Genomic DNA, 100,330 nt, shown 5'->3' with positions numbered 1-100,330 from the left:
TAAGGACTGCGATAACGACAGCCTGTTAGTGCAAGTGATCCCCAATGGCCCAACCTGCCACAAAGGCACCGAAAGTTGCTGGTTAGATGATAATGCACACCCTTTTTTGAACAACCTCGCCAGCTTAATCACCTCGCGTAAAGGGCAAAGTGCCGATACAAGTTACACGGCGTCTTTGTTTGCGCGTGGCACTAAACGTATCGCCCAAAAGGTCGGGGAAGAAGGTCTCGAAACCGCCCTTGCCGCTGCGACCCACGATAAGGAAGAGCTGGTTAACGAAGCCTCTGATCTTATCTATCACTTGCTGGTATTGCTTGAAGATCAAAACTTAAGCCTTAGTGACATCACAGCAAACTTGCTGGCAAGACATGAAAAGGCACTGCAGAGCAAAGCATAAACGGCTCACTGGCTTTGATATCACGCTGGTCGCTTACATCTAGAAATGCCGCACACTTAAGCCAAGTCTGCGGCATTTTTTATCGCGCGTTAAATGTAGCTAACTCCTCTTTCCTTCCCCTCGTTGACCATAAACTCAGTGTGAGTTAGACATATCTTGCAGCTTAGTCACATGACAAAAAACAAACAAAATACGGTTGTAATGGTTGACAAGTACACCTCAACTCCCTATGGTAGCCTCCGTTGCCGTTAGGTTATGAAGGCAAGGCATGAAAACACTTATCCGTTTTTACTCAACACACGCTAAGGCAAGTTTTATGTGTTTCACACCCTTTTATTATTCCTATCTGTAGCCGCAATGGATATACCCAAGCTACCTGAAGAGACGAGTTTCAGCATCTTCAGATTGTTTGGGTATAATAGGCACCTCGCCTGACCTTCCATTGTGGCCATATCCATCCTGCTCCGCTGAGCGCCACTGTCTCATTTGCTTAAATCATTTTGTGCTTGAATCGTTTCATATTGAATCGCATCAACATCTTTTAAGACAGTTGCTTTTGGATCAAATCTTTAGCTCATTTTCTTGCGACACGTATTTGAGATCATGTTATGACACAGAATAAAATTTTCGGCAGTCTGCTGCTTATCGCAGGCACCACAATCGGCGCGGGTATGCTAGCTTTGCCTATCGCATCGGCGGGACTCGGCTTTGGCACGTCCTCCGCCATCATGTTGATCCTATGGGCGCTGATGGCCTACACGGCGCTGCTAATGGTGGAAATCCACCAATTCGCCCCGAGCGATGCCAGCCTTAATCACTTGGCGCAACGCTTATTGGGCCGTAAAGGCCAGTTGATTGCCAATAGCGCCTTGATGTTTTTACTTTACGCCCTTTGCGCCGCCTACATTGCCGGTGGCGGTGAGCAAGTGAACCAAAAGCTGAGCACTTGGCTAGGGTTAAGTTTGCCACCACAGGCGGGCGCCATCCTGTTTACTCTGCTGATTGGGGCGATAGTGGGCATGGGAACCCACTGTGTGGACCTTATCAATCGCGGTTTATTTACCCTTAAGCTATTGGCATTATTGCTTATGTTGGCCTTGTTACTGCCGCAGGTAGAAAGCCCCCATTTACTCGAACTTCCACTTAACCAAGGTTTAATTGTCACGGCTATTCCGGTGATTTTTACCTCCTTTGGTTTCCACGGCTCGATTCCATCAGTGGTGCGCTACTTAGGCGTTGAGGTCAATGCCCTGCGCAGGATCATGCTGCTCGGCTCGGCTTTACCACTGGTCATTTATCTTTTGTGGCAACTGGGCAGTCAAGGCGTATTGAGCCAAAGCCAATTACTCGAAAACCAGAGTTTATCGAGCTTTATCAGTCAACTGGCAAGCGTACTGCACAGCGAATACTTAAGCAGCACGATTAGTCTGTTTGCCGATCTCGCCCTTGCGACTTCTTTTCTAGGCGTAAGTTTAGGCTTGTTTGATTTTATGGCCTCGACCTTAAGACGAGAGGATAATTTCTCTGGCCGTAGTCTGACCGCTGCCATCACCTTTTTGCCGCCCTTAGGTTTTGCGCTTTTCTACCCCCAAGGTTTTATCACAGCCCTAGGTTACGCTGCGATTGCGCTGGTGATCCTCGCCATCTTTTTACCTGTGGCCATGGTGTGGACACAACGCCAGATGCGGGACGCGGCTCATCTGCCGACGGGATATCGGGTCGCAGGCGGCAAGTTTGCCTTAATGCTCGTCACATTTTGCGGAATCGTGGTGATCGCCGCGCAGATGTTTAGCTAGCCGCAATTCACTCACCAAGAGTTAGCTAGCCCGAATAAAAGATTAGGTACAAGAGCCTGTAAAGCTTCAACTATTGACAGCAGGCTCTTGTCTATTCGATGATCCTTTCACATTAGTCAGCTAAGCCCTTGAGTGTTAAACTGCCTCTGATGCTCATGCACGCTGCGACAGCTCGAAACGCGGTAGCTTCGAAACGATAGCTCGAAACGATAGCTTCGAAGCAAAAGTGCCTCTATAAATACTGGTTAGTGTATTTTTGCGCAGCTAAGGTACGAGTTTAATCAGGGGTCAGTGAATAAGGATAGAAGTCGAACCCAATGCCAATCCACAACAAGCCGAATCTCCGTAAATTCCCCCTAAAAAAGACCTTATTAGCGACCAGCTTAACGGGCATCTTGGCGAGCGTGGCGTTAACCGTGTGGATTATGAATACCCAAGCCGAAAAACTGATTATGCAGGCGGCAAATGTTGCCCTCGCTGGCATGGACAGCGAGCTAATTAATATTGAGCTAGGCAACAGTCAGTTAGAAGATTGGCGCATTACCTCTGCCAATCTTAGGGTGCATGACAGCCATATCAGGCTGAATAACCTGAATATTCAGCTAAAACTTGATTGGCCGCAGAGCTTCGCCGAACTGAAACAGTTCAGCCAAATTGCTTACCTCACTCAAAAAATCACCCACATCTCCACGGGTGATATTGAGGTCGAGTTAGGGCAATCACTGTTTTTACCCAATCGAAATGCCATCGATGAACAAGGTCCCGCATTAGCCTTAGATATCAAATCATTACCCCTTATCGATATCGGCAAAACCAGCCTTATTCTCAACGCCCACCATCTCAACACCCAAAATGATTTACCCGCCTATCGTTTGGTAATGGATAAGTTGAGCCTTAACGGCGCGGGTGAAATCAACAGCGAGTTTAGCCACGAAGGTGAAAGCATAGCTAAACTCAAAGCCACACTCGCAGCCGAACAGTGGCAACTGACTAGTCAAATTGCACTCGCGCCGCTGCTTGCAAGCTTGCATCAAATCAGCCTGAGGCAAGCGCAGGACAGTATGCTGAGTCCGTTAACTAAACTTGATAAAGAGTGGCAAGCGTTAGCGATTGATTTACAAGGTCAATTGATGTCTGACAGCCGTATCACATTGACCTCGGGCGAGCTTATCAGTCAGCACCAGTTAATTGATCCTAAGCTGACCTTTAATCAGTTGGCGGCGCTAGAACTTGCGCCAAAACCCGAGCTTGTATCAAAACCTAAGTTAGCATTTCAAATTGCCGGGCATTTAGCCGAACTTGACCTAAGCCTTGAGCCCTTTACCTTAGCGCTAAGTCCAAATACAGAGCAGCAACAGCGATTGATGCAGCTGCTCGATAAGTCGCTGGCTAAGCCTTTAACTCAGCCTTCGTCTCAATCTTTAACCCAGCCGGCAGCCAAGACTGCTGCGGAGCAAGTGCCTGATCAAGTTGCAAGTCAAACAGCGAGTCAAATCGCTAAGCTGCTATCAGGGCTCAAAAGCACAGATGCACCTGTGGGAATATCGCTGACATTGGCTGAAACCCTGCATTATCCGCTAACACCAATCCAGCAGGATGCACAGAGCCAACCGCTTAAGAATGAGCCACTTAAAAATAAGCCGCTTAAGCTCAAGCTTCCCAAAGTTCAGCTAAAAACCTTAGGCAGTAAACTCGATACCCAAATCGATTTGGCCAATATTGAAGTGGTCAAGTCCGCCGAAGCGCTGTCCTTCAAAACAGATTGGCACCTTAACGCTAAACAAACCAGCTCACTGCAATTATCTGAATTATGGGCGAATACGCCCCAAGATCTCAGCTGGAATAGCAGCCAGTTAACCACTGCGGGCAAATTGAGCTTCAATCAAACGCCAAGCTCAACCGACTGGCAATTCATTACCACGCCTATCGACGCTACAACCCAAGCACAGCAAAATGCCAGCGACACACTGCAGTTCACGGTCGGCGGTCTTAAACAGTTAAGCACTCAAGATAACAATGCGGCTAAATATACCGATATAAGCCTTGGCAGTATCAAAGTACATGCCCATGGGCCGCTTACCGTCAGATCGCAGCGCAACTCAAATATCAGCTCAAGTATCAGCTCAACACAAACCTCAGAACCCGCGTCCGATACTGCACACCAATTAACACTGGCCTTGCCACCTTTGACCTTAGCACTGGAGCAACTGCATGTTTCGCAAACCACACAGATGGCGAAAAACCTAGCGACAGAGGCAAGCGCTGATAAAAACACTGATAAAAATAATGGTAAAAGCGCGAGCCCTAGCATCATCACTAAAACCGATATGAGCGCGGGCCATTTCTCGATTGCATTACAAAAAACCATGTCATTTGAGTTTAAGCCCGAGGTCGAAGCCCCACTCGACTCGTTGCTCGCAGCCACTTGGCAGAATCGGCTCGAATGGCAGGCCAGTCAGCTTAATATCGAAAAGCAGCTCAGCAGCAAGGGCCGAAGCCGCAAAGAAATCGTGCTTAAGTTGGACAAGTTAACGCTGGCACAAAGCTTAAATTGGAAAAATAATACGCTCTTTGGTGATGAGAGCTGGCAAGTGGGTACTGTTGAGCTACAAAGCCAACACAAGCTAAACCTTGCCACCGCGAGCAAGCCTTTAGTGCTGACGGGTCAATGGGTTGTCGACACTAGCATGACCGAGGCGCTGTCCTTGCTCAATCAAACCCAGCCCTTGCCTGCTGAGCTTAATGTCACGGGTCATAGCCAATTACAGGCGCAGTTTAACCTAACGCAAAGGCGCGATCAGACCCAATTTGCCATGCAAATTACCCAGTCGATGACCGAACTCGAAGGTTTTTATCAGGACACCACCTTTGAGGGCGGAAAACTGCAGGCGCAATGTGAGTTTACTTGGGGCCTCTCCCATAAAAAAGAGCCGCATAAAAAGCCGCAGGATAAAGGCTATTTTAGCAGTCTTAGTAAGCTCAATTGTCCGCAGACGCTGATAACCTTTAACCTGTTTGATCCTGGCTTTCCGCTCACCGATATCGAAGTGGAAGCCGATATCGCCCTTGGCAAAGATGCGCAGAAGCTGCCCGACAATTGGCTGCAGCAACTCACAGGCTTAAGTGACACCGATGTTTCCATGACAGCCAAAGGCAAAGTACTTAGCGGCCAGTTCCTACTGCCAGAATTTAATCTTAAATTGCAGGATAAATCCCATGCCTATCTCCTATTGCAGGGCATGAGCCTGGAAGAAGTGCTACGTATTCAGCCACAAATTGGTGTCTATGCCGACGGCATATTCGATGGCGTATTACCCGTCGATTTAATCAACGGCAAAGTGTCGATCACCGGCGGTCAACTCGCCGCCCGCGCCCCCGGCGGCCTAATCGCCATCTCGGGCAATCCGGCGGTTGAACAGATGCGCCAATCTCAACCCTACCTCGACTTTGTCTTTTCGACACTTGAACACTTACAATACAGTCAATTATCGAGCAGCTTTGACATGGACCAAGCCGGAGATGCTAAGCTACTCGTCGAAGTGAAAGGCCGCAGCCAAGGGGTTGAACGCCCAATCCACTTGAATTACGCCCATGAAGAGAACATGCTGCAATTATTTAGAAGTCTGCAAATTGGTAATGACTTGCAGGACAGAATCGAAAAATCAGTGAAGTAACAAGGAAACCTCAGTGAAGATAATTCAATTACAGCAAATTAGCCTAAATGCCCGAAGCGCGCTTGTCGCCTTGGCTGCACTTGCCATATTACCGGGCTGCGCACCCACGGTAAAAATTGAGCCGCCGGATAAACCTATCGTTATCAATCTCAATGTGAAAATTGAACACGAGATAAAAATCAAAGTGGATAAGGAGCTAGATCAGCTTCTGTCAGATGAGCAGTTGTTCTAATACATCAGAATTGAGGAATCACTATGAAATCAATGCGACTAAAATCAAAGTTACTACAACTATTAACCCTCAGCTTCTTGAGCCTTAGTCTTTTAAGCCTTAGTGCCTTCGCCATGTCACTTCAAGAAGCGAAATCACAGGGCTATTTAGGCGAGCAAACCAACGGCTACTTAGGATTAGTGCAAGCCAATCCCGAAGCCAAAGCCGTGATGGACGACGTCAATAACAAACGTCGCGCCCACTACGAAACCATCGCCAAGAAGAACAAACTCTCCGCCGCCGACGTCGCTAAACTCGCCGGCGAAAAAGCCATAGCCGCCACAGATAAAGGCAACTATGTGCAAGATGCCAAAGGTAAATGGATTAAAAAGTAGTCCGCTTTTAAAGCGCTCTAGCGCATAAAAGCCAAACGGGTTGACTTAAACAAAACGCCTGCAATAGCAGGCGTTTTTATGGGTGGAGTTTGATTAAGCACAGTCATTCCAGTGACACGCCGTCCTGTTACCTAGTAAGAAGTATCCCTATAGGCTCAACCGTGACATCCCTGTCACGGACGGTCACTTCCATGACAGTGCTTAATCTCATCACCCTCTGCGGATACTAGTAACTAATCTAACAATGGATGTCTTATTAAAATTCCGAACCACGCGGCTACAGCAATGATAATAGGGCGTGTCTTCAACACTTATCTGGATTCTGCGAGGGCGCGGCATACAAACCTCCTTGTTCAATGCTTAACCAAAGGTTAACTACTGCACTATTAAAGCTGGGAGTCCATTTTACCTCGTACTTTGCGACTATTAATTCAGATTCTATGAATTCAGACTCTATGAATTCACAGCGAACTTTGTTCTCCAGTGGCATTCAGCCGGAAATACTGTCCTTGCCGGATCAGCAGCCCTTCTGAGCTACGAGGCGGAATACTGCCTCTGTAGTCACGCGGATGTCTGACATTCACCGCCAGCACTTTGCCCTGATACAGGCTTTTTACCCGCCATTGCGGCGTATGACCTACCACTACAGCCTGGGCGTTAAATTTCGTTAGCGTTGCTTCGACCTGATGCTGAGTTAAGTCGTCCTCGAAATAACCTCTGTACCAGGAGGGGCCATAACGGGTCGACAACAGATACTCCAAATCCCCCTGATCTGGCTTAGGAAAATAGCCAATGCGGTACTGGCTGCGCACTATCTGGTTTAGATCGCTCAGGCTATAGTTCAGCTCCGCCAGTTTAGGGTGCAAGCCACCATGTACAAATAAATGGCCGTTAATCAGCTCAGCCGTGTTTTTACTGGCCAGCCAACGTCCTAACAAAGACTGTTCGTCATACAGTTCAAACTGCTGTTTGCCCAACAAAGTAGCGACGTACTGGTACTTTTTTGCTGCGCTCTGAAAATTACCCTGCAGGTTTTTAATTTCATGATTGCCCAGAATGTAATGCACTGTGCCACCATGCATCAGGGCCAGTTGCTCCAGCTGGTAAATAAACCACAGCACCTGAGTGGTAGACGAATCGCGGTCAACAAAGTCGCCCAGCAGCACCAGATGGCCTTTGCCAAAGGTCCAGTTCAGCTTTGTATCTATCACTTTTGCAGCTATTAAAAAGTCGCGCAAAGTCTTGTAGGCACTTTCAATATCAGACAGCACCAGAATGGCTTCATCATCCTGATACTCAATGGCTGGTGTTTTAATGTCGCCATGAATTTCAAGGCTGAAACTGGTGTTTTCCAAAGGAAAATACACTTCAGTTTTCAGGCGCTGGCCCAGCGGAACCTCTTGTTGCTGCAGATAAAAACCCTGCTCGCGACTGCCTCTGATATGGTTGACCTGCAACTGATCGCCCTGAAAAAATACATGAGGGCCCTCATCACCCACTTTGTAAGCCCGTTCATCATCGCCGTAATCTACATCCACACCAAAATACAGCGCCAGAGCAAACGTTAAAGCAAGCAGTAATGTCAGAGTAGCAAAAAAGTGCTTTAAATTGGTCAGAATCAATTGCATCACAACTCTCCATTTGTCAAACAACCCACTGAATCACATATTGTCTTTTAATACTCTGAGTACTTTTCTGGTCAAGGTGATCACCAGTAAGGCACTGAAAGTGGCGATGGGAATAAACCAGACACCAAGCAACTCCTGATCGGCAGGATAAGGAGCGGCAAAAAAACCTACGGCGAGGCTGTAGCCATCGCCGGCAGACCAGGTACCGACCGAATCCGGCATAATTACTTTTGCTCCGGCCGTAAAAAACAGCGCAAAAGCAATGCTGAAACCAAAGGCCGCCATGGCGTAATACAAAGTGGCCGTCACCCCTTGTTTTACTTTTTGAATAGCTTTAAAACCGGCAGGAAGTGGCGCTCCATTCGTGATATGAGCGACGTAGGCCAGAGCCAGCTGACGTGGTTCACCAAAGCCCTGTAAAATGGCTTTAGCATCCACAACCTGACCAGAATGTTGTTGCTGCTCCAGTGCATCAAAAATATGGCTTTCAATTTCTTTCAGTACTTCCTGCGCTTCTGTTTTATCCAGCCTTGCCAGATAACGCTCCAGCTGCTTCAGGTACTGATGAATCACATCGTGTTGTTCCATTGTTATTCTCCTTGCACAGGTAAAACGTCTGGGCCCGGATGAGCCAATAAAAATTCAATATCAAGCACGGACTGGCGCCATAAGGTGATCAAATCGGCCAGCTTATGATGGCCAGTAGCCGTCAGGCTGTAATACTTACGCGGCCTGACATCGCCTTCCTGCACCCACTGTGCATCCACAATACCTTCACGTTTCAGCCTGTCTAACAGCGGATACAACGTGCCTTCGGTAATGGCGGCACTTTTGAAACTTTGCAGCAGCTTTAACAGCTGCAACCCATACAAAGTACGGTGTTGCAGCGCTGCCAAAATCACCAGTTCCAGCGTGCCTTTGCGCAACTGCACTTCCCATTTTTCCTGAGTTTTTTCTTCTTTCTCATCTGCTGTCATAAAGTAACTATGCCATGAATTATACCTTGCTATACATAGTAATATGTATAGCAGATCGTCTCATACATTAGCAAGAGGATTTTTTGAGCACTGTTTGATGAGTGCTGGAAATAACTAAAACTGAAGCCGCAGTGATGCAGCTTCAGTTTTTTAGGTGTGTTGCGATAGGGGTATGCAGATGAAAGTAATTGTTTAACTCAGTCTGGCTTGTACAAGATCCGCCAGCCGAAAACCAATCAACATAAAGACGACAAAAATCAGTCCTTCTATAGCTCTTGATCCAGCTAATACCAAAGCAGGGCCCGGACAAAAAAAGACAAAAGACCGGACACCCACAACTTTTTTTGCTTTTAGCGCTACACAAACAACACCAAAAACAGTGCCAACCATCGATAAATGAAAACTCTCGCCTTTTGAATCAACAGACTATGCAAATGCTAAAAGGTGCGCCATGGTGATTGGCGAGACGACCGTCCGCCCCATGGCCGCTTTTTGGCATCCATGCCATCGCGGCATTTGTGAATCCTTTCACATCAGACGAGGCGGCCCTGCATCCAAGGACGACTTGAACAACCTCCATGTTTAACTGCCAGTTCACCATCTGATAGGCAGGACGCCTGAATGTCGTGCAATGCAGGGATGCATGAGAACGACCATGGCTCTCGCTCATAAGCTTAGAAACCTTAGATTTCTATTCACCGAGTCGTCGAGTGAACGCCATGGCAAACCTACTTGGGATGATAAAGAGTGCTTTATACAAAAAGAAAATCCGAATTAAGAGTAGCAAGGCTCACGAGTTAACATTCAGTGGCATTTCATAGCAAGGAGTTGAAAATTAATATGGATATAGAAAAATACTATCGATAGCACATCTGCGCCATAGGGATTTGAGCAAATAATCAGCTACTGGTGTATATCAAAAACAATAGTAATTGATGCCTAATGGTAGATATTAAAAACCAACAATAACTATTTATATGCAACTACTCTATGCCGCAACCACATGACGCTGTACACGTAATGGGTGTAAGCGATTATGCATCACTTTAATGGTTTCAAACTGCACCATAGTTTTAGCGCCCGACAAGACACATTCGGGTGACAATAGCATCACTAGCGCGGATTGCAGGGTATTTTCAACCACAAGCACGAGTGCCCTTTGCTTTTGGCATTTAAGCTCAAAGACTTTACCCACATCGCTATAAACACAGACATCACTGGTATCAAAAAACCATGATTTTGGCATCTGTGGTGTCAGCATAAAATGGGCAGCGGTGGCATTGAGGGCAATTTGCACAATAGCTGCATCGGACAAAGACAGGGTTTTAGGCAATCTATCGAGTAAGTTCATATAGAATTTGGCGTGCGCAATATTAAATTCCATGCTTGATAAGGCATCAGGAATGAGTAATTTTGCTTTATAAGACGTCAGAAATTCTATCTCGGAACCTAACGATACGCCTAACACACCATACGAATCGTTATATTTCCATTGCCAATCTTTTTGCGGCATTAATAACATAACGGTGACCCAATATTTGAACACTGGGACATAATAGTAGATATTTTATCCAATATCAAAACAAAAATAATAAAATACAAACTAATTAACAATAGCTTAGTAGATCTGCTATTTGATCTTAACTGCGATCTAAGGATCGTTTTAGATCGCAGTTAGTTGAAAAGATCTTATTTTAGATCCCTATCTTGATCTTAAGATCATTATTTTAATCGGTAGGCTTCTACAATTTCTTTAATTAACTTTGGACCTTGATAAATAAAACCCGAGTAAATCTGAACCATAGTGGCACCCGCATCAAATTTGGCCAAGGCATCTTCGGCACTATTGATGCCGCCTACACCGATGATCGGGATCTGTCCCTTTAAGCATGCAGCTAACTGCTTGATCACTTTGGTAGATAGCTCTGTCAAAGGTTTGCCGCTTAAGCCACCGCTTTCATTGGCGTTGGCAAGACCGCTAACACCATCACGCGTTAGGGTAGTATTAGTCGCAATTGCGCCATCAAATTTGTTTTTAATCAAAGCCTGCGCGATATTCTCAATTTCTTCACTAGTTAAATCAGGTGCAATTTTAAGCGCGATGGGCACGTATTTTTTATGCTTTTCGGCCAGTTCAAGTTGCTTAGTTTTAATTGCGCTCAATAATTCATCTAATAGATCGCCATATTGCAGCGATCGTAATCCTGGGGTATTGGGTGATGAAATATTCACCGCAATATAAGCCGCATAGGGATACACTTTATCCATGCAGATCAAATAATCGTCCTTCCCCTGCTCTACTGGCGTGTCTTTATTTTTACCGATATTCACGCCGACCATAATATTAGTCTTCTTGGCGAGCAAGTTTTTGACTAAGTTATCGACACCTTTATTATTAAACCCCATGCGATTAATGATCGCTTTTGCGGGCTTTAATCTAAATAGCCGGGGCAAATCATTACCGGGTTGTGGTCTTGGGGTGACAGTCCCCACCTCAACATGACCAAATCCCATCGCATGAAAGGCATCAATCGATTCACCATCCTTGTCCATACCCGCAGCGAGTCCCACTGGGTTAGGAAAAGTCAGTCCCATAAAGCTCACGGGAGCCGGTACAATCGTTTGTCCATACAGGCAGGTTAATGGACTATTGGCAGTCATTTTTAAGCTACCGATAGCAAGATGATGAGCTCGCTCAGGATCCATCTGAAACATGACTTTCTGTGCGATTTTATAAAACATGTACTTTCCTCGACCTAAAAAAAGCCCCGGCGATCGCCAGGGCTTCTGATTGTTATAAAAGTTTACTTTTGGCCTTCGCAATGAAGGATCAGAAGGTTCAGTTCACGTAGGGCGACAGAGAACTTAGCAAACTCATGGCTTTGCGACGTTTTGAAGTCAGCGAGCATATGGAACCATCTTTCCAGCAGGGCTTGATTGGTATCAATCCACTGGGAAATCACGCTTTCGGCATCACAGGTTTCACTGCAGGTTCTTAGTACCACTGAACTTAATGCACGTTGTTGCCAATCCAACTCTTCCCTAAAGGCGGCGCGAGCCAGCGCTTGCCAATGGTTCGCCACAGGTTGGGCACTGATCTGTTCTAAGAACCAGTGCAGCTCAACGCGGGCGCCGAGTTTGAAGTAAGTCTCGGCAACTAATGCCACAGTCTTATCTTCTGCTTGGGCAATTTGTGCTATGTCTAAGGCTGAGAACAAGGTACTCATATTAGCCACAACGGTCGCCACAGCCTGCGGGACATTCTCTCTGATCAAGGCATTGACCTCAGATTGAATACCTTTAGCTTCATCTTCTACTAGGTATAAATGAACATTCGCTTTGATCTGTTCAAATACGGGTTTGAAGAAGGCAACCGTCTGCTCAATGCTCCAAGTACGGTTACGGTGACGCAGGAACCAGCGACACGCACGGCGCATATTGCGACGTAACTGGTGCAACATCTCACCTTGAACCACAGCAGGTACGATACCGTTTAAGTCAGTGATCGATTTAGTTAATTCAGCTAAACCAAATACTTCGCGAGCCATAGTGTAACAAATCGCCGCATCGGCAACTGAGGCACCTGTCTCATCTTGCATACGTTGAACGAAGTTAAGCCCCATGTCGTTAACGAGTTCATTGGCGAGTGAGGTCGCAATGATTTCGCCGCGCAGTGGGTGAGTCGCCATTCTGTCGCTGTATTTTTCCTGAAGTTTTTTCGGGAAATACGCGATAAGCAGTTGGCTTAACAGTGCATCTTCAGTGATTTCTGGGGTCACTAACTGCTCTTTCAGCACCATTTTCGCATAGGCAACCAGAACTGATAGCTCAGGACGTGTTAACGCACGACCACTGGCTAAACGCTCGGCCAGCTCATCGTCAGAGGGTAAGAACTCTAAGGCTCTGTCTAACTTGCCTTCTTTTTCCAGATACTGGATAAAGCGGATCTGTTCTTTTAACTGCTCCGCACCGCGCACTTGGGTGACAGAGATAGTACGCGTTTGATCTTTACAGTCTTGCAGTACGATCTGGCCGACTTCTTCAGTCATTTCTTCCAGTAAACGGTTACGCTGCTTAAGCGTCAGCTCACCTTCGGTTACCATAGCGTTCAGCAAAATCTTGATGTTCACTTCATTGTCTGAACAGTCCACACCGCCGACGTTATCCACGAAGTCAGTGTTGATACGGCCGCCGTTAGCCGCATATTCGATACGACCTAACTGAGTACAACCTAAGTTACCGCCCTCGCCGACTATCTTAGCGCGCAGTTCACCACCGTTAACCCGCAGGGCATCGTTGGCACGATCGCCAACTTCAGCGTGGGTTTCGCGTGAGGATTTCACATAGGTACCGATACCGCCATTCCAGATCAGATCCACTGGCATTTTCAGCAGCTCTTTCATCAGCTCAGTTGGGGTCATAGAGGTTTTCTCTGTGGCCAACATTTGCTTCATTTCTGCCGACAGTGGGATTGATTTAGATGAACGGAGGAAAATTCCACCGCCCTTAGAAATCAACTTGCTGTTGTAATCTTCCCAGCTTGAACGTGGCAGAGCGAATAAACGCGCCCGTTCATCATAACTTAATGTCGTATCCGGATTTGGATCGATAAAGATATGCATATGGTTAAAGGCTGCAACCAGTTTAGTGTGCTTAGACAACAACATACCGTTACCGAATACGTCACCCGCCATGTCACCTATACCTAAACAGCTAAAGTCTGTGGTTTGGCAATCAATACCGACTTCGCGGAAATGACGCTTAACAGATTCCCAGCCGCCTTTGGCCGTGATCCCCATTTTCTTATGGTCATAACCGTTACTGCCACCCGATGCGAATGCATCACCGAGCCAGAAATGGTATTCGAGAGAAATCGAGTTCGCGATATCGGAGAAAGTCGCAGTGCCTTTGTCGGCTGCGACCACTAAATAGGGGTCATCTTCATCGTGACGCACCACATCCACTGGATGGACGATTTCGCCGTTAACAATGTTATCGGTGATATCGAGCAAGGCGCGGATAAAGATACGGTAGCATTCTTGACCTTCGGTGAAGAAGGCTTCACGGCCGCCTTCGGTTGGCAATTGTTTACAAACGAAACCACCTTTAGCACCCACAGGCACGATTACAGTGTTTTTCACTTGCTGGGCTTTTACCAGACCTAATACTTCGGTACGGAAGTCTTCACGACGATCTGACCAACGCAGACCACCACGGGCCACTTTACCGTAACGTAAATGCACACCTTCAACCCGTGGCGAATAAACGAATATTTCGAATTTCGGCAGTGGGCGTGGCATTTCAGGGATCAACGAAGGCATGAATTTAAACGAGATATAACTCTTAGATTCGCCTTTGGCATCAAGCTGATAGAAGTTAGTACGCAGCGTGGCGTTAATCAGGTCTAAATAACGGCGAATAATACGGTCATCATCTAGGCTAGAGACTTCATCTAAACGTAAATTGATCTGCTCCATAAACTTGCCCAGAGTACGGGTCTTGAGCTTTGGATTGAACTTACGGATAAACATCTTCACCAACAAATCGGCGATTTGTGGGTAACGGCCAAAGGTTTCTTCAATATAAGCTTGGCTGAAGGTCGCATCGATTTGACGCATGTACTTAGCGTAAGCACGCAATACCGAAACTTCACGGCCGGTTAAGCCAGATGCCAGAATAATGCGGTTAAAGCCGTCATCTTCTAATTTCTTTTGCCATACCTGTGATAGTGCAGTTTGGAATCTGTCTTGGCTGTCGGCGATATTGTCTGTGTTGACAACTTTAACCGTCATTAAGAAGTCTAAGATCCAGAAGGTCGAACCGTCTGAGGTGGTGACTTCATAGGGACGCTCGTTGATCACGCGCAGACCAAAGTTTTCCAGCATTGGCAACACATCAGAAAGATGAATAGGCTCATCTTTATGGAATAGCTTTAAGCGTACTTTGTTGTCGTTCAGCGCCGCTTCCTGTGGTTGATAGAACAACATGCCGAGCTTGTGGTCATCATCCAGTGCCTCGAGCTGTTGCATGTCAACAACGGCAGAGCTTGGCAATACATCTTCTTTATAGCTTTGCTCAAACGCATTGAAATAACGCTTTGTCAGATGAGTACCCGCTTCTTCGCCTAAGGCGCTATTAAGTGCGGAGCTTAACTTATCTTCCCATGAACGTGCCGCTTCAATTAAGTTATTTTCTATGGCAGCCACATCTACATCCATATTATTGTTATCAACTTTGACTATGTAGTGAGTGCGGGCTAGCGTCGACTCGGAGAAATAAGTCGTAAACTCTACATCTTCTTTGCTGTTAAAATGCTGAGCCAGAATACGTTGGGTATCTTGGCGAAGTTTAGTGTTGTAACGATCTTTAGATACATAGACTAAACAGGATAAGAAACGGCCAAAACCATCTTTGCGCACAAAGAGTTTTAGCTTGTCCCTGTCTTGCATTTCTAACACGCCGTGGGCTGTATGTGCTAAATCATCCACATTGGCTTGAATTAGCTCGTCACGGGGTAAATTCTCAAGAATATTCAGCAGGGCTTTATAGTCGTGTGAACGTGGCGTTAAGCCTGAACGATCGAGTACCCGCTGCACTTTTTCATTTAGCAGTGGGATTTCCCGTGGGCTACGGTTATACACGTTTGACGCATACAAACCGATAAATCTATCTTCGCCAACCACATTGCCTTTCTTATCGAAGCGCTTGATGCCGATATAATCGACATAAGCTGGGCGGTGGACGCGGCTCTTAGCACTGCTCTTGGTCAGAATAAGTAAGCTGTGGTCTAAGGCTTCCTTACGGGCGCTATCGGAGAAGCTAGACAACAACAACCCTTGCTCTGGCTGAGTTTTATGGTGCTTGTTCATTAAACCTAAACTCGAGGCAAGATTAGGCACTAACTCGACATCGCCTTCAACACGTTTCAAATCGTATTGGCGATATCCCAGTAGGGTAAAATGATGATTATTCAAGTAAGTCAAGAAGTTAATCGCTTCTTCTAACTCTTGCTTCTCACCGGGGAATGGACGCTTTGGCAAATCTTTAATGGTTTCGCCCAGTTTAGCGGACATGGCTTCCCAGTCGTTAACCGACGCGGCAACATCGGCAAGCACGGATTGAATTTCGCGCTCCAGAGCCTTGATATCGACAGTGCTGCTTTGACGGTCGATTTCAATTAAGAAGACCGCAACTTGCTCAGTACTGTCTGGGTTTTGATTCAGATAAGTCACCTTAGTGACCTCTTCTACTGAACGTTCGATCGCCAGCGGAGTATGCAACATCATATGAGCGGTAATACCCATACGATTCAGTGCCATACCAACTGAATCTACCAAGAATGGCATGTCAGGTTGGATGACTTCAATGATCGAATGGGTAGATTGCCAACCGTGTTTTGACTGGCTTGGGTTGAATACTCTTAGGTGAGTTTGACCCTTGGGGGTCTTATTTAAGGCGTTCCATAAACTGAGAACGGCACCGTACAAATCGCTGTCGTTACGCGCATTGAGATCGTCTTTCGACATGTGGGCGTAGAGGCAGGTAGCGAACTGTTCAACTTGCTTGGCTTGTGAATTAGGGACTTTAGCGTGAATTAAACTGACTACATTTTCAAGTAGTACTGAAGGCATTGCATCTTTCAAGGCCATGTTGCTGTTTCCTTAAGCGTCTATGGCAGCGCTTTTTTTCATTATTTGGATGCTTCGGCTTAACGATCGCAGAATATTAGTGTGATCTGGATCATCGCGCGAAGTTTATTACTAAATCCTCTGTATTTCGAGGAAAATTTTAGTGGTACATCCTCTTGAAATCCAGTATTGGCGTAAACAATGAATGACAAATGACCAAACAATCGATAAAGCAGACTAAGTATTCAAAAATAAATGGGGAGCTAAGCTCCCCATCTGTAGACCCTACTTAGGTTGGCGCCAGAAAGCGGCGGCCAATGCAGGCAGGATAATTATGGCGCCGAGCATATTTACCACAAACATAAAGGTGAGCAGAATTCCCATGTCCATTTGGAACTTGAGCGCCGAGAAAAACCAAGTACTCACCCCAATAGCTAAAGTCAGACCCGTAAAGATCACCGCACTGCCCCGCTCGACCAACGCCTCATAGTAGGCCTGTTGCACTGGCATGCCATTAGAGAGCTTAGCAGACATGGTCGATAGAATATAAATACCATAGTCCACACCTATACCCACACCTAAGGCAATAACAGGTAAGGTACTGACAGCTAAACCAATATCGAGCTGAGTCATCAAGGCTTGTGCCAGAGTCGAGACCACATACAGCGGGATAATCACCGCTATTGTCGCTTTAAAGGATTTAAAGCTGATTAAGCAAAGTACAAATACGGCACCATAAACGTATAACATCATAGGTAATTGCGCCTCGGCGACCGCTTCGTTGGTCGCGGCCATCACTCCGACTGGACCCGATGCCAGTTTAAACTGCAACTTATCGTTATCCATTTTCGCGGCAACGGCTTTCACCTTAGCCACGACCTTTTCAATGGTTTCCGCCTTATGATCCTTCATAAACAGATATACAGGCATGACAGAACAATCGCCATTTAACAAACCTGAGGTGGTCGGAATTTGACCAATGGCCTGCACTAAACTCGCGGTCGTGCGCGGCAGCACTTCCCACCTTGGATTGCCTTCGTTAAAGCCCGCGTTCACTTTTTTAGCCACCGAAGCGAGGCTCACCGTCGACTCAACCCCAGGGGTATTTCGCACTAACCACTCAAATTCGTCAATCTGAGTCAGTACATCGTGATAAGTACAGGCCTCGGGAGTGGCTTCGACAATCACAGTCATCACATCCGTGGTGATAGAAAAATGATCCGTGATAAAAAAGGTATCCAAGTTATAGCGTGAATCTTGATGGAGTGCGGGCGCCCCACCCTGCAAATCACCGATTTTCATCTGATTGGCCTGTTGCAGACCCGCAAAATACAAAGCAATAGTCGCCACTATGACGACTAAGGCGTATTTTGGTGTCGCAAATTTTGCAAGGAAACGCCAAATCGCCTCGGCCCGCACTTCATCTGATGTAGATTCACCTTGCGGTGTCGCTTTAAGTTCGGTAAAGGAAATCACTAAGGGTAAGAGAATAAGGTTAGTGAAAATAATCACACCCACCCCTAGCGAAGCAGAAATCGCTAGCTCACGAATAATGCCGATATCGATTGATAACAGGGTAATAAAACCGACAGTATCAGAGAGTAATGCCACGCCACCTGGGACTAACAGACTACGGAAAGCCGACGCCGCTGCCGCCTTAGTGGTTTGTCCGTCTAGCACACGGCGCCTTACCGCGTTAATGATCTGCACTCCGTGGCTCACACCGATGGCGAACACTAAGAAAGGGACCAAAATAGACATGGGATCGAGACCAAAACCAATCACAGTCAATAAACCCAGTTGCCATACCACGGCGATTAAGCTGCAGACGAGGGGCAAAACGGTCAGAATGATCGATTTAGAGAACAGGTAAACCATAACGGCGGTGATCAAAATGGCGATCACGAAGAACAGCAATACGCCCTTTGCACCATCGGCCACATCACCCGCCATCTTAGCAAAGCCGATGATGTGAATTTTAACCTTGTCGGTTTCGTACTTGCCCCTAAGCTCTTTTTCGAGCTGCGCCGCAAAGGCGATAGTATCTAAGGGTTTACCCGTCTGAGGATCGAAGTCCATCAACTGGGCAGAGACCATAGCCGCACTGTAATCATTGGCGATTAAGCGCCCGACAATCCCCGCCTTCTCAATATTATCCCGAACGATATCCAGCCCAGTTTGAGTGGTTGAAAAATCGGCAGGGATCACAGGACCACCGGCGAAACCATCTTCAACCACCTCAGTAAAACGTGTCGAGGGCGAAAAAAGGGATTTCACCTGTGAGCGTTCTACGCCGGGAATGAAAAACAGCTGATCATGGACATTTTTTAAGGTATCAAAATAATTGGCATTGAAAATATTGCCGCTGGTGTCCTCAACCGCCACCATAATACTGTTAGCACCACCAAAATCTTTTTGGTGTTTCAGATAGGTCTGCATGTAACTGTGGTGCAGAGGAATATTCTTAATAAAAGCCGCATCCATTTTAAGCTGACTGGCTTGATAGCCCAAAAAAAATGTCAGTAACACAAAAATGCTCACGACCCATGCGCGATTGCGGAATAAAAATGACTCAAATCCGTTGACCAGTTTTTCTAACATCTTCTCGGCCCTGTTATTGTTGTTTTAAAGTTTTATGGCTTAAGAATAAACAGCCCTTGGCTGCCCGATAACCACACATTCCCTTGATTATCCTTTGCAATTGAAACTAAGTTTTCCCCTTGGCGACGGGTCACTATGCTACTGCTATCATCCTGATTTAACTGGATGACTATGCCTGCATTACCGACTAAATACAGCGCAGTATCTGAAACGGCCATAGCGCCATTGATTGAAGATTGCACCGGCATATCAATTTCAGTCCACTGGGCTAAACTGCGTTCGGCCTTAAACACGTGCCCGCGCAGCCCCATCACATACACCGCATCTTGGGTTTCAATGGCATTAAACATTGAACCATCATAATCAAAGGATGTACGGACAAAACTGAGCCCCTTATCCTCTGACACAGCAACGAGCCCCAATTCACCCACCAATAACAGTCGGTCATCTTTAAGTGCCACAAGGCGATTAAAGTGTGGCAACAGGGAAGCCCGCTCAGTTACGTATGCCGCCTGATCACTTTCTTTAAGCTCAGCTAAATAGGATACATCCTCCTCGGCCAGCAGCTCTTGGTGGAACGCTTCATGCCAAGTCACACCACCGTCGAGGGTGCGATAAAACAGGCCATAGGCACCAATCGCCATTCCCTCCTGTTCATTTAAAAACAGCACATCGAGGAAAGGCTTTTCAATCTCAGAGGATTGCATCTGCAGTGTCCAAGTCTGACCGCCATCCTGGGTATGCACTATGGTCGCATCGTGACCCACTGCCCAACCGAGTTTTTCGTTGAGGAAAAACACTTTGGTTAATTGCACCGATGTCGGTGTCGGCACTTGCTGCCAGTGGTCATTAAGCACCAGTACATGGCCACGTTCACCAACGGCGACTAAGTGTTGACCCGCATGGGCGATATCGAGCACCAAAGAGGAAGCGGCCAAAGGCTGAATTTGGGATGAAAGCGTATCTGACACCGCAGAAAACGAAGGGAGGGAAAATAAACAACCGACACCTAACGCAACAATACTATGAAGGATGCGAAACGACATACAAACTTCCTTAAACTAATGAGGGGCGCTAAGCGCCCCTTTATTCGTGACGTATTAACGGATACCTTCACGACGTAGTGCGTCGGGGGTAAAGTTCGCTTCACTCAATTTGGCATCAAAGTTATACATACCACTCTGGTTGTCTAACCCCATAGCCAAATAGCGACGAGATTGCAGATCATGGAACACTTCTAAGGTATCCCATTGTGTAGGCACCTCGTAGTAGTTAATACCATGGGCAACCGCCACTCGATATAACTCATCACGGTTATCATAGAGATCGGCAATCGAGACTTGCCATGAATCTTCGTCTAGGTACATATCGCGTACTTTGTAAATGTGGCGCATACCGTCTTTCAACGTCGCCTTCACTTGCCATACACGGTGTTTTTCCCAGCGAACAAATTCAGGATTGAGATGACCGGGTTTTAATATTTGGTCATATTTCAGCTTGTCTGAATGCAGTTTGTAGTCGTTGTACGGGATGTAAATTTCTTTCTTACCGACTAACTCCCAGTTGTAACGCACGGGTGAGCCGTTAAACATGTCGAAATCATCCGTGGTACGTAAACCATCGGACACAGTACCCGGTGTATCAAACGCCACGTTTGGCGCCTTACGTACACGACGTTGTCCTGTGTTGTAGGTCCAAGCTTGGCGTGGCAATGCTTCTTGATCCATGGTCTCCTTCACAAGCAATGCCGTTCCCGCTAAGCGGGCGGGTTGAGTCACCACTTGCTTAAAATAGAACAAGGTATTGCTGGCTTTTAACTGATCTAAGGTCATTTCTGGACGAGAATATTCAAAGCGAATTTCTTCGGCAGTTTCAACGAGGGTATAACTCCCATCGGCGGTCGGTGCAGCTTGACTACGTGACGTCTCAACATCCACACCACGGAAACGTAAAATATGGTTCCAAATAGCCTCCAAACCATTAGCTGGCAGTGGAAATGGGATACCAATAGAAGCACCAGAAATACCGTTACCTTGAGCGACTAATTCCGCACGGGTGGCATTAGCTTTAGTCGCATCATAGACAAACTGTGGCACAGAGGCGCTACGGCGCGTCTTATATACATTCATCTTGTAGGTTTCAGGGTAAAGCTCAAATAATTTCATCTGACCTGGGGTCAAAAAATCCTTGTACTGAGCCTTGTTAGCATTGGTAATAGTGAATTCAATTTTATCCTCAGGGAAAGGATCTGGGTGATGCATCCCCTTGGTGTAACCCGCTACAGGCTTAGCGATACCACCATCCCACGCAGGAATAGAACCGTCAGCATTCCCCGCCTTTTCAGCCCCTAATGGGGTTAATTCATTGCCAAGCTTAGCCGCATCAGCCTCTGATACCTTAGCCATCGCGACTGGCGCTACGAGTGCTAACATCACTGCACTCGCCAATATCGTCAGTTTCTTCATTGTTTTAGTCCTTTTAGATCGAATACTTGATATTGAATGAAACATAATCACGATCTGCCATCGCATTCGTCGTACCGACACCACCAAAGAAATTATTATAGGAGATATCTGCGCCCCAACGGTTTTGGTAATCGAAGTTCACCCCTAGCGCGACAGATTTACGTCCCTCAGTGAACAGGAACATAGGATCCGGCGTAATACCGTCAACATCGTGGGAGAAAATCACCCGCGGAGACATGTTTACCCCCGCAAACAGGTTGTTGAACTCGGCTTTTGCCACTAAACGATAGCCCCAAGCAAAATCCGTTGGGAATGGGTTAGTTTCAGGGCCATTATGCAGTGCTTGAATGATCCCTGGCATATCTGGATTTCCACCGGAACGCGCAGTACCTGGACCATTTAAACGTAGTTCATCGAAGCCTGGCATATCATGGATCCACACGCCACCGACTTCCGCCAACATAGTCAAGTTATCTAAGCCTAAGGTTGGACCGAATAAATGCGTAAAGGTTACCTGTGCCTGAGTGGTATCAAGGCGAATAAAACCATCGACGGTTTCACCCGGTTGCACGCCATCAATCTGCGAAATACCATCGAGATCGGGACGAATACCTGCATTGGCTAGCTGCTGAGGCATACCCGCAAATAACAATTCTACGTCATCGATTTGCAATGGTTCATCTTGACGATGGGCAATTTCCCCCGCCACAGAAGTGTCACCCACTAAGGTATTAAAGCTAAAGCCGTAGAGTTTTATATCTTCTGGATAGACAATTTGCGCCTTAGAGAAGCTCTTTAGGCTCAGTAGCAATTCGCGATTGATATCACCCGCATTTTGGCCAACGGTCGCCAGATCCGATAGGAGTGCGCCCGTACTAAAGTCCGCCGCAGTACCACTGATAAGTGGACGACGACTATGGTAATTCATGAAATAAACACCAAATTCGGTTTCACCTAACTCTGGCGCATAATATCCCAGTTTAATACCGTATTGACCGTCATTGCTTGGCTCTTCTTCGTCCTGCACGAGTGTCACTTTGGTCGGATACGCGAGGGCCATGGCCGCCAACTGCTCTGTCGGAATAGATTGTCCGCTGGCGATCATGCCCGCTAAACGCTCATATTCTTGGATCACAAAGTCTAAGTTGATGTCTGGGTTCGCGTTAAAGCCCAGCTGGGCATTCTGGTTATAACCACCAAAGCCCGCAAAATCGTTCGTCGCAAAAATAGAGCCCGGTGTTGGTACCCAAATTGGCTGCCAATCATACTGATAGAAAGCTTCTACCGATAATGACTCTGTGATCCCAAGGGAGGCCCACACCATGCCCTGGGGTCTAAAGGCTTCTTTTAACTCGGCACCGGGAGCATTGAGAATGTTTAAATCCACCGCGTTGATCTCACTGATCCCGTGGGCAATTAGGGTACTTTCCCCCCAGGAAACCACTTGATTACCGACACGAATGGATAATGGATTTGCACCATCATTAAGATCGAAATTGGCGTAGACAAAGGCATCTAGCAAACGGATATCTTTACATTGCACTTCTGAGGCACGGTTATCATCACAGGGGTCAAACTCTTTACCCGTGATCGGATCGTTGTAGTCATAACTGCCATCGTTCAGTTTGCGATCATAGAAATACATACCACGGGCAAATAAACCGTAGTTTTTGTATTTTAACGAGAGTTCATGCAACCCTTTGATAATTTCAGAGGTGGTATCCCCTTGGGAATAAAGCAAGTTACTTAAATCGTTATTGCTGGAATAGGAGCCGGGTTGAGCCCAAATTTCTGCCGAGGTGTATTTTGTATTACCAAACGCAGTGTAATTAGACCAATCAAACTGGGGTTGGTTAACTTTACCAATCTGGCCTTCCCAGTCTCGCTCCCCAACGCGCCAGCTCGCACCAGCCGTCCAAGTTGAATCAAATGTGCCTTCAACCTCACCCCAATCAAATGAGACTGCGTTAACGTTCGACGCCACCAATAAACTCAATGCCGACGCCACCCCCAAAGCAAGCGCCGACTTGTTAAAACTATTTTTAACAATTTTCATTTTAGCTCTCCGTACCCTGCTGGATTCTTTGTTTTAGGAATTACAACCAACATCTTGTTAGCTCACAGGTAACATCATTGTTACAGCAATTAATCCCCATGAGCAAGGCACAGTTAGAGAAAATTTTCTAAAGAATTAAGCACGTAGATGCATTTATGTCATGAAAAGCACGGAAGGTATTTAAATTAGAAAAGGATGGGATAGGATAGGATGGTAAAAACAGATCAAAAAATCATATATTTCATTAACATAATAACAAAGAAAACATCATTCGTTAAAATGAGTAATCAGCCGACCGTTTAAAGTAATTACTCTAAATAAAAATAATCCAAATATCCCTAAACACGATTTAATGAAACAAATTGGCCCTTATCATCAATAACCAACTTGAAATGGCCATGAATACCATTTTCAGTTAAAAAACCTCTGAAATGGCGACCATTGATCCACAGTATTCGCCCCTGACTTTCGCGCACTTCTACCTTATCGGCGAGCCCCTGATAATAGGGTAAAAAGTCTTGATAACTAATTGTAAGTTTAAAATAAAATTCCATGAATATTCAGGCGGCAAACACTGCCGCCCTCCTCTATCAAGTCTTAGTTAGTCAAGGCCTTTGAGACTTTTTCATACATATCTTTCGATAATTCCGGCAGGGCTAACAGTTGTCCCAAACACGCTCGAATCTGCGATTGCCGCGCTTTATCAAACTTCCCAAATTGGATCAAAGGGGTCACCATACGCGCTGCGACCTGCGGATTGAGTTTATTCAAGGTAATGAGGCACTCAGTTAAGAAGGCATAACCTTTGCCATCGGCACGGTGAAATTGATAAATATTGCCCGCGGCAAAGCTGCCAATTAGCGCGCGAACCCGGTTAGGATTGCTCATGCTAAAACTGCCATGTTGTTGTAATTGTCGTAGGGTATCAATCACATCATCGGCATCACGTGTCGCCTGCAGCATAAACCATTTATCCATCACTAATGGCGTATCGTGCCAGCGCTGCTCAAATGCCAGCATTAAGTCATGGCGACAGGGCAAATCACCGACATTCGCGGCCATTAATGCCCCTAGGGAATCGGTCATATTACTCGCCTGTTCAAACTGAGTTACCACAACATCTTCCGCCTCGGCGGATACACGGCTCAGCCAATTTAGACACTGGTTTTTAAGGGCACGGGCCTGAGTGCTATCCACCGTCACTAGCATACGGTATAAAGCGGTCAATTCATCTTCACAATACGAAGCAAGTTCAGTTAATACAAACTCCCGGGCCAATGCTAAGGCGTCCAAATCGACACTTTCTGCCTGCTCAATTAAGGCGGAAGCCGTCGGTATCGCTAAGATTTCAGCAATTAATGCAGGATCAAGCTCAGTATCCAGCAACATTCCCTTAAAGCTATCCCGGACTCTTTCATCGAGTGTCATCGTTTGTTGTTGCTGTAAATGGGCCACATTTAGCCATATGGCTTGGCTGACAAGCACCACCGAAGCCTCCCAACGGGCGACTTCACTCGTGGCAAAACGCATTAAGTGAACCAGTTGATCAACCTCAAAATCGTAGTGCAGTTTTACCGGAGCAGAGAAATCTTGCAGTAGAGAAATAACCGGCTTATGGGTTAATCCTTCAAAACTAAACACTTGTTCAGCTTGAGTAAAGTCAAGAACTTGATTCACTAAAGAATGACCCTTCGCATCTAAGAGCTCGATGCTGAACGGAATATGCAACGGCGATGCACTGTTCGCTAAACTTTGTTTGAGTGTCAACTGATAGACACCCGTTTTCGCATCAAAGCTGTCCGTCGCAGTCACTGCCGGCGTCCCCGCTTGGCTATACCATAATCGGAATTGGGTTAAATCCACGCCGCTGGCATCCTCCATTGCCGCCACAAAATCATCGCAGGTCACGGCTTGGCCATCGTGACGCTTAAAATACAGTTTCATGCCCGCCAGGAACTTAGCTTCACCGAGCAGAGTGTGCATCATTCGAATGACTTCGGCGCCCTTGTTATACACAGTCACCGTATAAAAATTATTCATCTCAATTACAGATTCAGGGCGGATCGGATGGGACATTGGCCCAGAATCCTCAGCAAATTGTTGATTCTTGATCACTTTAATTGCATGAATTCGATTCACAGCGCGTGAACCTAAATCCGAACTAAACTCCTGATCGCGAAAAACCGTTAAGCCTTCTTTCAGGCTTAACTGAAACCAATCACGGCAGGTCACACGGTTACCCGTCCAATTGTGGAAATACTCATGACCTACAACCGACTCAATACCGTGATAATCCTCGTCGGTCGCCGTTAAGGTATCTGCCAACACATATTTAGTATTGAAGATATTTAAGCCTTTGTTTTCCATTGCCCCCATATTGAAGAAATCGACGGCAACTATCATATAAATATCTAAATCGTACTCCAGGTCAAAACGGCTCTCATCCCAAGCCATGGATTTCTTAAGGGATGCCATCGCGTGGGTTGCTTTGTGTAAATTGCCTTTATCGACAAAAACTTGTAATAGCACTTTACGATCACTACGGGTGATAAATTCATCTTCTAACAGGTCAAAATTCCCCGCGACTAAGGCGAACAAATAAGCGGGTTTTGGGAAAGGATCTTGCCAGCAAACATAATGGCGTCCTTCGGGTAACTCACCCCGTTCGATCAAATTGCCATTACTCAATAAATACGGGAATGCTGCCCTATCGGCCTCGATACGCACAGTATATTTTGCCAACACATCGGGACGGTCGAGGAAATAAGTAATTCGTCTAAAACCCTCCGCCTCACATTGAGTGCAATAGGCACCATCGGACATATATAAGCCTTCAAGGCTTGAGTTAGCCTCTGGGTCGAGTTGAGTCTCTATGGTCAGTTCAAATTCATCAAGGCTTGTCTCAAGCTGGAGCTGACCTTGACTCACTTGATAAGGCACGGTTTCACCATTGATGGATACGGCAAGCAAGATTAAATCATCGCCATCGAGCACCAGTGGCAAGGTGTGGGATGAAGTGCGCTTGATCTGACTTACGGCCTTTACTCGGGTATCTTTACCCGCCAAATCGAAGGCTAAAGCTATGGTTTCTATTGTAAAATGAGGCGCTTGATAATCTTTTAAGTATTTTGCTTGAGCTTGTGTCATTTCGAATCCTTTAACATTGATCTAAATAAGAAAAAACGCGCCATAAGCGCGTTTTTAAATGGGATAAACCGAGTCGGTTATCGCCTATTGTGCATTAGTTTTGGCCAGCTTTTTAGCATCGACCATATCTAAGGTGATATAAGCGGTTTCATCTAAAAATGCATCCGGCAATTCGGCTTCGTCTTTAATGTCTTCCATTGATTTAACGGTGGCTAAACCATTTGCGACACGACGTTCATTGGTTCTATCGAGCACTTTCTTCTCATCGGCTTCACGGGAAGCAATACGCTCACTTTCAACCAGAGAAACCGTCTTCTCTTTATGATGCTTTTTAAAGTCTGCAATATCTTGATTGATATAAGCAAACTCTACACTGTTTTTAACACGGTTAAGGTGCTTAGCCTCAAGGCTAGTCACTAACTCAGGTGTTACATCATTGAGCGTGCCATATTGCGCCATGGGCACTTTATCCCAAGGCAAGGCATTCTTTTCTTCTGCTTCACCATACTCACCCGGCTCTAAGGCACTAGGGTAAGCGATGTTTGGTGTAACACCTTTAAGTTGCGTGCTGCCACCATTAATCCGATAGAATTTTTGAATCGTATATTGCACATGGCCGATTGGCTTCTCATACATATCGTAGATACGGCCGAGGCTCTTATGCTGCTGCACTGTGCCTTTACCAAAGCTAGATTCACCGACAATCAACGCGCGGTCATAATCCTGCAGCGCGGCGGCAAAAATCTCAGAGGCTGAAGCGCTATAGCGGTCAACCATCACAGTCAAGGGGCCCGAATAGTTTGTTTTACCATCATTATCACGGTGTGCAGAGACGCGGCCATCGGCATCACGAATTTGCACAACTGGACCCATATCGATAAAGAGGCCAGTCAGTAATACGGCTTCGGTTAAGGCTCCACCACCATTACCCCGTAGATCGATCACTATGCCTTCGACTTTGGCTTCGTTAAGTTTGACGAGTTCTTTTTCCACATCCTGAGACAAATTCATGTAGAAACCAGGAATTTGGATCACACCAACCTTACGATTCGCATATTCGCCTTCTTTAGGCTCGATGACCTTAGATGTCGCGGCCCGATCTTCTAAGCGAATTTTGTCACGTACTAAGGTAACATTGAAGGGTTTAGCATTTGCTCCCCCTTTCTTTGGCAGTATTTGCAAAACGACCTTGCTGCCCTTTGGACCTTTGATAAGATCGACCACATCGTCTAAACGCCAGCCGATCACATCGACAATCTCGCCACCTTCTTGGCCCACACCGACAATCTTATCCTCAGGCGCGAGCTTTTCACTGCCTGCGGCAGGGCCGCCAGTGATTAAACTCTTGATCACAGTGTAATCATCTTCGAGTTGTAACTGTGCCCCAATCCCCTCTAGGCTCAAGTTCATTTCCATTTGGAAACGCTCGGCATTGCGTGGTGACAGGTAGCTAGTATGTGGTTCAATGCTGCGGGAGAAGGCATTCATCACGCCTTGGAATACGTCTTCACTATTGGTTTGAGTGAGGCGTTTAATGGCATTGTTGTAACGCTTTTGCAGAATATCAACGATTTCAGGCCATTTCTTGCCTGTCAATTTGAGGTTAAGCGCATCGTATTTAACTCGTTGACGCCATAACTCGTTAATTTCAGCTTGATCCTTTGGCCAAGCAGCGTCATCTCGGTCGTATTCATACGCATCACCCGGCACGGTGAAATCTATCTCTTGATCCAGCAGAGACAAGGCATAAACAAAACCTTCATAACGACGTTTCTGCACCACATCAAACATCTTATATGCTGGTTCAAGCTCGCCTGAAGTCAGCATGTCATCAAACTGATTGGTATAAGGCTTAAAGCTGTCGACATCCGCTTGTGTTAACACATTGCGGCGGTAATCGAGTTGCTGTAGGTAGCGGTCAAAAATCTGTGCAGAAAACGCATCGTCTAACGCAAATCTATGGTAGTGCGAACGAGTGTATAAGTCTGTCACTCTTTTGCTGGCAACTTTATGCTGTGCTTCCTGCTGGAGAGTGGGTAACTCGCTGATTTGAATCGTGGGTGGTACAGCCCAAGCCGAGAATCCGACAAAAACAGTGGCGATTGAGGTAGCCAAAGTGAGTTTTCGCATCAACAAGTTACTCCGTTTTAATAAATGATTACAGCAGGATATGTTCCGCTCTAACTTTGATGGTTAGACCACTATCTAACTGAACATGAATATCCTCTTTGTTAATATCAGTGATCACACCGGCTACGGGTGTCATACCTAACTTAACATTGACGCGTTGTTTCTTCGCCAAATCCGTGAGTTGCGCCTGGACTAAATTAACCACAGGTGCCACTTTGGGAACCGGTTTAACGGGACGCTCAGTCTTAGGACGCTGAGGAACGGCAACTTTTTTAGGCGCTCGTTTGGCAGGCGCTTTCGCTGGGTTAGGCGCCTGTGCGGCACGTTTTGCCTTCGCTTTATCCTGACTCTCTTTCAACATAGCTTGAGCGTGATCGATATGCTCTTGTTCTAACTCGCCGCAAGGCTCGCCATCAAGATCCACGCGCTGCGCGCCTGCTTTCACAGACTTCAGGTAACGCCAGCTGCTGGTATAACGTCTTAAGGCCACTCGCAGTTGAGTTTTACTGACTTTAGAATCATCAGCCAACCTTTCAGCCAAATCTTGAAACAATCCGATTTTTAATGGCTTAGTTTCACCTTCAGCAATAAAGCACAAAGGAAATGTTTCATACAAATACGCCAAAATTGCATTGGTGTCGGTCAACTTATCTGTTGATTCCATCATTACTTCCACAGTCAAAAAGGGACATCGAATTCGAGGCGATATAAATCAGCTTCTTACGTGTCGTTTATCTTGGTTAAGCTCACTATCGAGCCAAGGTACAAATTAGCATTCTCGCCGCATTTACTAAAGTTAAAAAAACATAACTTAACAATTTTTTGCGGCTTAACATATCAAGCTTATTGATGACATCGCCATCAGCGTAAGCTTAATCGGTGCAAGCGCATATTATAAGGCGCACGCTACCGATTGCGACCATGAATTATGCGTTATTGTACGCAAATTAACCAAATAGGCAGCTTTCGAAGCTTTTAACCAGTAATTCCAGCCCCTTTTGGTCCTCTTCGTCGAATCGGTCGAAGACAGGGCTATCAATATCGAGCACAGCAATCACCTTACCTTGGGCTCTGACCGGCACAACAATTTCCGAATTACTGGCAGAATCACAGGCAATATGACCATCGAACTGGTGCACATCGGCGACTCGCTGGGTTTGATTAGTAAAGGCCGCCGTACCACACACGCCTTTTCCTAACGGAATACGTGTACAAGCCACTTTACCTTGAAACGGGCCTAATACTAGTTGCTCACCGCGCATCACATAAAACCCGACCCAATTGAGTTCAAGAAGGTTGTCATTGAGTAAGGCAGAAAAATTAGCCATGGCTGCAACCAAATCATCTTCCCCTTCTAAGAGGGCGAGAGTTTGGCGATTCAATGACTCGTAAAATTTAGATTTCATTACATTTCCTAACAACTTTATTCGGCAGCTTCCGCCTTTTTGGTCACTTTCTTCGCTGCGGTTTGATTTGTTGGCGTACTATTAACCTGAACCACGCCTTTAAGCAAGTTCGTCAGCTCATCTTTATTGTTAGCAAAATAGAAGGCGAGTCGTTCGCTCAGACTTTCATCGATACCTAATTCCGCTTTTTGGATGAAGGGGATCAAGTTATCAGCGATATCGAGCATCTTATCGTAGGCATCAGCCTCCTTTTTCGATGTGAATGTCATCTTTTCAACCCCTTCTCTTACCACGACAAACTGTGTAATAACTGCCATGACTGCCCTCGCACTGTTTTTATATACAGTGCGCAGAATGACATAGATTGAAGTTGTGATGCAAGTGTTCTGATTAATCTGATATTATTAGGCCGTTTTAGTTATAAGCTGAGCCTAAGTGTTTAAGGTTTTGGTGCTTACTCTTTGGCTTTTATCGGCTATTCACATATTTGCAGCGATGTTGGGGCTAAGTTAATATTTTTATATGCATGAAAATACTGCAGAAAACTCTGTAATCCTCTGTCGTTCCTGCGACTTGGCAATTCGAAAACGAGCCCTACCGTCTGGGGTTAGAGCCCTATGCCCGCGTTGTAGCACAGCTCTTTATGACACGCCATACTGTTCAGTCAATGGTATGTTAGCTTTGTGTGTCACAGCATTGATATTTTATTTCCCAGCCAATTTTTTGCCCGTTTTAGAGATCCATTTCTTAGGCAGCATTCGCACTACAACGGTTTTCCAAGGCGCATTCGCCGTATTTGACCAAGGTTATTGGGTTGTGGGCTTGGCCGTGCTCGCGGCGGCCGTTATCGGCCCAGGCTTGCTTATCCTGTCCATACTCGCACAAATATTGATTGTAAAATGGGGACTTTCAATTGCCTTTTGGCGTCGCAGTTTAAAGCAGCTATTAAAGCTGCAAGGGCTGCTTTCTCAATTGACTATGCTGGAAATCTACGTCATCAGTTTCTTAGTTTCGTCGTTCCAACTCTCCGATTTTTCGGATATTTATTTTGGAATGGGTACATTTTGCTTCACTATGCTATTTCTCGTGACCCTGTTTTTACAACGGGAGTACGATCTCGAGCATATGTGGACGCTATTGGATGGTCATCGTTAGTATGAAACAACAAGAAATCGACTTAGGTCTATGTTTATGCCGCGTTTGCCGGCAACTCAATACGAGCGACCGCACCCATTGTCAACGCTGTGAGTCAGCACTGCAGGTCCGTGATTATGCCAGTTTGCAAAAAAGCTGGGCGTTACTCATCACAGCGGCAATTTTGCTGATCCCCGCCAATCTATACCCTATCACTATGCTCACAAATCAGGGGCAAGTGCGCCATGACACGATTTTTTCCGGCATTGTCCATTTAGTGCATTCCGACATGCTACCCATCGCCATTATCGTGTTTATTGCCAGTATTTTAGTGCCTTGGGTTAAAATTATCGGTCTTGCCACTTACCTGTGCGCGATCAGTTTTAATCTGCCGATTTCAAAAAAGAAGTTGATGGTGGGATTTCATGTGATCGAGTGGATCGGCCGTTGGTCCATGCTCGATCTATTCGTCATTTCACTCACTGTTGCCCTCGTCAATATGGGGCAGTTGCTCGATGCCAAACCCGCACCCGCGGCGACGGCATTTGCCTTGGTTATTTTGCTGACTCAGCTTGCCGCAAAAGTATTAGATACTCGTTTACTCTGGGATCGATTGGAACCTCAAGATGACACAAATTGAATCGCCAAAAGTTGTAAAGAAAAAACTCTTTTCGCCTATTTGGTTACTTCCCATTGTTGCGCTCGCCCTCGGCGCATGGTTGGGAATAAAGAGCATAAAAGAATCGGGCATTGAAATTCAGATCCATTTTCCGAGCGCAACTGGGATTGATGTGGGTAAAACCTTAGTCAAATACCAAGGCTTGACCGTTGGGAAAGTCAAAGACATAGGTATCGATGAGGATCTCAAGGGCGTCAATGTCAAAGTCATGATGGACTACCGTGCTAAGCCTTTCTTAAATAAAGAAACCTTATTTTGGTTAGTCACCCCTAAAGCCAGTATCACTGGCGTTGAAGGCTTAGATGCGCTGTTTTCGGGTAACTACATTGCCATTCAACCGGGTAAAGGTAACACCACGGCTTTCTTTGAGGCAGAGCGGCAACCCCCACCCATGCAGGTGGGCTCTGAGGGGGTGATGATCGAATTGACCTCAGACAAACTCGGTTCGTTGGATGTTGGCTCACCCATATTTTTCCGCCAAATTCCGGTTGGAAGCGTGGTCAGCTATCGTCTAGATGGTAATCAAAGAGTCATCATCAGCGCCTTTATTCAAGAACAATACGCGCGATTAGTGAAGAAAAACTCTCACTTTTGGAACGTCTCCGGCGTTAAAATTGATGCATCACTGACAGGCGTTAAAGTCAGCTCTGAGAGTTTGGCATCCATTCTGGCTGGCGGTGTGAGTTTTAGCTCTGACGATAACGCGGATATTGCCAAAAACGGCGACGTTTTTTCGCTTTATGATTCAGAAACCACCGCCCTTGGCGGCATAGAAATAAATTTGACCATGGCTGACGCTAACGGTGTCGATAAAGGCACTCGTATCGTTTATCGCGGCATCAATATTGGCAGTATTTTAAGCAAGCAACTCACCGCTAATGGCGTAATGGCCGTGGCTAAGTTTGAACCTCAATACGCGTCACTGTTAACTAACGACGGCGTGTTTTGGCTTGAAGGTGCCGATATTTCCCTCTCTGGTATTAAAAATCCAGAGCGTTTATTGACGGGCAGCGTGATCAACTTCCTACCGGGCATTAATACAAAAACAGCTATGCCAAGCAGTTTTGCCTTGCAATCAAAGGCGCCTGACTTACTGCAATCGAAGAAGCGTCTCTTGACCTTAACCTCGGCCGAGAACATGGGTATTTCGGCGGGCGCCGAAGTTCGCTTCAAGCAAATCCCCATTGGTTCAGTGCTTGCGGTTAAGTTAACCAAAGACTTATCGGCGGTGGAATATCAACTCGAGCTACAACCTGAGTTTGCTAGCCTAATCCGCAGCGACAGTTATTTTGTGCCTGAGTCAGCATTAACGGTAAACGCATCACTCGACGGCGTTTCAGTCAAAGCAAGGGACTTTACGACGCTCACTCAAGGTGCGGTGAGCTTGGTCCAGGGCCACAGTGATACGCCACTCGCCGCCAACAACGCCCTCACACTGTTTAGCTCAGTAGAGGCAGCGACGGCCTTTTATGCTAGCCAGCAGCAAGTGCATCTGACCTTAATCAGTCAAGATGGCGCCGATGTCAGCCAAGGCTCACCGATTTACTATAAAAAGATGCAAATTGGGACAGTGGACTCAGTGAACTGGCAAAGTAAGACCGAAGACTTCGCCATCAAGCTCGCTATCGACAAGCAATTCCAACCCTTGCTGAAAAAGCCCCATGTGTTCTGGCGTAACAGCGCCGTCGATATCAGCGCCAGTCTTGCCGGTATTGATGTGGCAGTCGCGCCGCTTCAAGGGGCATTAAAGGGCAGCATCAGTCTGGGACTACTTGATAGCAAGGACAAAGTGAGCAATGCAGCCCACTTAAAACTCTATGAGAGCAAGCAACTGGCATTAACGCAGGCGCAGGCAATTCGCCTCACCTTACCCGTCTCCAGCAAACTGACGGCCAAGGCAGCGATCCGCTATCAAGGTCATCAAGTGGGTGAAGTCTCACAGGTGAAGCTCAATGACGATCTCAATACGCTCACTGCAACGGCCTATCTCTACGGCGAATACGCCGAACATTTCAGCCGCAGCGACTGCGAATATCATCTAGTGGATGCGCAAATTTCTCTGGCGGGAATTAAAGCGCCAGAAACCTTGTTAACTGGCCCTTATATCGGTGTGCTGCCGGGTACAAGCAGTCAAAAAACGACACATTTTGTTGTCAGCCTCGCCGCCAGCAGCTATGCCAATGTTGCCGAAGATGCGCTTAAATTCACCTTAGAAGATACCAACTTAGGCTCGATGAAAGTCGGCACGCCAATTTTCTTCCGTGGTATTAAAGTCGGTCAAATCGACGGTTATCGCCTGTCGACACAGGGTAATAGTGTATTGATGCAGGCCCATATCGAGCCGCAGTACAGCCACTTAGTGAATCAAAGCAGTCAGTTCTGGGATGCTTCTGGGATTAAAGTCGATGTCGGTCTCTTCTCGGGTGCGCAGATTGAAGCGGGCTCGCTAGAAACCTTACTCGCTGGCGGCATCAATGTCGCGACTAAGGACACGACTCAAGAGGGTAACCGTTTAGCGACGGGAACGGTATTTAGATTACAACACAAAGCTGAAAACGAATGGCAGGAATGGGCGCCAGCCCAGTAATTCTTTTCATCAAATTACTTATACCAACTTCCTAATATTAAAGCTCTTACAAATCAATCAGGCGCATAATGCGCCTGATTGATTTTTAGCTTCTCGCAATGTTATTGGTACATTACAGGTGCTCAAGACCCTTGCAATCCTGTTAACCGTAGAACCAATAACAAACGGCAATCGCGGCGCTGATCCCCGCAAAATCCGCGGTTAACCCACAGGCTAAGGCGTGGCGACCATGGCGAATACCCACAGAGCCAAAATACACGGCGAGGACGTAGAAGGTCGTTTCAGTGCTGCCCTGAAAAATCGCCGCTAAACGCCCCGCAAAGGAATCGACGCCGTGGTGATCCATTGTCTCTAACATCATGGCTCTAGCGCCTGAACCACTGAAAGGTTTCATCAGCGCAGTCGGCATAGCATCGACAAAACGGCTATCGAAACCCAATATCCGCACGCCGCTGGCAATCAAGTGCAATAGATAATCCAAGGCGCCGGATGCGCGCAGTAAACCTATGGCTAATAACATGGCGAGCAAATAAGGGATCAGTTGGATAGATTGGGCAAAACCCGCCTTCGCTCCTTCAATAAACTCATCATAAACCGCCACCTTACGAATGCCCGCCACCAGCACAAAGGCAAATACGAGTAAGAGTAACACCCCATTGCCCATGGCCGTCGACACTGTACCTATGGCCTCAGCACTTAAGGTCATCAGATAAAAGCCACTCGCCACTAAGCCAGAGAGCATCAAGGCGCCATAACCGAGCACCACTGAGTTTAATAATGAAATCCGCTGCACTAACGCCACAACCAGCAAGCCAGCCAGAGTCGAAGCGGAAGTTGCCAGTAAAATAGGCAGGAAAATATCCGCAGGCGCTGCTGCACCTTGCTGGGCACGGTAAAGGAATACCGTCACAGGCACTAAGGTCACAGAGGAAGTATTGAGTACTAAGAATAAGATTTGTGCATTGGTCGCCACGGTTTTTAACGGATTTAAACTCTGTAAATCCTGCATCGCCTTTAAACCAAGCGGCGTGGCGGCATTATCTAAGCCAAAGATATTCGCCGTTAAATTCATCGTGATACTGCCAAAGGCGGGATGGCCCTTGGGCACTTCCGGCATCAAGCGGTGCAGTAAGGGTTCAAACACAAAGGCGATGGCGCCGACTACTCCGGCCTTCTCACCCACCTGCATCAACCCCATCCACAGGGAAAGCACGCCAATCAGTCCAAGGGAGATTTCGGCGGCAAGCTTAGCACTCGCAAATAATGCCGCGACCGAAGCCGATAATACTTCTATATGTCCATTGAACAGTTGCACTGCTATAGCCAGCAATGCCGTGATAAAAAAAGCCAACCACACGCGATTCAGCACGCCAATCCCCTTATTTTTATTTGTTTTTATTCTATAAGCTTATAGCTACTGAGTGCTAGCGTTATGGCGACGTATTCCAATATTGCAGAAATCGCCAGTGCATAAACCTTAAATCACCAAAACCGCTGAGGCACTTGGGATAAAATCTCAGACCCAATAAGGGATTATGGTATACTGGCGCCAGTTGATACACAGTCTATTTTCCTATGGTTCAATGAAATCAATGGTTCAATTAAATCAAAATTTTATCGATACAATCACCCAGGAACTCCCAGCCCATTTATCCATGGACGAGTTTATTGCCGCCTGCGACAGGCCGCTTAGACGTTCAATTCGGGTCAATACCTTAAAAATCAGCAGCGACGACTTTAAGACTCTGATGCAACCTAAGGGCTGGACGTTTGATCCTATTCCTTGGTGTGAAGACGGATTTTGGATCAGCTATGATGAAGAAGAACAACTCGGCAATGCCTTAGAGCACATTCAGGGCCTATTCTACATTCAAGAAGCCAGCTCTATGTTGCCACCGACCGCACTTTTTACGCCTAGTGCATTTACGACTAGTGCAAAGTGGCAATGTGTGCTCGATCTCGCCTCCGCGCCCGGCTCTAAAACCACTCAAATGGCGGCGTTAATGAATAATCAAGGCTTATTAGTCGCTAATGAATATTCCGCCAGCCGCGTGAAAGTATTGCACGCCAATGTGTTGCGCATGGGTGCGAGCCACTGCGCTCTCACCCACTTCGATGGTCGTGTTTTTGGCGAATACCTGTACGAAAGTTTCGATGCCGTGCTTATCGATGCACCCTGTGGCGGTGAAGGCACAGTGCGTAAAGATGCCGATGCGCTAAAACACTGGAGCCTAGACGATGTACTGGCGATTAGCGAAACCCAAAAAGCCTTAATCGAATCGGCGTTTCTCGCCCTGAAACCCGGCGGCAGTTTAGTTTATTCAACCTGCACCTTGAACCGCCTCGAAAACCAAGGCGTGTGCGAGTATTTAAAGCAAGTCTATGGCGATGCCGTGCAATTTGAATCCTTAAGTGATTTATTTAATGGCGCTGAGCGAGCCACGACTGCCGAAGGCTTCTTGCATGTCTGGCCGCAGATTTACGACAGTGAAGGTTTTTTCGTCGCAAAATTAACCAAAACCTTCTCAGTGCCACGGTTACAGCCAGAGCCTACATTGCAGAAAAATTTCCCCTTTGTCCCAGCATCAGTGAAACAAGCCCAAGGGATAAAAGACTATTTTCAGCAGGATTTAGGCATCAGCTTACCAGACGAACTCATCATGGTTCGCGATGATGAATTCTGGCTATTTCCGCATGAATTCAACGCTTTTATCGGTCGTATGCGCTTTCAACGTATTGGTATTAAACTCGCCGATAACAGTAAGCACGGTTTTAAAGTCCGCCATGAAGCGATTATCGCGTTAGCAGGAAAACAGCTTAGCCCAGCGGCAAAAACGGTCGATGTGAGCGATGTTGAAGCGAAAGAATATTTGATGGGACGGGATATTCCCTTAGCTACCGCAGGCAAAGCCCAAGGTGAAGTGATCGTCTGTTATGGTGGCGCACCATTAGGCATGGCGAAACATTTAGGCAATAAGTTAAAAAACAATCTGCCCAGAGACTTAGTGAAAGATAAAGTGTTACTGCTGCCGGAACAGACAAAATCGTTATAGTTCTGCTGTTTTTTAGCGATAAATAACCTAAAAAAGGGGAAGGAGAAAATGCCTCTAAGGTCAAAGCTCAACTACACTGAGTCTATTGTAAAGCGCACTGCATGGCGCTTTCACCTGTAGCGCACGGCTCCTCAACGAGCCATTCCCCTAGGCCCAAACAGCTGAATCGTTTTGGGCCTTTTTTTATGCCAATGCCTTTATGCCTCAGCCTTTATGCCTCAGTGCTGGCAATCACCCAATCCCATAGCGAGGGGCAAAGCATTTGAAGCTAACGGCCGACTAAACGCGCCGCATCTTTGAATAAATTAAAGAAGTTATTGCTCGTATATTCGGCAAGCGCTTCGTAACGTTCACCTCTCAGTTCGGCCACAAACTCAGCCACATCGCGCACATAGGCGGGTTGATTTTCTTGTCCACGGTGTGGAATAGGCGCCAAATAGGGCGAATCCGTTTCAACCAGCAGGCGATCCTGCGGCACTTTACGGATCACGGTACGCAGTTCACCGGCATTTTTAAAGGTGACTATGCCTGATACTGAAATGTAAAAACCAAGGTCTATCGCCGCTTTCGCCATTTCCCAGTTTTCAGTAAAGCAATGCAGTACGCCGCCAACGTTATCCGCGTTGCCCTGCTTAAGCATAGTGATAGTATCTTCACGTGCATCACGGGTATGAACAATCAAAGGTTTATTCACTTCGACCGCGAGGGCAATCTGTTGCTCAAAGCATTGTTGTTGCAGCAACTTAGTTTCGTCGGCATAAAAATAATCTAGACCCGTTTCCCCAATCGCGACCACTTTAGGATCGGTGGCAAAGCGGCGAATTTGCTCAACATCGAGGCCTTCTTTAACGTCTAATGGATGCACGCCCGATGATAAAAATACCTGATCGAAGGCTGCAACTTTATCTCGCATCGATTCAAATCCCTGCTGGCGCACGTTGACGCACAACATATAGTCCACGCCACGGGCTTTCGCGCTGGCCAGAATATGTTCTAGGGTTTGTTGATCGGGCGCCGCTTTCAAGCGATCGAGATGGCAGTGTGAATCAATAAGCACAGGGATTTCCAAGCTGAATAACAAAAGGACGACAAGGATACCCAGCCAAGGGATCGAGGTCAAATGCCTAGCGCCCTAACGCTCCCAAAAGCTACATAGTGCAGGTTAAATCACCAGAAGCAAGCTCACGGGAAAGCAGCTTTTCGATATGGTGTTTATGACTGTCGGGTTCAGAAACAATTTTAATGCCAATACCCACAGGACGGCCACCCGAAGCACCTAAGGGATTGATCCATACTACTACACCACGAAATTCATTGGTGGTAGTCGCCCCAGGCAAACGATAGGCAATGGTCAGTGGCTGACCTAGATAGTGGCTCTCACTGGTTGTGACAAACAAGCCCGCGGGCTTAATAAAAGGCATATAGGCGCGGTACAGCTGATGTAACGTATCAAAATTAACGACGAGATCTACCATGGCATGCTACTTATTTGTTATTTCTTTATATTCTAAGACATAACTTTGACACAAGCCCAAATAATTGACGGTCGGCATTGTACTTAAGCTATGACACATTCCCATGATCTTTGCCGCCAAACTCCCTATTTGCGCCTGGATAAACGCATCTTGGTGGCTGTTCTTCAATAAAATTTGTCGTAAAAGCAGGTATAAAACCTTAAGTGCATCAATTATTTGTTGTTCACTAATTGTTAACAAACTAGCACACAGATGACCGGACGACAAACTTTGCGCCCAATCTTTGCGAAATTGCAGCAAAACCTGATAACGGCTCGGTTGAGCACCCTCAGTAGACAAACTTTCGGCCAGCTTTAATGGGCCACCCACCACACTCAAACACCAAGTCACGTCCTCCTGGATCTGGCATTGTTGAATTAACCAGTTTTTGATCAAAGCGTTAGACGGCGCCACAAAGGAAAGTCGTTGGCAACGACTACTGATCGTCGCCATTAAACGTGCGGGCGTATCTGAATGTAACAGCAGTAAGGTGTCTTTACCCGGCTCTTCGAGGGTTTTAAGTAGCGCATTCGCGGCAGCAGAGTTAAGCCGCTCACTATGGTGAATAATCGCCACACGTCGACCACTTTGCTGCGCCGTCGCAGTGAGTCGCATACAAAGCTCACGAATTTGATCGACTTTGATTTGGTTGCCATCGGCTTCAATTTGATAGAAATCGGGATGATTCCCCGCATCGAATAATTGACACGACTTGCATAGACCACAGGCTCCCACCGCCTTAGGTTGCAGGCACATGGCGGCGCGGGCCATAAACACACTCAGCAATTCCCCACCATAGGCAGAATCTATCCCTACTAACTGAGCATGCGGTATTTGGTGAGATCGTAACTGTGTTAAAAATGCCTGCCTTGGCACATCAAGCCAAGGTAGGGTTAACACATCAAAGCCGTTATTGGCTACCATGCCATTGCCTGTAACACGGCCAAGATATCCTTATGAACCTCGGCCATGGTTTGACTCGCATCGATAACGATGATGCTGTCATCTTCACTGGCAAGTCTAAGGTAAGTTGCCCGAGCCCTCTCAAAAAAATCAATCGCTTGCTGCTCGATTCTATCGAGTTCGCCCCGCTTCGCGGCGCGTTGAAGTCCAAGCTTAGGATCGAGATCGAGATAAAGCGTCAGATCGGGCTTAAAGCCTTTTAGGGTCGCGTGACTGACGGCTTCGACTAAGGGCATCAAGCCGCGCCCTCCACCTTGGTAGGCTAAGGAGGACAAATTGTGCCTATCCCCAAGCACCCACTTTCCTTGCGCAAGGGCTGGTTTGATCACATTGGCGATCAACTGGGCTCTGGCGGCATAAATAAGTAGGCATTCGGACTCATCACACAGGGGATCGCTTGGATCGGCAATTTTCACTAAGTCGCGGATACGTTCGGCCAGTGGCGTGCCCCCCGGCTCACGGGTACAAACAGGGGCAAGACCAGTGTGCTTCTCGATAAAATCGCGAATAAGGGCGATTGCACTCGATTTACCAGCGCCTTCAAGTCCTTCAACAACGATGAATTTGGCGGATGCTTGGGTCATTTTTTCTTTCTCTGATAAATATCGACGGCGCGGTTATGCTCTTCTAAGGTACTCGAAAACACATGAGTGCCATCGTTGCGCGACACGAAATATAAGTAACTCACCTTAGCGGGTTTAGACACAGCAAGTAAGGAAGCTTTGCTGGGCGCAGCAATCGGTGTTGGCGGCAAACCGAAAATACGATAGGTGTTAAACGGCGTATCTTCGACTAAATCCTTACGGGTGATATTGCCTTTAAATCTGTCTCCCATGCCGTAAATGACTGTCGGATCCGTCTGTAATTTCATGCCAAGATTCAGTCGATTGATAAAGACACCCGCTATTTGTTCGCGCTCGAAGGCTTGACCGGTTTCCTTTTCAACAATCGAAGCCAAGATCAGCATTTGGTAAGGCGACTTTAGCGGTAAACCAGGCACACGCTCCGCCCAGGCTTTGGCGAGTTCCTGCGCCATCATTTGATAACTTTGGGTTAGCAGCACCTTGGCATCACTGTCAGCGGTGTAATGGTAAGTATCGGGGAAAAACTTGCCCTCGGGCAGTGCTGAGTCATCCCCCTGCTCCATCAATACGGCGCTAAATACTTCAGGGGTCAATTGTAAATGGGGCGCGCTGGCGAGTTGTTGCTCCCACTCGGCAATGGTTTTTCCTTCGACCAGAGTCAGACTAAAGGTTTTAACCTTACCCGCCACTAAATCATTGAGTAAATCGACAATGGTCTGTGATGGTGCCATCTCATACAGGCCGGTGCGGATTTTTGCCAGCTCAGGGCGAAACTTGAGTAACCACTTAAGTTTCCACGTTGTCTTGATCACCCCGTCAGCCTCCAACTGTGAAGCTAACTGATTTACGCTAGTGCCACGGGCGATGGTGAGTTCTTTGGGTTCAGTTAAGCCCAGTGGGGTTTGGCTGTAATCGATAATAGTCTGGTAGCCCCAATAGCCAGCCAAGCAAGCTAAGGTGAGCAAGGTCAACAGGGTTGAACTGGCGATGATAATGAGTTTTTTCATAGTGAGAGTGAAAGTGTTCGTCTAAGATCTGCAGTCAAAGGAGAACGGCTGAAGTTGTGCGAATCAATCGCCAACACATCCACGACGCCTAAGACACTGTTAGTGATAAATGCCGAGTCAAACTCCACTAAACGCTCGGCGCCAAAGGGCAAACAATCGATATTCATCTGCTGTGTAAGTAAGGCTAACATAACTTGCTCACGCATCACACCCGCGACACCGCAGAGATCAAGTGGCGGTGTGACCACTTGGTTGCCCTTAATAAAGAAGATATTAGCCATTGAAGACTCAATCACCCTACCCATACAATCCAGCACCAACCAATCCTCATATCCATCAGGCAATAGCTGGGATCGGATCAACACTTGCTCGAGGCGATTAAGGTGTTTTATCCCCGCCAGTAAAGGCTGGTGACCTAAACGCACTGGGGAGGTTTTAAGGCGAATGCCCTGCGCTTGCCAAGCGGCATAATGGGCCGGGATAGGATGAACTGAAACGACTTCGGTCGCCTGAACCTGATCAGGTGGCGCATAACCTCTGCCACCCACGCCTCGAGTGATGAGGAGTTTGATGCAGTGGTGTGGATACTGCAAGGCTAAAGTAACGAGCTGCTCGGCAAGGGCTGGACTCATCTGCCAGTCAAACCCTAGTCTAGCGGCACCTGCGGTTAATCTCGCTTGGTGGGCCTCGAAAAACAGAATCCCCTCAACACCCGTTCGCATGGTTGCAAATAGGCCATCACCGTAGGCAAGTCCCCTGTCCATAGGTGCAATGCTTGCCTGTGATACCCCATTAACCCAAATCAAGGGTTAGTCCTGACTGATACGGCTAGCCACCGCTTCTTGCTGATCTTTGTATTTGGCACTCTTGCGAGTGTTATAGGGGCGTGCAACTGCATGATTTAAGCGTTCAAAATTAAGCGCGCCTATGGTCATACGTGGACGCAGTGCCAAAGGTAACTTGCCGCTGTTGTAAAATTCGAGCACGATTTTACCCTGCCAACCCGGGTCGATACGGTGCGCCGTCACGTGCACCATTAAACCTAAACGGGCCAGTGATGAGCGGCCATCGAGCCAGCCGACGATATCGGCGGGCAGCGTTACGCTCTCATAGGTCACGGCTAACGCCAGTTCACCGGGATGTAGGAAGAAGGCTTCGCCATCGGGGATTTCGATAATTTCACTCATCACTCGATCGAGCGCCGCCTGCACTTCAACACTCGGACCACTCAAGTCAATAAAAGGCGCGGTATGATCCTTAAAGACGCGAAATTGCCCACCTAAGCGCACATCCACACTGACGCCAGAAATCGCATCTGTGCTTGGGCGAGGTTCTATAACGATAGTGCCGTTATCAAGGGCCTGTTCAATTTCGATATCGGTTAAGCGCATCTTGCCTTTTACTCCCTGAGTTTTTATGTCGTTATTTTGCCAGTAGATGTTGAATACGAGTCTTTAAAATATCGGTCGCGATACGGTTTTTACCACCGCGCGGCACGATAATATCAGCGTATTGTTTTGACGGTTCAATAAATTGCAGGAACATAGGACGTACGGTTTTCTTGTACTGTGAAATCACTGAGTCCATAGTGCGGCCACGTTCGGCCACATCACGGGTTAAACGGCGTAGGAAACAAATGTCCAGCGGCGTATCCATAAACACGCTGGCATCCATCAATGCACGCAATTTAGGATCGGTCAGCAGCAGAATGCCCTCTAAAATGATCACTTTTTTAGGTGTCATTGTCACGGTTTCAGCCGTACGAGTATGTTCGGTATAGCTATAACAAGGGATATCAACAGCTTCGCCAGACTTAAGCAACTGTAAATGGGTACATAGCAGTTGGTGGTCCAACGCTTTTGGATGATCGTAATTGGTTAATACCCGTTCATCCATGGATAAATGACTCTGATCGCGGTAGTACGCATCTTCATTAATTACCCCTATTTGATCTGTGCCTAAATCGCGGCGTAATTCGTCAAAAATCGTTTTGGCAATTAAACTTTTGCCCGATGCTGACGCGCCAGCAATTGCAATAATGACACACTGCTGAGAATTCATACCCTTAAACCTTACTCGTCATCTGATACGCTAATAGAAACTGTTTTTTGGCTCTGTTTAAGTGCCAATTCGGCGCCCACTTTACGGGCTATTTCCCGGTAAAGCGCCGCGACTTCACTGTCGGGGTCGGCTACCACTGTCGGTGCACCGACATCCATGGCTTCACGGATATTGATGTGCAGCGGCAAGGCGCCTAACAGTGGAACTTGATAACGCTCGGCGATTTTACTGCCACCGTGCGTACCAAAGGGGTGTTCTTTATGGCCACACTCTGGGCATAAATGGAAACTCATATTCTCGACGATACCCAGCACAGGAATGTTCACTTTCTGGAACATAGTGATGCCTTTTTTAGCATCGGCTAGGGCGATATCCTGTGGTGTCGTGACAATGACCGCGCCGCTCACCGGCACTTTTTGTGACAGGGTTAATTGAATATCCCCAGTGCCCGGTGGCATATCGACCACTAAATAATCCAGCTCTGGCCATTGGGTTTCATTGAGCAGCTGCGCTAACGCGCCCGCGGCCATTGGTCCGCGCCACACCGCCGCTTCATCACCACTTAACATAAAGCCTATCGACTGGGCGGCAATACCATGGGCACTGGCGGCGGTCATATGCTTACCATCGGGGGAAACGGGTCTGAAGTTGGGGATGCCCAGCATTAAGGGAACGGACGGGCCATAAATATCGGCATCTAAGATCCCAACCTGCGCGCCTTCTGCGGCGAGTGCTAAGGCAAGGTTAACCGCCGTGGTCGATTTACCCACGCCGCCCTTACCGGACGCCACGGCTATCACTTGCTTCACATTGGCAATCGGTGCGATAGAAGATAACGCTGAGTACACTTTAGGCTGAAAATCGATTTCACATTCGACTTCATCGATAGCATCGAGTACCGCTAACTTGTTGGTCAGCGCCATCACAGTATCACGATATTGGGTCATACAAGGGTATGGATAGACTAAACCAAGCTGCAAACGCTTACCTTCTATTGCCAATTTATTCACGCATCCTGCGCTCACTAACCCGTTACCTAAATACGGGTCGATATATGCATCGAGAATAGCCAGAACAGGCCCGAGAAGATCGTCATTTAAACGATAATCAGTTTGAGTTGAAGACAAAAGCATTACCCCCACCAATAAATTTGCCCAAGTGTACCAGATAATGACAAAAACATTAGCGCAGATTTAGCTCAATTGACTCAGGTTTTGATGAAAATCATCCTGTAATCGGTTAGTATCTCTACCAATATTTTTGGCCCACCACGATATTTGAGACAAGATGGCAACTTCACAACGTAAAATTCTCGTGACCAGCGCACTTCCCTACGCGAACGGACCGATCCATTTAGGTCACATGCTGGAATACATACAGACGGATATCTGGTCGCGTTATCAAAAGCTGCGTGGACATGAGTGCCACTATATTTGTGCCGATGACGCCCACGGTACGCCGATCATGCTCAAGGCGCAGCAATTAGGCATAGCGCCTGAAGAGATGATCGCTCAAGTGAACAAAGAGCATCAGCAGGATTTCGCCGACTTTAATATTGCCTTCGATAACTATCACAGCACCCACAGTGATGAAAACCGCGTGCTGGCGAGTGATATTTACTTAAAACTGCGTGCTAACGGCTATATCAAGAGCAAGAGCATTTCTCAGCTTTTTGACCCTGAAAAATCGATGTTCCTGCCAGACCGCTTCGTTAAAGGCACTTGCCCTAAGTGTAAATCGCCCGATCAATACGGCGATAACTGCGATGCCTGCGGTGCAACTTACAGCCCAACCGAACTGATTAACCCAAAATCAGCAGTATCTGGCGCTACGCCAGTGATGAAAGACACTGAGCACTTCTTCTTCGACCTGCCAGCCTTCGAAGGCATGCTAAAAGAGTGGACGCGCTCGGGCGCCCTGCAAGTCGAAATGGCCAACAAACTCGACGAATGGTTCGAACAAGGTCTGCAGCAATGGGACATCACCCGTGATGCACCTTACTTTGGTTTCGAAATCCCCGATGCACCGGGCAAGTATTTCTACGTGTGGCTAGATGCGCCTATCGGTTATATGGGTTCGTTCAAAAACCTGTGTGACAAACGCCCCGAGCTAAGCTTCGATGAATTTTGGGCCAAGGATTCTACCGCCGAGGTTTACCACTTTATCGGTAAAGACATAGTCTACTTCCACAGCCTGTTCTGGCCTGCCATGCTGCACGGCTCAGGTTATCGCCAACCAAACAGTGTCTATGCCCACGGTTATGTAACGGTCAATGGCGCTAAGATGTCGAAATCTAAGGGCACCTTTATCAAGGCACGCACCTATTTAGATCATTTAGATCCTGAATATTTACGTTACTACTACGCCGCCAAACTCAGCAGCCGTATCGACGATTTAGATTTAAATCTGGAAGATTTCGCCCAGCGCGTAAACTCGGACTTAGTCGGTAAGCTAGTGAACTTAGCCTCGCGCACCGCAGGCTTTATCACTAAACGTTTCGATGGCAAGCTCGCGAAAATTGCCGATACCACGCTGACCGAGGCGTTTTTAGCCAAGCAAGAGCAAATCGCCGAGTTTTATGAAACCCGCGAATACGGTAAAGCGATGCGTGAAATCATGGCGCTGGCGGATATTGCCAACGGTTTTGTGGCCGATGCTGCGCCTTGGCAAATGGTGAAACACGACGATCAACAGGAAGCGGCCCACCAAGTGTGCTCGAATGCTCTGAACCTGTTCCGCATTCTGGTGACTTACTTAAAACCCGTGCTGCCACGTTTGGCACAGGACGTTGAAACCTTCTTCCAACAGACGTTAACTTGGGATGCCTTAGGCCAAGATATGGCGGGACACGAAATTGCGCCATTTAAAGCCATGATGCAACGTGTTGAGCTGGATAAAGTCAACGCTATGGTGGCCGACTCTAAGGAGAATCTGCAGGCCACGGCCGAGCCAGAATCAGCAAAAGGCCCATTAGCGACCGATCCAATTAGCGACACCATCAGTTATGACGATTTCGCTAAAATCGACCTGCGTATCGCGCGTATCGTCAAAGCCGAACATGTGGCCGAAGCCGACAAACTGTTAAAACTGCAATTGGATATCGGCGGCGAAACCCGTCAGGTATTTGCAGGCATTAAATCGGCCTACTCGCCTGAGGATCTCGAAGGTAAGCTGACCGTGATGGTTGCCAACCTTGCACCGCGTAAGATGCGTTTTGGCATGTCAGAGGGCATGGTACTGGCAGCTGGCCCTGGTGGTAGCGATTTGTGGATTCTAGAACCCCATGAAGGCGCACAGCCTGGTATGCGGGTGAAGTAATCTGCAATCCGTTGGACTCTGTTCGACAAGTCATTAGGGCCGCATTCAATGCGGCCTTAATTTATGGTGCAAAGTCTAAAACTGGCACGCTTTAAAGTGCATCCATTGGGGAGAAGTTATGGGAAATATCATTGAGCAGTTGTTGTTTTCTGCCTCGATAACCGGTCCTATCTGTTTGATGTTAGCCTTAGGCGTCATGCTTAAACGCACCCAAGTGATTGATGAGCACTTTATTGATGTTGCCTCTAAGCTGGTTTTTAATGTCACCTTGCCCGCGCTGTTGTTTCTCAGCATCATCAGCTCAAATCACGATCTTACCGCCAGCGCCCCCTTAATAGGCTATGGTTTACTGGCCAATCTGCTGTTTTTTATCCTCTCCACCTTCGCGACGAAACGATTGTTCCCCGAGCAAAAAGATCAAGGCGTGATCATTCAGGGGGGATTTAGGGCTAATACCGCCATTATCGGCTTAGCCTATGTGTCTAATGCCTATGGCGAATCGGGCGTTGCCTTGGCCGCAGTCTACGTGGCGTCGATGACGCTACTCTATAATATTCAAGCCGTGATTTGCTTAAGCCCACGGGACGAGGGATCCAGCCGCCGCGCGTTTGCGGTGATCATTAAGACCATCACTAAAAACCCGCTGATCATTGCCATTATCCTTGGCATGCTATGTTATCTGCTCGCGATCCCCGTGCCGAAAATGGTGCTCGACGCTGGCCAGTACTTTGCCAATATGACCCTGCCACTTGCGTTACTCTGCACTGGCGGCTCGCTCGATATTGGTTCACTCAAACATGAAAAGTATTCAACTTGGTTCTCGACCGCCTTAAAACTGATCTTTGCCCCGCTGTTTATCACCGGAGGTGCCTTGCTACTAGGTTATCGAGGAATGGAATTAGCATTGGTATTTTTAATGAGTTCAGCGCCCACCGCGGCCGCAAGCTATGTGATGGCGCGCGCCATGGGGGGTAATGCAACTCTCGCGGCCAATATTATCGCCCTCACCACAGTCTGCTCACTGTTCACTTGCACCTTAGGTATTTTTATACTGTCCACTTTGGGGCTGATCTAGTTGCAGCTAATCTGCAGCATTATTAGGATCAATTGTTGAGATCCCCAGGGGAACAGGTTTTAAGTGAGTTAGACCGGGTTAGTGATATCCACAAAATGATGCACTAAGTTAAACTCACGGGCGAGATGACGGCCTAGGGCTTCAATGCCAAAACGCTCCGTCGCATGGTGCCCCGCCGCAAAATAATGTATGCCCTGCTCTACCGCACTGTGGAAGGTCCGCTCGGACACTTCACCACTGATAAACGCATCGACACCCAGGCTTGCCGCCATATCGATATAGTCCTGCGCACCGCCAGTGCACCAAGCTAAATGTTGGATCTGCGCCACACTGTCCCCAATATGCAGAGGGGCTCTGCCTAACGCCTTCTCAAGGGTACTGGCAAATTCGCTGGCACTGACAGGAAGATCGAGTTTGCCACGCCACAGCAAGCCCTGAGCCAGCTCTTCGATGGCTTCGGCATCGACTATCCCCAGTTGTCTTGCCAAGGTTGCGTTATTACCGAGCATGGGGTGGGCATCTAAGGGTAAATGATAACCAAATAAGCTAATATCGTGGGCGAGTAACGCCTTAATACGACGCTGTTTCATCCCAGTGATGACCTCGGGTTCATTCTTCCAAAAAAAACCGTGGTGAACCAAAATCGCATCGGCGTTTAAGCGGACAGCCTCATCAATTAAAGCTTGGCAAGCCGTCACCCCTGTAACAATCGTGTGGATATCATCCTTGCCTTCTACCTGTAAGCCATTGGGTGCGTAATCTTTAAAGGCCGACACATGTAAAAAATCGGCTAAATATTGGGCTAGTTCTGTCCGTGTCATTCCATCACCGTTTAATTTTTTATGTAAAGGAGTCCATCTTGCTGGCTTACATGGCTAAGTCAATACGCACGCCACCTTGAAGGTACACAACCCGCACCCTATCACCGGCATTAAATACCATGCCAGCATCATAGTCTTGGATCACCATGACTTGGGTACCATCTTCTTGATTGATCAACAATTCTACTAACTTTAAGGATTGTGTTGTCGTCCCACTGCCATAACGATTTCCCACACCAGCGCCAATTAAGGCACCGAGAACCGTAGCAACATCTTGGCCCGAGCCACCACCAAATTGATGGCCAATGACACCACCGACTAACGCACCACCGAAGGTTTTCCAACCTTGGTTTCTATCTTCAATGAGCTGGGTTTCGGTGATATTACGCACCGAACTGATATCACCATAGAGCACTTTCTCCACGGGCACGGCTTGGTTGCGATCATAACCCGCATGCAGTGGTGCAATGAAAAAAGCACAAATAAACATAAAGCTCGCTAGAGTAGGTTTCCACATATCTGAATTTCCGCTAACTTAATAGAAGGGTTTATTACTGAATCATACGCAATTGTGAAGTCACTGTCTTTTCTGAATCGCGAATTTGACGCTTTTCCTTCACCCGAACTCGCTTTAACCGATCCTAATGGATTGCTGGCGATAGGGGGAGACTTACGCCCAGATCGTTTACTGACGGCATACTATAACGGGATTTTCCCTTGGTTTAATGCAGACGATCCTATTCTGTGGTGGTCACCGGATCCCCGTGCCGTATTTGTACTCGGTCAAGTGCATATCAGCACAAGTCTGCGTAAGCATTTCAAAAAACAACCCTGGCGGATCACGATCAATCACGCCTTTACCGATGTGATGGCAGGATGTGCACAGCCTCGCTCAAAACAGAGTGGCACTTGGATAACCCATGAGATCCAAATGGCGTACCGCGAGCTTCACCATAATGGCCACGCCCATTCTATCGAAGTTTGGCAGGGTGAACGCTTAATCGGCGGTCTTTATGGCTTAGCCATAGGCCAAGTATTCTGTGGTGAGTCTATGTTTCACCGTCAAACCAATGCCTCCAAGGCTGCAATGGCCGCATTGCAACAACATCTATTGAAAATGGGCTTTAAGTTAATTGATGCACAGGTCATGAATCCACATTTAGAAAGTTTAGGGGCACAAGCGATTAAACGTGCCGATTTTATGGCATTGCTGGCAAAATTGAGAGATAAAGACGTCAATCCAGAGGCTTGGGTCCCCAGAGAGGTCAATCTTGAACTCTAACGCCAGTAAAACCCCCATTGCGATTGGGATCAGCCAGATTTTCCCCTGCAGTTACCTCGATGGTCAACAGGAACAATTATTGGTGATCCAAGAGGATACGCTCGATCCGATTTTATTCGAGCGTTTATTGGCCATAGGTTTTCGCCGCAGTGGTAGCGCCATTTATAAACCCCGTTGTCCTCGATGTAACGCATGCCAACCCATTCGTTTGCCCGTCAGGGAATTTACAGTATCTAAGAGGCAAAAACGCACTCTAGCTCAGAATCGCGATTTAACTTGGCGTATCACCTCCAGCCATACGGATGCACAATACGCCCTCTACGAGCGTTATATTCAGCAGCGACACTTTGACGGCCCTATGTATCCTCCAAGCCAAGAGCAATATGAGCAGTTTTTATTTTGTCACTGGTTACCTCCCACTTTTATTGAAGTCTACGATGGTGACAAACTTTTAGCCGTTGCTGTAACAGACACTCTACCCAATAGCCTATCGGCCATTTACAGCTATTTCGATCCCGATGAAGAACATCGCTCCCTCGGTGCGTTGCTGATTTTGATCCAGTGCCGCTTGGCCAAATTGCAGGGCAAAGAATTCCTTTATCTCGGATATCAAATAGATGCAAACCGTAAAATGGCCTACAAGCGTTTATACCGCCCTTATCAAATTTTAACGCCCCAGGGTTGGGAGTATTGCCAAGTTAGCTAAGCACTTCCCCTTTACAGCAGGGTGAATTTGGGGCATGATACGCCCGTTTTTTATATTCGAAGGCTAATGGGATAATTAATTAATGGCGAAAGAAGACAACATTGAAATGCAAGGCACTATCCTTGAAACCTTGCCAAACACAATGTTTCGTGTAGAGCTTGAAAATGGTCATGTGGTGATAGCCCACATTTCAGGCAAAATGCGCAAAAACTACATCCGGATCCTCACTGGTGACAAAGTAACTGTCCAGCTGACTCCCTATGATCTGACCAAAGGTCGTATTGTCTTCCGCGCACGCTGATATAGCCTCATATAGTTAAAAACCCGGCAAGGCCGGGTTTTTTTGTTGGCGAAAGATAAGAAAAATGGCTGCAATTGCAGCCATTTTCATATCTAAAAACCTTAGATAATCATGCACTAGACTTTCGTCGTGGTTTTTTCATGACGTTCGGCGCGGATCACTATCTCGCCTTCTTTCACATCGACATGGGCAACCCCACCCGCTTCTAAAGCCCCAAATAAGATCTCGTCTGCCAATGGGCGCTTGATCAATTCGGTGACCACCCTTGCCATAGGGCGCGCCCCCATGTTCTTATCGTAACCTTTCTCGGCCAATAGGGTTCTGGCTTCATCGCTAACTTCCAAAATGACATGCTTCGCATCCAGCTGCGCCTGCAATTCCACTAAGAATTTATCGACCACTTTGGCAATGATGGTCATATCCAAATGGTTGAACCATACGATGGAATCGAGACGATTACGAAACTCCGGCGAAAATACCCGGTTAATTTCAGATAATGCGTCCTGGGTATGATCTTGCTGGGTAAAGCCAATCGACTTACGAATGGTCTCCTGCACACCCGCGTTCGTCGTCATCACTAGTGTTACGTGTCTGAAGTCCGCCTTACGGCCATTGTTATCGGTCAAGGTGCCGTGATCCATCACCTGTAGCAACAGGTTATAGACATCGGGGTGAGCCTTTTCGATTTCATCTAACAGTACGACACAATGGGGGTTTTTAATCACGGCATCGGTGAGTAAGCCTCCTTGGTCATAACCCACATAACCAGGAGGCGCACCAATCAAACGGGATACCGTATGGCTCTCCATGTACTCAGACATGTCAAAGCGCACCAGTTTCATCCCTAAACAACTTGCCAGTTGATTGGTGACTTCGGTCTTACCCACACCGGTGGGACCGGCGAATAAGAAGCTACCCACAGGCTTTTTATCTGTGCCTAAACCACTACGGGATAAGCGAATAGCAGAACTGAGACTCTCAATGGCCTTATCTTGGCCAAAGACCACCATCTTAAGATTACGCTCCAGATTACGCAGCAAGTCTTTGTCAGTGGCGGAAACGGATTTCTCAGGAATTCGTGCCATTTTAGCAACGATAGCTTCGATTTCTGCCTGACCTATGGTCTTTTTCCGCTTACTCTGTGGCAACATGGCCATGCGAGCGCCCGCTTCGTCGATCACATCGATGGCTTTATCGGGTAAATGCCTATCGTTGATGTGCTTAGCCGATAATACTGCCGCGCTGCTAATCGCCGCCTGAGTATAACGAACGCCATGATATTCTTCGTATTTAGATTTAAGTCCCATCAAAATCTTAGTGGTCTCTTCCACCGAAGGCTCATTGATATCCACCTTTTGGAAGCGACGAGCTAAGGCACGGTCTTTCTCAAAAATACTTTGATATTCTTGGAAAGTCGTCGAGCCCATACAACGCAAATTGCCACTGGATAACAAAGGTTTCAGCAAGTTGGATGCATCCATCACACCGCCAGACGCAGCGCCAGCACCGATAATGGTATGGATCTCATCGATAAACAAAATCGCATGCTTATCTGCGGATAATTCTTTTAGCAGGCTTTTAAAACGCTTCTCAAAATCACCGCGGTATTTCGTACCCGCAAGCAATGCGCCTAAGTCGAGAGAGTAAACCGTCGCTTCGGCCATCACATCGGGCACTTGGTTATTCACGATACGGTAGGCAAGGCCCTCTGCAATCGCGGTTTTACCCACCCCCGCCTCGCCCACCAATAGCGGATTATTTTTACGGCGACGACACAGGGTTTGAATAGCACGCTCAATTTCCTGATCGCGGCCAATCAGTGGGTCGATGATCCCTTGCTTAGCAAGTTGATTTAAGTTGGCCGCAAATTGCGACAGCATGCTGCGTTCTTCACTAGCTTCACTGTGATCTTCAATACGTTCCTGATCTTGATGTGACTCAGCGTCATCATTCTTGGCGAAACCATGGGAAATAAAATTCACGACATCGAGACGACTAATATCGCAACGACGTAGCAGATACACGGCTTGGGATTCTTGCTCACTGAAAATGGCGACTAACACATTAGCGCCGTTCACTTCATTGCGACCCGATGACTGCACATGGAATACCGCGCGCTGCAGCACTCGCTGAAATCCGAGCGTTGGCTGGGTTTCTTTATCATCGTCGATATCGGCAATAATTGGGGTAGTTTGTTGGATAAAGCTTGCCACTTCATCCCTGAGTTTGTCTAAGTTCGCCCCACAGGCGATTAGTGCTTCTTGAGCCGCAGGATTGTCGATAAGAGCCAATAACAGATGTTCTACTGTCATATACTCGTGACGCGCATCTCTGGCTTGCTGAAACGCCAGATTTAAGGTGACTTCCAGATCTTTGTTCAGCATAAGCACCCCCAAAATGAACAACGGACTACAGAGTTAAGCAGATTCATGCTTTCTCTAACGAACACAGTAACGGATGTTGGTTTTGTCTTGCAAATTGATTTACTTGTATCACCTTAGTTTCTGCAATGCCAAAAGGAAAAATACCGCAAATCCCCTTTCCCTTGTGATGGATAGTCAACATGATATCGGTCGCTTCTTGCTCATTTTTGCGAAAGAAAACTTGCAATACTTCAATCACAAAATCCATTGGCGTGTAATCGTCATTATTGAGGATCACCTTGTACATAGAAGGTGGCATTAACTCAGATTTCACACGCTCTTCAACGTGTTCAACATTTCCTGTCTTACCCATTTTTTAATACTAGCCTCTCGTGTTGGCCTCTTCCAATTGATATGTTCAAATTAATCAGTTGTTACCCCTTTGTTAATTTTAGCTTGACTTCCGCTTTTACTCCTTACATTCTGTTGTGCAGACGGTGAAAGAAACCCGTCTATACAAGTTTTACTATCTTACTGGTAAGTAGACAACAGAAGGAAGTGGAAGTATGGCAAGCGGAACTGTTAAATGGTTCAACAACGCCAAAGGATTCGGGTTTATTTGCCCTGATCAAGGTGGTGAGGACGTTTTTGCACACTATTCTACCATTGAAATGGAAGGCTATCGAACTCTAAAAGCAGGCCAACCCGTTCAATTTGAAGTAGAAGCCGGTCCAAAAGGGATGCACGCTTCAGCCATTTCACCAACAAAATAACGTTTGGTGAGGCCAATGATCAAAAAGGCAGGGACTTGTCCCTGCCTTTTTATTATAAAAAAAATCAATCACCTGGTACTTTGATAGACATAAAAAAGATCTGCATTGCAGATCCTTTTCGCTATCTCAGGGTTAACTTAACGAATTAAGCAATCAAGAGTTTGTTCAAGGTTTCACTTGGGCGCATAGCTTTTTCAGCTTTAGCCGCGTCTAGGCGATAGTAACCGCCTAAATCGACCGGTGCACCTTGTGCCGTTGCTAATTCAGCCACAATCACTTGCTCATTTGCCGCCAGCGCATGTGCTAATGGAATGAAGTGAGCTTGCAACTGTGCATCTTTGGTTTGCGCCGCTAAGGCTTGGGCCCAGTACATGGCTAAGTAGAAATGGCTGCCACGGTTATCTAACTCACCGACTCTTCTTGATGGCGATTTGTTGCTATCTAAGAATTGGCCAATGGCTTGATCTAAGGTATCTGCTAACACTTGGGCTTTTGGATTACCCACGGTTTGGCTTAAGTGCTCAAGAGACGCCGCCAGAGCCAAGAATTCACCCAGTGAATCCCAACGTAAGTGACCTTCTTTCTCAACCTGTTGCACGTGCTTAGGTGCACTACCGCCCGCACCGGTTTCAAATAGACCGCCACCGTTCATTAACGGCACGATTGACAACATCTTAGCACTGGTACCCAGCTCAAGAATTGGGAACAAGTCAGTCAGGTAGTCACGTAAAACGTTACCTGTAACTGAAATCGTATCTTTGCCTTCTTTGATGCGAGCTAAAGAGAAACGCGTCGCCTCTTCTGGAGACATGATGCTGATATCTAAGCCATTAGTGTCATGCTCTGGCAGATACTGCTGCACTTTAGCAATGATTTGCGCATCGTGGGCACGTTTGCTATCTAACCAGAATACCGCGGGTGTATTGCTTAAACGGGCGCGGCGCACAGCCAGCTTGACCCAATCACGGATAGGTGCGTCTTTAACTTGGCACATTCTCCAAATATCGCCCGCTTCTACGTTATGGCTCATCAATACCTTACCGCTGGCATCGACCACGTTAACCACACCGTCAGCAGGCATTTCAAAGGTCTTGTCATGGCTGCCATATTCTTCGGCTTTTTGCGCCATCAAGCCCACGTTTGGCACGCTGCCCATGGTTTTAGGATCGAAAGCGCCATGCTCTTTACAGAAGGCAATCGTTTCTTGGTAAATACCGGCATAGCAACGATCTGGGATCATGGCTTTAGTATCATGTAATTGACCGTCTGGTCCCCACATTTGGCCAGATGAACGGATCGCAGCAGGCATAGACGCATCGATAATGATGTCGCTTGGCACGTGTAAGTTGGTGATACCTTTGTCAGAATCGACCATAGCCAATGCGGGACGCACGGCGTAAACGGCGGCGATATCGGCTTCGACTTCGGCGCGGCTATCGGCAGGTAGAGTCGCTATTTTGGCATAAACATCACCAAAACCGTTGTTCACATCTACGCCTAATTCAGCGAAAAGCGCCGCATGCTTGTCAAATACTGGCTTGAAGAATACCTTCACAGCGTGACCAAACATAATAGGATCAGACACTTTCATCATAGTGGCTTTCAGATGCAGCGATAACAGCACATCTTCTGCTTTGGCGTTTTCGATCTCACGCTCATAGAAGCTCACTAGGGCTTTTTTACTTAATACCGAGGCATCGATGATTTCGCCAGCCAGCAACTTAAGACCGGATTTAAGCACCACTTCTTGGCCATCTTTTTGTGTCAGCACGATATTCACGCTGTCCGCAGCAGATAGCGTCACAGACAATTCGCTACCGTAGAAATCGCCTTCGGTCATATGGGCAACATGTGACTTAGAATCAGTAGCCCACTTGCCCATTGAATGCGGGTTTTTCTTGGCGAAGTTTTTCACCGATAATGGGGCGCGGCGGTCCGAGTTACCTTCACGCAGCACTGGATTTACCGCACTGCCTTTGATCTTGTCGTAACGCGTTCTGATTGACTTTTCAGCGTCGGTTTTTGGCTCATCCGGATAGTGAGGGATGTCGTAACCTTTTTGCTGCAGTTCTGCGATACAGGCTTTTAACTGTGGGATCGAAGCACTGATATTCGGTAACTTGATGATATTGGCTTCTGGCTGATTTGCCAGCTCGCCAAGTTCAGCGAGATGATCGCCAATTTTTTGCGCGTCGGTCAGCTTCTCAGGGAAACTGGCAATAATACGGCCCGATAACGAGATATCACGGGTTTCAACCGCAACACCTGCGGCGTCGGTAAAGGTTCTGATAATAGGTAAGAGTGAGAGAGTGGCCAGTGCTGGCGCTTCGTCGGTTTCAGTGTAAATAATTGTTGATGAGTTATCTTTCATGTTACATCCTACATTATTGTAAAATTTAATATTTTTTATAATAATTTTATTGCATGGCGAACAAGTCTTGGCACAATGAAATCATCAATCAAGGCAGTTACTCACCCATCAATACCAGATTTATTCCATTATCCATCGGCCATTCGCATCCGCCAATGCGGTAAAACGACTCATTAAAACCTAATAAACAAATAGGCGCAGATCACATTTTAGGCCGACATCATAGAGCATTCACAGTAATATTCAAATTCCACTAAGGGCGAATGCCAAGTACACTGTGTAAACATTAACGATACAATCAAGTCAGGTCAGCGTGTCTCAGCCTCCCGTTAGCAAAAGCATGAACAAAAACAAGTTTCCACCTAAACGCGCCAATCCCAGCACCAGTTCTCCAACCCAAAGCGCGCGTAGACCCGCAAACAAAGGCCCAGCTAACAAATCTGCCATCGAAGGTAAGGTTCCATTAGCCCGTAATGCCAATGGCAGTTTAAAGAAAGAACCCTTTAAAAATCCCAACCGCCGAGCGATTGCGGCGGCAAAACCCGTACATAGCCAAACACTTGCCCCCATTATTGTGCTGTTTAACAAACCCTTCGATGTACTTTGCCAATTTACCGATGAACAAGGTCGCAAGACCCTAAAAGACTATATTCCCATTGCTGATGTCTATGCCGCAGGCCGCTTAGACAGAGACAGTGAGGGCTTGTTACTGCTGACCAATGACGGTCAATTACAGGCCAGGCTGACGGAACCGAAAAAGAAAACCTTTAAAACCTATTGGGTACAAGTAGAAGGCATTCCGACGGAAGATGCACTGGCGAAACTGCGCCAAGGTGTTGAATTAAATGATGGTATGACGCTGCCAGCCAAAGTCAAAATCATGGATGAGCCGAATGTTTGGCCACGCAATCCACCGGTGAGAGAGCGCAAAAATATCCCAACGACTTGGCTAGAAATCCAGATCCATGAAGGTCGCAACCGCCAAGTGAGGCGTATGACCGCCCATATAGGTTATCCGACCTTAAGATTAATCCGTTATAAAATAGGCCAATGGAGTCTAGATAATTTGCCATCGGGCGAGCATAAATGCATCCGTCTCGGTGATGAAGTCTAAATTTCAGCCAAGTTTCTGCGCTCAACGCCACTATAAAGTGGCACCCTGTCCACCCAAAGGAGGTTTCATGAGTCAACGATATAAACCCAATGTGACCGTCGCTTGTATTATTCATGCAACTTCACAGGATAAGTATCTGCTAGTGGAAGAGTGGATTGATGGCGAGCAGCGCTTTAACCAGCCAGCGGGTCACTTAGAAGCGAATGAAAGCTTAACCCAAGCCTGTGAGCGCGAAGTGCTTGAGGAAACGGGGTTATCACTCAAACCCCATGGGCTCGTCGGCATCTATCAATTCAGTGCCAGCGAAGAGCTAGCCTTTGTGCGCTTTACCTTCTTCGTGCAGCTAGATGATATGCCCTCACCCGCGCCGCAGGACGATGCCATCCATGCAGCTCATTGGTTGGACTTTGAGCAAATCGAAGCCAAACAATCTTTGCTGCGTAGTCCCTTAGTCCTCGACTGCCTCAGAGACTATCGCCATCATCTGCAACAGGGATCGGCTTATCCCCTAGACTTACTCAATAGTGATCGTCTCACGATAGCCCCAAAGAGCAAGGCGTGATAGAATACGCCGCCGCGTAAATCCGCAATACATTAGCTTAGTTAAGGTAAACCTGCATTAACCTGATGCTAAGAGATTGCGCTGTTATTCGCGCCTTTTACAGGCTCGCCTAACGGGGATAAATCGTTTACGCAATACACAGATTTTAAGCTAGGCCATGCGATTACTTGGGTGATACAGAACTCCCCACAAAAAGTGCCTAGCCAACATATACTCAATGGTTTTTAGGATCTATGACATCAATCGAACCCACTCATACAGGAAAAAAAGTCATTGTCGGCATGTCCGGCGGTGTAGATTCATCCGTTTCAGCCTATTTGCTTATGCAGCAGGGCTATCAGGTTGAAGGCCTTTTCATGAAGAACTGGGAAGAAGATGACAACAACGAGTACTGCGCCGCCGCTGAAGATTTAAAAGATGCCCAAGCCGTGTGCGACAAGCTCGGGATCAAGCTACACACAGTCAACTTTGCAGCCGAATATTGGGACAATGTATTTGAGTATTTCCTCGCCGAATACAAAGCCGGCCGCACGCCCAATCCCGATATTATGTGTAACAAAGAAATCAAATTTAAGGCATTTTTAGAATTTGCCGATGAAATCCTCGACGCCGATTACATCGCCATGGGCCACTATGTGCGCCGCCGCGACAATAGCGATGGCAGCACACAAATGCTCCGTGGCGTCGATGGCAATAAAGACCAAAGTTATTTCCTCTACACCCTTAGCCACGAGCAAGTGGCCCGTAGCCTCTTCCCCGTCGGTGAGCTTGAAAAACATCAGGTACGTGAAATCGCAAAAGAAATGGGCTTAATCACCCATGATAAAAAAGACAGTACTGGCATCTGCTTTATCGGTGAGCGCAAGTTCACTGAATTCTTGGGTAATTATTTACCCGCCCAACCTGGCAATATCGAAACTCCAGAGGGCGAAGTGATAGGTACCCACCAGGGGCTGATGTACCACACTCTAGGCCAACGTAAGGGCCTAGGGATTGGTGGAATGAAAAACAGCAATGACGATCCTTGGTATGTAGTCGATAAAGATCTTGAGCGTAACGTATTGATCGTAGGTCAAGGCGGACACCATCCTCGTTTGATGTCGACGGGCATGACAGTTAACCAACTGCACTGGGTGGATAGAATCGGACCTGTCGATGGTTGTCATATCACAGTGAAAACCCGCTATCGCCAGCAAGATGTGCCCTGCACGCTAACGTACAGCGATGAAAATACCTTAAGGGTTATATTTGATGAACCCGTTGCGGCGGTGACGCCAGGGCAATCTGCGGTATTTTATGAGGGTGAAGTCTGCCTAGGTGGCGGCATCATCGATCAATTAATACGAGGATAAAGCGTGAGCGATCAGCTAGTTAACCGTACTATGGCATTTGCAGGCATACTGCAGGCCATAGCCCAAGTGCAACATTTGGCGCGTCAGGGTGAGAGCGATAATACCGAGCTCGCGGCGAGTTTAAATACCATACTGGTCACCAATCCTGACAATACTGCCGATGTCTATCAAGATAAAGCCGCACTGAGTAAGGGTTACAAACTGATCCTCAATCAGCTCGGTGACAGTAGCCAAAAAGATGTTGAAATCACTCGTTATCTTGTCGGTATCTTAGCCCTCGAACGCAAGCTGGTACGCTCTAACAGCGGTTTAGGCATGTTGGCCGAACGCATTAATCAAGTACATCGCCAGCTACATCATTTTGCGATCACCGATGAGCAAGTGATTGCCAATCTTGCCAGCATTTACAGCGACATCATCAGTAATTTAGGGCCAAAAATCCAAATATCAGGCAATCCAGTGTGTTTGCAACGCCCTATCGTACAACAAAAAATTCGCGCTCTGCTGCTTGCAGCCATGCGCAGCGCTGTACTGTGGCGCCAACTAGGCGGTAAGCGTCGACACTTAGTCTTCGCCCGCAAAGCCATAGTCGATACAGCCAAGAAAAGTCTTACCCTATAATAAAATTAGCGTTCATCAAGGAGCTTCACATGGATCTTTCCGCACTAACTGCTATCTCTCCGGTAGACGGTCGTTATGGTAGTAAAACCGCGTCATTGAGAGGGATTTTCAGCGAGTTCGGTCTTACCAAGTACCGTGTTCAGGTTGAAATCAATTGGCTAAAACTGTTAGCCGATTGCCCAGAAATCATCGAAGTACCGCCGCTAAGCGCGTCTGCTATCGCCGTACTCGATGGCATTAAAGACAATTTCAACGAACAAGATGCGCTGCGTGTTAAGGCTATCGAAAGCACCACTAACCACGATGTGAAAGCGGTTGAATACTTCATCAAAGAAAAAATCGCGGGCAATAGCGAATTAGCCGCAGTGGGTGAGTTTGTTCACTTTGCCTGTACTTCTGAAGATATCAACAACTTAAGCCACGGTTTAATGTTGACTGAAGCCCGTGAGCAGGTATTACTGCCCTACTGCAACGAGTTGCTGACTGCGATTAAAAAGCTGGCGATTGAATATCGCTCTGTGCCATTAATGTCACGCACCCATGGCCAACCCGCGTCACCCTCTACGCTCGGTAAAGAGATGGCGAACGTGGCGATGCGTCTTGAGCGTCAAATCAAACAAATCGCCAATGTTGAAATCATGGGCAAACTGAACGGTGCCGTCGGTAACTACAATGCTCACCTGTCAGCCTACCCTGAAGTTAACTGGCATGAATTGTCGGAGCGTTTTGTGACTAGCCTAGGCCTGCACTGGAATGCCTACACGACGCAAATCGAGCCACACGATTACATTGCCGAGCTGTTTGATGCGGTTGCCCGTTTCAACACTGTGCTGATTGACTTTGACCGTGACATTTGGGGTTACATCGCACTAGGTCACTTCAAACAACGCACGATCGCCGGTGAAATCGGTTCATCGACTATGCCGCACAAAGTTAACCCTATCGATTTTGAAAACTCTGAGGGTAACTTAGGTATCGCTAACGCGCTGATGCAACATTTAGCCTCTAAGCTGCCGTTATCAAGATGGCAACGTGACTTAACTGACTCAACCGTACTGCGTAACTTAGGCGTCGGTATTGCCCATGCGTTGATCGCTTATCAAGCAACTTTAAAAGGTATCAGCAAGTTAGAAGTTAACGAAGCGCACCTGCGTGATGAGTTAGATCACAACTGGGAAGTATTAGCAGAACCAGTACAAACGGTAATGCGTCGTTATGGCATTGAAAAACCATACGAAAAATTAAAAGAACTGACGCGCGGTAAACGTATCGATGCGCAGCAACTGTCAGTGTTTATTGACGGACTTGAATTACCAGACTCAGTGAAAGCTGAACTGAAGAAAATGACGCCAGCCAATTACATTGGTCGTGCCGAAGCGTTTGTCGACGAACTGAAGTAAGCTATTCATTTAAATTGGCTATTAACCCCAATTAGTTATTAACTGAAATTGGCGACAGATAAAACTCTTTCTTAAACAGAAATAAGGATTAAGGCGACCCACATCACCGCGATGTGGTCGCCTTTTTTAACGCTATGTATACACTCAATCTCGATATCGCCCAGTTTCTTAGTGAATACTGGCAAAAGAAACCTCTGCTGATCAAAAATGCCTTTCCGCAGTTTGAAGATCCGATCAGTGCCGATGAATTAGCAGGCCTTGCCTGTGAGGAAGAAATCTCTTCGCGTATCGTCGTCACTAAGGATGATAACTGGGAAGTGGTTCAAGGCCCGTTTGAAGATTATGACAACTATGGCGAAACCCATTGGCAGTTGTTAGTGCAAGCGGTCAACCATTGGTATCCCGATTCGCAGCCATTCGTCGATGCTTTTCGCTTCTTACCTGACTGGCGCTTCGATGACTTGATGGCCTCATTTGCGACCCCAAGCGGCGGCGTAGGTCCGCACGTCGATAACTACGATGTGTTTATCATTCAAGGCGAAGGTGAGCGTCGCTGGACCGTCGGTGACAATACTCCGCAACAACGCCGTGGTGGCAATCCCAACTCGCCGCTGGTTGAAGACTTCACCTCAATTATCGATGTAGTGTTAGAAAAAGGCGATATGCTTTATATTCCACCTGGTTTCCCACACTGCGGTGAAACATTAACTATAGCAATGAGTTACTCGATTGGTTTCCGCGCCCCAAGCCAGCAAGAACTGGTCAGTGAAGTCGCCGACTATTTACTTGATAAAAACTTGGGGCAACAGCGTTTCACTTCCATTTCTGAGCCTGATGCACCCGGTGTGATCAGCCAAGAACACCAACTTGGGCTGATGGATTTACTCACACAACTGAGCCAAGATCCGAATAATTACCAAATCGTTTTAGGTAAATTACTTAGTCAAAATCGTTTTGAATTAGATATTTGTGAAGGCGAAGAAGCCTACACAGAAGCGGATCTGCAAGATGCCTTCGACCAAGGTGCGGGCATAAATCGTATCGGTGGCTTAAAAGTATTGCGCCTCGAAAATGACACAAACAGCAGATTGTTCATCAATGGCGAAGTCTACGAACTGCCAAACACCCCAGAAGAGGTACTGGCGATACTCAGCGACAACGTCAGCTTATCCTCTGATATTGCATCGACACTCTGCCAAAACGACGAAGTACAGAGCCTGCTGTTAACCTTGATCAATCAAGGGCTATGCTATCTCGCTGATACTGAAGCTTAGTTCATTAACAGTTTGATAAAAGAAAGGCACTCCATCGAGTGCCTTTCTTATTTATCTATCCTAAAGCGTACCGACAAAATGCAATAATAACTTAGGCATTCCACAGTTTATCGTCGTTATGCATACGGTATAAACTCTCTGCACGCGATACCAGCAACTGTGCAAACTTTGCCTGAGTCGCATCACGGGTGGCACCCGAACGCACTAAATTTTCTGCCTGCATTTGCCACATCATAGAGAAATGACGCACGGCATCACGGGCCGTTGCGGCTACTTTCACATCGACAAAATCCGAGGGTAAATCACCTGACATCACCCAATAGGTTTTATTGCTTGGACGTTTAGATTCCATTTTCCAAATGGCCATATAAGGTGCAAGGTAGCGGCTCTCATCGGCCAACACTTTGCTTGGGATAACCCCCTTCTCGGCAAGGAAACGATTCGCTTTTTGAAATTGAGTTCTGACCCACTCTTGGCGCAGTTTTTCCAATTCTTCTGCAGATAACCTTGGTTGAGCTTGGTCGACAGCTTGTTCAGTCATACTTCCGTCCTATCTTATTGTTATAACGCGGCTCTCATTCTTAGGATGAGTGTGCGGTCCCTACTATTCACAGATTTGGTATCCAATTCCATCCTTTTTTCACCGTAAAGCTTACGTTTACGTAAAGTGGAAAGCTAGATTGCCACAAATAATCTATTTATTCGGTCATTATGCATGGTTGAGAGTATCGCTAAATGCTATGGTTCTGCAATAAATATAACAAGCAGTCGATGGGAGTTTGCCCCATCGGCTTTTTCATTGTGTATAGCGGAGAACTTCACGTGGCTGTATTTAATCATGTATCCTTTGACGAACATGAACAGGTCGTATTCTGTCATGATAAAGAAAGTGGCTTAAGAGCCATTGTCGCCATCCATAATACGAATTTAGGCCCTGCTGTGGGTGGATGTCGTATGTGGAACTATCAATCGGACGACGAAGCGCTGACAGACGTATTACGCCTTTCCCGTGGTATGACCTACAAAAACGCATTGGCAGGCCTCACCATGGGTGGTGGTAAATCAGTGATTATTGCCGATCCTAAAAGACCGGATCGTGAAGCCCTCTTCCGTGCCTTTGGTCGTTTCATCAATAGCCTCGGCGGCCGTTATTACTCCGCTGAAGACGTAGGCACCACCACTGCTGATATTATGATCGCCCATGAAGAAACCCCTTATATGGCGGGTCTAGAAGGCAAGAGTGGCGATCCATCTCCCTTCACAGCCCTTGGTACCTATTTAGGTATCAAAGCTGCGGTTAAACATAAACTCGGTTTAGATAGCCTCAAAGGCCTTAAAATCGCCGTTCAAGGTGTCGGTCACGTAGGTTATTATCTGTGCAAACACTTGCATGAAGAAGGCGCAGAGCTGATTGTGACTGACATTCATCAAGCCTCCTTAGATAAAGTTGCCACGGATTTTGGTGCGATTATCGTCGCACCACAGGACATCTACTCCCAAGATGTGGATGTGTACGCTCCCTGTGCCCTTGGTGCAACCTTAAACGATGCAACCTTACCGCAACTGAAGGCGAAAATTGTCGCCGGCTGTGCCAACAATCAATTAGCCGAAGTACGCCACGGTGAGCAACTGAAAGACATGGGCATACTGTACGCGCCAGATTATGTGATCAACGCAGGCGGTATTATCAACGTGTCGTTCGAAAAAGATTATGACGCGGCGAAATCGGAAGCTAAGGTCAGAGAAATCTATCACACGCTACTGAAGATTTTTGCACAGGCCGATGAACAAAATCGCACTACTGGCGCTGTTGCCGATGAAATGGCCCGTGCCATTTACCAAGGTGCAAAAGCCTAATTAAGCTTTTAGGCGGGCAACCAACACTGGTTGTTCGCCTTTTTCCCCTTCCCTCCTCGTCAAAAATAAATCCTCCTTAATACCAATCAGATACCTAAACGACACGTAAAATTCACTATTCTGTAGTGGAAAACGGTAACCTACTCTGCTTGAATTAATCACTCGTCGGTCAGTGGAGGAATGACACATGGTCAGTTTCAAATATGAGCTGAATCAAGACTCGGTTGAGTTGCAGGCCAGTGATTGGTTTGGTTTAGAGCGGGTATTTATCAACGGACAAATGGTGTCACGTAAGCTCAATTTTGGTCAAAACAGTGAGCACAGCATCAAACTGAACGATGGCAATCAATGTCGTTTTAAGTTGTTTATCGACCCCCAAACCGATGAATTAACCTGTCGGATTTACAAGCATAATCAATTGATCACTAGCTTAAAACAGGGGAAGGAAAGCCTAGTTCAGCGTCAACGTATGCTACAACAGGGATTACTGTTTGGCTCGAGTTTAGTGTTATTGCTTATATTACTGCCCTTTTAGGCCCACAACACACTCTGTTTAGTACAGTTAGTCATATTCATCTACTGATAAACGGTTGATTTTGTTGAGCAGTTTGATAAATTGTGAGCGCTCATCCTCATTCAGATTAGAGAGAAACTTTTCGTTGACCCGCTCAGCCTCTCGGATCAAATCCTGCTCTAAGGCTTTGGCCTCATCGGTCAAAAATATTTGAAAAGCACGGCGATTGTCTGACTCTTGGTGACGGGTGATAAATCCTTGTACCTGTAATTGGTCAAGCAAGCGCGTCATAGTGTAGTTTGCGACATCACAACGTTTTGATAATTCGGTTTGAGTGATGCCCTCTTCCTGCCAAAGGGCGAACAACACAGGCCACAACTTAATATCGAGTTGATAGCGTTTAAGTTGCAGATCGAGCTCATTTTGCAGCTCAAGATTTAAGTGGGAAACAAGATAGCCTAAGCTTTCATAACGGTTCAAACAGCACCTCCGAAAACAGCGGTTTTAGACCCATCTAACCTGACACTCACCCGAGATCCATGCTAAGCGTCATTTTTAATACTATCACTTAACCTATAATAAACTAGTCAATACCCAGAACTAATTGCAATCAATATCACCGTACTTAGGGCTATTCTAAGTCAGATAATTTGAATTCATTCACAAAATTATAATAACAAGCCCGACTCAGTTTTCCCCACAAACCCCGCTCTAAGGGCAAATAAATGCCAAAGTCGGTCAGTCTCATCCGGCTAATATCCAAGATCTGATGCTCGGTATCGATACTGGTCTTCACCTGCAGATAAGCGGGATCTGGGCCACGCTCAAAATCGACAATCACTAAAGGGACATCGACCACTGTGACGCGAACTTTTTCCACTGGGGTAATTAAAAAATGCTCGTCCTCGATGCAGTGTAAAATACCCGCAAAAAGCTTTGCAAATTTAACGGGCAATGCGCTTCCCTGATACTGCCAGTCTCCAGTTTCTTGAATATTAAATAACGCAACCTCACTGCATAATGGGACCTCACTCAACACTGCACTGGTGGGAGAGGCAATATTCAGCGCAAGCTGTTCTAATGTATGCTGCTCACTCTTGGTCAACTTGTCCATCATCCATTTCCTTTAACAAAAAACCAGCCTACTGGCTGGTTTTAGTGTGACACTTATTACCCTGAGGATCCAATTAACCGTTTCGACATAGCTCGGTTTTTGTACTCCTAGGCAAAGCCCAATTTAATCTTTTACGAGTTCGAGCAATGCCTCCAGCGGATGTTTAGGTTTATAGCCCGCAAAGCGTTTTACTTGACTACGGCAGGAGTAACCCGATACGAGTACCTGTTGTTTATCAAGTTTAGCTAAGGTCTGTTTCCACGACATATCAAACAACGCTTGAGAACGCTCAAGGTTTTCCGCCTCATGACCATAGGTCCCCGCCATACCGCAACAGCCAAGATTCATAGCCGATAACTTAGCACCAAAATGCGCAAAAATCTGAGTCCATTCCTTGGCCGTATTGGGTTTAGCAGTCGACTCAGTGCAATGACTAAACCAAGTATATTGTTTATCCTGGGGCAATTTTGCAGGAATATCCGCTAATACACTAAGCAACCACTCATTGGCTAACTTAACCTCAAACGAGCCACGGTTAGCACCTAAAACTTCTTTATATTCATCTCGATAACATAATACCAGCGCAGGATCGATGCCCACCATCGGCATGCCTAGCTTATGCACTTGATTTAAGAAATCTGCACTCGATTGTGCTGTTTTAGCAAATTTATCCAAGAAACCTTTAATATGCGTCGGCTTACCATTGGGCTTAAAGGGTAACAATACTGGCTTTAATCCTAAGGTTTCAATTAATTGGATAAAGCGATACACCAATCCAGCATCGTAGAAGCTGTTAAAGGGATCTTGTACCACCAATACAAACTTGGAACGTTCATCTAAGGGGATCGCCTGCAGCGCGGCGAGATCATAGCCCCGGCTCGCGTGACCATCGAGGCGCTGTTTTAAGGTTGGTACGGATAATGCGGGCGCATCCACATAACCAATCGCTTTTTTAATCACCCATTGGCTCAATGGATTCTGGGAAGCAAAGTTAGTTAATCGCGGCGCTGCCGCCATTAAGGGGAGGCTGTCCTCAATCCCAGCGACAAGATAATCCTTGGCAGGCCTTAAATAACGTTGATAATAAATATTAAAAAACTGTGCCCTAAATTTAGGCACATCCACTTTAACCGGGCATTGACCAGAGCAGGCTTTACAGGCCAAGCAGCCCTTAAGCGACTCCATAACCTCATGGGAATAATCATAATCCCGCTTTGCATTTATCGTATTTTGCATCCGCTGCAAAATACCTAAAGGTTTGGCTTTCGCCAGCGCGTTCACATCCACGCCTTCGGTTTCAAGCAGTCTTAGCCATTCACGCATCAAGCCAGCACGACCTTTGGGTGACTGCACTCTATCCCCCGTCACCTTAAATGAGGGGCACATGGGCGAGTAGCTGCTGTAGTTAAAACACAGGCCATTGCCGTTACAGTTCATCACATCCGGGAAAGCATCACGCACAGCAACGGGAATTTGCCGATCAAATTTACCGCGTTTGGCACTGTCAACATCGTAATAGAGGGCACCTGTATCTTTAGGCGCCACCAGCTTACCTGGGTTAAGCCTATTGTCGGGGTCAAACAGGCCTTTGATATCTTGAAGAACACCATAAAGCTCATCACCAAACACCGATGGACCATATTCCCCACGCACACCTTTACCGTGTTCACCCCACATCAGGCCACCGTATTTAAGTGTCAGTGCCGCGACTTGATCGGAAATGACCCGCAGTAGCTTCTCATCTTCCACATCACACATATCGAGCGCGGGTCGCACATGGAGCACACCGGCATCCACATGCCCGAACATGCCATATTGCAGCTTATGCCCATCGAGTACTGCGCGAAACTCCATAATATAATCGGCGAGTTTTTCGGGCGGTACCGCGGTATCTTCTGCAAAGGCGATGGGTTTACGACGCCCTTTAGTGGCGCCCAATAAGCCAACGGCTTTTTTGCGCATGCCGTAGATTTTTTCGATGCTCGGCTTGTCCTGAGTCACTTGATAACCCAATACACCGCATTCACCACGACCAATTTGCTCGGTCAATACCGCCTCAAGACTCGCAAGCTTTTGCTCAACTTCTGCCGTATCGCCGGCAAACTCGACCATATTCAGGCCATCGATGACTTTACCCGGCACTTCTTGAATGAGGTCGGAAACCGAGTGCCAAACAATGTCCTCACGGGCAAGGTTAAGCACTTTAGAATCGACGGTTTCGACCACAGTCGCCCGCGCGGCGACTAAGGATGACGCATGACGCAGCGCCGATTGGAAAGAATCATACTTAATATTCACCATGGCGCGCTCGGTCGGCAATGGCGTGATATTCAGTTTGGCTTCGGTTATCACCGCAAGCGTGCCCTCTGAGCCCGTTAAAATTCGCGATAAGTCGAATTGCGTTAGGCCCTCATTCCATACATGCTTTAAATCGTAACCCGTTAAGAAGCGGTTTAACTTGGGGAATTGCTTTTCAATCAGCGCTCGCTTCTCGCGGCAAACCTTTGCAATGGCCGAAATCAGCTTTTGTCCGAGTGGATTATCACTCACATTATCTGGATTACACAAAAGTCCAGCATCCAATGGCTGAGTGTCTAATACACTGCCATCGATCAACACACTGCGTAGTGCCAGTACATGATCTGACGTCTTACCGTAGACCAGTGAACCCGCACCCGAGGCATCGGTATTGATCATACCGCCAATGGTCGCGCGGTTAGAGGTGGATAAATCGGGACTGAAAAAATAACCGTGCGGGCGCAGCGCATCGTTAAGCGCATCTTTAATCACCCCAGCTTCAACCCTCACCCAACCCTGCTCAGCATTCACTTCGAGCACACGGTTCATATAGCGCGACACATCGAGGATCAGACCATGGGTCAAGGACTGGCCATTAGTACCCGTACCGCCGCCCCGGGCACTAAAAGTGACCTCACGGAAGATGTCTTTCGCCGCGAGCGCCAAGGCTATTTGTATATCCTTTTGATTTTTAGGATAAAGCACAGCTTGGGGTAAAAATTGATAGACAGAGTTATCGGTCGCTTGCACTAGCCGTGCACTGTATCGCTTGTCTATATCACCGGAATACTCGCTTTGCTCGAGTGCATCAAGGTATGCCAAATACACTGGCTCTAATGTTTGTTGATGTGATAGCAGGGGTAACATGGATGGCTTCTGTCAATTATCGTTATGGGGCCATTATAAACAAAAAAAAAGCCGCTCAAAGCGGCTTTTTTAACATCTTTATCAAATTACAGCCTAGATCACCCGTGGGCTTCGGCCAAATATAACCATGTATCAATAACAGTATCAGGATTCAGAGACACAGTATCGATACCTTGCTCAACTAACCAAGCCGCAAAATCGGCGTGATCTGAAGGACCTTGACCACAGATACCGATATAAGCGCCCTTAGCCTTAGCCGCTTTAATCGCCATAGACAGTAGGATCTTAACGGCTTCATTACGCTCATCGAACAGATGACTAATAATGCCTGAGTCGCGGTCTAAGCCAAGCGTTAGCTGAGTTAAGTCGTTTGAACCGATAGAGAAGCCATCGAAATGTTCAAGGAATTGATCCGCTAACAGCGCGTTTGACGGTACTTCGCACATCATAATGACGCGTAAACCGTCTTTACCACGCTCTAAACCCTGCTCTTTGAGCAGGCCGATCACTTGTTCGGCTTCTTTAACGGTACGAACGAATGGGATCATCACTTCGACGTTTTTCAGACCCATGTCATTACGAACGCGCTTGATTGCCTCACACTCTAGGGCAAAACAGTCACGGAAGGATTCAGAGATATAACGGCTCGCACCGCGGAAGCCGAGCATTGGGTTTTCTTCCTCAGGCTCGTAACGGTCACCACCGACTAAGTTTGCGTATTCGTTAGACTTAAAGTCTGACATACGTACGATCACTTTCTTCGGATAGAAGGCTGAACCGATAGAGGCAATACCTTCAACCAGACGGGCAATGTAGAACTCAACGGGTGATTCATAACCTGCGATCATCTCGTTAATTTCAGTTTGCAGAGCAGCGTCTTGTTGATTGAACTCAAGCAGTGCCTTTGGATGAATACCTATCATGCGGTTGATGATGAACTCTAAACGCGCTAAACCTACGCCTTCGTTTGGTAAACGGGCAAAGTCGAATGCGCGGTCTGGGTTACCCACGTTCATCATGATTTTCATTGGTAATGCAGGCAGTGAATCGACACGGTTTGAAATCACTTCAAACTCTTGTTTACCTTCATAGATGAAGCCAGTGTCACCTTCGGCGCAAGACACAGTCACTAGCTGACCATTTTTGATACGGTCGGTCACGTCACCACAACCGACTACCGCGGGTACACCTAATTCACGGGCGATAATCGCCGCGTGACAGGTACGACCGCCACGGTTCGTCACGATGGCGCTGGCGCGCTTCATGATAGGTTCCCAATCTGGGTCGGTCATATCTGTCACTAACACATCACCAGGTTGGATTTGATCCATATCGGCGATAGAGGTTAATACTTTGGCTACGCCTGAACCCACTTTATGACCGATAGCACGACCTTCAGAGATCACCGCACCACGGCTCTTTAAGTGGTAACGTTCAATCAATTGCACATCTTCACGGCTACGAACCGTTTCTGGACGCGCTTGAACGATGTAGAGTTTGCCATCGTTACCGTCTTTCGCCCACTCGATATCCATTGGACGACCGTAGTGTTTTTCGATAACCATGGCTTGTTTAGCTAATTCTTCGACTTCGGTGTCATTGATTGAGAATTGACGACGTTTGTCAGCGGCAACGTCTTCAATCTTCACTTGCTTGCCGTGAGCAGCATCATCTGAGTACACCATTTGAATGAGCTTGCTACCGATATTACGGCGAACAACAGCCTTATGACCTAAGGCTAAAATAGGTTTGTGAACATAGAATTCGTCAGGGTTGACCGCGCCTTGAACGACCATTTCACCCAGACCGAAAGAGGAAGTGATAAACACGACATCATTGTTGCCTGATTCAGTGTCCATAGTGAACATCACGCCTGATGCCGCTTTGTCTGAACGAACCATACGTTGTACGCCGGCAGACAGGGCAACACCGTGGTGTTCGTAACCTTGGTGAACACGGTATGAAATCGCACGGTCGTTAAAGAGTGACGCGAACACGTGCTTGATAGCCACGAGAACTGAGTCAAATCCTTTCACGTTTAAGAAGGTTTCTTGCTGACCAGCAAAAGAGGCATCTGGCATATCTTCTGCGGTGGCAGAAGAACGCACTGCAAATGACGCATCGCTAGTTTCAGCGGCAAGTTTATCGTAAGCTTCACGAATGGCTTGCTCTAAAGCTGGTTGGAATGGGGTGTCAATCACCCATTGTCTGATCTGTGCACCTACTTTTGCCAGTGCATTGACATCATCTACATCCAGTGTGGCTAGAATGTCATAAATCTTCTGGTTTACTCCACTTTGTTCAAGGAACTCATTGAACGCATAAGAAGTAGTCGCAAATCCGCCAGGTACTTGAACACCGGCATTGGCCAGATTGCTGATCATCTCGCCAAGAGAAGCATTTTTACCGCCAACTAAGTTGACGTCACCCATGCCTAATTCCTGATACCAGAGTACGTATTGCTGCACAGTTCTATCTCCGCAAGTTTATTTCAGTGGCCCCTTCACACGAGGGCAGCGGCATTTTACACTCCTGCCGAAGAAGCGTAAATCTATAATTTTATTTGTAATTTTATTACTACAAGAGGTCAGTATGGCACCAAAAGTATTCTATATTTCCGATGGGACAGCGATCACAGCTGAGGTTTTTGGACATGCAGTTCTCTCGCAATTTCCATTAGAATTTGAATCACTTACAATTCCTTTCGTCGAATCATTAACGAAAGCGGAGCAAGTTAAACGACAAATTAATGATTGTTTTATTACAACAGGTGAACGGCCATTAGTGTTCCATTCGATCGTAAAAGCAGAAATTCGCGACATCATCTACTCGAGTGAAGGCTTAGATTATGATTTTTTAAATACTTTTGTGGCACCACTCGAACAACATTTAGGCGTAAGCGCCTCGCCCGTGCTTCACCGCACCCACGGTAAAGCCAATCATGGCTATGAGGCGCGCATCGATGCCATTAATTTTGCGATGGATAACGATGACGGCCAGACCATGAAACACATGGATCAAGCAGATTTAATCCTGTTAGGTGTGTCCCGTTGCGGCAAAACCCCTTCTAGCCTGTATTTATCGATGCAATTTGGCATTAAAGCGGCGAACTATCCTTTTACCGAAGATGATATGGATAACCTTAAGTTGCACGAAGCCCTTAAACGCAATAAGAAAAAGTTATTTGGTTTAACGATTGATCCGGTGCGTTTACATGAAATTCGCCAAAGTCGAATGGAAAACAGCCGTTACTCGTCACTCAAACAATGCCGCTTAGAGGTGAAAGAAGTGGAAATGATGTTTAAACGTGAACGTATTCCCTATATAGACACCACCAATCACTCGGTCGAAGAAATTGCGACTAAGATTTTAGATGTGACGGGTCTTGAGCGTCATATGTTCTAAATCGACGGACCTTAGAGAGCTAATCCACAGGGGCAAATTTAGGTTAAATAGGTCTAAGTTAAATTAAATTCATTGCACAGATGCCGACAATTAGCACAATTGGCACTGTGCAACTCGGCTCGATTCGTTATAATCCGTGGCAATCTGGCGAAAAGCGCCGCATGCAAGCTCGGTATTTTGAATGACCATTAAAACAGACGAATTACGTACTTCTTTATTAGCTAAAGTCATCTCACCTGCACAACTGGCATCTGAGTACCCATTAACCCAAGAAGCCGCCGACTACCTTGTCCAACAACGTCGTGAAGTTGAAGCCATTATTATGGGCGAAGATCAGCGTCTGCTGGTGATCATAGGCCCATGCTCAATCCACGATACCAAAGCGGCCCTCGAATATGCCCAGCGCTTAGTCGCATTACATCAAGAATTGAAAGATGATTTGTGCATCTTAATGCGGGTCTATTTTGAGAAACCTCGCACGATTGTCGGCTGGAAAGGATTAATTTCGGATCCCGATCTTGATGGTAGTTTCGAGCCAAACAAAGGCTTACGCATTGCTCGCGAGCTACTGCAACAGATCACTGAATTGAAATTACCTATCGCCACCGAATTTTTAGATATGGTGAACGGCCAATACATAGCCGATTTAATCACTTGGGGCGCCATTGGTGCTCGCACCACTGAGAGCCAAGTTCATCGAGAAATGGCCTCAGCCCTTTCCTGCCCCGTTGGTTTTAAAAACGGTACCGATGGCAATATCAATATCGCCGTCGATGCAGTGCGCGCCGCAAAAGTGCCACATATCTTCTATTCACCGGATAAAGACGGCGCCATGGCGGTCTATCGCACCCACGGAAATCCCTTTGGCCATATCATATTGCGCGGCGGCAAAAAGCCTAATTACTTTGCGCAGGATATTGAAGAAGCTCGATTAAAGCTTGAATCCGTCGATGTAACCCCTCGAGTGGTAGTGGACTTTAGCCACGGTAACAGCGAAAAAAATCACCTTAAGCAATTAGCCGTTGCCGACGATATCATGGCACAAATGCGTGCCGGCAATACTGCAATTGCCGGGATCATGGCCGAAAGTTTCTTACAGGAAGGCAACCAAAAGGTCGTCAAAGGTCAAGCTCTCTGTTACGGTCAAAGTATCACAGATGCCTGTTTACACTGGGATGACTCGGAAGTTCTGCTTCGCAAACTGGCAGCCGCTTCCCGCGAGCGAAAAGCACTGTTAGCAAAATCAGCCTGACGCTCGAAAAATATGTCCAAAGTGATATACATTTTCCAATAAAAAAACCGATCTTAGATCGGTTTTTTTATTAAGAGCGGTTTAATACCTATTGTATTCATCACCGTCAACAACACACTGCAACTGACGGCTTTGCACGCTTTTAAGTGCACAAACAATGTTATAGATTACACACAAACGCCCAATCTGCAGTCGTTCCAGGTGCCGCATTGGTCCACCACTTCGCTTGGTACACGGCGCTACTGTTTTTCATCCGATCGCCCGTTGCTGCATGACTAGGATTTCCCTGATAGTCCTTTTGCGGGAAATTTGGATAAGCAGGAATACTCGCTGTATCGACACTCGCCGCTTCACAACTATCCACCACCGGTGCTTGGCATTCAGGTAAACTTGGATTTGCAGTACAATCCACCGGTGGCACAACGGAACTCGCCGCACCAAATCCATATCGAGTGCCATTAAAACTCACGGTAAAGTTTGATGGCATAGAGACAGGCAAGTAATACTTAATCGTGCCGTCAAACGTTGCCCCAGGCGCGAGACTTTTCCAGGTTGGCAAGATAAAGCGAACATGGTGGAAATCATTCTCTAATCCGCCCACGTTATTTCCTGCCACATTGGAACCATCCGTTACCACAGTTAACCCCATACCCGATTGATCGGCAATCTCGGCTGAAGTCGAAGTTGAAATATCAAATTCAAACTCAGCACCGCCGGGTATAGTCACTTGGCTATGATTGGTGATGGTTAAGGTTGGCGTAATAGGATAGTTACTGTCGCCCACTTTATAGCCAGATAAGCTTGCCGTTAAGGCCAATGTTTGTGATGGCATTACCTGATTGCTGGTGCGATTGCCATACGGGGTTGCTTGTGCAAATCCGTTGTACGCAATGCTGGTCATAGTATCACCGACAAAGAACTCTCCCTGACCATTGTTACGCTCTGGATACCAGCCAAAGTCACCTGCTAACTCCCAGAACATAACGCCGCCAATGCCGTTATCGACCACATATTGCACTTTTCGCGCCATAGCTTGCTCGTCTTCAGTAGACAGATACACCTTTTTTATAGGGTTCCAAAGCCATGAAGATTCTGCCACTGCGTCATAATGGCGCTCATAGGTGCCCGTCAGTCGATCGGCGACATTCGTTTGCGGATCTAATCCATAAAGGCTTAAATAACTGCCGCTGATACCGAGCTCCAAGTTTTTAGCATGCCACATAGGGTTAGAGCCTGCGAACATCTCATCGCCACGTACATCACTATCGTGCCAGAGGTTATCAATTCCTTGAGCGCCGTAGCCACAGTTTGACGCACCGTCACCTGTACCCACAGGGCAAGCCGTTTGATCAGGATATGCCGCTAAGCCCCATAGGCCGTTGGTGCCACCACTGACATTTTGCCAACCACGCGTATAGTAAGGAATACCAATATTGATCCTACCTGCTGGCATAGAACCGCGGAAATAATGGTAAGCCCAGTCGGTATTGAGATAACCAATGCCGCCATATTGCGCCGTGCTATAAACATCCCAATGCGCAAGCTCAGCATCTGTACCAGTGTCAAACAGCGCCGCATTGTGACCGACAAAATCGTTCCACGCGCCGTGCAAGTCATAGCTCATAATGTTGACGTAATCGAGATAGCGGGTCATCTGATACGCCTCCATCCCACGCAGCAAATAGCCCGATGCTGGCGCAGCAACGGTCAACATGTAGTGCTTACCATCTTGCTTGCTGGCGGCATCGAGTTTTTCACGCAGGGTTTTCATCAGCAGATCGTATTGTTTAAACAGAGTCGCGCGCTTTGGCTCTGACATCGCAAAATCATCAGGATTACCGGATTTGGCCATTGATGTCGCGTACTCATAATCGATATCCGCCCCATCAAAGCTGTAAGTGCGTAAGAACGCCACCACTGAATCGGCAAAAGTTTCAATCCCTTGCATCGTCTGAGTCATCTCATAGAAACCACCACTGGCAACGCGATTGCCGTTATCATCAAAGTAACCGCCCGTTTCAGCCCAACCACCAATCGAGATTAAAGTCTTAACGTTTGGATGGCGTTTTTTATACTTATTGAGCAAGTTAAAATGGCCTTTGTAATTAAACTCGGGATCCATCTCAGCGCCTGCAACGCCCGGCCACTCTAATCCTGTTGCCGCATTCGTCGCACTATTGGGATCGCCAATAGAGACCTTATTATTCGAATCAATATGCGCAAATGCATAATTGATATGGGTAATTTTATCCCACGGAATATCATTTGCGAGATAACTCGGCTGGCCATTCTTACCCGTACGCCACGAGGTAAAGTAACCGATAACGCGGCGGGCATGATCGCTACCCATTTTCTCGCGGCCCTGTTCATCGTACACATCGCAATAGACGGAATCGCCCACTAAACCTTCAGGACGGCAAGCCTCATTATCGGTTGGTGCTTGACCTACTCGGCCGATGACAGCGGTTGATAATGTCATCAGGCCAAGATTATCAATGGCCTCAGCCGTGAAACGAATGTCACCGTTTGCAACGGCAGTCCATTGCGCACTGTATGGCGCGGTTGCATCTTCAGCAACGAGCATATCGTTAGCATAAAAGCGCACACTGGTCACATCGCCATCACTGTCAGTCGCAGTTGCCGTGAGTGATAAGCTTGCACCTAAATCGGTTTGAAAGTTGGCCTGTGGCGCGGTTAATGTCACACTCGGTGCTTGATTAGCAGCGGCAACATTGAGTTTGATGACTGTCGAAAGGCCACTGGCATTGTGACTATCATAGGCACGGGTTTGTATTTGATGCTCACCGACTCCAGCTGCCTGCCATATTGCCGAATAGGGTGTACTGTTATCAGTCGCAATCAATTGACTATCAAGATAAAACTCAACTTTAGTAATACTATCCCCCGAATCAGGATCGCTCGCATTCGCGGTAATGGTTACTGAGTCGCCAACAGTGACAGCGCTGTCATTGCTAGGTAACAAAATTTCTGTCACAGGCGGTAAGTTTTCACTCGCAGGATTGATAACACTTAGCACAACACTTTTCTCGGTCGTCGCACCTTTGTCATCGGTCGCTACCGCTTTAAGCTGGACACTGCCGATCACATTAGTCGTCCAAGGGCTAGTTACCGCCTGACCATTGGTAAACCAATTTACGCTCGCAACGGTACCGTCAACATCGGATGCATCGGCCTGCAGCACGACGACATCCCCTAAATTCACACTCACATTGTTTTGCGGCTGCAAAATGGCCAGTGTAGGCGCTTGGTTTTGCACACCATCACACACGCCTTTGTTTTCCCATACACCCCACTGCCCCGTTTGGCTCGGGTTTTCATTCTGGGTCCACCACTTATTTTGATAGAGATAATTATCGTAGGTAACAGGCGTGACAGTTGCATAGATTTGGCTACTGTTCCAAGGCGCTATATCTTGACAACTCACTGCTGCAGCCGTTGGTGAATAACTGAAACCCGCCATAGCTGTGGCCATTAACCACACGAACCTCTGTTGTTTCATTACCCAAGGTATATTACAGATCATGTTGAAATCCTCTTTTATTATAGTATGTTACCGAAATAGTCCTTTACACGAGCACATACAACGTCAGATGACAACAAAGGGGTTACTGCGGAATATTCAAGGTAGCTCAATGTAAGTAATTTGTTAACCTTTAAAGTGTTATATTAAATAACTAGATATGACAAAATTTAAAAATCATATTACTTTTAATGACTTATACTTAAAAATGAGTTTAAAATATTATCTGCTATGCATAGCCGCCTAAAAGGTTAGTAATAAACCGACAATAAAATCCGCTAGAGGCTCAAAATGAAGTGGTTTTCTATCTTTAAGAATTAAAGATCTCTATAATTCTGCCTTATTTGCTGCATTACCTTAGGTTGCTGTATGTCGCTTACGCCCATTTCTCCAAACACCGAAAATACCTCACAAACCGAAACCCATGAAGCACAATTCCCAGAGGCGATTCAAACGCGAATCGACTCCTCTGAAGCGCGGGTTATCAAGGCGGTATTTCCATCCATCACCAATCATCACAATACGTTATTTGGTGGCGAAGCTTTAGCGTGGATGGATGAAACGGCCTTTATCGCTGCGACTCGTTTTTGTCGTAAAACCTTAGTCACAGTGAGTTCTGACCGAATCGATTTTAAAAAGCCGATCCCCGCAGGCACCTTAGCCGAACTGATCGCGCGGGTGATCCATGTCGGTAATACCTCCTTAAAAGTCGAAGTGAACATCTTCGTGGAAAATATGTACCAAGATCACCGAGAGCATGCCATACGCGGCGTATTTACCTTTGTTGCCGTAGACGAACAACGAAACCCCACGCAAGTCTGGGCTGCGGAATAGAATTTAGGCACTCAAGATAGCGTCCTTGACCCCATAAATGGCACTGTTTTTGGGCTCAAGTTCGCCGTCATTCATCGTTAACGGCCACTAGACAAAAGTATAACAACAAGAAACATATAAAAATTTTGTCAATATTCCTGCATAAAGCAATAGGATCCCTGATTACTTTTCTGTTACATTGAGTTCAATCTTCACGCGCACCGAACATAATCATAAAAGCCATGAAGCTAGAAAACTTAAATATCATTATCGCAGACGATCATCCATTGTTCAGAAATGCGTTACGTCAAGCACTCACCAGTGCCTTTGAGCATGCCCAGTGGTATGAAGCCGACAGTGCCGATGCACTACAATCGGTTTTAGATGCACAAAATACCAGCTATGACTTAGTGCTGCTGGATCTGCAAATGCCCGGCTCCCACGGCTATTCGACCTTGATCCACTTACGCGCCCACTACCCAGACCTTCCCGTGGTGGTGATTTCTGCCCATGAAGATATCAATACGATAAGTCGTGCAATCCACTACGGCAGCAGTGGTTTTATTCCTAAATCGGCATCGATGGAAACCCTAAAAGAAGCGCTGAGCGCAGTATTGTTGGGTGATATTTGGCTACCTGCGGGGGCCGAAATTATCCCAGTTGAAGATGACGATACCGATAAAATGGCGAGTAAGTTGTCGGATCTGACCCCACAGCAATATAAAGTGCTGCAAATGTTTGCCGAAGGTTTACTGAATAAGCAAATTGCCTACGATCTTGGTGTATCTGAGGCCACCATCAAAGCCCACGCGACGGCTATTTTTAGAAAACTCGGTGTGCGTAACCGCACGCAAGCTGTTATCGCCCTCGCCCAACTCGAGATGGATAAGGGTGACTTATCTTAAGGTGTGACACTGAGTACTCCATCCTCTATCGGAGAAATGGGAACATTTAGTTGCCCCATAAAAAATGCCGCAAATATTCGCGGCATTTTTTATGATTGCGAGTAGGGTTAACGCATGGGGAGATTTTTATCGGCAAACATCTCATCAATTAACTGCTGATCCCGCAACGCAACCGCTTTCTCAACGACATCACGAGTCAAGTGTGGTGCAAAGTGTTGGATAAAATCATACATATAACTGCGTAAAAAACTGCCCTTTCTAAAACCAATTTTCGTCGTACTGTGGGCGAATAAATGCCCCGCATCTATGGCCACGAGATCTTTATCGACATTAGGATCGATTGCCATAGAAGCAATCACCCCGACACCTAAACCTAAACGAACGTAGGTTTTTAACACATCGGCACTGGTCGCACTGAATACCACCCTAGGTTCTAAACTCGCGCGATTAAAGGCTTTTTCAATTTCAGAGGCACGGTCAAAACCAAATACATAGGTCACCAACGGGAAACGGGCTAAATCTTCGATGCTAATATGACTGCGTGAGGCAAGTGGGTGGTCTTTAGGCACCACTACGGAGCGATTCCAGTGATAACAGGGCAACATAATTAAATCGGAATACAAATGCATGGCTTCGGTCGCAATCGCAAAATCCGCATCTCCACGGGCAGCTTGCTCACTGATCTGCGAAGGCGTGCCTTGGTGCATATGCAAGTTAACTTTGGGATAACGGTCGATAAACTGACGAATAATATGCGGCAAGGCATAACGAGCCTGGGTATCTGTGGTGGCAATATTTAACTCACCTTGATCCGGCTTAGTGTACTCTTCCGAGACTTTTTTAATACTTTCAACTTTACCTAAAATATCATTGGCAATATTAATGACCTGCAGTCCAGCTGGCGTCACATGGGTCAAATGTTTACCGCTACGGCCAAAAATTTGGATCCCCAACTCATCTTCCAACATGCGAACTTGTTTACTGATCCCTGGTTGAGAGGTATACAAATTTTCAGCGGTTGCCGATACATTGAGGTTATGTTTTACTACCTCGGCAATATACCTGAGCTGTTGCAGTTTCATCTTCTATCCTTTGTCTCAAATACGCATAAAGGTATTGTTCATTGAGTGGTAAAATTACACTCATCTATAATCAATCGTTATAGTATAACGCAAAAATTAAAGCAAATAGGAATATAGAGCACAAGTCTGAAGATTCATACGACAGAAATGATAACCTAGGCTAAGATAACTATGCTAGTTTATTGATTTATTGTAGCATTAGCTCAATTGGATAAATAATGGAACATCTATGTCATTCACCTTGGTTCTGATCCTCATCGGTGCACTTTTACTGCTTGTTATCGGAATTAACGTTATACAACAACAAAAAGAACGTGCTGAGGCTGAGCGTCGCATCGAGTTTGCCCGTCAAAGGGCCATCATCGATGAAACGGAAACGGTATTATCCAATACTGGTATGATACCTTGTAGTACCCATATTATGTTGGTGTTGTATCGCCGCGTTCAAGATGCGTTAGAAATTGCAACGACACTCAGCGCAATCCAACAAAAGGCGGATTTTCAACGTCGTCTCGCCGATCTCAAAAATCAAATAGACTCATTACAATCTAGCCCGCCACAAGCGCCTCCAATTGAGGGGTTTAGGCTACCAGACAACGACAAACAAATTTTAGCATTAGTGCAAACCCTAAAAAAACTCAAGGCGATATTACGGGCAGAGCACAATAAAGGCCGCGTTGATCCGAGTGTGTTTGCCCAAGAAGAAAACCGCATCGATAGCTTGCAGCTCAGGATTAATGTTGATTCTATGCTGTCCCGCGCCCGTGCTGCGAGTTTTATGAAACAGTATGGTTCTTCGAAGCAAATGGTCACTAAAGCTTTGGCCACTTTACATGCGATTAAAGCACAGACACCCAATGATCCCTTTATTGGTCGCAAGGTTGATGAAGCTAAACTGCTACTCGATGAGATTATGGGCGCTCAAAAACTGTCAGAACCGAGTGCACCTAGATCTAAAAATGAGGAAGATGATATCGATATGTTGTTCCAGCCTAAAAAGAAATGGTGATCTTATTCGATATTTTTGAGTAAAACAGGATTGGACACACATAAAAAACCAGATAATAAAAAAGCCAAGTCAATGAATGACTTGGCTTTTTTATTAGTGCATGTCAATCACAGTGAAAAACAGTTACTCCATATTGTACTTTGTTCTATCACTGTTTTTATCACGACTACTATCACTACGCCTTCTTCGCCTTTTTAGCGGTCGACTCAGTGACCCACTTATCATTGAGGTAATGCGCAGACCAGCCTGTCGCCTTTCCATCAACCTCAGTAGCAACATATTGTTCTTTGGTCTTGCGACTAAACTTGACCGCAGCCTGATTGCCTTCATCGTCTGTCGCTGGCGCATCGGCTAAATATTGGTACTTAGGCCAGAGTAATTCACGGTACTTGACTAACTCTTCCACCAAAGGTGCCCTGGTTTCCCGAGATTTAGGGAAAGTACTCGCGGCGAGGAAGATACCCGCGGCGCCATCACGCAGTACAAAATGCGCATCTGATTTGCTGCACTTAAGCTCAGGCAAATAGATGGGATCTTCTTTTGGTGGCGCTGCCTCACCATTTTTCAGCAACTTACGCGTATTTTTACATTCTTCGTTAGTACAACCAAAGTACTTGCCGAAGCGGCCGTTTTTCAACTCCATATCGTGACCACAGCGATCACACTCAATCAGTGGACCTTCATAGCCTTTGATCTTGAATTGACCTTCTTCGACCTCGTAACCTTCACACAGGGGGTTATTACCACAAACGTGTAGCTTACGCTTCTCATCAATCAGATAGCTATCCATGGCGGTACCACAGATACCACAGCGATGTTTGGCCCGCAGTGCATCGGTTTCCGCATCTTCACTGTTTTCACTGATGGCTTCAACGCCAGGCGTTAAGTTCATCGTGGTTTTACAACGCTCTTTTGGCGGTAACTCATAGCCAGAGCAGCCGAGGAATACTCCCGTCGTCCCGGTGCGGATCCCCATGGGGCGGCCACAGGTTGGGCACGTGATATTGGTCATCACCATTTGGTTTAGACGCATGCCACCTTCTTCGGGATCAAGCTCAGCTTTTTCTAATTGCTTAGTAAAGTCAGCGTAGAATCCATCGAGCACTTTTTTCCAATCCAGCTCACCACGAGCGACATCATCTAAGGTTTGTTCCATGCTGGCGGTAAAATCATAATTCATTAAATCGGCAAAACTGCTGACTAAACGCTCGCTAACGATTTCGCCCATTTTTTCAGCGTAGAAACGACGGTTTTCCACTTTGACATAACCACGGTCTTGAATCGTCGAAATAATGGTCGCATAGGTAGACGGACGGCCAATGCCACGCTTTTCTAACTCTTTAACCAATGACGCTTCACTGTAACGGGCCGGAGGCTTTGTAAAGTGTTGTTTAGGTTGTAATTCAGTTAATGAAAGCACATCTCCTTCGTTCACAAACGGCAGAGTATTGTCCTCTTCATTTTTCTTCTTAAGCGCGGTTTGCACCCGTGTCCAACCGTCAAAGCGCAGGGTTCTGCCCGAGGCCTTTAACTCATAATCACCCGCTTTCACGGTTAACCGGGTGGCATCATATTGGGCGGGTGTCATCTGGCAAGAGACAAACTGACGCCAAATCAGCTCGTAGAGCCGCTGGGCGTCACGTTCCATATCGGTTAATGCCGCAGCTTCGACTTTTACGTTAGAGGGTCTAATCGCTTCGTGCGCTTCCTGAGCGCCTTCCTTAGAACCGTAACGGATAGGTTCAGAAGGTAAATACTTAGCACCGTATTCCTTGCCGATCATCTCACGCACACTGTCTAAGGCTTCTTGGCTTAAGTTAGTCGAGTCAGTACGCATATAAGTGATATGACCCGCTTCATATAAACGCTGGGCCATCATCATGGTTTTCTTCACCCCAAAACCTAAACGTGTACTTGCAGCCTGCTGCAACGTCGAGGTGATAAAAGGGGCTGAAGGCTTACTTTGAGTGGCTTTATCTTCGCGGGCAATCACTTTAAAACTCGCGGAAGATAGGGCTTGCACAGCCGCTAAGGCTTGCTGTTCATTAGTCGGCTCAAAAGCAGAATCGAGGTGCTTAACCACTTCCATCCGCAGCGCATCGCTCGCTGGTGTATTCAGTAAGGCATGCACATCCCAAAACTCTTCTGGCACAAAGGCTTTGATTTCGCTTTCACGTTCAACCACTAAACGCACGGCAACCGATTGCACTCGGCCAGCGGATAAACCACGGGCCACCTTTTTCCACAGCAGTGGCGATACCATAAACCCGACGACTCTGTCTAAGAAGCGACGCGCCTGCTGGGCGTTAACCATATTAGTGTCGAGTGTCGACGGTTTGCTAAAGGCGTCTTGAATCGCAGACTTAGTGATCTCATTAAACACCACACGTTGATACCGTGAAGGATCACCACCAATCACCTCTTGCAAATGCCAGGCGATGGCTTCTCCCTCACGGTCTAAGTCGGTTGCGAGATAAATTTGGTCGGCGGAATCGGCTAACGCCTGAAGCTCTTTTACGACCTTTTCTTTACCCGGCAGGATCTGATATTTAGCCGCCCAGCCCTTTTCAGGGTTAACGCCCATACGAGACACCAGCGCTTGCTGATCTTTCACCTTTTTATATCGCGCCTTTTCTTCAGGCGTCATCTTCTTCACTTCGGCAGCGGATTTAACCTTTTCGTTGCCTTCGGAGGTAGAAGATGTAGGTAGATCACGGATATGACCCACACTCGATTTAACGATGAACTCTTTGCCAAGATATTTATTAATAGTCTTAGCTTTGGCCGGCGATTCGACAATAACTAGCGATTTACCCATAGTTTGATTTGCGCCAAAAAATCTCAAGAAGGTGGAAATTGGCTCCATATATAGAGGGTTGCACTGATTGTTTCAAGCTAATCCCTCTTTTATATGTACCAGCGAGTCACTTTTTAACCAAAGTTGAAAAAATGTAAAAAATAATATTGCGTAATTAAAAACTAATATTTCATTATTTGCCAGCAAGCAAGAAATAGTTATGCATTTATTGCGAAAAAGTCGCTTTGAGCACAAAACCGTCCGCTTGTGCACACGAATAGCTTCAGTATACTGGGTCCCCTCAGGGAGCATATGCACAAATAATAACCTTCCCTATCACAAGGATAAGCAATGAAGCACTTTGAAGCGAATTTTGACGGACTCGTTGGCCCAACCCACAATTATGCGGGATTGTCTTTTGGCAATGTGGCCTCACTCAGCAACGCCGCGCTCGTATCTAACCCTAAGGCTGCTGCAAAACAAGGTCTGCAAAAAGCTAAAGCTCTGGCCGATTTAGGGATAGTTCAAGGCATGTTAGCGCCTCAAGAACGCCCAGATATCTATACACTGCGCCGAATTGGTTTTTCAGGCAACGATGCTCAAGTGTTACAACAAGCCGCCAAAGAGGCGCCAGCACGGCTTAATGCCTGCTGCAGTGCATCCAGCATGTGGACGGCCAATGCCGCGACCGTATCGCCGAGTGCGGATACCCGTGACGGTAAACTGCATTTCACTCCAGCCAATCTTGTCGATAAGTTACACCGCAGTCTCGAGCCCATCACAACGGGGCGCATCTTAACAGCAACTTTCAGTGATCCCCACTATTTTCATCATCACAATCATTTACCTGAACATAATAGCTTCGGTGACGAAGGTGCAGCCAACCACACCCGACTCTGTAACGAATACGGCCATGCCGGTGTAGAACTGTTCGCTTATGGTCAGGAAGCCACCAATCCCAATGCGCCTAAACCACAAAAATATCCCGCAAGACAAACCTTAGAAGCGTCAATGGCAATAGCGCGTCTACATCAGCTGGACGAGGATAATTGTGTTTTTATCCAACAAAATCCCGATGTGATTGATCAAGGCGTATTTCACAATGATGTTATCGCCGTCGGTAACCAAAATGTCCTGTTCTACCACGAACAAGCATTCTTAAATACCCAGCATAAAATCGCTGAAATTAAACGTAAGCTCGACACAGAACTGTATTTCATCGAGGTTCCAACCGCTAAAGTGGCGATTAACGACGCCGTAAAGAGTTATTTATTTAATACTCAAATTATCACCCTACCCTCGGGGGAAATGGCGATTATTGCCCCCACAGATTGTCAAGAAAACCCAGCGGTATTTGCCTATTTAAACGAATTGTTGACGCTAAACACGCCCATTAAACAAGTGCGCTATTTCGATGTAAAACAAAGCATGCAAAACGGTGGCGGCCCAGCCTGTTTACGTTTACGGGTCGCCATGAATGAAAGGGAAGTTTCGGCAGTGAATCAACACACTTTAATGGATGATGCCTTATTTAGTCGCTTAAATACTTGGGTTGAAAAACATTACCGCGACCGATTATCAACCCAAGACTTAGCGGATCCTCAGTTGCTTATTGAATCTCGCACCGCCTTAGATGAGCTAACGCAAATCATGAAATTAGGCAGTGTTTATCAGTTCCAGCGTTAAACTACCGCCTTGTTATCAGGATCTATTTCATTTTTGAATTAAAAATAAAAAGAGCACATTTAGTGCTCTTTTTCACCAACCAACTTGATCGACTAATTAATTATAATTGGAATTGAAAGAACTTGAGTCACTAATCCCCCAGGAGTCTCAACCTCAACGATAAAAGTACCTGTATTTGGCTGTTCTTCACCTTTTAAGGTAACACTAAATTCACGTCCAGCATTATAACTGCTACTAGGCCAAGTATACTGAGTTCCACTAGCAACTGATCCCGCACTCGCAGTAAAACGTACAACGCTGCCAGCAGGCATTTGTTGGTTATGTAGATCTGAAATAGTGAAATAAACAGTAGCGGCACCTTTCCCTATAATATCAATGCGTTGGTCTTTATTAATACTATAACTATCATCAATAAGCACATCTCCAATAGGTGTTGCATAAGCTGTACTACCTGACATCACAATCACCAAGCTGCCTCTAACATAAAGAGACTTAGAGTTGACTGTACCATCAGCACAGGCGGAATGTGCAGGTTCCGCACAAAGCACTCCGTTATACTTATTATCTTTTACATCAAAAATACCATTAGAATTAAAATCAATAAGTTCTTCTAATTCACCACCAATTTGTCCACCTGATTGCTGCGGATTGAAAACACCATCTTCGTTGTAATCGTTAAAGGCATCGTTTAAGTCAAATGGTTTACCGCTCACATCTTTCTGATTTAAAAATGCCGTAACCTCTGTAGAATCGAAGCGTCCATTACCATTCAGATCTGGAAATGATTCCTCACCAATCGCTGTAGCAGTAATGGTGGCTCGGCCACCGTATTTTTGCCCATAAAAGTTGCCCAAATTGGGGGCAAGAGCTGCAATAGGATTTCGAATTAATGCACCAGTCTCATCAATAAGTAACTCTCCCTCAGGCCTAGCTAGTTGGCTTGTCCAAATCACACTACATGTTCCTTTAACGGTTTGGCAGGCATCTTCAATAGCCCCCCCTTCTGTAGTAAAGGAAACGGTTGTACCATCGGGTACAGGGTTGTTGAAGGCATCAGCCAAACGTGCAGTCACAGTGACTTTTGTACCGTCAACATCCCATCCTTCAGCATTGAGTATTGAAGCAGAAAGTGAAAAGCTATCTTGGTCAGGGATCCCAGTTGACACAATTAACTGACTAGACTGACTAGAAATCACTGGTGACGAACCAGCAATAGTGCCAGTTACTCGAACAGAAGTTGCAACCGTACCTGTTTTAACCACTGTCTGAACAATGCCTTGACTGTTTGTCGTTGCACTTAGTGGGTCCAATTCGATTCCACCAGTGGTGGTATTGAGGCTAAAATTGACTAATTGGTTACTAACAGGATTACTATTAGTATCTAATACCTTAAATTTCACTTCCGATGACTCAGCACCACCTGTGCCTAAAATAGCAATATTTTGAGGTGTTGCAGAAAGGAATACTATGCTTCCAACATTCGCAGGAAGAACCTTAATAGTACCAGTCGCAGATAAATTTAATCCGCCAGCATTAGCCGTTACATTTATAGGGTCATCACCAACACAGCCTTTAGCAAGGTAAGTCGTTGTTGCTACCCCATTGACTGAAGGAACAGGAGAACTAATAACGGCTTCAGGGGATGATTTTGTTGAACAAGCCGAAGAAAACTTCACATCGACAGGCTGGGTAAAAGGCTTACCTTGGTCATCTTGGATCATGACAGAAATTGTTGCAGTACCGCCCGCAGTCAACTCGTTTACACTCACGTTTGCTTTACCTGCAACAAACGGATCGCCACTGCCCATAACCACATTCGTTGCACCAACAACAACGACAGTACTGCCTTTTTCTCCACTTGCCAGAGAAGCGACTATCGTACCTGCACCTAAAGTGTTACCTGCATAGATATCAACGCTTGCTTTACCCTGACTGTTAGTAACCGCGGTTTTTATAGGAAGATCACCAATATCATTATCGAAGGTCACTATGGTTGGTTTATTGATGCCTGTAACTGTGGCGGTTAATCTTCCGGGACTTAAAGAAGTAATTGTTTGAATTGGCGTACCATTTACGTCAGTCAATGCTAAATTAACTTGGGCTCCACCACCAGCCTCCCCGCCATCCCCTTTCATAACAAAACCAATTTTACCCGACTCACCCGTATCAACTGTACCAGTGACTGTCCCTGCCCCAGCGATAGTTGCGGTATTTAAAATGATAGTTGCAATACCATCACTATTTGTCAGCGCAGTGGCAGCACTTGGATCAAATGAACCAATACTCGCGTTACTCAAACTGAATGTAACTAACTCACCCACTAAAGCACCCAACTTTGAATCTACAACTTTAGCTGACACTGTTGCAGGCGCTAATGCAGAGATATCCGTATTAGAAATACTAAGAGTGACAGTCACTACACTGGGTGGGGGTGTCGTTCCTGAGCCATCATCGGTGATACTGCCTCCACCACCACACGCGACTAAGAAAAGTGAACATAATCCTGCAAGAAAAACCTTATACGCTGACTTCATTGTCAGGCTCCCTGTTACTCTGGTGATAATACTAAGATTGACGCTTATAACTTATAGGCTAACATTACACAATTTTCACGTAACTTTTCCATAACTCTCTTATTTTATTTCGCATATTTTGCTCTTAATTTACCATCAGTTCTCATTTCAACTTGCGCGATTTCTTGCTAGGCTTGTTGGCGCCAAAATTAGAATGTATAAAAAACACACAGGAATCCCCATGGCAAGCTCGTTAAATAATAAACTCGGCCTCACAAGTAAAATCCTGCTCGGTATGGTAGCGGGCATTATATTTGGACTTTTGCTCCGCAATTTTTTCCCCGAAAGCACTTTTGTTAAAGACTATATTACCAATGGTTTTTTACATGTTATTGGCACCATCTTTATCTCAAGTTTGAAAATGCTAGTCGTACCTTTGGTCTTTATTTCGCTGGTATGCGGGACATGCTCCCTCAGTGAACCATCAAAATTAGGCCGCCTAGGTGGCAAAACATTGGCTTTTTATTTATTTACCACGGCGATTGCGTTAGTACTTGCAATAATTGCAGCGGTCATAGTACACCCAGGCAGCGCCTCTCTGGCCACAGAGAAAATGCAGTACGTGGCTAAGGATGCCCCCGGCCTCGCAGAGGTATTAATTAATATAGTGCCAACCAATCCAATGCAGGCCATGAGCGAAGGCAACATGCTGCAAATCATTATCTTTGCAGTGATTTTTGGTTTTGCCATCGCCCATATTGGTGAGCGTGGAAAGCGTATTGCAGTGTTGTTTGAAGATTTAAATGAAGTCATTATGCGCGTGGTGACCCTTATCATGCAGCTAGCACCCTACGGTGTGTTTGCTTTGATGGGAAAACTGGCATTAACCTTAGGCTTAGAAACCTTCGGCAGTGTGGTTAAATACTTCTTTGTCGTGCTGGTTGTATTGCTGATCCACGCATTTATTGTTTATCCCACCTTACTTAAACTGCTTTCAGGCTTAAACCCACTGATTTTTATCCGCAAAATGCGTGATGTGCAGTTATTTGCCTTTTCTACTGCCAGTTCAAATGCCACCCTGCCGATCACGATTGAGGCTTCGGAGCATAGATTGGGTGTCGATAATAAAATAGCTTCCTTCACCCTTCCCTTAGGCGCAACCATCAACATGGATGGCACGGCCATTATGCAAGGGGTTGCCACGGTATTTATCGCACAAGTCTTTGGTATCGAACTCTCCATGACCGACTATGCCGCCGTAGTGGTTACAGCAACGCTGGCATCCATTGGTACGGCTGGCGTCCCTGGTGTTGGCTTGATTATGCTCGCTATGGTGCTAAACCAAGTGGGTTTACCCGTTGAGGGCATTGCACTAATCATTGGTGTTGACCGTTTGCTCGATATGGTACGCACCGCCGTAAACGTCACAGGGGATTGTGTGGCGACCGTTGTGATCGCTAAATCTGAAGGTGAATTTAACGAAGCCGTTTTCAACAATACCCAAGCAGGGAAAGTAGCCAGAAACTTTGATGAGCAAGTACATCAAATAGATAATAACCGCTAATACAATGAGTTAATCCTATAAACGCCCAGCATTGGCTGGGCGTTTATCTTGGTGACGAACTTAATAGTGATGTTAAAATCTGTGAACATGCCAATAGAATGTGACTTTATTTTTCGCTACATTAGCACACTATACTGATCCAAAGATGAGGAGAGACTATGTGGTGGAGAACAATCTGGATAATCGCAGCGTATTGGTTATTGAGCGCCCACTTTTTGCGTTATGACCAAGTGTATTTGACTGGCATCTTCGCATTAGCGCCCCTCAGCATCTTGATCAAACACAACCTCGTTATCCGGTTATTACAAGTTGTACTCTTTATCTGTCTATTTGCCGTTTGGGGTGTGACCATCATAGAAACCATTCAAATGCGTATTGCCCATGAAATGCCTTGGATAAGATTGGCTGCCATTATGGGTAGCGTCATACTCTTTACCTTAGGTTCCATATTGTGTGGGAATGGAATATTACGCTTGAGAGTGCAAAACTCCCGCTGGCGTTCATCGCCTATACGATAAAGTCGTCAAATGCCTTTTAAGACAAGATATTAGTTTTTATTTTAATCACTGGATTTGCTTGGTCAGCAAAGGTTAAGTTCATCTAGAATATGATAAGACAATATTTGGTCCTGTCGGATAATTTGCGTAAACTGGGCCTAATCGACTTAGAGGCATGAGCACTATGAGAATTTTGGTTGTTGAAGATGATCTTATTTTATCCCACCATCTGAAAGTACAATTAAGCGATTTAGGCAATCAAGTGCAAGTCGCCCTTACCGCCAAGGAAGGATTTTATCAAGCGACAAATTATCCTATCGATGTCGCCATTGTGGATCTAGGCCTACCCGATCAAGACGGCATTAGTCTGATCCAACAGCTTCGAGAAGCGGGACTTAAAGCGCCCATACTCATCTTAACTGCCCGGGTAAATTGGCAAGATAAAGTGGAAGGCCTGAATGCGGGTGCCGACGACTACTTAGTGAAACCTTTTCAAAAAGAAGAACTCGTCGCCAGACTCGATGCTTTAGTACGCCGTAGTGCAGGATTTGTTAAACCTGTAATTACCAGCGGTGAACTCAAGCTCGATCTCGCCGCAAAACAAGTGAGCCTAGGTGAAGAAGTCATGGAAGTCACCGCCTTCGAATACTTAATTCTCGAATACTTAATGCGCCATTGCCACGAAGTCGTCGCTAAACAACGACTACTCGATGTCATTTATGGCGATAAAGAAGGCGATCCTAACACCATCGAAGTCATGGTCAGTCGTCTTCGCAAAAAACTCACCCGTGATGGGATAGATAATCCCATAGTCACCATTCGTGGCCAAGGATATAAATTCAATCTGCCATGCAACTAAAATTAAAATTTAAGAAACGTCTGCTCACGCGGATGTTTCTCACCTCACTATCGATTATCACCTTAGTGGGTTTCGGTCTTGCGTGGATGGTCAACATTCTGCATGCGCAAAATAGTTACAATGAAGAAACCGCCCAGTTGATCGCAGAAATACCTCAAGTTGCCGCTGAATTACGGGAACACGATCTGATCCCCGATACGAGCGCATGGCTAGAGGAGAATAACAAACAAGAACGCTACGTGATTGCCAGCTGTGATGAAAAATTTAAGCAAGTCTGGACATCCTCCCTTGCCGTTGACCGTGGCTTATTTGACACCTGTGAGCGTTTTAACGAAATTCGCAACGATTCTCCGCCCTATTACTTAACCTTGTCCGATGACAGGGGCTACTTTGTGTACTTACTCGCGGTGGAAATCGCGGGGGTGCATTACAACCTGCTAGTGATGAAGGATGCCGCCAAACTCGAACAGGAATACAGTAAATTCAGTAAGCGCACCTATATTCGCTTAGCCATGGTGCTTGCGCTCGCGTTGATACTGCTGGTCAGTGCGGCTTATTGGGGAATGCGTCCACTGGTTCGGATGCAAAATGAGCTGCAATCAATTAATCAGGGCAAGAGTAGGTCGCTCTCCGAAGGCTATCCCGTGGAACTCGAAGGTGTAACCCAAGCACTCAACCAAATGTTGCAACAATCGAGTGCCCAGCAACAACGCTATCAAAATGCCATGAATGACCTCGCCCATAGCCTTAAGACACGTCTTGCGGCAGTCCATGCGATCACCGACGATACCAGTTTGAATAAGCAATCTGCCAATGAGAAAATTATGGAGCAGATAAGCCAAATGGATCAATTAGTTAAATATCAACTCAAACGCGCCATGTTAGGTCGCCAGGGGTTAAAGCAGGAACACACCGCCATTGCCCCCCTAGTAGATCAACTAGCTCAAATGTTATTTAAAATTTACCGGGATAAAAAAGTGCAATTTAGCGCCAAAATACCCACTAGCTTGTTGTTTCCAGGCAATAAAGGCGATCTAATGGAACTGTGCGGCAACTTAATGGAAAATGCCTTTCGCCTCTGCATCAGCCGGGTACAAGTGAGTGCTCGATTTAATGAACGGGGGGAATTTGAGTTAATCGTTGAGGATGATGGACCGGGCGTTGAAGAAAGCCTACGCCAAAAGATCATTCAGCGAGGGGTTCGCGCCGACACTCAATCCCCAGGTCAAGGCATTGGTTTAGCGGTATGCGATGAAATCGTCAACAGTTACGGTGGCAGTCTTAGCATTGAAGAAAGCCACTTAGAAGGGGCACGTTTTAGGATACGTATCCCTGTCTAGCCGACAGGGATAGCCCTTATTTTCACGCCATGGCCGCGTATAACTGCTCCGCGCGGTTAAACATCACCCAAGAGGTCGCTATGTATTTATCATTACTTTTGGGCATATTGCCACGGTGGGAATGGGTAAAACTGGCTGGGGCTATCACCATAGTGCCTTTCTTCGGTGAGATTTTGCGCTGCTGATAATAAAACTCAGTTTCGCCGCCCTCTTCCACATCGTTCAAATAAAACATATAAAGCACCACACGGTGCAGCGCTTCGTTATGGCCGTTTTGCGGAAATTGCTCCGAATGCCAATGGGGATAACCGCCTTTATTACGCTGATATTTTTGAATATTGATACTGCCACTGCGGTATAAATACTTTACTAAGGCTTCGGCTCTGGGCTGACCAAGACGTTCAAAATTACTGGGCGTTAACGTGACGGCTTGCCCTTGTTCATCACTGACAGATACCGCTACCGCGCCCATTAGCGCCATCGCATATTGAGTAAAATAATCTACCGTCCCTTTTAGGGTATAGCCTAACAGCTCATTTTTTAGGGGTTGTAGATCGGCAAAATTATCTAAGGTTAAATCACGGCTGATTTTTTTCTCAGGATCGACACCATTTCCTGTTTGTCCATCGACAACACCGGCATGTTGATCAAATGCTAAAATGAGACGGTTACACAGGTCATCTGGCAACGCATTAGGGTATACTTCAATAAAGTCCATACATACTCAATGGTGTGGCTATTGCTACTCTTACTATGCTGACATGTTAGTTAAGTAATTGTAAAGCTGCATCATTGATTTAAAATAACGCGATTGCCTTCACGATAACAACAATATGAAAAAAAGCTGTAAAGTCTCAGTTCACCAATTGCAGGTCGGCAACTTTGTCCGTTTGCCCGTGGCCTGGAAGGATCATCCCTTTTTATTTAGTAGTTTTCACATCAAACAAGCTGCACAAATCGAGTTAATCAAAAGCTTAGGTATTGAGCATGTCATTGTCGATCTTGAGCGCAGTGAAGTGGCTCCGCTGAATGCCGAAGCCATTAATCCCATCAAACTGCCGCCAAGCCCTGAAATCAATGTGCTTAAAAACGACATGGATCTATACAAGGCCGAACAAATTGAAGTGCAAAAAAAGTTGCGCCGCGATATCCACAAAACCGAGCAGAACTTTACCCGCTCTGTGGCCATGATGCGCAGCCTTATCTCAAAGCTGCGCAATCGCCCCTTGAATGCGGTGGACGATGCTAAGCTCTTAGTCCACAGTATGGTCGAGCAGTTGTTGACCTCAGATAACCTAGTGCTGCACTTAATGAGTGATGCCAAGCAGGATGAGAGTATTTATTACCACTCGTTAAATGTCGCCATCCTCTCTATGCTCATTGCCAAAGAAATGGAATGGGAGCGCAGTGAGATAGAAGCGATAGGCTTAAGTGCCTTGTTCCATGATGTGGGCAAGTTAAAAGTTCCCCCACAAATCCTGAAAAAATCCACCCCTTGGTCAACACCAGAGCTGAATTTTATCAAGCAACATCCACTGCTGGGCATTGAGCTACTCAAACTGGCCGATAACTTCCCCCAGGCGGCGTTACCCGCAATCACCAATCACCATGAGTTCCTCGATGGCAGTGGTTATCCTAAGGGATTAAAAGAAGATGCGCTGGATAAAATATCGCAACTTTTGGCCGTCGTAAATGAATACGACGCCCTCTGTTATCCCAACCAACAGGGCAAGGCTCGCATGCCTTACGCAGCCTTAGGCTATTTGTATAAACAGTACAAAACCAAGTTGAATCAGGAATATATAGGTAAGATGATCAAGATGCTCGGCATCTATCCCCCTGGCAGTGTGGTAGAACTGTCGAGCGGACAATATGCCATGGTGATGTCGGTTAACTTACAGAAACTACTCAGCCCAAAAATCCTCGTATATGATGCGCTGGTGCCTAAGGATCAGGCCCCGATTGTCGATCTTGAAGTCGAGGGCATTAGTATTGTGCGCTGCCTTCCCCCGGCGGCCCTCCCGGATAAAGTACATGAATACCTTAATCCCCGAGAACGTGTTAGCTATTATTTTGGCGGCGATAGCCGTAAATAAATCGCCAATGAAAAAGCCGGAGAGACTCCGGCTTTTTGCTAATACTTTGCGATTAAATCAAATTGGCCGATTACAGCCAATGCTTACGCTTAAAGAAAAAGTAAGTCCCCGCCGCACTGGCTAACATCATTAAAATCGCCATAGGATAACCGTACTGCCACTCAAGCTCCGGCATACTGCCAAAGTTCATCCCATAACTGCTGGCAATGAGTGTCGGTGGCAGAAACACCACGGCCGCGACCGAGAAAATTTTAATAATTTTATTCTGTTGTAGACCGCTAAAACCCATAGCCGCATCGAGTAGGAAGTTCAACTTATCGAAAATAAACTGGCTGTGGGGCATTAGGGATTCGATATCCGACAACATTTCCCGCAGATCTTTAAGGTGTTCATCGGAAAGTTGTCCACGGTAATAACGCTGCATATAACGCAGTGAACGTTGGGTATCGAGCAAACTCAAACGGATCTTACCGTTCGAGTCTTCCTGTAGGGTAATGAGCTTAAACACATCGTCCAATTCATCATTATCGAAGACTTGCTCACCGACATTTTCGAGCACTGTATAAACATCTTCAATTAAGTCAGACAGATAATCCACTTTCAGGTTAAACAGTTCGAGAAACAACTCCTGCGGCGTCGACACTTCGAGTCGACCTAAGCGCAAATAGTTGCGCAGCAGACGGATAAGCCCGACATCTTCTTCACGTATGGTCAGTAAAAAATTAGCCCGCAGGTTAAAGGAGACGTTAACGCCACGCACATCTTGCCCGACGCGCTGGGGGAATAAGGAATTGATATGTAGGCCATCGCTGTTTTGATAGAAACGTGCCGAGGCCTCAATCTCGTTGATATCTTCTTCGTCTGGCACTTCTTCAACGGAAAAGTGACTTAACCATTCTCGCTCTGCATCATCAGGTTTATAAAGATCCAACCAAATGGTCGACGTCGGAATACTGTCTTGAATGTTGATTTCGGTCACAGTGAGGCGACGGTTTTCGTAGACATAAGCAGTAATCATTTGTCCTCCTGAAAAAAACTTAAGCAAAAAGTCCACTTAAGTGCAGGCTAAAAAATTGTCGCTAGTTTACCGCATAAGTTGGTAATGAAAAGGCGGGAGAGATAAATTCATAAAATAAATCTGCCTTAATCTTCGAGGATCTCCAACCGCTCCGCATTAGAAAAACGAATATGCACCCCCTCAACCGTGACCATCTTAGTTTCTGAGATATCGCCTTTACGTGCATGATAAACGCCAAAATTCCCGCCGGATGGCGACACTATCGTCACAGTCACCACTTTATGCTGATCGCGCCAGTACCACACACTGTAGCTTAAAAGGCAAAGCCCCAGTAGCAAAAATGCCCCACTAATCCCATAACGGCGCCATAGGCTCGGTGACACAGATGTACTTGGCAATGGCTCTCGAATCGCGCTTGGTTTACGCTTAGCGAGCAGCAAAATCACCATAATGATCACGGCGAGCGTGAGCAGCAGTTTCGTTAACAAGATACACTCCAGAGGAACCGACTCGCCGTATTATAATCGACAAATCAATGGGAAACTGTCATTAAGATCAAGCTTATGCAACTCTTGCTTAACGCATTTACCTTAAACATAAGTTTAAGGCATTTGACTTAGAACTTGATCTTTGAAAACAGAAGATAACGCCACAAGATGACAAACAAAGGAAATTAAAAAGCCTCAAACAACCTTGCCATGCGTTGTATTTGACTCAAAGGCACTTGATGCCGATTGCGCTCCGCGCACAGTTTTTGGTGAACAGGATCTAATGGTTCGCCTACAAGCACAATACGCACTTGATAGCCGAGCGCTTTGGCCGCCGCCTCATAGGCCATATACTCCCAATGGCAAAGGTTGGTATTGTCGCAAATAATTATGGGTTCTTCTAAGGCCAACGCTTGGATAAATGCGGTCAGATTTCGTTGATGATATTCGGACAGTTTTTTCGCATCGAATCGATATTCACCCCCTTGGTAAAAAAAATGATCCGTGGAAAAAATCCCCTGCCTTCGAAGGCGAAAACCCACTTCCAAAGGCAAGGCTGCTATATACTCCTCAATCCAATGGGATTTACCACTCCCAGGTAATCCCCGCATGATAATGGCAAGTTTTTGACTCATACAGCCGCCAAATCACTACTAATAACTTGCCTAGCTAGGATAGTTTCGACCAATTTAGGCACTAACTCCCCCGCCCTACCCGTTAAATGATATTGGAATTGGCTGTGCCTATCGGGGATGAGTAAGTTCACTTCGACCGTTTGCGCACCGTGGTGATTAGCCGAATCGACAAAGCCCGCCGCGGGATAAACCGTGCCAGAAGTGCCAATCGCGATAAATAAATCACAGTTATCGAGCGCCTCGTGAATTCTATCCATACCTAGGGGCATTTCCCCGAACCACACAACATGGGGGCGTAACCTTTGGGCAGGAATACAGCAAGTGCAGCAATTTTCTGGACCAAAAGGCTCACGCAGGATAAATGTTTGCCGGGAACGCGGGCAGCGTCCCTTGGATAACTCCCCATGCATATGTAATAACCGCCGAGAACCCGCCCGTTCGTGCAAATTGTCAATATTTTGAGTGACGATCAATAATTGCCCAGGAAATTCTGCTTCCAGCCTAGCTAACGCCAAATGGGCGGCATTAGGCATCACATTGCCGCTGTGCAATTGCTCCCAACGGCTATTATAAAACCGCTCAACTAAGTCGACATCCCGCTCATAACCTTCGGGTGTGGCGACATCTTCAATATGATGCTCTTCCCACAGACCATCTTGATCGCGAAAGGTACGTAATCCCGACTCGGCGGAGATCCCTGCGCCAGTTAACACCACAATATGCTGGTACATACCGATTCCTTTAGTTTTAATTATGATGCCTATTGTCACGGACTTTTGTGGCCGTGAACATTATTTCTTGGTATAACCATACAAAAACTATGCTTGAATTGCCGCAAATTATTGCAATTTCGCACTCAGTGACACAATTTATCCGCATATAGGTGCAGAAAGCTAGAACAAAGGTTTCAGTTTTTAATTTGAGCCCCTATAATGGCTAACACTATCCACGGATGAACCTATTGGTTCTGCAATCAAGAGATTAGCAATGACAGATGGAAATCAAGCGCTAAAAAAAGCGGGTTTGAAAATCACCCTGCCACGAGTCAAGATCCTAGAACTGATGCAAGGACCTGAAAACCAACATATCAGTGCAGAAGACTTATATAAAAAACTGCTCGATTTAGGTGAGGAAATTGGTCTAGCGACAGTTTACCGTGTGTTAAACCAATTTGATGATGCCGGTATTGTCACTCGCCACCATTTTGAGAGCGGTAAAGCCGTATTCGAATTGTCGACCCAGCACCATCATGATCATTTAGTTTGCCTATCTTGCGGCAAAGTAATTGAGTTTTCTGATGAAGTTATCGAACGTCGCCAAGACGAAATCGCCATGAAGCACAATATTAAGCTCACTAACCACAGCTTATATTTGTATGGCCATTGCACTAATGATACCTGCGATCATAACGACGAATAACAAACGTTCGTTAGCGCAACAAGCGCGAAATAAGCTAGTCAGTTATTCGCTCAATAACAAAAAACCAGCCGAGGCTGGTTTTTTAATTTAAGACATTGTCACCTACTACGATAAAACCTTAGCGTAAATATTGACCCTGTGCCCCATAAACTCATTCTGCTCACGCCAGTGCATTCCAACGCGTTTAGCCACACCTTCAGAGCCCACGTTTCCCTCTAAGATTAATGCTATCGTTTTATCAATCCCGAATTGTGGAAACGCCTTTAGCGCCGCCAGTGCCGCTTCGCTGCCAATTCCCATTCCCCAATATTCAGGGAAATATCGGTATCCCAGCTCAACTTCATTAAACTCTGGGATAAACTTAGGTCCACAGAAGCCAATCACCTTATTATCGGCTTTGTGCTCGACGGCCCAACGACCAAACCCCCGCTGCTGGTAATCCTGTAGGATCACATTGTGAAATAAAGCTTCAGCCTGCTCACGGGAAGTAAAAGCGGCAGTGGGAATGTATTTCAGCATCGCTGGAATGCTGTTCATTAGAAACAAAGCATCAATATCTTGCTCTGTAAATGGGCGAATAATTAAACGTTCGGTTTGGGTGATCATCTTTGCTCCATTAAGATTTATCTACATGCTTCACAGGTAACGGGTCATACACTGAGTCGATTAGCGGTGAAAATCGCCGCTGCGCTCCGGTTGATAAACAATATTTTCAATACGGACTTTAACCAAAGTACCACCGGGCCCAGGCCATTCAATTTCATCACCTTGGGATAAACCCAGCAAGGCACTTCCCACGGGAGCGAGGATCGAGATAGTCCCTTCGCCATTAGCATCCTTGGGATACACTAACCGCAGACAGAAAGTATCACTACTGGATGAAACGCTAAACTTCACTTGTGAGTTCATGGTCACTACATTGGCAGGCATCTGCGCCGCTGGGACTATGTCGGCCCTGTCTAATTCAGCCTCTAATGCCGCTTTCCCTGGGAATGCATTTGCTGGCAGTGACTCTAGTAATCGCTCTAGTCTTTCTAAATCGATTTCCGAAATAATGATCTTTGGTATTTTCACAGTTTTACCTCATAAAAAATAGATGTTTACACCGTTAAATTGGCAAACATCAATCTCGTAACTTACCCTCCCCCAATGGGATAAGCCCGATAAAAATGACGCTCACAGCCTTAGGCTGCAATCGTATGACATCAATTTGAATTCAAGATATTTTGCAGAAACAGCACTGAAGCCATTAGCCCTTGGTTTATACTTAATGGCTCCACTCAAACAATGCTCGCCGATTGCACAAGCGAGTGCCGAGTAGAGAATACTCAATCT

Annotated in this window: 82 protein-coding genes and 1 pseudogene; 35 read left to right on the top strand and 48 right to left on the bottom strand. The window is 46.5% G+C overall.

Annotated features, from left to right (window positions below; genetic code table 11):
* The 5 genes from hisE to COW15_RS01620 form a co-directional block, all read left to right on the top strand.
* Positions 1 to 397: phosphoribosyl-ATP diphosphatase (hisE, locus tag COW15_RS01640; RefSeq protein ID WP_293629135.1), on the top strand; the 397-nt coding region annotated here is incomplete at its 5' end.
* 608 nt (positions 398 to 1,005) lie between these two features.
* On the top strand, positions 1,006 to 2,193 hold the full coding sequence (locus tag COW15_RS01635; RefSeq protein ID WP_293629133.1) for an aromatic amino acid transport family protein: 1,188 nt from the start codon (positions 1,006 to 1,008) through the stop codon (positions 2,191 to 2,193).
* A 317-nt stretch (positions 2,194 to 2,510) separates the two neighbouring features.
* Positions 2,511 to 5,867, top strand: a complete 3,357-nt coding sequence (locus COW15_RS01630) for a YdbH domain-containing protein (RefSeq protein ID WP_293629131.1) — start codon at positions 2,511 to 2,513, stop codon at positions 5,865 to 5,867.
* 13 nt (positions 5,868 to 5,880) lie between these two features.
* Positions 5,881 to 6,099 carry a YnbE family lipoprotein gene (locus tag COW15_RS01625; RefSeq protein ID WP_198780136.1) on the top strand — a complete coding sequence of 73 codons (219 nt, stop codon included), beginning with the start codon at positions 5,881 to 5,883 and terminating at the stop codon, positions 6,097 to 6,099.
* Between the two features lie 23 nt (positions 6,100 to 6,122).
* Positions 6,123 to 6,473: a YdbL family protein gene (locus COW15_RS01620; RefSeq protein WP_293629127.1), complete on the top strand. Its 351-nt coding sequence runs from the start codon at positions 6,123 to 6,125 to the stop codon at positions 6,471 to 6,473.
* Positions 6,474 to 6,737: 264 nt separating this feature from the next.
* Here COW15_RS01620 and COW15_RS01615 read toward each other — a convergent pair.
* From COW15_RS01615 to COW15_RS01535, 17 genes and pseudogenes are all read right to left on the bottom strand, one after another.
* A pseudogene (locus tag COW15_RS01615) lies at positions 6,738 to 6,812 on the bottom strand (Mobile element protein); the annotation flags it as partial.
* 122 nt (positions 6,813 to 6,934) lie between these two features.
* Positions 6,935 to 8,101: a metallophosphoesterase gene (locus COW15_RS01610; protein ID WP_293629125.1), complete on the bottom strand. Its 1,167-nt coding sequence runs from the start codon at positions 8,099 to 8,101 to the stop codon at positions 6,935 to 6,937.
* Positions 8,102 to 8,134: 33 nt separating this feature from the next.
* On the bottom strand, positions 8,135 to 8,689 hold the full coding sequence (locus COW15_RS01605) for a hypothetical protein (protein ID WP_293629123.1): 555 nt from the start codon (positions 8,687 to 8,689) through the stop codon (positions 8,135 to 8,137).
* Positions 8,690 to 8,691: 2 nt separating this feature from the next.
* A complete protein-coding gene (locus COW15_RS01600; protein ID WP_293629121.1) occupies positions 8,692 to 9,078 on the bottom strand; it encodes a PadR family transcriptional regulator in 387 nt (128 codons plus the stop codon).
* Between the two features lie 988 nt (positions 9,079 to 10,066).
* Positions 10,067 to 10,600 (bottom strand): cell division protein ZapC, encoded by a 534-nt coding sequence (locus tag COW15_RS01595; RefSeq protein ID WP_293629119.1) that lies wholly within the window; start codon positions 10,598 to 10,600, stop codon positions 10,067 to 10,069.
* 200 nt (positions 10,601 to 10,800) lie between these two features.
* A complete protein-coding gene (gene pyrD, locus COW15_RS01590; protein WP_293629117.1) occupies positions 10,801 to 11,820 on the bottom strand; it encodes a quinone-dependent dihydroorotate dehydrogenase in 1,020 nt (339 codons plus the stop codon).
* Positions 11,821 to 11,882: 62 nt separating this feature from the next.
* Positions 11,883 to 16,727, bottom strand: a complete 4,845-nt coding sequence (locus tag COW15_RS01585; protein ID WP_293629116.1) for an NAD-glutamate dehydrogenase — start codon at positions 16,725 to 16,727, stop codon at positions 11,883 to 11,885.
* A gap of 264 nt (positions 16,728 to 16,991) precedes the next feature.
* Positions 16,992 to 19,307 carry an MMPL family transporter gene (locus tag COW15_RS01580; protein WP_293629115.1) on the bottom strand — a complete coding sequence of 772 codons (2,316 nt, stop codon included), beginning with the start codon at positions 19,305 to 19,307 and terminating at the stop codon, positions 16,992 to 16,994.
* Between the two features lie 32 nt (positions 19,308 to 19,339).
* Positions 19,340 to 20,353 (bottom strand): YCF48-related protein, encoded by a 1,014-nt coding sequence (locus tag COW15_RS01575; protein ID WP_293629113.1) that lies wholly within the window; start codon positions 20,351 to 20,353, stop codon positions 19,340 to 19,342.
* 54 nt (positions 20,354 to 20,407) lie between these two features.
* The gene (locus COW15_RS01570; protein WP_293629111.1) at positions 20,408 to 21,772 is read right to left on the bottom strand and encodes a DUF1329 domain-containing protein; all 1,365 of its coding nucleotides are present in this window, start codon (positions 21,770 to 21,772) and stop codon (positions 20,408 to 20,410) included.
* 13 nt (positions 21,773 to 21,785) lie between these two features.
* Complete coding sequence (locus COW15_RS01565) at positions 21,786 to 23,828, bottom strand: DUF1302 domain-containing protein (RefSeq protein WP_293629109.1); 2,043 nt, start codon at positions 23,826 to 23,828, stop codon at positions 21,786 to 21,788.
* 338 nt (positions 23,829 to 24,166) lie between these two features.
* Positions 24,167 to 24,382, bottom strand: a complete 216-nt coding sequence (locus COW15_RS01560; RefSeq protein WP_198780148.1) for a DUF2835 domain-containing protein — start codon at positions 24,380 to 24,382, stop codon at positions 24,167 to 24,169.
* Between the two features lie 43 nt (positions 24,383 to 24,425).
* Complete coding sequence (gene pepN, locus COW15_RS01555) at positions 24,426 to 26,975, bottom strand: aminopeptidase N (RefSeq protein WP_293629107.1); 2,550 nt, start codon at positions 26,973 to 26,975, stop codon at positions 24,426 to 24,428.
* 84 nt (positions 26,976 to 27,059) lie between these two features.
* Positions 27,060 to 29,105 carry a carboxy terminal-processing peptidase gene (gene prc, locus COW15_RS01550; protein WP_293629106.1) on the bottom strand — a complete coding sequence of 682 codons (2,046 nt, stop codon included), beginning with the start codon at positions 29,103 to 29,105 and terminating at the stop codon, positions 27,060 to 27,062.
* 28 nt (positions 29,106 to 29,133) lie between these two features.
* Positions 29,134 to 29,769 carry an RNA chaperone ProQ gene (proQ, locus tag COW15_RS01545; RefSeq protein WP_293629105.1) on the bottom strand — a complete coding sequence of 212 codons (636 nt, stop codon included), beginning with the start codon at positions 29,767 to 29,769 and terminating at the stop codon, positions 29,134 to 29,136.
* 283 nt (positions 29,770 to 30,052) lie between these two features.
* The gene (locus COW15_RS01540) at positions 30,053 to 30,511 is read right to left on the bottom strand and encodes a GAF domain-containing protein (protein WP_293629103.1); all 459 of its coding nucleotides are present in this window, start codon (positions 30,509 to 30,511) and stop codon (positions 30,053 to 30,055) included.
* A 17-nt stretch (positions 30,512 to 30,528) separates the two neighbouring features.
* Entirely contained in the window at positions 30,529 to 30,828 is a 300-nt protein-coding gene (locus tag COW15_RS01535) for a YebG family protein (RefSeq protein ID WP_037458805.1), read from the bottom strand.
* Positions 30,829 to 31,033: 205 nt separating this feature from the next.
* Between COW15_RS01535 and COW15_RS01530 the strand changes: the two genes are divergently transcribed.
* Genes COW15_RS01530 through COW15_RS01520 form a run of 3 tightly spaced genes read left to right on the top strand, consistent with a single transcriptional unit; the run spans position 31,034 to position 34,911 of the window.
* The gene (locus COW15_RS01530; RefSeq protein WP_293629101.1) at positions 31,034 to 31,666 is read left to right on the top strand and encodes a paraquat-inducible protein A; all 633 of its coding nucleotides are present in this window, start codon (positions 31,034 to 31,036) and stop codon (positions 31,664 to 31,666) included.
* Position 31,667: 1 nt separating this feature from the next.
* The gene (locus tag COW15_RS01525; protein WP_293629099.1) at positions 31,668 to 32,285 is read left to right on the top strand and encodes a paraquat-inducible protein A; all 618 of its coding nucleotides are present in this window, start codon (positions 31,668 to 31,670) and stop codon (positions 32,283 to 32,285) included.
* Positions 32,272 to 34,911 carry an MlaD family protein gene (locus tag COW15_RS01520; RefSeq protein ID WP_293629097.1) on the top strand — a complete coding sequence of 880 codons (2,640 nt, stop codon included), beginning with the start codon at positions 32,272 to 32,274 and terminating at the stop codon, positions 34,909 to 34,911. The genes COW15_RS01525 and COW15_RS01520 overlap by 14 nt, the downstream gene beginning before the upstream one ends.
* A gap of 142 nt (positions 34,912 to 35,053) precedes the next feature.
* Here the strand turns inward: COW15_RS01520 and COW15_RS01515 are convergent, their stop codons facing one another.
* Positions 35,054 to 36,280 (bottom strand): spore maturation protein, encoded by a 1,227-nt coding sequence (locus tag COW15_RS01515; protein WP_293629096.1) that lies wholly within the window; start codon positions 36,278 to 36,280, stop codon positions 35,054 to 35,056.
* Positions 36,281 to 36,503: 223 nt separating this feature from the next.
* Between COW15_RS01515 and rsmF the strand changes: the two genes are divergently transcribed.
* Entirely contained in the window at positions 36,504 to 37,964 is a 1,461-nt protein-coding gene (rsmF, locus tag COW15_RS01510; protein WP_293629094.1) for a 16S rRNA (cytosine(1407)-C(5))-methyltransferase RsmF, read from the top strand.
* Between the two features lie 268 nt (positions 37,965 to 38,232).
* Here rsmF and COW15_RS01505 read toward each other — a convergent pair whose 3' ends face one another.
* The 9 genes from COW15_RS01505 to apbC all read right to left on the bottom strand — a co-directional run bounded on the left by COW15_RS01505 (position 38,233) and on the right by apbC (position 45,220).
* Entirely contained in the window at positions 38,233 to 39,021 is a 789-nt protein-coding gene (locus COW15_RS01505; protein ID WP_293629092.1) for a YchF/TatD family DNA exonuclease, read from the bottom strand.
* Between the two features lie 91 nt (positions 39,022 to 39,112).
* Complete coding sequence (locus tag COW15_RS01500; protein ID WP_293629090.1) at positions 39,113 to 39,439, bottom strand: PilZ domain-containing protein; 327 nt, start codon at positions 39,437 to 39,439, stop codon at positions 39,113 to 39,115.
* Between the two features lie 6 nt (positions 39,440 to 39,445).
* Positions 39,446 to 40,402 carry a DNA polymerase III subunit delta' gene (gene holB, locus COW15_RS01495; RefSeq protein WP_293629088.1) on the bottom strand — a complete coding sequence of 319 codons (957 nt, stop codon included), beginning with the start codon at positions 40,400 to 40,402 and terminating at the stop codon, positions 39,446 to 39,448.
* Positions 40,396 to 41,025 carry a dTMP kinase gene (tmk, locus tag COW15_RS01490; protein ID WP_293629087.1) on the bottom strand — a complete coding sequence of 210 codons (630 nt, stop codon included), beginning with the start codon at positions 41,023 to 41,025 and terminating at the stop codon, positions 40,396 to 40,398. The genes holB and tmk overlap by 7 nt, the downstream gene beginning before the upstream one ends.
* Positions 41,022 to 42,032, bottom strand: a complete 1,011-nt coding sequence (gene mltG, locus COW15_RS01485) for an endolytic transglycosylase MltG (protein ID WP_293629086.1) — start codon at positions 42,030 to 42,032, stop codon at positions 41,022 to 41,024. Before mltG ends, tmk begins: the two co-directional genes overlap by 4 nt.
* Positions 42,029 to 42,838 carry an aminodeoxychorismate lyase gene (gene pabC / locus COW15_RS01480; RefSeq protein ID WP_293629084.1) on the bottom strand — a complete coding sequence of 270 codons (810 nt, stop codon included), beginning with the start codon at positions 42,836 to 42,838 and terminating at the stop codon, positions 42,029 to 42,031. The genes mltG and pabC overlap by 4 nt, the downstream gene beginning before the upstream one ends.
* Before the next feature lie 3 nt (positions 42,839 to 42,841).
* Positions 42,842 to 43,423, bottom strand: coding sequence for a dCTP deaminase (gene dcd / locus COW15_RS01475; protein ID WP_007648611.1), 582 nt, complete (start codon positions 43,421 to 43,423; stop codon positions 42,842 to 42,844).
* A 31-nt stretch (positions 43,424 to 43,454) separates the two neighbouring features.
* Positions 43,455 to 44,093, bottom strand: coding sequence for a uridine kinase (gene udk / locus COW15_RS01470; protein ID WP_293629078.1), 639 nt, complete (start codon positions 44,091 to 44,093; stop codon positions 43,455 to 43,457).
* 11 nt (positions 44,094 to 44,104) lie between these two features.
* On the bottom strand, positions 44,105 to 45,220 hold the full coding sequence (gene apbC / locus COW15_RS01465; RefSeq protein WP_293629148.1) for an iron-sulfur cluster carrier protein ApbC: 1,116 nt from the start codon (positions 45,218 to 45,220) through the stop codon (positions 44,105 to 44,107).
* Positions 45,221 to 45,380: 160 nt separating this feature from the next.
* Here apbC and metG point away from each other — a divergent pair, with 160 nt between their 5' ends.
* Complete coding sequence (gene metG, locus COW15_RS01460; RefSeq protein WP_293629077.1) at positions 45,381 to 47,411, top strand: methionine--tRNA ligase; 2,031 nt, start codon at positions 45,381 to 45,383, stop codon at positions 47,409 to 47,411.
* A 118-nt stretch (positions 47,412 to 47,529) separates the two neighbouring features.
* Complete coding sequence (locus COW15_RS01455; protein ID WP_293629076.1) at positions 47,530 to 48,486, top strand: AEC family transporter; 957 nt, start codon at positions 47,530 to 47,532, stop codon at positions 48,484 to 48,486.
* Between the two features lie 68 nt (positions 48,487 to 48,554).
* Here the strand turns inward: COW15_RS01455 and COW15_RS01450 are convergent, their stop codons facing one another.
* Together COW15_RS01450 and COW15_RS01445 are read right to left on the bottom strand one after the other, a co-directional pair.
* Entirely contained in the window at positions 48,555 to 49,307 is a 753-nt protein-coding gene (locus COW15_RS01450; RefSeq protein WP_293629075.1) for a Nif3-like dinuclear metal center hexameric protein, read from the bottom strand.
* A 46-nt stretch (positions 49,308 to 49,353) separates the two neighbouring features.
* Positions 49,354 to 49,824: a glycine zipper 2TM domain-containing protein gene (locus COW15_RS01445; RefSeq protein ID WP_293629074.1), complete on the bottom strand. Its 471-nt coding sequence runs from the start codon at positions 49,822 to 49,824 to the stop codon at positions 49,354 to 49,356.
* Positions 49,825 to 49,878: 54 nt separating this feature from the next.
* On the opposite strand from COW15_RS01445, the gene aat reads away from it, so the two are divergent.
* The 3 genes from aat to infA all read left to right on the top strand — a co-directional run bounded on the left by aat (position 49,879) and on the right by infA (position 51,596).
* Positions 49,879 to 50,589: a leucyl/phenylalanyl-tRNA--protein transferase gene (aat, locus tag COW15_RS01440; protein WP_293629073.1), complete on the top strand. Its 711-nt coding sequence runs from the start codon at positions 49,879 to 49,881 to the stop codon at positions 50,587 to 50,589.
* Positions 50,579 to 51,295 carry an arginyltransferase gene (locus tag COW15_RS01435; protein WP_293629071.1) on the top strand — a complete coding sequence of 239 codons (717 nt, stop codon included), beginning with the start codon at positions 50,579 to 50,581 and terminating at the stop codon, positions 51,293 to 51,295. Before aat ends, COW15_RS01435 begins: the two co-directional genes overlap by 11 nt.
* A gap of 82 nt (positions 51,296 to 51,377) precedes the next feature.
* Positions 51,378 to 51,596: a translation initiation factor IF-1 gene (infA, locus tag COW15_RS01430; RefSeq protein WP_006081934.1), complete on the top strand. Its 219-nt coding sequence runs from the start codon at positions 51,378 to 51,380 to the stop codon at positions 51,594 to 51,596.
* Between the two features lie 116 nt (positions 51,597 to 51,712).
* Here infA and clpA read toward each other — a convergent pair whose 3' ends face one another.
* On the bottom strand, positions 51,713 to 53,980 hold the full coding sequence (clpA, locus tag COW15_RS01425; protein WP_293629028.1) for an ATP-dependent Clp protease ATP-binding subunit ClpA: 2,268 nt from the start codon (positions 53,978 to 53,980) through the stop codon (positions 51,713 to 51,715).
* 43 nt (positions 53,981 to 54,023) lie between these two features.
* Positions 54,024 to 54,332 (bottom strand): ATP-dependent Clp protease adapter ClpS, encoded by a 309-nt coding sequence (gene clpS / locus COW15_RS01420; protein ID WP_293629027.1) that lies wholly within the window; start codon positions 54,330 to 54,332, stop codon positions 54,024 to 54,026.
* 193 nt (positions 54,333 to 54,525) lie between these two features.
* Here clpS and cspD point away from each other — a divergent pair, with 193 nt between their 5' ends.
* Positions 54,526 to 54,732, top strand: coding sequence for a cold shock domain-containing protein CspD (cspD, locus tag COW15_RS01415; protein WP_006081937.1), 207 nt, complete (start codon positions 54,526 to 54,528; stop codon positions 54,730 to 54,732).
* Between the two features lie 145 nt (positions 54,733 to 54,877).
* Here cspD and COW15_RS01410 read toward each other — a convergent pair whose 3' ends face one another.
* Entirely contained in the window at positions 54,878 to 57,103 is a 2,226-nt protein-coding gene (locus COW15_RS01410; RefSeq protein ID WP_293629006.1) for an NADP-dependent isocitrate dehydrogenase, read from the bottom strand.
* A 340-nt stretch (positions 57,104 to 57,443) separates the two neighbouring features.
* Here COW15_RS01410 and rluE point away from each other — a divergent pair, with 340 nt between their 5' ends.
* The 6 genes from rluE (at position 57,444) to COW15_RS01380 (ending at position 63,426) form a co-directional block, all read left to right on the top strand.
* Positions 57,444 to 58,217: a 23S rRNA pseudouridine(2457) synthase RluE gene (gene rluE, locus COW15_RS01405; protein ID WP_293629005.1), complete on the top strand. Its 774-nt coding sequence runs from the start codon at positions 57,444 to 57,446 to the stop codon at positions 58,215 to 58,217.
* Between the two features lie 67 nt (positions 58,218 to 58,284).
* The gene (locus COW15_RS01400) at positions 58,285 to 58,779 is read left to right on the top strand and encodes an NUDIX hydrolase (protein ID WP_293629004.1); all 495 of its coding nucleotides are present in this window, start codon (positions 58,285 to 58,287) and stop codon (positions 58,777 to 58,779) included.
* Positions 58,780 to 59,012: 233 nt separating this feature from the next.
* Entirely contained in the window at positions 59,013 to 60,131 is a 1,119-nt protein-coding gene (mnmA, locus tag COW15_RS01395) for a tRNA 2-thiouridine(34) synthase MnmA (protein ID WP_293629003.1), read from the top strand.
* A gap of 3 nt (positions 60,132 to 60,134) precedes the next feature.
* On the top strand, positions 60,135 to 60,752 hold the full coding sequence (hflD, locus tag COW15_RS01390) for a high frequency lysogenization protein HflD (protein WP_293629002.1): 618 nt from the start codon (positions 60,135 to 60,137) through the stop codon (positions 60,750 to 60,752).
* 29 nt (positions 60,753 to 60,781) lie between these two features.
* Positions 60,782 to 62,152 (top strand): adenylosuccinate lyase, encoded by a 1,371-nt coding sequence (gene purB / locus COW15_RS01385; RefSeq protein ID WP_293629001.1) that lies wholly within the window; start codon positions 60,782 to 60,784, stop codon positions 62,150 to 62,152.
* 134 nt (positions 62,153 to 62,286) lie between these two features.
* Entirely contained in the window at positions 62,287 to 63,426 is a 1,140-nt protein-coding gene (locus COW15_RS01380) for a cupin domain-containing protein (protein WP_293629000.1), read from the top strand.
* Positions 63,427 to 63,517: 91 nt separating this feature from the next.
* Here COW15_RS01380 and COW15_RS01375 read toward each other — a convergent pair whose 3' ends face one another.
* On the bottom strand, positions 63,518 to 63,967 hold the full coding sequence (locus COW15_RS01375; protein WP_293628999.1) for a DUF4826 family protein: 450 nt from the start codon (positions 63,965 to 63,967) through the stop codon (positions 63,518 to 63,520).
* A 281-nt stretch (positions 63,968 to 64,248) separates the two neighbouring features.
* Between COW15_RS01375 and COW15_RS01370 the strand changes: the two genes are divergently transcribed.
* A complete protein-coding gene (locus COW15_RS01370; protein WP_293628998.1) occupies positions 64,249 to 65,283 on the top strand; it encodes a Glu/Leu/Phe/Val dehydrogenase dimerization domain-containing protein in 1,035 nt (344 codons plus the stop codon).
* Positions 65,284 to 65,470: 187 nt separating this feature from the next.
* Positions 65,471 to 65,818 carry a hypothetical protein gene (locus COW15_RS01365; RefSeq protein WP_293628996.1) on the top strand — a complete coding sequence of 116 codons (348 nt, stop codon included), beginning with the start codon at positions 65,471 to 65,473 and terminating at the stop codon, positions 65,816 to 65,818.
* 27 nt (positions 65,819 to 65,845) lie between these two features.
* Here the strand turns inward: COW15_RS01365 and COW15_RS01360 are convergent, their stop codons facing one another.
* The 4 genes from COW15_RS01360 to ppsA all read right to left on the bottom strand — a co-directional run bounded on the left by COW15_RS01360 (position 65,846) and on the right by ppsA (position 72,544).
* Positions 65,846 to 66,277: a MarR family transcriptional regulator gene (locus COW15_RS01360; RefSeq protein ID WP_198780182.1), complete on the bottom strand. Its 432-nt coding sequence runs from the start codon at positions 66,275 to 66,277 to the stop codon at positions 65,846 to 65,848.
* A gap of 151 nt (positions 66,278 to 66,428) precedes the next feature.
* Entirely contained in the window at positions 66,429 to 66,911 is a 483-nt protein-coding gene (locus COW15_RS01355) for a DUF1285 domain-containing protein (RefSeq protein WP_293628993.1), read from the bottom strand.
* 123 nt (positions 66,912 to 67,034) lie between these two features.
* Positions 67,035 to 70,076 (bottom strand): FAD-binding and (Fe-S)-binding domain-containing protein, encoded by a 3,042-nt coding sequence (locus COW15_RS01350; protein ID WP_293628991.1) that lies wholly within the window; start codon positions 70,074 to 70,076, stop codon positions 67,035 to 67,037.
* 98 nt (positions 70,077 to 70,174) lie between these two features.
* Positions 70,175 to 72,544, bottom strand: a complete 2,370-nt coding sequence (gene ppsA / locus COW15_RS01345) for a phosphoenolpyruvate synthase (RefSeq protein WP_293628989.1) — start codon at positions 72,542 to 72,544, stop codon at positions 70,175 to 70,177.
* A gap of 124 nt (positions 72,545 to 72,668) precedes the next feature.
* Here ppsA and COW15_RS01340 point away from each other — a divergent pair, with 124 nt between their 5' ends.
* Positions 72,669 to 73,481 (top strand): pyruvate, water dikinase regulatory protein, encoded by an 813-nt coding sequence (locus COW15_RS01340; RefSeq protein ID WP_293628987.1) that lies wholly within the window; start codon positions 72,669 to 72,671, stop codon positions 73,479 to 73,481.
* Positions 73,482 to 73,662: 181 nt separating this feature from the next.
* Positions 73,663 to 74,733, top strand: a complete 1,071-nt coding sequence (locus COW15_RS01335) for a 3-deoxy-7-phosphoheptulonate synthase (protein WP_293628985.1) — start codon at positions 73,663 to 73,665, stop codon at positions 74,731 to 74,733.
* A gap of 160 nt (positions 74,734 to 74,893) precedes the next feature.
* Here the strand turns inward: COW15_RS01335 and COW15_RS01330 are convergent, their stop codons facing one another.
* A complete protein-coding gene (locus COW15_RS01330) occupies positions 74,894 to 78,277 on the bottom strand; it encodes a glycosyl hydrolase family 18 protein (RefSeq protein ID WP_293628983.1) in 3,384 nt (1,127 codons plus the stop codon).
* A gap of 366 nt (positions 78,278 to 78,643) precedes the next feature.
* Between COW15_RS01330 and COW15_RS01325 the strand changes: the two genes are divergently transcribed.
* Together COW15_RS01325 and COW15_RS01320 are read left to right on the top strand one after the other, a co-directional pair.
* A complete protein-coding gene (locus COW15_RS01325) occupies positions 78,644 to 79,108 on the top strand; it encodes an acyl-CoA thioesterase (protein WP_293628981.1) in 465 nt (154 codons plus the stop codon).
* A 221-nt stretch (positions 79,109 to 79,329) separates the two neighbouring features.
* Positions 79,330 to 79,992: a response regulator transcription factor gene (locus tag COW15_RS01320; protein WP_293628979.1), complete on the top strand. Its 663-nt coding sequence runs from the start codon at positions 79,330 to 79,332 to the stop codon at positions 79,990 to 79,992.
* A gap of 107 nt (positions 79,993 to 80,099) precedes the next feature.
* Here COW15_RS01320 and cysB read toward each other — a convergent pair whose 3' ends face one another.
* Positions 80,100 to 81,074, bottom strand: a complete 975-nt coding sequence (gene cysB, locus COW15_RS01315) for an HTH-type transcriptional regulator CysB (RefSeq protein ID WP_293628977.1) — start codon at positions 81,072 to 81,074, stop codon at positions 80,100 to 80,102.
* Positions 81,075 to 81,303: 229 nt separating this feature from the next.
* Here cysB and zomB point away from each other — a divergent pair, with 229 nt between their 5' ends.
* Positions 81,304 to 82,083, top strand: a complete 780-nt coding sequence (gene zomB, locus COW15_RS01310) for a flagellar motor control protein ZomB (RefSeq protein ID WP_293628976.1) — start codon at positions 81,304 to 81,306, stop codon at positions 82,081 to 82,083.
* A gap of 175 nt (positions 82,084 to 82,258) precedes the next feature.
* Here zomB and topA read toward each other — a convergent pair whose 3' ends face one another.
* Positions 82,259 to 84,901 carry a type I DNA topoisomerase gene (topA, locus tag COW15_RS01305; RefSeq protein ID WP_293628975.1) on the bottom strand — a complete coding sequence of 881 codons (2,643 nt, stop codon included), beginning with the start codon at positions 84,899 to 84,901 and terminating at the stop codon, positions 82,259 to 82,261.
* Positions 84,902 to 85,231: 330 nt separating this feature from the next.
* On the opposite strand from topA, the gene astB reads away from it, so the two are divergent.
* Positions 85,232 to 86,566 (top strand): N-succinylarginine dihydrolase, encoded by a 1,335-nt coding sequence (gene astB / locus COW15_RS01300; RefSeq protein ID WP_293628973.1) that lies wholly within the window; start codon positions 85,232 to 85,234, stop codon positions 86,564 to 86,566.
* Between the two features lie 92 nt (positions 86,567 to 86,658).
* On the opposite strand, the gene COW15_RS01295 is transcribed toward astB, so the two are convergent.
* Positions 86,659 to 89,100: a hypothetical protein gene (locus COW15_RS01295; protein ID WP_293628971.1), complete on the bottom strand. Its 2,442-nt coding sequence runs from the start codon at positions 89,098 to 89,100 to the stop codon at positions 86,659 to 86,661.
* Between the two features lie 220 nt (positions 89,101 to 89,320).
* Between COW15_RS01295 and COW15_RS01290 the strand changes: the two genes are divergently transcribed.
* The 4 genes from COW15_RS01290 (at position 89,321) to COW15_RS01275 (ending at position 93,339) form a co-directional block, all read left to right on the top strand.
* A complete protein-coding gene (locus COW15_RS01290; RefSeq protein ID WP_293628969.1) occupies positions 89,321 to 90,643 on the top strand; it encodes a dicarboxylate/amino acid:cation symporter in 1,323 nt (440 codons plus the stop codon).
* A 158-nt stretch (positions 90,644 to 90,801) separates the two neighbouring features.
* Complete coding sequence (locus COW15_RS01285) at positions 90,802 to 91,161, top strand: hypothetical protein (RefSeq protein ID WP_293628967.1); 360 nt, start codon at positions 90,802 to 90,804, stop codon at positions 91,159 to 91,161.
* 163 nt (positions 91,162 to 91,324) lie between these two features.
* The gene (locus tag COW15_RS01280; RefSeq protein ID WP_293628965.1) at positions 91,325 to 91,999 is read left to right on the top strand and encodes a response regulator; all 675 of its coding nucleotides are present in this window, start codon (positions 91,325 to 91,327) and stop codon (positions 91,997 to 91,999) included.
* The gene (locus COW15_RS01275; protein WP_293628963.1) at positions 91,990 to 93,339 is read left to right on the top strand and encodes a sensor histidine kinase; all 1,350 of its coding nucleotides are present in this window, start codon (positions 91,990 to 91,992) and stop codon (positions 93,337 to 93,339) included. Before COW15_RS01280 ends, COW15_RS01275 begins: the two co-directional genes overlap by 10 nt.
* Before the next feature lie 22 nt (positions 93,340 to 93,361).
* Here the strand turns inward: COW15_RS01275 and COW15_RS01270 are convergent, their stop codons facing one another.
* Positions 93,362 to 94,057: a 2OG-Fe(II) oxygenase gene (locus tag COW15_RS01270; protein WP_293628961.1), complete on the bottom strand. Its 696-nt coding sequence runs from the start codon at positions 94,055 to 94,057 to the stop codon at positions 93,362 to 93,364.
* Between the two features lie 115 nt (positions 94,058 to 94,172).
* Here COW15_RS01270 and COW15_RS01265 point away from each other — a divergent pair, with 115 nt between their 5' ends.
* Entirely contained in the window at positions 94,173 to 95,435 is a 1,263-nt protein-coding gene (locus COW15_RS01265) for a DUF3391 domain-containing protein (RefSeq protein WP_293628959.1), read from the top strand.
* Between the two features lie 70 nt (positions 95,436 to 95,505).
* On the opposite strand, the gene corA is transcribed toward COW15_RS01265, so the two are convergent.
* The 4 genes from corA to cobB form a co-directional block, all read right to left on the bottom strand.
* Positions 95,506 to 96,453: a magnesium/cobalt transporter CorA gene (gene corA, locus COW15_RS01260; RefSeq protein ID WP_198780201.1), complete on the bottom strand. Its 948-nt coding sequence runs from the start codon at positions 96,451 to 96,453 to the stop codon at positions 95,506 to 95,508.
* Between the two features lie 125 nt (positions 96,454 to 96,578).
* Positions 96,579 to 96,941, bottom strand: coding sequence for a hypothetical protein (locus COW15_RS01255; protein WP_293628953.1), 363 nt, complete (start codon positions 96,939 to 96,941; stop codon positions 96,579 to 96,581).
* Positions 96,942 to 97,126: 185 nt separating this feature from the next.
* Complete coding sequence (locus COW15_RS01250) at positions 97,127 to 97,576, bottom strand: ATP-binding protein (RefSeq protein ID WP_293628951.1); 450 nt, start codon at positions 97,574 to 97,576, stop codon at positions 97,127 to 97,129.
* Positions 97,573 to 98,307, bottom strand: a complete 735-nt coding sequence (gene cobB / locus COW15_RS01245; protein WP_293628949.1) for a Sir2 family NAD+-dependent deacetylase — start codon at positions 98,305 to 98,307, stop codon at positions 97,573 to 97,575. Before cobB ends, COW15_RS01250 begins: the two co-directional genes overlap by 4 nt.
* Positions 98,308 to 98,563: 256 nt before the next feature.
* On the opposite strand from cobB, the gene fur reads away from it, so the two are divergent.
* Positions 98,564 to 98,995: a ferric iron uptake transcriptional regulator gene (gene fur, locus COW15_RS01240; RefSeq protein ID WP_293628947.1), complete on the top strand. Its 432-nt coding sequence runs from the start codon at positions 98,564 to 98,566 to the stop codon at positions 98,993 to 98,995.
* Positions 98,996 to 99,100: 105 nt separating this feature from the next.
* Here fur and COW15_RS01235 read toward each other — a convergent pair whose 3' ends face one another.
* Both COW15_RS01235 and rnk read right to left on the bottom strand, forming a co-directional pair.
* Entirely contained in the window at positions 99,101 to 99,601 is a 501-nt protein-coding gene (locus COW15_RS01235) for a GNAT family N-acetyltransferase (RefSeq protein WP_293628945.1), read from the bottom strand.
* Between the two features lie 60 nt (positions 99,602 to 99,661).
* On the bottom strand, positions 99,662 to 100,069 hold the full coding sequence (gene rnk, locus COW15_RS01230) for a nucleoside diphosphate kinase regulator (protein ID WP_293628943.1): 408 nt from the start codon (positions 100,067 to 100,069) through the stop codon (positions 99,662 to 99,664).
* Positions 100,070 to 100,330: the final 261 nt, after the last annotated feature.

It is taken from the genome of Shewanella sp. CG12_big_fil_rev_8_21_14_0_65_47_15 (assembly GCF_002783505.1).
In the GTDB taxonomy this organism is placed as follows: domain Bacteria; phylum Pseudomonadota; class Gammaproteobacteria; order Enterobacterales; family Shewanellaceae; genus Shewanella.
This window is presented reverse-complemented; position numbering and strand designations above follow the sequence as displayed.

Coding starts and splice junctions, on each gene's coding strand:
- COW15_RS01630 (WP_293629131.1), top strand. CDS start 2,511: ATGCCAATCCACAACAAGCCGAATCTCCGTAAATTCCCCCTAAAAAAG.
- COW15_RS01335 (WP_293628985.1), top strand. CDS start 73,663: ATGACCATTAAAACAGACGAATTACGTACTTCTTTATTAGCTAAAGTC.
- COW15_RS01355 (WP_293628993.1), bottom strand. CDS start 66,911: ATGGACAAGTTGACCAAGAGTGAGCAGCATACATTAGAACAGCTTGCG.
- fur (WP_293628947.1), top strand. CDS start 98,564: ATGACAGATGGAAATCAAGCGCTAAAAAAAGCGGGTTTGAAAATCACC.
- clpS (WP_293629027.1), bottom strand. CDS start 54,332: ATGGGTAAGACAGGAAATGTTGAACACGTTGAAGAGCGTGTGAAATCT.
- infA (WP_006081934.1), top strand. CDS start 51,378: ATGGCGAAAGAAGACAACATTGAAATGCAAGGCACTATCCTTGAAACC.
- COW15_RS01530 (WP_293629101.1), top strand. CDS start 31,034: ATGCATGAAAATACTGCAGAAAACTCTGTAATCCTCTGTCGTTCCTGC.
- COW15_RS01635 (WP_293629133.1), top strand. CDS start 1,006: ATGACACAGAATAAAATTTTCGGCAGTCTGCTGCTTATCGCAGGCACC.
- cobB (WP_293628949.1), bottom strand. CDS start 98,307: ATGTACCAGCATATTGTGGTGTTAACTGGCGCAGGGATCTCCGCCGAG.
- dcd (WP_007648611.1), bottom strand. CDS start 43,423: ATGCGCTTAACCGATATCGAAATTGAACAGGCCCTTGATAACGGCACT.
- COW15_RS01375 (WP_293628999.1), bottom strand. CDS start 63,967: ATGACTGAACAAGCTGTCGACCAAGCTCAACCAAGGTTATCTGCAGAA.
- COW15_RS01570 (WP_293629111.1), bottom strand. CDS start 21,772: ATGAAGAAACTGACGATATTGGCGAGTGCAGTGATGTTAGCACTCGTA.
- mltG (WP_293629086.1), bottom strand. CDS start 42,032: ATGAAAAAACTCATTATCATCGCCAGTTCAACCCTGTTGACCTTGCTC.
- COW15_RS01280 (WP_293628965.1), top strand. CDS start 91,325: ATGAGAATTTTGGTTGTTGAAGATGATCTTATTTTATCCCACCATCTG.
- COW15_RS01340 (WP_293628987.1), top strand. CDS start 72,669: ATGGCACCAAAAGTATTCTATATTTCCGATGGGACAGCGATCACAGCT.
- cysB (WP_293628977.1), bottom strand. CDS start 81,074: ATGAAACTGCAACAGCTCAGGTATATTGCCGAGGTAGTAAAACATAAC.
- COW15_RS01235 (WP_293628945.1), bottom strand. CDS start 99,601: ATGATCACCCAAACCGAACGTTTAATTATTCGCCCATTTACAGAGCAA.
- cspD (WP_006081937.1), top strand. CDS start 54,526: ATGGCAAGCGGAACTGTTAAATGGTTCAACAACGCCAAAGGATTCGGG.
- COW15_RS01295 (WP_293628971.1), bottom strand. CDS start 89,100: ATGAAGTCAGCGTATAAGGTTTTTCTTGCAGGATTATGTTCACTTTTC.
- purB (WP_293629001.1), top strand. CDS start 60,782: ATGGATCTTTCCGCACTAACTGCTATCTCTCCGGTAGACGGTCGTTAT.
- COW15_RS01455 (WP_293629076.1), top strand. CDS start 47,530: ATGGGAAATATCATTGAGCAGTTGTTGTTTTCTGCCTCGATAACCGGT.
- COW15_RS01595 (WP_293629119.1), bottom strand. CDS start 10,600: ATGTTATTAATGCCGCAAAAAGATTGGCAATGGAAATATAACGATTCG.
- COW15_RS01250 (WP_293628951.1), bottom strand. CDS start 97,576: ATGAGTCAAAAACTTGCCATTATCATGCGGGGATTACCTGGGAGTGGT.
- metG (WP_293629077.1), top strand. CDS start 45,381: ATGGCAACTTCACAACGTAAAATTCTCGTGACCAGCGCACTTCCCTAC.
- COW15_RS01535 (WP_037458805.1), bottom strand. CDS start 30,828: ATGGCAGTTATTACACAGTTTGTCGTGGTAAGAGAAGGGGTTGAAAAG.
- pepN (WP_293629107.1), bottom strand. CDS start 26,975: ATGACACAAGCTCAAGCAAAATACTTAAAAGATTATCAAGCGCCTCAT.
- topA (WP_293628975.1), bottom strand. CDS start 84,901: ATGGGTAAATCGCTAGTTATTGTCGAATCGCCGGCCAAAGCTAAGACT.
- rsmF (WP_293629094.1), top strand. CDS start 36,504: ATGGTTCAATTAAATCAAAATTTTATCGATACAATCACCCAGGAACTC.
- proQ (WP_293629105.1), bottom strand. CDS start 29,769: ATGGAATCAACAGATAAGTTGACCGACACCAATGCAATTTTGGCGTAT.
- COW15_RS01610 (WP_293629125.1), bottom strand. CDS start 8,101: ATGCAATTGATTCTGACCAATTTAAAGCACTTTTTTGCTACTCTGACA.
- corA (WP_198780201.1), bottom strand. CDS start 96,453: ATGATTACTGCTTATGTCTACGAAAACCGTCGCCTCACTGTGACCGAA.
- udk (WP_293629078.1), bottom strand. CDS start 44,093: ATGAATTCTCAGCAGTGTGTCATTATTGCAATTGCTGGCGCGTCAGCA.
- COW15_RS01500 (WP_293629090.1), bottom strand. CDS start 39,439: ATGGTAGATCTCGTCGTTAATTTTGATACGTTACATCAGCTGTACCGC.
- COW15_RS01290 (WP_293628969.1), top strand. CDS start 89,321: ATGGCAAGCTCGTTAAATAATAAACTCGGCCTCACAAGTAAAATCCTG.
- COW15_RS01525 (WP_293629099.1), top strand. CDS start 31,668: ATGAAACAACAAGAAATCGACTTAGGTCTATGTTTATGCCGCGTTTGC.
- holB (WP_293629088.1), bottom strand. CDS start 40,402: ATGGTAGCCAATAACGGCTTTGATGTGTTAACCCTACCTTGGCTTGAT.
- COW15_RS01565 (WP_293629109.1), bottom strand. CDS start 23,828: ATGAAAATTGTTAAAAATAGTTTTAACAAGTCGGCGCTTGCTTTGGGG.
- COW15_RS01325 (WP_293628981.1), top strand. CDS start 78,644: ATGTCGCTTACGCCCATTTCTCCAAACACCGAAAATACCTCACAAACC.
- clpA (WP_293629028.1), bottom strand. CDS start 53,980: ATGCTGAACAAAGATCTGGAAGTCACCTTAAATCTGGCGTTTCAGCAA.
- COW15_RS01450 (WP_293629075.1), bottom strand. CDS start 49,307: ATGACACGGACAGAACTAGCCCAATATTTAGCCGATTTTTTACATGTG.
- tmk (WP_293629087.1), bottom strand. CDS start 41,025: ATGACCCAAGCATCCGCCAAATTCATCGTTGTTGAAGGACTTGAAGGC.
- COW15_RS01265 (WP_293628959.1), top strand. CDS start 94,173: ATGAAAAAAAGCTGTAAAGTCTCAGTTCACCAATTGCAGGTCGGCAAC.
- COW15_RS01365 (WP_293628996.1), top strand. CDS start 65,471: ATGGTCAGTTTCAAATATGAGCTGAATCAAGACTCGGTTGAGTTGCAG.
- rluE (WP_293629005.1), top strand. CDS start 57,444: ATGAACAAAAACAAGTTTCCACCTAAACGCGCCAATCCCAGCACCAGT.
- COW15_RS01620 (WP_293629127.1), top strand. CDS start 6,123: ATGAAATCAATGCGACTAAAATCAAAGTTACTACAACTATTAACCCTC.
- COW15_RS01560 (WP_198780148.1), bottom strand. CDS start 24,382: ATGGAATTTTATTTTAAACTTACAATTAGTTATCAAGACTTTTTACCC.
- COW15_RS01600 (WP_293629121.1), bottom strand. CDS start 9,078: ATGACAGCAGATGAGAAAGAAGAAAAAACTCAGGAAAAATGGGAAGTG.
- COW15_RS01580 (WP_293629115.1), bottom strand. CDS start 19,307: ATGTTAGAAAAACTGGTCAACGGATTTGAGTCATTTTTATTCCGCAAT.
- COW15_RS01380 (WP_293629000.1), top strand. CDS start 62,287: ATGTATACACTCAATCTCGATATCGCCCAGTTTCTTAGTGAATACTGG.
- mnmA (WP_293629003.1), top strand. CDS start 59,013: ATGACATCAATCGAACCCACTCATACAGGAAAAAAAGTCATTGTCGGC.
- COW15_RS01605 (WP_293629123.1), bottom strand. CDS start 8,689: ATGGAACAACACGATGTGATTCATCAGTACCTGAAGCAGCTGGAGCGT.
- COW15_RS01520 (WP_293629097.1), top strand. CDS start 32,272: ATGACACAAATTGAATCGCCAAAAGTTGTAAAGAAAAAACTCTTTTCG.
- COW15_RS01285 (WP_293628967.1), top strand. CDS start 90,802: ATGTGGTGGAGAACAATCTGGATAATCGCAGCGTATTGGTTATTGAGC.
- COW15_RS01575 (WP_293629113.1), bottom strand. CDS start 20,353: ATGTCGTTTCGCATCCTTCATAGTATTGTTGCGTTAGGTGTCGGTTGT.
- zomB (WP_293628976.1), top strand. CDS start 81,304: ATGTCATTCACCTTGGTTCTGATCCTCATCGGTGCACTTTTACTGCTT.
- COW15_RS01445 (WP_293629074.1), bottom strand. CDS start 49,824: ATGTGGAAACCTACTCTAGCGAGCTTTATGTTTATTTGTGCTTTTTTC.
- astB (WP_293628973.1), top strand. CDS start 85,232: ATGAAGCACTTTGAAGCGAATTTTGACGGACTCGTTGGCCCAACCCAC.
- COW15_RS01275 (WP_293628963.1), top strand. CDS start 91,990: ATGCAACTAAAATTAAAATTTAAGAAACGTCTGCTCACGCGGATGTTT.
- COW15_RS01330 (WP_293628983.1), bottom strand. CDS start 78,277: ATGATCTGTAATATACCTTGGGTAATGAAACAACAGAGGTTCGTGTGG.
- COW15_RS01540 (WP_293629103.1), bottom strand. CDS start 30,511: ATGAAATCTAAATTTTACGAGTCATTGAATCGCCAAACTCTCGCCCTC.
- COW15_RS01400 (WP_293629004.1), top strand. CDS start 58,285: ATGAGTCAACGATATAAACCCAATGTGACCGTCGCTTGTATTATTCAT.
- COW15_RS01320 (WP_293628979.1), top strand. CDS start 79,330: ATGAAGCTAGAAAACTTAAATATCATTATCGCAGACGATCATCCATTG.
- pyrD (WP_293629117.1), bottom strand. CDS start 11,820: ATGTTTTATAAAATCGCACAGAAAGTCATGTTTCAGATGGATCCTGAG.
- prc (WP_293629106.1), bottom strand. CDS start 29,105: ATGCGAAAACTCACTTTGGCTACCTCAATCGCCACTGTTTTTGTCGGA.
- COW15_RS01270 (WP_293628961.1), bottom strand. CDS start 94,057: ATGGACTTTATTGAAGTATACCCTAATGCGTTGCCAGATGACCTGTGT.
- COW15_RS01410 (WP_293629006.1), bottom strand. CDS start 57,103: ATGAAAGATAACTCATCAACAATTATTTACACTGAAACCGACGAAGCG.
- COW15_RS01350 (WP_293628991.1), bottom strand. CDS start 70,076: ATGTTACCCCTGCTATCACATCAACAAACATTAGAGCCAGTGTATTTG.
- COW15_RS01585 (WP_293629116.1), bottom strand. CDS start 16,727: ATGGCCTTGAAAGATGCAATGCCTTCAGTACTACTTGAAAATGTAGTC.